Origin of the sequence: Flavobacterium sp. UW10123 (assembly GCF_040538975.1) — a bacterium.
GTDB lineage: Bacteria > Bacteroidota > Bacteroidia > Flavobacteriales > Flavobacteriaceae > Flavobacterium.
Genome location: NZ_JBEWQE010000006.1, coordinates 115,344 through 230,686, shown reverse-complemented (window position 1 = coordinate 230,686; position 115,343 = coordinate 115,344). Strand labels below are relative to the sequence as shown.

The following is a 115,343-nucleotide window of genomic DNA, read 5'->3' as shown; positions in this document are numbered from 1 at the left end:
TCTTTTAATTCTGCTACCATTTCGTCAACGAAAGCATTTGGAGTAAAGTTTTGAGGAACTTCAGCAATTTTCACTAAGAAGTTTTCCAACATCTGTTTTCCATCCGTTGAATGGTAAACTTCTGGGTGGTATTGAATTGCATAAGTAGTTTCGCCTTCAATTTTGTAAGCAGCGTATTCTACATCATGCGTGCTAGCTAATTTTACTGCATTTGTTGGAAGCGCTTTGATACTATCACTATGGCTCATCCAAACTTGGCTGTTTTCTGAAATTCCTTCAAAGAAAGTTTCGCCTTCTTTAATATAAGACAAGTTAGCTCTTCCGTATTCTCTTGTATTTGAAGCTGCCACTTCTCCACCGCTGAAATGAGCTAAATATTGTGCTCCATAACAAACAGCAAGTAAGGGCATTTTACCTCTAATTTGCGATAAATCAGGATGTGGTGCATCTTCTCCTCTAACAGAGAAAGGGCTTCCTCCTAAAATTACGGCTTTATAACTTGATAAATCACTTGGAATGTGATTGTAAGGAAAAATTTCGCAGAATATATTTAATTCGCGAACTCTACGCGCAATAAGCTGAGTATATTGCGATCCGAAATCTAAAATAAGTACGTTGTGTTGCATGCGCAAAAGTACTTTTTATATTCGAAATTCAAAAATCGGAACGTTGAAAAAATAAATATTTTTTTTCAACGTTCCGATTTTTAGGTACAAAGGCTCAGAGTTACAAAGGTCCAAAGTTTTTTTTCTTTGTCCCTTTGAACCTTTGTAACTTTGAACCTAGAAAAAAGAAATCCAAAAACTCCAAAAATTCGTATCTAACGAAAAACCCAATTTTAAATCAACTATGAAATCAAAAATTATTGCCTTGACTGCTTTTGTGTCGGTCTTTTTTTCTTCTTGTAATACAGTTGATGATTTATTGACTTTTACAATTTCGAATAACACTTCCATTAAAATCCAAAGCACTTCACCAATTAATTTGCCTTCGGAAATAATCACTCCAGAAGTTACAACCAATTCTTCGGCTGAGTTTGAAAACAATAAAACAAAAGCTAGTTTGGTAAAAGATGTTAAAATCAAATCATTGAAATTATCCATTACAGATCCGTCTGATAAAACTTTTACATTTTTAAAATCGGTTCATTTATATATCTCAACAGCAAATTCAGAAGAAATTGAATTAGCGTATGCAGACAACATCAATGTATCAAGCAATTCAATTGATTTGATTTGTACAGATAAAAGATTAGATGAATACATTAAAGCAGACAGCTACAAAATAAGAACTAAAGTAACTTTAAAAGAAACTTTAACTAAAGATGTTACGGTAAAAGCTGAAATGAAGTTTAAGGTTACTGCGGATCCGTTTTAATTTTTGAGGTTCAAAGCTACAAAGGTTCAGAGGTTTCTGCTGCAACTCAATAAAAAAGGTTCAAAAAGGTAAACGAAGTGTAAAACTTTATCCCTTTGAACCTTTGCTACTTTACACCAGCGCTAAAAGCGCTACTCCTTAGTTACAACAATAGAAGCCTTAAATCCTGCGGCAAGATTGTCCCAATAATCATTTGTTACCAAATTACCCTTATCGTCGTAGACTTGTATTTCTGCGGTGTTTCCTCCAAGTGTACCTATATTTAGAGCTTCAAAATCTAATTTATTAAAGCCTTGTGCCAGATTGATTTTTACCTGCTGGAAATTAGAATCCAATAAAATTCTATCGCGAATTACGTAATCATTTGAAGAAACTTTTACTAAATCTCCGTCAATTGCTCCGAAATCTCGGAATTTAACAATGAAGTATTCCGATTTGGTTTTAAAATCTCCTAACGAAATATTTTTCTTTACCAAAACACCGCGACCTTCTCTTAAACCAGCATCTTTTAAAGATTTATCCAAATCTTTTTCCATTTTGGCTACATATCTATCGCCTGGATTGGCAAAATCAGTTTCTGTAGACATCGTAAATTTACTTTTCTCTTCTCCAATCTGAAACTTTGATTTTGGAGTTATACTCGTATTTTCAAAAACATTTGGAGTTTTAATTGCTGGCATATCATTAAATTCTGCCAATGGATCTTTTGTCTCAGGAACTGGAGTCTTTTTAGGCTTTGCAGTAAACTTTCCGCCTGGAATAGTTTTGAATTTTGTACTAGACTCAATTTGGGCTGATACAGACAGTGCAGTAAAAAACAATATGAAAAATAAAATGTGCTTCATTGAAAAAAGTATTATCGAATCGCCTTTTATAATTAATATAAATCAAAAGTCCAGCTTCACAAAAATAGTATAATTTACTTACTTGCTGCAACTTTAGGAGTTTTATAACATATAATTAAGCTATTTTTTGGAATCAAAAAACCTGCCAAAATATAATTTTTCTGCAAAAACAAATTCCAAATTAAAAATTCCAAATCCCAAAACGCGATGAATAAGATTTTGAAAATTAACAGATTATTCTTAATTTCAAGACTTTATTTTACCATTTAAAATCTCAACAAAATGGATTATATCGATTATTATAAAGTACTAGACGTTACGAAATCTGCTACAGAAGCAGACATCAAAAAAGCATATCGAAAACTGGCGAGAAAATATCATCCCGATTTGAATCCGAATGATAAAGAAGCTGAAAAAAAATTCAAAGAAATAAATGAAGCCAACGAAGTTTTAAGCAATCCTGAAAACCGAAAAAAATACGACAAATACGGAAAGGATTGGAAACATGCCGATGAATTTGAAAAAGCGGGTTACGATCCGAATCAACAACAGCAAAGCAGACAGCAAGGTGGCTATCAATATTCTGAAGGCGATTTCTCTGGTTTTGGTGGCGGAGACTTTTCTGGAAGTGATTTTTCAGAATTCTTCAATTCGATGTATGGCCAAAATGCAGGCAGAAACAGATCGCAGGCTAAATATAGAGGACAGGATTTTAATGCCGAACTGGAACTAGACCTTAAAGCGGCTTACACAACACACAAACAAAATTTAACGGTAAACGGAAAAAATATTCGAATTACAATTCCTGCTGGTGTTGAAAATGGGCAGATTATTAAAATTCCGAATCACGGAGGCCCAGGTGTAAATGGCGGGCCAAATGGCGATTTATACATCACATTTATCATTTCTAACAATTCAGATTTTAAACGAGAAGGAAACAACTTGTATGCCGATGCGCCGATTGATTTGTACACGGCAATTTTAGGCGGAGAAACCTATATCAATACTTTTGACGGAAAAGTAAAAATAAAAGTGCCTGCAGAAACTCAGCCAGGAACCAAAGTAAAACTGAAAGGAAAAGGTTTTCCAGTTTATAAAAAAGAGAATCAGTTTGGTGATTTATATATCACTTACACTATAAAACTTCCAACAAAACTGTCGGATAAAGAAAAAGAATTATTTGAAGAATTAGCAAAACTAAGAAAGTCATGAAAAATAAAAATTTAATCCAGATCAAACAGTTTTGTATTTACCACGAAATCGAAAATACTTTTATAACTGAACTTAGCAATTACGGACTCATTCATATTATAACAGAAGAAAATGATGAATATCTGGAACCCGAACAGCTTCCTACGGTCGAGAAAATGATTCGCATGCACTATGATCTCAAAATAAATCTGGAGGGAATTGATGCTATTGCAAACCTTCTGAATAAAATCGAAATTTTACAACAGAATTTAAATACGGTGCAAAATAAGCTTCGTCTTTACGAAGAAAAAGATATCGAATAACAATTAATATCACAAAAAAGCTTGATTTCTGAATTGATTTCAAGCTTTTTTTAATCGCTGGCAGAAGCATAATCCTTAAATTGCGACAACTTTAATTAACCTGAATTTGCCTTAAAACCAACAGACAAATTCGCAAAAATTATAAAAATGAAAAGAGAAAACATCTTGACTGGATCTCCGTGGGAAGACAAAATGGGATATTGCCGTGCCGTAAGAATTGGCAATATTGTTGAAGTTTCTGGAACTGTAGCCATTGTTGACGGCGATAAAGTAAAAGCTGATGACGCTTATGCTCAAACGTATAATATTTTGGAGCGAGTTGAAAAAGTTTTAGAAGATTTAAACGTGAGCATGAAAGATGTTATCAGAACAAGAATTTTCACAACAGACGTTTCTACTTTTGAAGAAGTGGCTAGAGCGCACTCTGCTTTCTTTAAGGATGTAAAACCAACCACAGGATTTTACGGAATCAGTAAATTGGTAGCTCCAGAATATTTGGTAGAAATAGAATTTACTGCTGTAGTATAATTTTTTTTATAGCCACGAATTTCACGAATTTCACGAATTATTTTTCTTAAATCAAAGATTATGTGGATTAAAAATGATTGTTTTTTTCCCTTTTAATTCGTGAAAATTGGCGAAATTCGTGGCAAACTTTTAGAATTCATTAATGACTTCCTTAAATCCAAAACAATTCCTGCTTTCACTTCCTAAGTGGATTCTTATCTGCGCTTTAGTTGGTATACTCTCAGGTTCTGCATCTGCTTTCTTTTTAGTTTCTTTAGAATGGGTTACTCAATTTAGAATTCAGCATGATTGGATTATCTGGCTTTTGCCTTTCGGCGGATTTTTAGTTGGATTGAGTTATTATTATTGGGGAGAATCGGTTACAAAAGGAAACAATCTTTTACTGGAAGAATACGAAAAGCCTAAAAAAGTTATTCCTTTTAAAATGGCTCCTTTAGTTCTTTTAGGAACATTGCTTACACATTTGTTTGGAGGATCTGCAGGACGCGAAGGAACAGCAGTACAGATGGGAGGCGCAATTGCCGATCAGTTCACCAAACTTTTTAACCTTGATAATTCAGAACGCAGAATTTTAATCATTCTCGGAATCAGCGCTGGTTTTGCTTCGGTTTTTGGGACGCCTTTAGCTGGAGCTATTTTTGCTTTGGAGGTTTTATATTTCAGTAAAATTAATTTTAAAAGCATTGTACTTTCTTTTCTAGTTGCTTATGCCGCTTATTTTACTGTAGAATTCTGGGAAATCAAACATACCCATTATAGTATTCCAGTTGTTCCAGAACTTAATTTAAACAATATTATTTTTACTCTAATTGTTGGAGTTCTCTCGGGATTTGCAGCTTTATTATTTTCTAGAAGCACACATTTCTGGGGTTCTCTTTTTTCAAAAAACATAAAATATCCTCCGCTTCGCCCTTTAATTGGCGGTGTTGTTTTGGCTATTGCCATTGCTGGTTTCGGATTTACAAAATTCTCTGGCTTGGGAGTTCCTGTTATTGTTGATTCCTTTTCAAATCCAAACCAATGGTACGATTTTCTGCTTAAAATCTTATTTACAGGATTTACACTTGGAGCCGGTTTTAAAGGTGGAGAAGTAACACCTTTGTTTTTTGTTGGAGCGACTTTAGGAAGTGCCTTATCAACTGTAATTCCAATGCCAATTGCTCTTTTGGCTGGAATCGGATTTGTTGCTGTTTTCTCTGGTGCAACCCACACTCCTATTGCCTGTACAGTAATGGGAATGGAATTATTCGGAATTGCTCCTGGAATCTTCATTGCAATCGCCTGTACAATTGCTTATTTCTCTTCTGGTTCTGTTGGAATTTATAAATCTCAGATCGTAAAAGGTGCGAAATATAAACTGTATCAAAAATTTCAAAAGAAAGAACTACAGAATTTATAAGTAAAATTCCAATATTTTTAAATTGCTACGCCTGTTCACTAACGCTCGAGTCCAAATTCCAAACGGGATTGAGAACTGAGACTGCGACTGAAAACTAAAATTATTTTCAGCATTACATTAAAAAAATGTAAATTCGCACACTATGAAAATACAAGATATTCAAGCGATTCAATTATTGCTTGCTACGCCAAAGAAAATTGCAATAATTCCGCACAGAGGACCAGATGGTGACGCCATGGGTTCTACTCTAGCTTTATACCATTTTTTACTCAAAAATAATCATCAGCCAACCGTTATTTCTCCAAATGATTTTCCTGATTTTTTAGCTTGGCTTCCAGGCTCAGAAACAGTAAAAATCTATGAAAAAGACACTCAAAACTGTATCAAAATATTAGAAGAAGCCGAACTTATTTTTACGCTAGATTTTAATGCTTTTCATCGCACAGGTGAAATGGAACATACTCTGGCAAAACTTACGGCTCCGTTTATCATGATCGATCATCATGAAAAACCTCATGATTATGCTGCTTATACGTACTCAGACACTTCGTACGGATCGACTTGTGAAATGGTTTATAATTTTATTGCCTTTTTAAACAAAAAAGAAGATATTGATAAAACCATAGCAACTTGCATCTATACTGGAATTTTGACCGATTCTGGTTCATTCCGTTTTCCAGGAACCACCGGAAATACGCACAGAATTATTGCCGAACTGATCGATTTAGGAGTAGAAAATACTCAAATCCCTGTTTTGCTATACGATAATAGTTCTTTTAGCCGTTTGCAGTTACTAGGCCGTGCACTTCAAAACATGAAAATTTTTGAAGATCATAAAACGTCTTACATGACCCTTACTCAAGAAGAACTTGATTCGTTTAATTATGTAAAAGGTGATACTGAAGGAATTGTAAACTACGGATTAAGCATTCGCGGAATTGTTTTTACAGCCATATTTATTGAAAACAGAGAAGAAAAAATTATTAAAATTTCTTTCCGTTCTCAAGGAGGATTTGATGTAAACCAATTTGCAAGAGATCACTTTAACGGAGGCGGACATGTTAATGCAGCGGGCGGAAGATCTGAAGCTTCTATGGAAGAAACAGTAAATAAATTTGAAGATTTAGTAAAAAAACTAAAATTATAGTCCAAATCATGAATAACCTAAAACTTAGCATTTACACTTTGCTTTTTGCTGTTTTAATAAGCAGCTGTAAGCATCATGAAGAAGCCAGAAGACCGATTTCTAGAGCTTCGGGAACATTCATGAAAAAATCGGCAGACCGAAATAAAAAATTAGTGGCCAACGAGGAGGAAGTCATTAAAAAAATAATCAAAAGCAATCCGAAAGTAAAGTATTATGCTACTCCAAAAGGATATTGGTTTTGCTACGAAGAAAAGAATGCTGCAGAAACTCTAGCTCCTAGAAAAGGCGATATTGCCTATTTTAATATGGAAGTAAAAGATATAAAAAGCAACGTCATTTATTCTGAATCTGATCTTGGACCTCAAACCTATTATGTAGACAAGCAAGACATTATGATGGGATTACGTGATGGTATTAAAAGAATTCATAAAAATGAAACCGTTACGTTTTTATTCCCATCACATATGGCCTACGGATATCACGGAGATAACAAAAAAATTGGGCCAAACGAATCTTTAATTGTTACCGTTACGCTGAGAAATTTTGTTCCAGATCCAACAGCTCAAACACCAAAACCTGCTGCACAATCACCACAAACCACAACACCAAAACCTGCAGTTGCAAAACCAGCTGCACCAGCTAAAAAAGACACATTAACTCAATAAAACAATATCTTAAAATGAAAAAGAGTATTTTATTATTACTAATAGCCGTAAGCTCATTTTATTCTTGTAAAGACGATCATAGCAATCTTCCAGATGGTCTATATGCCGACATCGAGACAAACAAAGGTCACATTATTGTAGAGCTAGATTACAAAAAAGCGCCTATAACTGTTGCTAATTTTGTTACTTTAGCTGAAGGTAAAAACGAGTTTGTAACACACGAAAACCTTAAAAACAAACCTTTCTTTGATGGTTTAAAATTTCATAGAGTTATTGAAAGTTTTATGATCCAAACTGGTGATCCATTAGGAACTGGTTCTGGAGATACTGGCTATAAATTTAAAGATGAATTTTCTGACTTGAAATTTGACAAAGCTGGTGTTCTGGCAATGGCTAATAACGGCCCTGGAACAAACAGCAGCCAATTTTTCATCACGCATGTTGAAACTCCTTGGTTAGACGGAAAACACACAATTTTTGGTCATGTTGTAGACGTAAAAGATCAGGAAGTAGTGAACAAAGTTGTGCAGGGAGACAATATCGTTTCTATAACTATTATCAGAAATGGTGAAGCAGCAAAGAAATTTGATGCTGTAAAAGTATTCCATGATTATTTTGCTGACATTGCAAAAGAACAAAGCAAATATGCTGGTGTTCAAAAAGAAAAAGTAGATTATTATACCACTTTAAAAGCAAAAGCAACTAAAACTACTAGTGGTTTAGAATATGTAATCACAGAAAAAGGAAACGGTAAAAAACCTGCTGCAGGAAATCCTATTTACATTCACTACGCTGGTTTCCTTGAAGACGGAACGTTATTTGATGCTAGTATCGAAGAAGTTGCAAAACAATTCGGTAAATATGATCCTGCGAGAGCAGCACAAGGCGGTTACCAGCCAATTCAATTTCAAGCTGGTAAAAAAGACGGTTTGATTCCTGGTTTTATTGAAGGAGTTGAGCAATTATCTTATGGAGATAAAGCAGTTCTTTTCATTCCATCACACTTAGCTTATGGAGCAACTGGCGCTGGAGGTGTGATTCCGCCAAATGCCAATATCATCTTCGAAATCCAGATTTCAGACAAACAGTAATCAAATTATAGACTTAAAATTAAAAAGCAATGAAATTTAAATTTCTGTTTTTATTTTGCTTAGCAATAGTAAATATTCAAGCTCAAACTAAAAAGCCTGCTGCAAAACCAGCACCAAAAGCTACAAGCAGAACAGCTGTAGCAGCAAATCCTGGTGACGGAATTTTTGCTACAATCTCTACTACAAAAGGAGATATTGTTCTTTCTTTAGAATATACAAAAGCTCCTGTTACAGTAGCGAACTTTATTACTTTGGCAGAAGGTACAAATCCTAACGTTAAAGCTTCACTTAAAGGAAAACCATTTTACAATGGATTAAAATTTCACAGAGTTATTAATGATTTCATGATTCAAGGTGGTGATCCTGACGGAAATGGTTCTGGAGGCCCAGGATATTCGTTTAAAGATGAATTTGTAGACGATTTAAAATTCGAAAAAGGTGGAGTTCTAGCAATGGCAAATTCTGGTCCGGCAACAAACGGAAGCCAATTTTTCATTACACATAAAGATACACCTTGGTTAAACGGAAAACACACTATTTTTGGTCATGTTGTTTCTGGAATGGATAATGTAAATAAAATTGTTCAGGACGATGTAATGACAAAAATCGTTATTACACGCAAAGGTGCAGCAGCAAAGAAATTTGATGCTTTAAAAGTTTTAAGTGATGATGTTAAAAAAGAAGCTGCTAAAAAAGAAGAAGCAAAAAAGGTCGTAACTGCTAAAGCTGCTTATTTTAAAGACCTAAAATCAAAAGCAACTGCAACTCCTTCTGGCTTAAAATACGTAGTAACTCAAAAAGGTACTGGTATTAAAGGCGCTGAAGGTTCTACAATCTACTTTCACTACGCAGGATATTTTGAAGATGGCACTTTATTCGACAGCAGCATGGCTCAAGTAGCAAAATCATACGGAAAATATGATGCAAACAGAGATGCACAAGGCGGTTACAAAGCTTTTCCTTTTACAGTTGGCAAAAAAGACGGAATGATTCCTGGCTTTATTGAAGCTCTGGATATGATGACAGACGGAGAAAAAGCAACTTTCTTCCTGCCATCAAATTTAGCTTATGGAGAAAAAGGTGCCGGCGGAGTTATTCCTCCAAATGCAACTTTGATTTTTGAAATCGAAACGTATCAAAATCAACCTAAATAGTTAGCAAAGAGAAAATTTGTTTTTTATAAATATAAAAAGCCATCAGAATTAGTTTTGATGGCTTTTCTGTTTTTCAATATTTTCATTTTTTAGAAAATCCTTAATTTAAGCCTTTAAAAATCAATTCTATTGTAGTTAAATCACTATTTTCAACATAGTACAAGAGAATCCTAAACAAAATAGCTTACCTTTGCCGGCTTAATTTTTTAAAAAGAGATAATTTATGACGTCGCAAAATAATGTATTAAAAGGTGTTTTTCTTGTTGCTTTGGGAGCAACTACTTACGGAATGCTAGCTACTTTTGTAAAAATAGCTTATTCTGAAGGCTACACAACTGCAGAAGTAACGACTTCACAATTTATATACGGAATTCTAGGAATTCTTCTAATCAATCTTTTTCAGCGCATTAAAAATAAAAACAAACCAGCCGTAAAAGCATCTCGTAAAAATATTTTCAGTTTAATGCTTGCAGGAACTTCATTAGGAATGACCAGCTTATTTTATTATTTGGCTGTAAAATACATTCCTGTTTCTATCGGAATCGTTTTATTGATGCAAACTGTTTGGATGGGTGTTTTACTTGAAATGATTTTAGAGAAAAAACTACCTTCAAAACAAAAGGTCATTGCTGTATTAATAGTGCTTTTCGGAACTGTTTTAGCCACTAATATTATCAATAATGATATCCAATTAGACTGGCGAGGTTTAGTTTGGGGAATGCTAGCCGCTGCGTCTTTTACTACAACTATGTTTACCGCTAATAGTGTTGCAACCGAAATTTCATCTGCACAAAGAAGTCTTTACATGCTTTTGGGTGGTGCTGTTATTGTATTTTCTTTTGCTTTTGCAACACAAGTTACTGCTTTTAATATGGAAATCTTCTTGAAATGGGGAATTGTATTGGCACTATTTGGCACTATTATTCCGCCACTATTAATGACAGCAGGATTTCCGTTAACTGGAATCGGATTGGGAAGTATTGTTTCTGCGCTAGAACTGCCAGTTTCTGTAATGATGGCTTATGTTTTATTAAATGAAAAAGTAATCTTTTCTCAATGGGTTGGCATTTTATTGATTATTCTTGCCATAATTATTATGAATGTAAATTTCAAGTCAAAAAGATAACTCAAAATACATACTTTCAAAAAAAGAAGAACTGTAATGCAATAATTGTTAATTTTTTTATAAATTCGTGATAAACAATTAGATATCATGATTCTACCTTGGCATTTATATTTAATGGCTTTCCTTTATATTGTTGCCGGGCTAAATCATTTTAGAAATCCTGGAATGTACATAAAAATCATTCCGCCCGCATTTAAAAACCCCAAATTAATAAATATTTTAAGTGGTGCCGCCGAAATCATTCTGGGCATCTTTTTAATCCTGCCTTTTTTATCAAATTTTGCCGCATGGGGAATTATAGCACTATTACTTGCTATTTTCCCTGCCAATTTGTACATGTTTCAAAATAAAAAAGCAGGTTTTGGTTTACCAATATGGATTTTATTTGTACGTTTGCCCTTACAATTTGTTTTGATTTATTGGGCTTACCAATATACATTCTAAACATTAACCATTAAATTATTTTATTATGAAAAAATTATTTGCAGAGTTTTTTGGGACTTATTGGCTTGTTTTTGGAGGATGCGGAAGCGCTATTTTTGCTGCCGGAATTCCTGACTTAGGAATTGGATTTGCTGGTGTTGCGCTAGCATTTGGTTTAACTGTGCTTACAATGGCATATGCTGTTGGCCATATTTCTGGTGGTCATTTTAATCCCGCTGTTTCTTTTGGTTTATGGGCTGGAGGAAGATTTTCGGGTAAAGATCTTATTCCGTACATCGTTGCACAATGTGTTGGAGCTGCGGCAGCGGCAGGAACTTTATACACAATAGCTTCTGGAAAAGCTGGTTTTGCAATAGACAATACAAAAGCTGGTGCCTTTGCATCTAATGGTTTTGGGGCTTTTTCTCCTGATGGTTATTCTTTACAATCTGCTTTTATCGCAGAATTTATACTTACTTTATTTTTCTTGTTAGTGATTTTAGGAGCAACTGATAAATTTGCCAATGGCAGATTTGCTGGAATTGCAATTGGTTTGGCTTTGACTTTAATACACTTAATCAGTATTCCAATTACGAATACTTCTGTAAATCCAGCGAGATCATTATCTCAGGCTATTTTTGTTGGCGGAGAGCCATTATCTCAGGTTTGGCTGTTTTGGGTCGCCCCAATTCTTGGCGCATTAGCAGCAGGATTCCTGTATAAAACTCTGCTTCAAAATCACGCAGAAGCATAATAGCAAAGAAAATCAACACATCATCAAAAAAATAAAAATATGGAATTTTTATATTTCTTACTTATAGGTGCCATTTCTGGATGGCTGGCTGGTCAAATCTGGAAAGGCGCCGGCTTTGGTTTAATTGGCAATATTATTGTCGGAATCATAGGCGGATTTATCGGAGGATGGATTGCCGGAAAACTTGGTATTGGAGGCGGTGGTCTTCTGTGGCAGATTCTGATTGCCGTAGGAGGTGCTTGGGTTTTATTATTTATAATTAGCCTCATCAAAAAATAATACGCAATTATTAGTACATAATTTAATTTGAAAGAGAAAATCAGATATATTTATATCAGATTTTCTCTTTTTTGTTTGGATAAAATCGACAAGAAAATTTTATTTCAACTCAAATATTTATGTATTATGAACGAAATCATTTCTTACTTCAGTACAATTCCATCATCACACAGAAGCCTTATTTTGGTTGGCGGAATCACTATTTTCTGGCTTATTGAAAACAGTTTTCCACTGTTTAAAATGCCATATAAAAAATGGCCGCACGCTGGGATAAACTTCTTTTTTACGTTTACAACAATTGTCGTCAATTTTATTTTAGCTTTTATTTTAATAAAAACAGCTGCTTGGACAATCGAAAATAATTTTGGCATTTTGCAATGGCTTCCTCAAATGCCAATTTGGCTTTATACCATAATTGGATTACTGCTTTTAGATTTAATTGGTGCTTATTTAGCTCATTTAGTAGAGCACAAGGTAAAAATTTTATGGCAGTTTCATTTGGTACATCATACCGATACTTGGATCGATACCACAACAGCAAATAGGCATCATCCTGGAGAAAGCGTAGTGCGTTTTGTTTTTACCACTTTAGGTGTTTTAGTTGTTGGATCTCCAATGTGGATGGTTTTTCTTTACCAGTCATTATCAGTTGTTGCTTCACAATTTAATCACGCCAATATTTCGCTTCCAGAAAAATTGGATGTTTTTTTAAGCTACTTTATTGTTTCTCCAAACATGCATAAAGTGCATCATCATTATGTCCTGCCTTATACGGATAGTAATTATGGAAATATTTTTTCTGTTTGGGACAGGCTTTTTGGAACATTCACTTATTTACCAAAAGATCAACTTATATATGGTGTGGATACCCATATGATGCCTGAAGAAAATAATGAATTGAAGAATCTGCTAAAAATTCCATTTCAAAAATCAAGATCCTTTAAAAACAGCTAAATTCTCTAAAAAAAGTGCGCTTTACTTAACCAACTTATTATTTTTTTTTTTAATATTGATACAAGAATTGAAAATCAATCTATTAATAATTAACACCCTATTTTGAATTAATTTTCACGAGATGAAAAAGAGTAGCCGCAAAGAATTAACTCCGGAACAAACTGAAAGACTTGTTTCGTTAGCTTTAGAAGAAAGAAATCCATTTGAAATTATAAAAAAAGAATTTGGATTGGCAGAAAAAGAAGTCCTGGACATCATGAAAAAGAAAATGCCTCTTGAAAAATTTGAAATGTGGAAAAAGAAGGCAATTGCAAATAAACCAAAACCAAAACCAGTTAAAATAGATGATTTTGATGAAGATTTGGACGGAAAATATTATATCAAGAATAAATTAGACTAACATAAAGCTCCTGTTTTTCAGGAGTTTTTTTTTATCTTTAAATTTAATGTTATTTTTTAGTAACTTTTCGATACTTTTTGTGACAAATACAATTAACTAAACATAGACAAATGAAAAAAATACTTTACACCTTAGCTCTAGCGGTAACTTTTTGGAGCTGTAAAACAGGGAGCACTGGAGCCGCAAAAAGCAATATTGTTGAAGTTAATATCAATTTAACAGATGTTAAAGACGATAAAGTTTTGGTAACCGTTACGCCGCCAGCCTTTAAAACAGATGAAGTTGTTTACAGTATTCCGAAAACCGTCCCTGGTACTTATTCAACAGATAATTACGGAAAATATTCTGAAGATTTCAGAGCATTTGATGCTAAAGGAAATCCTCTTACTGTAAAAAGATTAGGCGACAATTCTTGGTCTATTTCAAATGCAAAAACATTAAAAAGAATTACTTATTTGGTAAACGATACTTTCGATACTGAAAAAGGAACTGGTTTTGGAAATGATGATGTTTTCTCTCCTGCAGGAACAAATATCGATGCTGGAAAAAACTTCATGGTTAATACTCATGGTTTTGTAGGATATTTTCAAGATAAATTAGATGTTCCATACAAAGTTACTATTACACATCCAGAAACACTTTGGGGAGCTACTTCTATGACAGATCAAGATGCAAGCAATACTTCTGACGTGTTTACCACTTCTCGTTATGCTATTTTGGTAGAAAATCCAATTATGTATTCTAAACCTGATTACACTACTTTTAATGTAAACGGAATGGATATTTTGATCGCTGTATACTCTCCTACTGGAAAATATACTGCCGAAAGCATTACTCCAGAGATGAAAACGATGATGACAGCACAGAAAAACTTTTTAGGAAAAGTAAATTCTACTAAAAAATATACTGTCTTATTGTACTTATCAAGCATGGCAAAAGATGATGCTCACGGTTTTGGAGCTTTAGAGCACCCAACAGCTACAACTGTAGTTCTACCAGAATCGATGCCAAAAGAAAAATTGGTAGAATCTATGAAAGATGTGGTTTCTCACGAGTTCTTTCATATTGTAACTCCATTAACTATTCACTCAAAAGAAATTCAGTATTTTGATTACAATGCACCGCAAATGTCTGAGCATTTATGGATGTATGAAGGTGTTACAGAATATTTTGCTAACCTTTTCCAAATCAACCAAGGTTTGATTGACGAAGCTGAATTCTACACTCGTATTGCAGATAAAATCCAACAATCTAAACAGTTAGATGATACTATGTCATTTACTGTTATGAGTAAAAACGTATTAGACCAGCCTTATAAAGACCAATACTTAAATGTGTACCAAAAAGGAGCTTTAATTGGTATGTGCATCGATATTATTATTAGAGAGAAAAGCAATGGAGAAAGAGGAATTCTTGATTTAATGCACAAATTATCTGATGAATACGGTGTTGAAAAACCTTTCAATGATGATGAATTATTCGCTAAAATCACTTCATTAACGTATCCTGAAGTTGGAGAATTTTTAAACAAATATGTTGCTGGAACTACTCCAATTCCTTACGATTTTTACTTAGCTAAAGTTGGTGTTGCAAAAGCAATGGAGAAAAAAACAGGAAATCCGTTTATTAAAGGACAAACTCCAAATATTACTATTGACAAAGCAACTAAAGAAATCGCTGTTCGTCCTGAATCAGAATCAATTGAATTCTTTAAAAACTTGAATTTAAAAGGTGGCGATAAAATTTTAGCCGTAAACAACAAATCATACAATTTGGACAACATTTATGATTTGATTACTGAAAGTGAAAATTGGAAAGATAATGACCCAATCACTTTGAAAGTAAAACGTGGCGGAAAAGAAGAAACCATTAAAGGAACTGTAAAGTTACCATTTGAAGAAGCTGAAACTTTTAAAGCAACTGATGCATCAAAAGAAAAACTTAAAAATGCTTGGTTAAAAGGATAATTTCGTTTTACGATATAAAAAAACCGACAAGTGATTGTCGGTTTTTTTATGCTTTGTCATCCTGAGGAACGAAGGATCACACACGTAAATTGACAAAGATTGTCCGACATACTTTGCGGAGCTTCTTGTGTGATCCTTCCTTCGTCAGGATGACAATATTATGACTATTTTTTCACAGGAAATTTCCAGTCAAACTCATCTTTACTATTGATGATCGCTCCTATTTCAAACTTCACTACCTCATCAAATTCTGTTTGAAGGATAAACCAGTTGTCTTCGTTGAAATAATTTTCGAACGTGTCAAAAGTTTCCTGATTGTATTTTGTGATTCCTTTTGTCGCAAAATCTTTCTTTACATCAGCAATTTTTCTTCCAATTAATTTGAATCCGAAAACTTCTAGATCATTACTTGAAGCTACTAAATAACCTAATTTCAAATCTTCCTCCTGATAAAATGTCAATCTGATTTTGTGTGCATTGTAAACAAAAATCACGTTGTCATCTTCGTCTTTATAATTTTTATCAGGTTTTCCTAAAGCAGCTATTACGTCATTCTGCTTCATTCCAAAAAGCAGTTTATCTATTCCTGATTTTAAATTGATCTTCATATTGATTGTCTTTATTTGAAGTGCAAATTTCGTGAAGTTTTTTGTTGTTTTGCCACTAATTGCACAAATTTTCTCTAATTAAAACATCATCGTTTTGTCAGGCTGAGCGAAGTCGAAGCCCTTTTAAGCTTAAAAGCCCTTCGACTTCGCTCAGGGTGACAATACAATCGTCACAACTTGACTCATAATTTATAATTCTTATTCGGCTTGTTGCTCATATAAAAAGTAATTTTTCCGCCATTCATCACATCTTCATGCTTCAAGAAAGGTCTCGAAAGTTCTTTTCCGTTTAAAAGTACTTTTGAAACAAATACATTTTTATCAGATTGATTTACAGTTTCAACTTCAAACGTTTTTCCGTTTTCTAAATTCAGAATAGCATTTTTTAGCAATGGGCTTCCTAATGCATATTCGTCAGAACCAGGAGCAACAGGATAAAATCCTAAACTGCTGAAAATATACCATGCACTCATTTGTCCGAAATCGTCATTTCCACCTAAACCATCAGCGCCATTTCGGTACATTTTTTTCAAGATCATTCTAATTTTATCTTGCGCTTTCCAAGGAGAATCTGTCCAATTATACAAATAAACAACGTGATGCGAAGGTTCATTTCCATGAACATAATTTCCGATAATTCCGTCTCTTGTGATATCTTCTGTATTCTCAAAATACTTGTCTGGAAGATGCATATTAAATAAAGAATCTAAACGAACTTTAAATTTCTCATTTCCACCCATCAATTTAATCATGTCGGCTGGATCTTGCGGAACATACAAACTATAATTCCAAGAATTTCCTTCAATAAAACCTTGTCCGTGTGTGTCTAATGGATCAAATTCTTTCTTAAAAGTTCCGTCGTTTAATTTCGGACGCATGAAACCTGTTTTTTCGTCATAAACATTTTTATAGTTCTTCGATCTATTGATGAATTCATTATAAATAGCTGTCTTTCCTAATTTCTTTGCTGCCTGAGCAATTGCCCAATCATCATAAGCATATTCTAAAGTTTTAGAAACCGAAGCACCATTTTTATCTTCTGGAACATATCCTTTATTCATGTAAAATTCTAAACCATCGTAATACGGAACTTTTGCAGTATTCACACAAGCCTGAAGTGCTTTTTCTGCATCAAAACTAATATTGCCTTTTACAATGGCATCTGCCACAACCGAAACCGAATGATACCCAATCATACACCAGTTTTCGTTTGCATAATGCGACCAAATCGGAAGCATTTTATGAACACTTTGATCTGAATGCGCCAGCATTGAACTTACCATATCAGCGTTTCTTTTCGGCTGAATAATATTAAATAGTGGATGTAACGCACGATAGGTATCCCAAAGTGAATAACTGGTATAATTGGTAAAGTTTTCGGCTCTGTGCACATTCATATCAAGACCTTTATAATTTCCATCTAAATCCATGTATTCTGTTGGCCCCAAAAAGGCATGATACATTGCGGTATAAAAGTTTACTAAATCTTCTTTTTGAATAGTTTCAACCTGAATTTTATTCAATTCCTTATTCCAAACTTCCTGACTTTGTTTTTTTACATTTTCAAAATCCCAATCAGGCGTTTCTTTTTTCATGTTTTCTAATGCTCCTGCAGAACTTACAGGTGATAATGCCATTTTGATTTTGATTTTCTCTCCTTCATTCGTATCAAAATCAAAAAACAATTTTAAATTTTGTCCTGCCATTTCTGGAAAGTTTTTCGTTTGATCAAATCTTCCCCAGAAACCTCTATAAACACTTTTTTCTTGAGCCGCTTGTCCGTAACTTTTAATTGGCTTATTGAAAGACATCGCAAAATATACCGTTCTAGTTCTAGCCCATCCGTTTGTCTGACGATATCCTGTTATCAGAGTATCATTTTCTACACGAACAAAAGTCCAAACATTCTTTTTATCATAATTATAAATTCCAGACGTTAAATCTAAAATTATGTGCGCTTGATCCGATTTTAGAAAAGTATATTGATGCATTCCAACGCGAGTTGTCGCTGTCAATTCTGCTTTAATTTTATGATCTTCTAGAAAAACGCTGTAATAAGCTGGTTCTGCTTTTTCTGTTGAATGTGAAAATGCCGATCTATAACCTGATAAAGGTTTTGATGTCACACCTGGATTTAATTGCAGTTTCCCAGTTGTTGGTATAATCAAGAAATCGCCTAAATCTGAATGTCCAGTTCCGCTAAAATGTGTATGACTAAAACCTACAATTGTTTTATCTTCATATTGGTATCCTGCACAATATTTATAAACCTCGCCATTATATTTTCCGTTTAAACTGTAAGCGATGGTATCGGTTTCTGGACTTAATTGTACGCTTCCGAAAGGAACTGTTGCACCTGGATAAGTATGTCCCATTTTGGCAGTTCCAATCATTGGATCTACATACTGAATGAGATTTTTATTTTGAATTGCCTTTTTTTGCGCCATCATATTAATAGCCGAAAGCAATATCAATACAAGAAGCAAATTACCGTGTTTTATTCTAATCATATTATAGTTTTTCTTTGAAATATTTTTTGTCATTTAAATCTAGAAAAGTACAATAAAATCTATTTTTAAAAAACATAAATTTAGCAAGATTTAAAAGGTTTAAATATCTTTGATATGCTAAAAGCCGAACCTAAACATGACAAAATATATTTTAATTTTACTTTCTTTTTCTTCTTCATTTATTTTTTCTCAAAAAGTTGAAAGCCATCGATTAACCAAACAAGAAATTTCGCAACGTGAACTTGAGGGCGTAACAGATTTTCCCATTTATAAAGCATTTGAATTTACCGATAAAGGTGGCGTTTACGAATTGGTTTTGGGCGAAAATCAAAAAGCGATTTCTAAAAAAGATACTTTAAACACCAAAATTCAAGCAGTTTGTGTGATTAATGATTACGGTGGATTTTTAGAAAAATGGAGAATTAACGATTTACTTGAGGATTATGAACCAAAAGAAACTAACATTTGGTTCTGGACAAAATACTGCAGCACAAAAGATATTGACGGAGACGGTTACATTGATCCTGTAATTGTTTATGGAACAAAAACTGAATATAATGATATAAGACGCGTAAAGATTATTACAGTTTATAAAAACAAAAAGTACGCAATTCGTGCTGCTGAATGCGATTTAGACTATTGCAGAAGTTTCAAAAAGGACCAGAATTGGAACACGCTTCCCCAGAAGATAAAATCGTATGTTGATCAGTTGGTTATAAAACTTAGAAAAGAACAGAATTTGCTTTTGAAAAACGGATAAGATTTAATTGTGAATGGTGAATTGTAAATGATTGATGGCTGTTCATAATTTACAATTAACAATTAACAATTATTTTTTACTCGCTCATTTCATCGTAGCGTTCTGGAACTTGCGGGTCGTAAAGCGGTAATTTGAATTCTTCCATGACATCAACAAGTTTATTCATGGTTTTTCCTTCTGTACCATAACAGTCAATTTTTATACTTTGTGGTGTAGTAATAACTTGAAATGCACCTTTCCCTTTTGGATTTTTCCAGCTGTTTTCATCAACACGCTCCCAGTCTGAAAAAACAGAATTAATTCTATTTACGATTACTTCTGTTTGAAGAATAGCCAAACCTTCAACTTCTTGTTCTTCAATAAGCGCTTCATAAACTTCCTGATTGTTTAGGTAAATTTCGTCCAGATATCTCCAAAAAAGTAATTCGTACATAATATAATGTGTTTAAAAACATAGAGATGCACACTTGTGCATCTCTAAATTTAATAATTATTTTAAAAGTTTCAAAGTCTTAGCAACTCTGATCCTTTGAACCTTTGCAACTTTAAAAAAATTAATAGTTAAATGTCCCGTATTCGCTTGTAATAGTCAGCTTTTTATCATCAGATGCTTCAACTCTACCTACAATTTGCGCATCAACATTGAATGATTTTGAAATTTCAATAATGTCTTGTGCAATATTTTCTGGAACGTAAAGCTCCATTCTGTGACCACAGTTGAAAACCTGATACATTTCTTTCCAATCTGTTTTTGATTGTTCTTGAATTAATTTGAACAATGGCGGAACTGGAAATAAGTTGTCTTTTATAACGTGTAAATCTTTTACGAAATGCAAAATTTTTGTTTGCGCACCACCACTACAATGCACCATTCCGTGAATATCTTTTGGTGTGTATTTATCTAAAATCTTTTTGATAATTGGTGCGTAAGTTCTAGTTGGAGAAAGCACTAATTGACCAGCATTTATTGGACTGTTTTCAACTTCGTCAGTTAAATTTACTTGTCCTGAATAAATTAATTCTTCTGGAACCGCTGCATCGTAACTTTCCGGATATTTTTTAGCTAAATATTTTCCGAAAACGTCATGACGTGCAGATGTTAAACCGTTACTTCCCATTCCGCCGTTATAGCTTTTTTCGTAAGTTGCTTGACCAAAAGAAGCCAAACCAACAATTACGTCACCAGCTTTAATGTTTGCGTTATCTACTACATCACTTCGTTTCATACGAGCCGTTACTGTAGAGTCTACAATAATTGTACGAACTACATCTCCAACATCAGCAGTTTCCCCACCTGTTGAATGAATGGTAACTCCGAATGATTTTAATTCGTTGATTAATTCTTCTGTTCCGTTGATGATTGCAGAGATAACTTCGGCAGGAATTAAATTTTTATTTCTTCCAATAGTTGAAGAAAGCAAAATATTATCTGTTGCTCCAACACATAATAAATCGTCAATATTCATGATTAAAGCGTCCTGAGCGATTCCTTTCCAAACTGAAAGATCTCCAGTTTCTTTCCAATACATATACGCCAAAGACGACTTTGTACCTGCTCCATCTGCATGCATTATAAGACAGTGTTCATCATCCTGTGTTAGATAATCAGGAACAATTTTACAGAATGCTTGTGGAAATAAACCTTTGTCAATATTTTTTATAGCGTTATGTACGTCTTCTTTTGATGCCGAAACACCTCTTTGTGCATATCTTTTGCTAGAATCTGAACTCATGAAAATTAGTTTGTGTTGATGTGGTGCAAAGATAATCCCTTTTTTTAATTCTTTGACTTATTCGATTATTTGATTCTAAAAAAAATCGGCAGAAGATTATTTTCTGCCAATCATCCAAAAATAAGAATTAGTCATGAAACTCTCTATTTTTCTAAATTATTTCCAATCTGGCATAGAAGCATTTTGAAATAAAGTTGTTCTAGATTCATTATCGTTCAATTTTGCCGTCTGAATATTTTTGGCAGACAATCCATCATTTGACGTATTGACAAATATTACCTCTGCTTCATTTGGTGATAATTTCACATCTAGATCATTAAAACCATCCTCTTTTTGAGTGTCTAATTCTGCCGAAGTATTTGAGGCCACTGTATAAACAAATATTCTCGAATCTAATCGTCTGTATGTAGCATTTTCATAACCAGAAACATCTCTCGTGTAAACTATTTTTTTATTATCTAAAGAAATATCTATACCGCTTGCTGCACCAGTTACTCCTGAAAGCACTGTGTATAATAGTTTCCCAGAAGGGTTTATCACATATATTTCTACATTATAGCCAGAATTATCGTTTACTTTCAAAACAATTTGTTGCCCGTCCTGACTCCACACACATTCAGAAATAAATTTACCATTTGGAGTTTTATATAATTGAACCAGTCCTGAACCATCTGCATTTATTCTATACAATTTGTCAAAATTTGGATAAATAAACTGGCTTCCATTTTTACTCCAACTATAAGTAACATGTTCCATATTAAAACCTGCTATAGGAATAAAGTTGGTAATTTTTCTAGTATTAGTGCCATCAGGATTCATAGTATATATTTGATTTGCTGAACCATCAGAACTAATAAATGCAATTTTATTTATACTAAGATTTTTCACGGGTCTATAGCTATTTATTTCTGATGACGACAATTGCAGTTCATTTCCAGCAGCATCAGCTGTATAAATAACATTATTGTTTTTTACTCTTTTGACATATAAATATCTTGGATTTGGAAATGCTAAGGTTGTAAACGAATTGGTTACGCTATTTGTCGGTTTATTTATACCATCATTTGCTGAAACCTGCCAATAATATTTTGTACTGTAATTTAATCCCGTAATCTTTAAAGTTGTGGCTGTTAAACCAGAATATGTCTTAACCTCATCTGTTGTACCATTTTTTACAGTAACTACATAGGTCAGTGGATCTGACTCTGGATCTGTTGCAGTCCAAGTTAAGTCTAAAGACAAAGCTTGTCCTGTCACGTTGTTTGCTGGTGCGGTAAGAACAGGAACGGTAGGTGGTTTATTAGTGGCAGTAGACACTTCTAATTCAAAAATGACTTCGATTTCAATATCTTTTTCAATTGTCGCGGGTACGAATCTGGCAATAAACCCATCTTTTTGAGCCTGAAAAGCATATTTTCCTTGGGGCACTTTTTCAATTCTAAAGTAGCCATCTTTATCGGTATAAACTGTGCTTGTAGTCGGACTCGAAGAGACGCGGGCATTTTCGATTCCTGTATATGCACGCACATCTACAACTCTTCCCTTTATTGTTCCTGTCCCTGTTTCATCCAGTTGTTCTTCACTACAAGACATCAGAAGAATAAAGCACGCCAAAATTTTTAAACCTATTTTCATTTGAGACATATTTTTATTAAACTTATTTTGCTTTTACCTCTGTAATCACTTTAAAAAGAGCATTGAATTACATTAGGATTTTTTTACTTTTTCTTGTTGTATTTGTAACTCTTCGGAAAATAATAGGTTAATCCTAAACCAAACCGCCAGTAATAATCATCTCTTACTCCACTAATGGTGTAATCTAAATTATCCGTAAAATTCACGTTATACTCTCCATATAGCTTAACTCCAAGATAATTCGTAACGAGGTATTCTACACCTGCTCCAAATTGAACCTTACTATGAACATTTTTAAAATCCGCATTAAAGCCAACACCGGTACCTCCAAAAACATAAGGCGTAAAAGTATCCTGTGGCAAGATGAGAAATTCCAAATTCATGTCTAAAGTTGCATATCCCACATCGTCTTTTCCTTTATTTCCGAGCTTGAAAACATTACCAGATGCACTAATATTAAATCCAGGAGTAAAAAAGAATTTTGCTGCGCCCCTTCCCATTGGTTCCAATTTCGGGCTTTTAAAATCACCTTGCATATAGGTCGCACCTCCAGCAATTTCCAAACCAAAACGCGCTCTTCTTTCAGTCAAATTTCTATCGTATAATTGTGCTAAATCGGCTTCGCTTTTTTCTCTGTCATATGCAGCAACAAAATCATTAACTTGTTTCTGAGGTGCATTTACTTCCCAAAGTTTGTCTTTGATTCCGTCAACTATAAGTCCTTCAACTGCTTTTTCAATAGCTTCTGTTACTGCCATTTGAATTGGCTCATTTCGAGTAAATCCCGTTTCAACCTCCAAAAGCCTGTTTAAATTGACATATCTAAATAAACTTGCATCAATACTTTGTGACAAAATAGTTTTAGAGACATAGACCGTATTTAGTATTTTTCCGTTTGAAGTCGAAACTAACCTTAAATACACCGTAACTCTGTCTTGTCTGTATTGTGTAGAACCGCCCGCACCAAAATATCTTGCACCAAAACCGCCTGTAATAATATTGGTATCATAAGAAATAATTCCACCTTCGAGCAAAACTCCTGCAAACAAAAGCGGTGTTAAGACAGCTTCGTTTGGATCTGTTTTAGAAGCGTATTCCTGACGGGTAGAACGAATAATGTTTCTTTCGTTTAAAAGATTCCCTAGATTTTCACGCTCTATGGGCACAAACCATTTTGAGTCTTGCAAGGCTTTTATTAAAATAGATGTGGCTCCTTGTGTAACAGCTGTACTAAAGGTGCTTCCTAATTCAGTAGGCTTGTATTGTCCTGTCTGATCTTTGAATTTATATACACCTACAACTATCTGCTCTTTGGGTTTTGGCATTTCGACCAATTTGGCTGTAGCTGGAGTATTTTCTCCATATACCGCTTTCTGCACTCCCACAGGCTGATTAAAATATGCTCCACAACCTGAAAGTAGACAAATTAATAAAAATAGAAAAAGGGGACTTTTGTTCATAATCTCAATTATTTAAAATAATACCTGATTTTTTTCCATGCAAAAAGCAAATTTTATTGTCCAGGAAGAATTACTTGTGTTTGCTCTCCTGTGTCTGTATCTAAAACATCGACCACTAATCCTAAATTAGAATGGTAAATATCAATGGACAGAGTTCCAAAAACATACGTTCCTGGCGAGAGTGAACCATTGCCTGTTCCTGTACCAGTACCCGTACCCGTGCCGGTACCAGTGCCACTTCCTGTACCAGTACCGTTTCCAAATTGATTATCAAACAATGAATTCGAAAGTCTGTTTAACAACTGATTATTCAAATTGCTTTTGAAACGTTCCAAATCTGTCTGCTGTTTATAGCCTGTATTGGTATTATCCTTATAATCATTTTGGGCTTGAGCCGAACTAAGTAACCACGGATAATTAAATGTATCTCCTCCAAAATTGGGGTTTGCAGGCTTATAAGCAAGGTTTTGAGCAATAGAAATTGTACTAAAACCTAATAAGCATAGTAATAAAGCTATAGTTTTCATATAGACACTTTTTAGTTTAAACATCAAATAACAGTAGACTCTGTATCGAAAAAAATATACTCAATACTCAATTTTAATATTGAGTAATCATTTTGCTTTGTTTTTCTAGATCTTTAAAATACTTGAATAACTTTGAAGCCGCAGAATCGGCCATGTATTTTAAAAAATCTTCTTCAGGACGCGAATAAAACTCCTCTATAACATCACTATCTACCAGTATTGAAATTTTTGTTGTTCGTGCAAAAGACAATTCTTCTTGAACTGTTACAATTTTAGTAGTGTGAATCTTCAGTTTAGAATATTGGGCATAAAACGTGTCATAAAAATCATTTCCAAGCTTCGTTTTGGTATCATTGGTAACAATTCCAACCATTTCGATGCCATCTACAGGAAGAGATTTTCCTGCGTCAGATTCTGTTTCTTCTCCAAAAACAACTCGGTCTTTACCAATTATGGCATCTTTTTCATCATAAATCAACAACATTATAATCACTTCATCCTCTTTTGTATAATTGACTTGTGTTTTTGACAATTCAATTTTTTGAATGGGTTCTAATGTCGCTCTTCCGTTTTGTGCGTTGGTTGATTTATTTGAACTTGATTTGTTTTTTTTGAATACACTTAATTTATATGAAATATTCTTGAACTCTGATTTTAAATTTTCTGCAGTTCCGGTAATAAATAATAAATTCTCAATTTCTTTAACTTCAATTTTCGCTTTTACCTCTTTGTTGTACTCGGCTTGTGAAAATCCGTTTTCCGAAAAAAAAATAAAAAAAAATGCAACAATTATGTTTAAATACTTTTTCATGGCCTTAGCGATTGAATACGTAAATTGTACCAGAATTTCCAGATTGATTAATAATCATATCTTTGGATATTGAATTTGACCCTGTACTGAAAACAGTTAAATTATTGCCTTCCTGATTGACTTTCATTGCTTCGACTCCGCGAGAGTATGATGAGATATCACTTATATAATTGTTATTACCCGACTGTATATAGGATTGATTTATTTCGTCTGATTTTTTGTAGACATTCATGTAGTTGTTGTTACCAGTTTGCTGTGCAGTTACATAGGCATTATTACTGATAATATTGAAATTGGCCTGATTGAAGTTGCCAATTTGGGTGATTTTGACTATATTATGACTAATAATATATTGATTTGTGCTTTTGTTTTGATTGCGATTGTTGGATTCATTTAAAGCTATTACATAATCATTCATATTCCCATCAATAGATTGCGAGAACATATTTTCTATACTTAGAAATAAAATGACTATTACAATACTTTTCATAATTTTTTAAATAATAAAAAAAGGAAGAACTGATAAATCTAATTCTTCCTTTTCTTGTTTGTTTAGTTTGCCTGTAGCACCACGCTGCCATTTAAGAACCCTGCTTGAGTAACAGTACTAACATTTCCCCATCCTAATTGTGCTGTCAAAGCATAGTTAGCAACTCCATATTGATCGATACTAGAATAGTTTCCAATTCCAAGTTGAATTGTTGTAGCTGAATTAAATAATCCTTCTTGATAAGTTTCAGATTCATTGCCGAAGCCAAATTGAAAAGCATTAGCATCGTTGCCCCAACCTATTTGAGTTGCACTAGAACTATTAAAGAATCCGATTTGTGTTAGATCAGCATTATTGTCAACTCCAAATTGGAAAACTGTAGCACTATTTCCTAATAGTGGACCTTGGTCAATATCTGAAGTATTTCCCCATCCAATTTGTGTAACTGAAGCAGCGTTTCCAATACCTTCTTGATCAATAGTTGATGAGTTATCAACACCTATTTGAAGAACAGATGCAGAATTTAAAATACCATCTTGGTGAACATCTGAATCATTTGATCCAACTTGAACAACTAATGCTCCATTTAATAAACCAGCTTGGTCAACATTACTAGTGTTTTGTGCCACGGCAACACCTACAAACAGCATCGCGGAGATGCTTAAAATTACTTTTTTCATAATAAATATATTTAATTGGTTATTAATACAACTTATTATGTAGGTTCTTTTGTAGGTTTATATTTCTGGGCTGGAAAAGAGGGACTTTAGATGTTTTTTTGAGAACAGTTTTATGCTATTTTCTCAACTTCATGATCAAAATTAGAAAACTTTAGTCAAACCAAACCCAAGTATAAACACCTATTTTACAAGATATTAACCTCTTTTCGACAAACTGTAAAACTATCTCGATGAACTGCCAAAATGCCTTGAAATTTTCATAAGAAAAAAGATACTTATTACAATTTCTTTACATTTGGGTCTATATAAGTGGCAAAAATGCCTTTCGGGAACCAAATTTTTAATATAATCTCAAAAAAAAGCCTGTCTTTTCGAGACAGGCTTTAACAAATTGTTAGGTTACTATTATTTGGTAAATAATAATTCTCTGTATTTGGTCAATGTCCAACTTTCGTCATCGACTAATAATTCTAGTTTATCACAGTGATTACGAATTTCATCAAAATATGGTTTTACATTATTACAATATGCTTCTGCCATTTTTTGAGCATCTGTAAGCTGATTGGCTTTTTTTCTTTCATTAGTCATTGCCAACACCTTAGAATTGATTCCTTCTATATGGCCTGAGATTTCTCTAATTAAAACAATCTGCTCTTTAGCTAATGCTTCAAAGTCTTTTCCAAAAATCTCTTTTAATCCTTTAACGTTGTCAATTAAAGTATTTTGATAGCGAATTGCAGTTGGAATAACATGGTTTCTTGCAATATCTCCTAAAACTCGTCCTTCAATTTGGATTTTTTTAGTGTATTCTTCCAATTCGATTTCGTATCGCGCCTCAGCTTCAACATGATTAAAGATTCCTAATTGCTCAAATAAATCCAATGCTTGTTTAGAAACTTTCGCTTTAATAGCTTCTGGAGTAGTTTTAAAATTACTTAAACCTCTTTTTGCCGCTTCTTTTTCCCAAGCTTCACTATAACCGTCACCTTCAAAAAGAATCTTTTTAGATTGCTTGATGTATTCTCTTAAAACATTAAAAATAGCATCGTCTTTTTTCATGTCTTTCGACTCGATTAGGCCTTCTACTTCATTTTTAAAGTCAATTAACTGTTTTGCAACAATCGCATTCAAAGTTGTCATAGCATTTGAACAGTTTGAATTTGAACCCACAGCTCTGAACTCAAATTTATTTCCTGTAAAAGCAAAAGGCGAAGTTCTATTTCTGTCTGTATTGTCTAATAATACGTCTGGAATTTTACCAACAACATTCAATTTCAAATCTGTTTTTTCTTCTGGCGAAAGTTTTCCTGTTGTTACGCTTTCTAATTCAGATAAAACCTTTGTTAATTGAGCTCCAATAAATACTGACATAATCGCTGGTGGCGCTTCATTTGCTCCTAACCTATGATCGTTACTTGCTGTTGCGATAGATGCTCTTAATAAAGTTTCATTATCGTTAACCGCTTTAATGGTATTAATAAAGAAAGTCAAAAATTGTAAATTGCTCATTGGCGTTTTGCTCGGACTCAATAAATTAACGCCAGTATCTGTTGCCAATGACCAGTTGTTGTGTTTCCCTGAACCGTTTACACCTTTAAATGGTTTTTCATGAAATAATACTTTAAAATCATGACGTTCAGCCACTCTCTGCATTACATCCATTAATAAAGAGTTGTGGTCAACTGCAAGATTTGTTTCTTCAAAAATCGGAGCCAACTCAAACTGATTTGGTGCAACCTCATTATGACGTGTTTTCACAGGAATACCCAATAACATACATTCCTGCTCTAAATCTCTCATATAAGTAAGAGCACGAGTCGGGATAGATCCAAAATAATGATCATCTAACTGTTGCCCTTTTGCTGAAGTATGTCCTAATAAAGTTCTTCCCGTCATCATTAAATCAGGACGAGAATTTGCCAATGCTTTATCAATCAAGAAATATTCTTGTTCCCACCCTAAAGTTGCTGTTACTTTTTTTACGTTTTTGTCAAAATATTTACAAACCTCTGTTGCTGCTTCATCAATTGCAGACAATGCTCTTAATAAAGGAATCTTATTATCCAACGCTTCACCTGTGTAAGCAATAAATACTGTCGGGATACATAAAGTTGTACCATATATAAAAGCTGGAGAAGTCGGATCCCAAGCTGTGTAACCTCTTGCCTCAAAAGTATTTCTGATTCCTCCGTTCGGGAAACTAGATGCATCTGGTTCTTGCTGCACCAATTGTGCACCTCCAAATTTTTCTACAGATTCACTTCCGTCATAAGACGTTTCAAAAAAAGCATCGTGTTTCTCTGCCGTTGTTCCTGTCAATGGCTGAAACCAATGCGTATAATGAGTAACACCTTTAGAAAGAGCCCACTCTTTCATTCCCATGGCAATATAATCTGCCAGCTTTCTGTCTATTTTTGTTCCGTGCTGGATAGCATCTCTTACTCCTCTAAAAGCATCTGAAGTTAAATACTGCTTCATTGCCTTTTCATTAAACACATTTGCACCAAAAAGATTTGATTTTCGGCCAATTTCTTCAAAATGCACCGGCTTTCTGTTAGAAGCTTCTTGTAAAGCTTGAAAACGTAATGTTGACATGGTTATGTATATTTTAAATTCGTAATAATTTTCATTAAAAAATGATCAGCAAATATAAACAATTAAAATACCTATTTGGAATATAAATTTTAGATTTTTGAACTACAATTTTTCAACATAAAATGCTTTTTTCGAAGAATAATGAATTCAAATCACAGAAATATAACAAAACTGTACGGTATTATTGATTAAATAAACATTTTTTCATAATTTCTTAACTCAGAAATTCAAAAATGAGCCTTAATTATTACGAATTTATTTTTTTAAGGTTAATAAAATTGCTTTTTTTAAAATATACCCCTATCAAAATTATGCTTATCCAAAAAATTATACTTCATAAAACAAAATAGCCCCCTAATTTTTGGGACTGAAAAAATAAATCTATATTTGACCCAACGAAAAAAAACAAAAAAATTAATTTATATTATTATGGCTAAAATTAAGTTAGAGTACATTTGGTTAGACGGATATGAACCAACTCAAAATCTTAGAAGTAAAACTAAAGTTGAAGAGCACGAAAACTTCAAAGGAACATTAGAAGAACTTGGAAATTGGTCATTTGATGGTTCATCAACAAGACAAGCTGAAGGTGGATCTTCTGACTGTTTATTAGTTCCTGTTGCAATTTATCCAGATCCAACTCGTATCAACGGATGGTTAGTAATGTGCGAAGTTATGTATGCTGACGGAACACCACACCCTTCTAACGGTAGAGCTACAATTGATGATGATAATGATGATTTTTGGTTTGGATTCGAACAAGAGTATTTCATCATGGATACTAAAACACAACTTCCACTTGGTTTCCCAGTTGGAGGATACCCTGCTCCACAAGGGATGTACTACTGTTCAGTAGGTGGAAAAAACACACACGGTAGAAAATTAGTTGAAGAGCATGCTGATTTATGTATTGCTGCTGGAATCAACTTTGAAGGAATCAACCAAGAGGTTGCTTGCGGACAATGGGAGTTCCAATTATTCGCTAAAGGAGCTAAAAAAGCTGGAGACGAAATCTGGGTTGCTCGTTACTTACTTGACCGTTTAACTGAGAAATATGGTTACTATATTGAATATCACCCAAAACCTCTAGGAGATACTGACTGGAATGGTTCTGGTATGCACGCTAACTTCTCTAACACAGTTCTTAGAACATGTGGTTCTCAAGAAACTTACGAGAAAATTTGCGAGGCTTTCCGCCCTGTTACAAAAGAGCACATCGCAGTTTATGGAGCTTACAACGATCAACGTTTAACTGGTAAGCACGAAACTGCTTCTATCAACGATTTCTCTTATGGAGTTTCAGACAGAGGATGTTCTATCAGAATTCCTTTAATGACTGTTCAAAAAGGATGGAAAGGTTGGTTAGAAGACAGAAGACCAGCTTCAAACGGAGACCCTTACAAAATTGCTGCTAGAATTATCAAAACTGTAAACTCAGCAATATAATTTAAAGCTTAAGCTATATTCTAAAAACGCCAGCATTATTTGCTGGCATTTTTTTTACCATAAACCCGACACAACGAGCCCCACTGTTTGTCATTCCGAGGAACGAGGACACGAGCGATAGCGAATTGGCGAAGCAATCACACTCGGGATTCGACAAAGATTGATGACATTCTTTGCGGAGTTTCTAGTGTGATTCCTCGTTCCTCGGAATGACAAAACTAAGAGCAAAATTCAATAAACTAAAAAAACAAAACAACCTAAGCCTCAAAAAAACCTATAACTTTATAATACTTAACATTTTACAAATAATAAATATTACTTAATTTTAGGATTAAATTTAATTTTTAAGTTAGACTTCAAAACTTATCTTTGTAAATCATTAAAAAAAATCATTATGATAGTCTGGTCACTCTTTTTACTTGCTGTAGTTTTTATTCTTGCTTTAGACTTAGGTGTCTTCAACAAAACACCCCACATCATTAGCACAAAAGAAGCCAGCAAATGGACCTTGGTTTGGGTTACTTTATCTTTCCTTTTTTCGGGAGTAATTTATTGGCTGTATACCACAGACTACATTGATAATCCAGACAATTTGAAACCAGCTGTGGCTTCAATGAAGTTTATAACGGGTTATTTGATCGAACTTTCACTGAGTGTCGATAACATCTTTGTTATTGCTATTATTTTTGCTTCTTTTAAAATTCCACAAAAGTATCAACACCGCGTTCTATTCTGGGGAATCTTAGGTGCTATTGTTTTCCGCGGATTAATGATTTTCTTCGGCGTTATGCTGATAAATAAATTTGCTTGGACAACTTATGTATTTGGAGTTTTCTTAATATTTACCGCAATAAAAATGCTTTTTTCTGGAGAAGAAGAAGATTTTCACCCAAAAGACTCTTTTATCTATAAGGCTTTAGGTAAAATTATGCCGATTACATCAGAAACTGACGGAGAGAGATTTTTCATTTCGACCAAAACTGCAAAAAAAGCAGCTACTCCATTATTTGTAGCTTTAATCGTTATCGAAGTTATGGACGTTTTATTTGCTGTTGACAGTGTACCTGCAATTCTTGCCATTACAAAAGACCCATTTTTAGTGTTCAGTTCAAATATTTTTGCTATTCTTGGATTACGTTCTATGTATTTCTTCTTAGCAAATATGCTGGCAAAATTCAGTTATTTAGAATACAGCTTGGTTGCTATCTTAGCTTTCGTTGGATTAAAAATGCTTTTACACGATTTCTTCCACGTTCCAGAATGGGCTTCTTTAGGATTTATTGCTTTATCTCTTCTAGTAGGAATTTTAGTTTCTCTTAAATTCGGACCAGAAAAGGTTTTAAATGATTCGTCAAGCGAAGAATAATTAGTTTCAAACATATATTCATAAAAAAAGGAAATCTCGCGATTTCCTTTTTTTATTGTAATCACAAATTAATTTTTATTACTTTTCTTATAATTTAACATTAAAAATTAAAGAAATTACATATAAATATTTATTTTAGGACTTTTTAATTTAAATTTTTATCATGAAAAAAAATTACTTATTTCTCATTGCGACATTAATGCTAAATACTTTAATGTTTGCACAAACCGTTATCTTAACTCCAACAGCGGTAAACAACACCAATGTAAATTCTGGTCCCATTAATTTGTCTTCTATACCAACTTCGACTATCTCATTAAACGTTAAAGTTGATATTCCAAGTAATGTCGCTGTTAGCGATTACGGAACATTAAAAATATATTATTCTAATTCAAGTGTATTAAATGCCAATGTTACGTCTGGGGGAGATAGTGGTACTTTATTTTTTGGTGGCGGAAGAACTGCAACCCGAAGTATTGTAATAAACTTGTTCTGGAGTGATTTCTCAACTTCTGGCGGATTCATTTTTGCCGAATACAAAAATCCTGCAGGAACAGCTTACAGAAGTTCAAATTTAGCCGTGATTAAAAATTCATCTGTAAATTCAGGAACTACCCTTAACCCTCCCGCCGATGCTCCAAACCCTACAAAAATTGCAAACACTTTGTGTTGTAATCAAACTGTAAGACTAGGAGACAAACCACAACCTATAACTGGCTCTAAATTTTTAAATCCGTACGAAAATGAACCATATGGCATTAAAGCAAGTTGGGAAACGAATGGTATTCCTCGCCCTCCTAATTTTTTAAATGTCGACAATATTAATCATAACATAACTCTAGATCACACAACTGCTCTTGGTAGTTTTACAGTAAAAAGAATGCTAGGTTATCGCTATCTTAATGATTACCCTAATACAAGCAATCTTATTACTATTACTGTTGTTCCTTCACCAATTTCAAGCAATTATATTGGACTATTTAACGGATCAAGTCCCAATGCAGACGGATATTACGAGTTTTCAAGTGTCGGAACAATAAACTTGAGCGGAAATTCTCCTCAAGTAAATTTAAACATTCTAAACAATCCAAATCACATACCACAAAGAGGAGATGATTTAGCTAATGTAGAAAGCTATAGATGGGAATATAAAGATATTAAATACAACAGTAATCCATGGATTACTATTCCAAATGAAAATAGTGCTTCTGCAGATTTTTTCGCCCCAGAACCTCAAAGAAGTGAAGACATATACTATTTAATCAGGAGAATTGCAATCTATAAAAATATTTCAAGGGTAAGCGAAGAATTAAAAATTCTAGTTAGAGGAATACGTTTTAACAATACTATTTGTTGCGATCAATCATTAAAAATTATTGATAAAAATAATTTTGAAAAACCTTTAACAATTAACGGCTCAACTCCTCTTATTGACAATTCATCAATAGAAGGCACGAATTTCAGTATTCGCTCCACATCATTTCAATGGCAAGTCCGAAACTTAAATCGCACATCATCAGAATGGGTTGACATACTTAATGCAACAGACAAAGACTATCTACCCACTCAAACACTTCTAGTAAAAGAAAGCGGAAATAGAGGAGGAGGTTATATTTTTGATACTAATTACCAATATAGAAGAATTGTTAAATCTAATTACAATGTATACAATAATAAATGGATTTCAGGAACCCTCGCAAGTTACAGCAACGAAACATCTTTAAATGGAATCTACAACGAACCAACGATCTCCTTGTTTCCGAATCCAACATCATCAATTTTAAACATACAAAGTCCATTAAATTTAACAAATAGTGAAATTATTATTTCAAATATAACTGGAAATATTGTCAATCATAATAATTATTCAATAATAAACTCAAATTTAATAAGTATAAATGTATCAAACTTTGCAACTGGTACTTACTTTATCACAATACAAACTAATTATCTTAAAATAACACAAACTTTTATCAAACAATAATTAGAACACAAAAATAAAAAAAGGAAATCGTAAGTAGACTGCACCCAAAAGTTTAGACAAATTTATTATTAAGTTTGATAATAATGAGCTCGATATTGTATCGGGCTCATTCCTTTTAAATTAAGTTTTATCCTGTCATTATTGTAATAATTTATATACTCAATAATCTCTTGTTTTAATTGATTAACGGAACTGTATTTTTTAAGATAAAACAGTTCAGCTTTTATTATTCCAAAGAAATTTTCAATAACTGCATTGTCAAGACAATTCCCTTTTCTGGACATACTCTGTTTAATTCCTTTTTTCTTTAAGAGATATTGATATTGCTTCATTTGGTATTGCCATCCCTGATCAAAATGCAATATTAAATTAGTTTGATTTGGTATTTTTTTAAATGACTTCCTAAGCATCGATAAAATTTGATTAAAATCGGGTCTTTCAGATAAATCATAACTCACAATCTCTCCATTATATAAATCAATTATTGGAGATAGGTATATTTTTTTGCCCGTCACATTAAACTCCGTAATGTCTGTTGCCCATTTTTCATTTGGCATTACGGCTTTAAAATTACGTTTTAATATATTGGGAGCTATTTTACCTTGTTCTCCTTTGTATGATTTGTACTTTTTTGTCCGAATTAAACTTTTTAAGCCTAAAACATTCATTAATCTCAATACCGTTTTATGATTAATCAAAACTCCTTTGTTTTTGATTGCCAAAGTAATTCGTCTGTAACCAAATCTGCCTTTGTGTTGGTGATAAATCTTCTCAATCAGTGCTTTTAGATCTTTATATTTATCAGTTATTTGATGTTTTTTTACGTAATAGTAATAACTGCTTTTTGCCATATTCATATGTCTTAACATATTTGCTAAATCATATTGATGCCTTAATTCTATTATGGCTTGCGCTTTGTATTCTTGATTTCTTCGGCTTGAACTAAGGCATTGAACTTTTTTAATAAAGCATTTTCACATCGAAGTGATTCTATTTCTAATAAAAGCTCTTCTTCTCTGGTCAGAGTTTTACTAGATTTCTTTTTGGCTCTTTTATTAGTCATCGATTTTGGTTTTCCTTTTGGGTTTGGTTTTAAGCCTAAAATTCCCTGAGCTTGGTAATTCTTCTGCCAGCCAATAATAACTGATTCACTGGGGATGTTAAATTTAACGTAGGCTTCTCCCAAAGATAGTGACTTCTTCTTGATTGCATTTAAAACTTTTTGCTTAAAATCAATAGTGTAAGATTGATTTTTTCTAGGCAAAAGACTTTCCTTACCCAACTTTCGGTAAAAACTAATCCATCTGCCTAAATTCGAAACCCGCAGAACGTTTTCTTTTGCAACGGAATTAAGTGATCGATTCTTTTTTAAAACTTCCTCAACACAGTAAAGTTTAAATTCATAGTTGTACTTGACTTGACTTTTCTTTCCATAAAAATGCCCCCAAATAGTGTCTAACTTTTTGGGGGCAGTTCACAAAGATTTCCTTTTTTTATTTATTAGAAATATTAAAGCTTCATTTTTTGAACTTGGCTTTCACTTAGTTTAGCAGCTTTCATTACATCATTAAGATTATTTTTATTTACTGATGCTGCAAAATCTGCTGGAACAACAACAATTCTAAAAATTTGATTTAACCTATAATCTGCTGGAATAGTTCCTTGATCATTTCCATCTAAATAAATATTCACATAATTATAAGTAAAAACATATTTTAATGAAAAATCTCTAGTTCCATCATCAAAATAATAAGTTTCTGGTAATGCTTGCCAAACTGGTCTACCTCCATTATCAGTACCATCAAAACGATAGACTAAAACTACATCTGATTCTACTAACGGTACAGGAAAATTAAACCTAACGCTGTAATTATTATTAGTAGTAAAATTATAATAATTAGGAGCTACATTTTCATAAACTGTTCCAACTCCATTATATCCATCTTGCCCTGGAGGTCCCGGAGGCCCTTCTGGTCCTTCACAGCTAGAAAATGCAATTAAACCGATAACTGCAAATAAGGTAAGTATCTTTTTCATAATTATTTTTTTTAAGTATTATACTATAAAGGTATTCCAAAAATCAAACCAAAAAAAGTACTTTGGCTTATTTTACAATAAAAATATCCTTATTTTTTCGCAGTCGCCTGATTTTTAGCTAGTATTTTATTAAAAAATAATGCATGGTACGGAAGCGAATTTTCCCAGTAATCCCAAGTATGCGCTCCTGGACGTTCTGTATAATCGTGGTCAACTTTATTATAAACCAATCTTCTGTGGAGCTCTCTATTTGGCTCGATTAAAAAATCGTCTACTCCGCAATCTATTATTAATGGTAATTTATTTGTTTTTAACTTATCAGCCATTCTTAAAACAGAATTTTGTTCGTACAATTCGGTATTTCCGCTTTTATCTCCAAAAACAGGTTGCATTAATTTTACAATTTGAGCAGATGAATCTCTATTAAGCATTGTGCTCATATCTACCGCACCGCTCATACTTCCTGCCGCACAAAACAAATCGGGATGTCTGGCCGACAAGTACAAAGCGCCATGACCGCCCATAGAAAGCCCTGTTATTACTCTTCCGTTTCTATTACCAATTGTTCGATATGTTTTATCTACTTTCTGTATCACTTCTTGCGTAATAAAAGTTTCAAACTGACTTTCTTTGTTCACAGGACTATCTATATAAAAACTAAACGTCTCTCCTTCTGGCATTACGATAATCATATTGTATTGATCTGCCAGATTATGAACCAGTTTTTTGTTTGGCGTATTTTTAAGCCAGTCGCTAAAATGTCCGTATGCGCCATGTAGCAGATACATAACCGGAAAAGTGGTTTTGCTTTTGGCATAAGAATTTGGCAGAACTACCGCCGCTTTATAGGTTTTACCCATTGCGGTACTAGCAACTTGAAGTGTGTCTACTTTTGCAGCGTATGTCATGGTGGTAAGACAAAGCAAAAATGCAGACAAGAGCATTTTAAATTTCTTCATTTTGATATTTTTTTTCTGATTAGGGTTTGTAAATATAACTTTTTTCAGAATAAAATATATGAAAAATCCGACTGGTTTTTGATGCCGCGAATTGCACTAATTTTCACTAATTAATATAAATACTCTCTCATAGAAAAATAAAAAAAAATCCGATTAGCTTTTGACCAATCGGATTTCTGTTTTTTTTGCCACAGATTAAAATGATTATTCGGATTTTTCAATTTATACTTCAAACGCAGAAAAATAAAAAATCAATTTAATCTGTGCAATCTGTGGCATAAAACTTTAACTAATAATAATCTTATGTTCATGACGGTATTGCGATGCGCTTTTACCAGTATATTGTTTAAACGATTTACTAAAGTGGCTGAAATTATTAAAACCGCTCTCATAGCAAACTTCATTAATACTCATAGGCTGTTCTGCCAAAAGCTTAGAAGCGTGAACTAGACGATATTCATTTACAAACTCAGTAAATGTTTTGTTTGAAATCTTCTTGAAATAACGGCAGAAAGATGGCGTAGTCATACTCACCAGACTCGAAACCTCATCTATAGAAATAGATTCCTGAAAATGATCTTTCACAAAATTGAAAACCACATTCATACGATCATTATCCTGAGTCTGTAGTTCCATCGAAAATCCGTCGGCGTTTAAAATGGTATATTCCTCAGCCGATTCCAGTTCGTCTAAAACACTCAAAAGTGTCATTAGTCGCTGAAATGGAGGTTCGTTTTCCATCATTTCAATTTTCTTTCCGATGCGCTTTTTCGTTTCACCGCCAAAAGCGATTCCGCCTTTAGCCTGTTTTAATATATTCTGAACTTTTCTCATTTCGGGAGCCACAAAAAAGTCGCTTCCTAAAAATTCAGGTTTAATATGGATAACGGTTTCCGTTGTATTTCCCGTCTGCTCATTTGTAAAGCCGCAATGCGGCAAATTAGCTCCTATTAAAAGTAAACTACCGTTGGTATAATAAGAAACATGGCTTCCTATTTGTCTCTTTCCTGCCCCACCATTTATATAGACCAACTCAATTTCTGGATGATAGTGCCATAAATGAGCTTTACTATTGGTCTTTTCGGCGTGTTTTGCGTAGGTAAAAGAACTTCCGTATGAGTTAGTTATCACTTCAAGAGCTGGGGCAATTGTCTTCATGATAATTTCTTTAAAAAATAATAGCAAATTTAACAAAATCACCTAAAATAATTTATATTTTAACCTATAACGGTTTCGTAAATGCGAATTTTACATTAAAACAACGTTCTTAACACTGAAATATTTACATCAAAATAGGCTTTTTTTTAGGGTCTTATTTTTTTTCATGACTTTTTTTCTATTTATCCTATTTAAAACCCATTTTAATACCAATATGTTAAAATTTGTAAGAAAAATAGAAATTTTAAGAAGTATTCAGTTTTTTAAAAAATTTGAATAAAAACAATCAAATTAACAAAAACACAACATTAAAGTCAAATTTTAACATATAACGGTTTCGTAAATGAGAATATAGCATATAAATTGGAAAATATAGATGTTAAAATACCACACCTGTCGCTATAACTTTGCATCAGAGAAATGAACGAAAAAAATTTAATACTATAGAATATGAAAAAGATTATGAAATTAAGTTTAGTATGCGCAGTGCTTCTAACAGGAATGAGTACTTATGCAATTGATGGAAATGAAGCGTTAAATCTTCATGTATTAAAAGGAAATGGCAAGGTAATTGCTTTTGGAATTAATCAATTACAAAAAGCAGTTATTAGTATATCTGATACAAATGGTAATGTAATCTATACTGAGAATGCTTCTGGTAAAGACGGAATTTTAAGAACTTTCAGTTTAGAAGAATTCCCACAAGGAAAATACATTTTGGAAGTTTCTGACAGCTTCAAAAAAGTAAAATACGATATCACTGTTAACGCTAATAGTTCTGTTTTATCTTCAAAAGGTACAGTTTCTGTTAACTAAGAAAATATTAAGGTTAAGTGCAATTCTTCACGGCACTTAAAACTTTATACTCTAATACAGTATAAAAAGTGAGGTTAGATAGTTAGTAAGTTAAAAACTTTCAAAAGTTTTAAAAACGGTTCTTTGTGGTTACTGAGCCGTTTTTTTTTGCTTTATACTTTGGAGTTTTCAACCGCAAAGTTTTTTTACCGTACAAAGATTTACGCAAAGTTCGCAAAGTTTATTTTTGACAAAGCTTTGCAGTTAAATTCACGTATTTTTTTTAACGCAAAGGGCGCAAAGGTCACGCAAAGTTCACAAAGTTTTTTTATTAAAGATCATGCATATAAATGCAAAGTTCGCAAAGCTTTATTAGGATAAAGCTTTGTGAACTTTTTTATTATATAAAATTTACTCAAAAAAAAACTTTGCGTGACCTTTGCGCCCTTTGCGTTACCATACACAATCCAAATAAAAACTTAGTACCTCAGAATCTTAGCACCTTAGAACCTCACCAACATTCCTACATTTTATAAAGAAATCGTTATCTCAATATAAATTAAAAATCATTAAAAACGTTGAAAAATAATAGGTGTTTTGTCAAAAACGATAAATATAATTCAAATTTTAACCTATAACGGTTTCGTAAATGAGAATATAGCATAGAAATTGGAGAATATAGTATTGATTTTTTACTTACAACTAAAGTAATTTAGCATCAGAGAATTAGAACTATTAATTTAAAAACTAAATACCATGAAAAAGATTGTTAGATTGAGTTTAGTAGCAGCATTGCTTTTCACAGGAATAAGCACATATGCAATTGATGGAACAGCAGATTTTAATCTGCATGTAATTAAAGCTAATGGCAAAATGATCACATTTGGTCTTAACCAAACACAAAAAGCCAACCTAGCAATTTATGACAAAGACGGAACTTTAATTTATTCTGAAAGCGCTTCAGGCAAAGACGGAATTTTAAGAACTTTCAGTCTAGAAGAATTTCCAGAAGGAACTTATTTCTTAGAAATAGAAAATAATGCAAAAAAAGCAAAATACGAAATCACTATAACTGACGATTCAACTGTTTTATCTCAAAACGCAGTTTCTTCAGTTTATAAAGCAGGTTTTGCTAAAAATACAAGTGTGGCAGCACGCTAAAAAAGTTTATGCTTTCATAAGTATAAAAGTGAGGTTAGATAGTTAGTAAGTTTAAAAACTTTCAAAAGTTTTAAAAACAGCTCTTTGTGGTTATTGAGCTGTTTTTTTTTGCTTTTTACTTAAGGTTCTGAGATGCTAAGGTTCTAAGGATCTAAGTTTTTGAAAGATTTTGAGATTCTAAGCTTTTTTTATGCAGTATACTTATAGATCAATATTTAAACGTTAAGGATAAACTTAGAACCTTAGTATCTTAGAACCTTTTTTTGTAAATAAATTCTTAACTCAATGTAAATTAAAAATCAAGCAAAACATTAAAAAATAACAACTGAATTAACAAAAACATTAAATATAATTCACGTTTTAACCTATAACGGTTTCGTAAATGAGAATATAGCATAGAAATCGGAAAATACAGTTGCGCTTTTTCATGTATTACATAAGTAATTTAGCATCAGAGAATTAGAACTATTAATTTAAAAACTAAGTACCATGAAAAAGATTGCAAAATTGAGTTTAGTAGCAGCGTTGCTTTTCACAGGAATAAGCACTTACGCAATTGATGGAAATGGAGAATTTAATCTTCATGTATTAAAAGCTAATGGAAAACTGATCACTTTCGCACTTAATAAAGTACAGAAAGCCAATTTAGCTATTTATGACAATGATGGAACTTTAATTTATTCTGAAAGCGCCTCTGGAAAAGATGGAATCTTAAGAACTTTCAGTCTAGAAGAGTTTCCAGAAGGAACTTATTTCTTAGAAGTAGAAGACAATGTAAAAAAAGCAAAATATGAAATTACAATAACTGATAATGCATCATTATCAAGAACTGCAATTTCTTCAGTTTACAAAACTGGTTTTGCTAAAAATTCGAGTGTTGCTGCACGCTAAGAATTTATACCCCAAAAAAAGGTATAAATCAAGGTTAGAAAATTTAAAAATTACGGTTTAAGAAACAGCTCTTTGTGGTTATAGAGCTGTTTTTTTGTTTTAAGAAAAAAGCAAAATTGCAAAGGACAACCATTTTCTGAAAATTATTCTTATTAATTCCAACTCTTTGATTTTTAAGTGTTAAAAAATGTTTTCTAAAAATAAATCCGTAAACCCAGTAAATACGTATATAGTTCAAACAAAATACAGAAATAATTACAATTCAATAACTTAAGCATTTAAAAATGCTTATTTATTGCTAAAAATTAAATTTGTATTTGTAGTTTTACGCGTTCCACATTTAGTAATTAACAATTTAAAAAAAACATGACAAAATTTACCAAAGCTGGTTTAGTTGCTGCCTTTTTTTTAGCGACTGTGTTTACCTATGCCATTGATGGAAAAGGTGATTACATTTTAAATATCAAAACAGGAAACGGAAAAGTAGTTAGCTTTACTTTAGACACTGTAGAAAATGCATCTTTCTCTATCTACGACGAGAATCACAATTTACTTTATGCGGGACAATCTGCAGCAGACAAATTGGAAGTTTCAAAAACTATTAGTCTAGAAAGTTTTCCTGCTGGAACTTATGTTCTTGAAGTGAAAGCAAACGACAAAGTAGCGAAACATGAAATTAAAGTTGCTGCTAAAAAAGTTAAGACTGTAAAGTTAGACCAATCTGTTAACCAGAGTCCTTCTTTCCGTCGTTAATTTTTTGCCCCCTAAGAATTAGAAAAGCAGCTCGTACCAGGAGCTGCTTTTTTTGTTTTCATATTTTCTATTTCCTTAAATCCGAGCCTATTTTTGCTAGCTTCCAAAAAAAATCTTTTTCAGATGGAACGATTATTTTTTGCGATTCTTTATATACCAAAGAATGCATAAAAGCATAAACATAATCTAAGAAATCTACGAGTTTGAAACTCTGCCGATATTCTGGACGCAATTCGTCGCTGCTGGCAAAACATATATTTCCAGATTCTCTTTCTTCTAAAAATAGCAAACCTAAACCATTTGCAGACAATTTTACTATGTCGCTATTTATATGAATCACCGAAAATTTTTGTAATAAATCATCTAGCATAAAAAAAGATTCGGCACTCTGATTTATTTTTTGAACGCAAAACTCAAAATCATCATCATCAAGAAATGCAATCTTAGTTTTTTTGCGCTGCAAAGCTTCTATTTTATTCAGATAATCCTGTATTGTCATCGTAATGTTCTTTATACCATAAAGTTAAATTATATTTTTTTTGGGAATGAAAAACCATGTCTGAAAATCTTTTTTTACTTTAAAAAAAATACATAAAACACATTAAATCAAATATTTACAAGAATGAAATATAATCGACAAAATCAAAAAAACATCGTTTAAAAGCATTTTATGTTACTGATTTACATATCTTTGCATAACAAAATCATCATTAAACGCAAAATAATAAACCCGAATTGACGTTTATTGATTTATTAATGCTTTATCAAGCTGAAAATACTTTGAAAACAAACAAAAAAATTACGATTAAATACCATAACCAAAACTAAACCTATGCAAAAACAACTAGCTATTTTAGTATTGTTAATCGTATTTTCATTTCGTGCAGCTGCGCAAAGTGAAACATTCTATAAAACTGATAAAGTCAGCGACAGGTACGCCTATGTCGATGTCATAAAAACCTATGAAAGAGTTGCCGCAAAAGGATACAAATCTGTAGACTTGTTTCAAAAACTTGGAAATTCATCGTACTCAAACTGCGAACTAGAAAAAGCAGCCGAATGGTACACCAAACTATTTTCTCTTACCACAGATTTAGAACCTGTATATTATTATCGTTACGCAGAATCGTTGCGTTTTATTTGTGAAAATGCAAAAGCCGATGCACTAATAGAAAAACTAAAACGTAAATCGAAAACAACAATAAAAAAGAAAGTTTAATTTCTTGAAACTGATATAAAAAATCTCTCAGAAATGAGAGATTTTTTGCTTAATCCATGATCTTGTCATTTCGACCGAAGGGAGAAATGATAAACTGAAGAATGTAAACTTTATGTCCCACGAGCAGGAGAAATTTATTTTTCAATATATTTGAGATATGAATCAAAACACAAAAGATATATCAATCAGGCAAGCTCTAAATACAGATTTACCTAAACTTGCCGAATTTCTGCAATTTTTAGTAAGTGCAGAAAGACCCTTTGATGTAACATTAAAAGAAGGAGAGATTTTTTATTATAGTATAGAGGATTTTATTTCTGACCCCAAGTCAGAACTTTTGGTTATAGACTTTAACGATCAAATTATTGGTTGTGGATACGCTCAAATCCGATCAGCTAAACCCTATCAAAAACATGAATTTTTCGGGTATCTAGGCTTTATGTATGTAGATCCCCAGTTTAGAGGACGAGGTCTTAATAATCTTTTAATTAACCATCTTAAAAAATGGGTTTTATCTCAAGGAACAACCGAGGTTAGATTAGACGTATATCATGATAACGAAGCCGCTGTCAACGCTTATAAAAAGGCAGGATTTAAGCCAATATTGACAACCATGCGTTGTGATATAAGCCAAATGGATGATATTATTTAACCGCAACATTTAAACACAATATTTGTCATTTCGACCGAAGGGAGAAATCACACACGTAATTCCGCAAAGATTGGTGACTTACTTTGTCGAGCTTCTAGTGCGATTTCTCACCCGAAGTCTCGGGATCGAAATGACAAACTTTAAAGGAATTATTCTTTTAACAAAATAAAAACCTCCCATTTCTGAGAGGTTTTCTTTTATATAAAATTTACTATTTTTCTTTAAGCAATTTTTCTAAATACTCAATTTTATCTTTTTCTGATTGAAGCAAACGCTCGTAAAGCTTTTTATTTTCTTCTACCGTTTCCATTAATTTATCTAGTGGATTGAAAGTGCAATTATTAAGTCCGAAATAATTATTGGGACTTTCATTAAAAGTATTAAAATAATTAATTGCTGCTTCGTCTGAAAAATTCTTAATTGCTTCAACCGTTACACCAAGTGCTTTTGCAACTTCAACAAGTTTTTCTTCATCAATGGTTTCACTATTTTCCATAGCCGAAATCGCCTGCTGGTTTGTTCCTAAAGCCTGTGCCAAAGCTTCCTGTTTCATATCACGAAGTTCACGAATACGGCTTATTTTTCGCCCTATATGATTTGGTTTTGTTAGTGTGCTCATAATTCAAAGATAATAATAAAGTGTGAAAATCGGTAAAATGTAAAAAACAGATTTTATACCGTGCGATACAGATAAAAATGATTTGGTACAGTAAAATCTATTTCTTTCTTCGCCGAACCAAAACAAAAGTACAATTTTTCTTATAATATTTTTATAAAAGTCAAATTGCAAACCAATTAAAAACTATCTGCCATATGAAAACGAACGAAACGGAAGCTTTACAAAAACTGCAAAAATTAACAGCTCAGTATTTTACAACGTTAAAACCTACTGATGAAGCTAATTCTTACAAAGTTCAATTTAAAGTCGTTAATTATTTAGAACTCGGCTGTCTTATTACCGATTTATTGAAATTATGTATTCTCGCAATCGATAATGATATGCATAACTTTTCTAAAAAAGATAAAGGTGCAACTATTAATGTAAGTCTGATTTTAGAAACGGTTTTGCATTTGTTTCCTATGGATGAAATGGAGTTTTTGGGCTTTGTTGGGGAGGTTCTTGAGTGATTTCTATTTGCTATTCCAAAATGGTATGAACATAGCCCGTGGTTTCAACCACGGGAACGCAATATTGTCTTGCTCCGATTGTGTACCCGTGGTTGAAACCACGGGCTATATTTGATAATAGGATTTTTTGCTGGCGAGAGTGTCTCGCTCGTGCATTTCTTTGCGTTCACGAGCGGGACTCTCGCGCTAGCAGACACTAGGGGACTACTTTTTTAATAGAATTTATTGAGAGATTTAGATTCTTAAAAATCTGCATAAAAAAGCCTGAAAGGCTAAAAGCTGCAAAATAGGGCAACGCCCTATTAGCTAAAACTCAATGCAACTCGAAGCCCTGAAAGGGCGATAGACATTCTTGTTATCTAATTGCTTACGCCCTTTCAGGGCTTTCTTTTTGGATTTTATTACAGACATTGGGCTTTGCCCAATGCTGAATGATTATAGACCTTCGGTCTTATTTAAAGATTCATTCAAATAAAAAACCTCTCATTTCTGAGAGGTTTCAATATTAGCTAAGCGTCTGAAAATATCGGACGTTTGAATCAAAATCCTACATATTCCTTCTATACTGCCCACCAACCTCAAACAACGCCGAAGTAATCTGCCCTAAAGAACAAACCTTTGTAGCTTCCATTAAATGATCAAATAAGTTTTCGTTTTTAATAGCGGCTTGCTGTAAAGCATTTAAATGCTCGTTTACTTTTTCTTCGTGGAAATTATGCAGGTTATCCAGCATCGTAATCTGATATTGTTTTTCTTCTTCTGTTGCACGAATAACCTCAGCCGGAATTACCGTTGGCGAACCTTTTGAACTCAAGAAAGTATTTACACCAACAATTGGGAAATCGCCGTTGTGTTTTAAAGTTTCGTAATACAAACTTTCTTCCTGAATTTTAGATCTTTGGTACATCGTTTCCATTGCACCTAAAACTCCTCCTCTTTCTGTAATTCTATCGAATTCTTGTAAAACAGCTTCTTCTACTAAATCGGTTAATTCTTCGATGATGAAAGAACCTTGAATTGGGTTTTCGTTTTTCGCTAAACCTAATTCTTTATTAATAATCAGCTGAATTGCCATTGCACGACGTACAGATTCTTCTGTTGGCGTTGTAATCGCTTCGTCGTAAGCGTTGGTGTGCAATGAATTACAGTTGTCATAAATTGCATATAAAGCCTGTAAAGTTGTTCTAATATCATTGAAATCAATTTCCTGTGCATGTAACGAACGCCCGGAAGTTTGAATATGGTATTTCAGCATTTGGGCTCTTTCGTTGGCTCCGTATTTGTTTTTCATGGCTTTTGCCCAAATCTTACGCGCCACACGTCCAATAACTGAATATTCTGGATCTACTCCATTCGAGAAGAAAAACGATAAGTTTGGTCCAAAATCGTTGATGTTCATTCCGCGGCTCAAATAATATTCCACGTAAGTGAAACCATTTGAAAGCGTAAACGCCAATTGCGTAATTGGGTTTGCTCCTGCTTCAGCAATATGATATCCAGAAATCGAAACAGAATAGAAATTACGAACGTTTTTAGTAATAAAATATTCCTGAACGTCACCCATTAAACGCAAAGCAAATTCGGTTGAGAAAATGCACGTATTTTGTGCCTGATCTTCTTTTAAAATATCGGCCTGAACCGTTCCGCGAACTTGAGCTAACGTTTTTACTTTTATTTCGTTATAAACTTCCAAAGGTAAAACCTGATCTCCCGTAACTCCTAAAAGCATTAAACCTAAACCATTGTTTCCGTCTGGCAAATCGCCTTGGTATCTTGGTCGTTCAATTCCTTTTTCTTTATATAATTTGTTGATTTTTGCCTCAACTTCTTTTTCTAAATCATTTGCCTTGATGTAAATCTCACATTGCTGATCGATTGCCGCATTCATAAAGAAACCTAACAGCATTGGCGCAGGCCCATTAATCGTCATACTTACCGAAGTTAAAGCATGAACTAAATCGAAACCTGAATATAGTTTTTTAGCATCGTCTAAACAGCAGATTGAAACTCCCGCGTTTCCGATTTTTCCATAAATATCCGGACGCAAATCTGGATCGTTTCCGTATAAAGTTACACTGTCAAAAGCTGTAGAAAGACGTTTTGCTGGCATTCCCGCACTTACATAGTGAAAACGTTTATTGGTTCTTTCTGGTCCGCCCTCGCCCGCAAACATTCTTGACGGATCTTCGCCTTCACGTTTAAACGGATACAATCCCGAAGCAAACGGAAATTCTCCAGGAACATTTTCCTGTAAATTCCAACGCAAAATATCGCCCCAGCCTTCATATTTAGGCAAAGCTATTTTCGGAATCTGTAAATGTGATAAACTTTCAGAATGCGTTGCAATCTTGATTTCTTTATCACGAACTTTAAACGAGTAAACCGGATTTTTGTATTTCGCTACTTTTTCATCCCAATTCAGGATAATTTCCCAATTGTACGGATCTAAATCCATTTTTACTTTATCAAACTGATTTAGTAAAAGATTTAAGAAGATTCTGTTTTCGTCGTGTTCTGCAATGCCGCTTGGTAAAACTGTAGAATCGTCAATTCCTGCTTTATTGATTTGTGGCACTTTTCCAGAAACCGATTCAATGGTTTTGAAAATTCCGTATAATTTCTGAGCGACTTTTTGTTGTGAAATGGCCGTTTCATCATAGCTTCTATTATTCTCTGCAATTTCAGATAGATAACGAGTTCTTCCTGGCGGAATTACAAAGATTTTCTCACTCATTTCTTTAGTGATTGTAAAAGTCGATTTCAAATCTGAAGCCGTTTTTTCAACCACTTTATCCATAATCGCTTTGTAAAGCGTGTTCATTCCCGGATCGTTAAACTGCGAAGCAATCGTTCCGAAAACAGGCATTTCGTCTGGGCTTTTATCCCAAAGACCATGATTGCGCTGATATTGTTTTTTTACATCGCGCAAAGCATCCAATGCGCCACGTTTATCAAATTTGTTTAAAGCCACTAAATCGGCAAAATCAAGCATGTCGATTTTCTCCAATTGTGTTGCAGCTCCAAATTCTGGCGTCATTACATATAAAGAAACGTCTGAATGATCCATAATTTCTGTATCAGACTGACCAATTCCAGAAGTTTCCAGAATAATCAAATCGTATTTTGCCGCTTTCAAAACCTGAATCGCTTCGGCAACATATTTAGACAAAGCCAAATTCGACTGACGTGTCGCAAGCGAACGCATATAAACGCGAGGATTATTAATGGCATTCATACGGATTCTGTCTCCTAAAAGTGCTCCTCCTGTTTTTCTTTTCGAAGGATCGACAGAAATTAATCCGATTGTTTTTTCTGGGAAATCAATTAAGAAACGGCGAACCAATTCGTCAACTAAAGAAGATTTTCCCGCTCCCCCCGTACCTGTAATTCCTAAAACTGGAATTTTAGACGTGGCATTGCTTTCATGAATTTTATCAAAAACTGGTTTTGCAATTTCTGGGAAGTTTTCTGCAGACGAAATCAAACGTGCAATTGCCGTTGGAACTTTATTTTCGATGTGATCGATTTCTCCGTTTAATTTATCTCCAATTGGAAAATCGGCACGTTGAACTAAATCATTAATCATTCCTTGCAAACCAAGAGAACGTCCATCGTCTGGAGAATAAATTCTTGTAATACCATATTCATGCAATTCTTCGATTTCGCTTGGAAGAATTACACCACCTCCGCCTCCGAAAATTTTAATGTGTCCTGCCCCTTTTTCGCGAAGCAAATCATACATATATTTAAAGTATTCGTTGTGTCCGCCTTGGTAAGAAGTCATGGCAATTGCATTGGCATCCTCTTGAATCGCGGTATTTACCACTTCTTCAACGCTTCTATCGTGACCCAAATGTATTACCTCAACACCTGTAGACTGGATAATGCGTCGCATAATATTTATGGCTGCATCATGTCCGTCAAAAAGCGAAGCTGCAGTAACAATTCTTACTTTATTTTTAGGAATATATGGTATTTGTTGTTCCATTTTATGAATATGATAATTTTATGCGACCAATGTACAAAATATTTTAATATTTGATTAAGACAATAGCTTTATGTTAACAAAAATAAATCGATTTCGTGACTTCAAAGGACAACAAATCCTCTAAGTAGCTGATATAGTTAAAGAAAACTTAAAGACATGGCAATTTCGCAACATTTAAATAAAATCTGGAAACATGTTTTGAGCACTCCGATAGTAATTTAGCAGTGTAGAAAAGCCCCAAATTTTTACCAACGACTTACATAGAAAGTAATAACGTAAAAATTAAAAAAATGAGAACATTTTATTCATTCACCGTAATTTTAGGTTTGAGTTTTTTTGTATTTTCTTTTAACAGTATTGAAAAAAGCAATTTTACATATAAGAATACAAAAGCTTCAAATCATTTAACCGTTTACAATAATTCAGATGATGTAAACGAAATTTCGAACGACTTCTTTAAAAGATATTCCGATTTGAAAAAATACAAATCAGATGTCATGTCGTTATACAAAACTAGAACGCTTGGAACTATTTGGTTTGACGAGGACGAAATCAATGAGTTTGGTTCTGTTTTGTATGAAAAAGCAAAAAAAACAAATGATTTAATCGTTCCTTATCAAAAAGAAATAGATCAATTGTTTAGTTCTTCATCAGACAAAAGCACTCTTTCTCAAACTGATGCAGATATGCTTTTAAGTTCATTGTATATATTGTACACTAAAAAAAATAACACTGACAAGAAAAAATTGGTTTATAATGACATGCTGAAAGATTTCTTAAACTACAGCACTATAGAAGAGCAAGAAAGCACAGCAGTTGCAACAAATGAAAAAGTAGAATTTGACCAATATTATAAATTGCAAGACGCTCTAAAAAAATACAAAAAATTAGAAAAATCTAGCAAATACAAACCTATTGTTCCAGAAGAATCTCCATATAAAGAATTACGTCCAGATGCAGTTTCCAGTACTATTGCCCAAGTTAGGACTCGTTTGTATTTACTAGGAGATTTAAAAACCGATTCTAAAAGTAATGTTTATGATCGTGAATTAATGGATGCCGTAATGAAATATAAAGTCCGCAACGGATTTAAACCGAATTACATCTTGGCTCAAGAACATATTGATGAAATGAATATACCGCTTGAAGATAAGGTTGCGACTTTAAAACTTAATATGGAAAGATGTCGTGAGATTTCGGCCAAAATTGCTGCAACCGATGAGTACGTTTTGGTTAACGTGCCTTCTTATGAATTATTTTATGTTAAGAATGGAAAAGTAGTTTTGACTTCACCAGTATTTGTTGGAGCACCTTTGACCAAAACAACCATTTTTGATGGAGAAATTGACAGAATCGTCTTTAGCCCATATTGGACAGTGCCTCAAAGCATTGTACAAAACGAGTTAAGATCTAAAATAGCTACAGATCCAAATTACCTTGCAGAAAAAAATATGGAAATGGTCAACGGTCAAGTAAGACAAAAACCAGGACCAGAGAATTCTTTAGGATTGGTAAAATTTATGTTTCCAAATCCTGACGATATTTATATGCACGATACGCCATCTAAAACTTTGTTCGATTTTGAAAAAAGAACTTTCAGCCATGGATGCATTAATGTAAAAATGGCAAAAGAACTTGCTGTTGCCATGCTGAAAGATTATCCAGAGTGGAATCAGGCAAAGATTGATAAAGCTATGGAGGGTAAAACAGAAAACAGCTTTAAACTTTCTAAAAAAGTACCTATTTTCATTACCTATTTTACTTCTTTAGTAAATGAAAATGGTGAAATTGGATTCTTTCAAGATGTCTATGAAAAAGACGCTGAGTTGAATAATCAATTATCACTGAGTTCAAATTAATTCATAACAACATAATAACAAATCGGAAATTCATTTACTTGAGTTTCCGATTTTTTTATCAAAAAAAATGTCCTAATTTATTAATTTTAAAACTTTTACGTCCTTTTTTATTTTGATTTCTGTCGCAACTTTGCATCATAATACTACCACTAAAAATTAAATTTAAAAACAGTAGATCATGAAAACAGAAAATATCGAAGGGTTATCACTTTTTGAAATAAATCTTTTAATACAGCAAGGCGGAAAATTTGTAATGTTTCCAAATCTAATGACAAAGATTAAAAGTCATACCATTTATTTTATTCGTCCTAAAGAAAAAACATTTAAGTACGCATTAAAACATTTTTTTAAAAACGTAATACTTAGTTGGCGATCGCTTCCATTAAGACCGTCTTACATTTCAAAATCTCTATTTTATTTGACAATTGGAGGTAAGGACTGCACACACAACATACTAGCCGACTTAAAACAGATTAACCCAATTCATAATCCCAATTTATACTGTTTACAGTACGTTTAGACGCCTTTTTTGCCCCTTTATATTTTAATTGTACAATTTAAAAAATAAAAAGTTATCAGATTATTTAGGAACACCTACCTCCTAAAAACAAAAATCTTTTAATTATTTATCAAAGTACAAAATTTAAAAAATCATCTTATATAATTATATAGGGTGTTTTTTTTTGTCTTAATCTAATATTTTAAAAGCGTTTTGAGGCTTACATGCTGATGCGTTAAAGAGAGCTTTGCAAAGCTTTTTTTATATAAAATTACAATGAAAAAACATACTTTAATTCTTAATGTTATTGTCTTAACTCTCATTATTTCATGCACCAATTTTAAGTCTGACAATTCAATTACTATTGATGGAATTAGTAAACCAAAGGTGCCAAAAGCAATAGGGCCACCACGAATATTGTTTATGGGAAATAGTCAAATCGAGTATTTTGTTAGTGCTCCTTCTTTATTCCAAGAACTTTGCAATGCTAATAATCAAAATATAAATATTCAACAACTGACAACAATGGGCGTGGGATTGGATAAAGTTTATTTTACAAATAAAACAGAAGCTAATCAGAACTTTTCAAACATTGATAAAGATGGAAATTATTATGATTATGTTATTCTTCAGGAATCAATACCAATCGCATTAGGAGATATTGAGAAGTTTAGATCAAATCTAAGAATGATTGCCGAGAAAATACACAAAAACAGTCCAGAAGCTGCAATTTATGTCTACCAAAACATGACTCCACTACCTTATACAGATTCAAAGTATAATAATTATTATCAAGAATTGCGTAAAAATACAGTTTTAGCAACTGCTTTTATAAAAAACGCAGGAGTATTAAAAATTGGTGATGCTGTTAAAGATGCTTATAGTGGAAAAAATGGCTACAACTATTTAAAAAACAATACAGATAATCTTTGCTATGGTCAAAAGACAACTCATTTTTTAAATGATGGTGGATTTTTACAAGCTGTTTTACTTTACTCCGTAATATTTGATGAAAAACCAATTATTCCTAAAAAGCTAATTTTAAGTACTGGAACAGGTGATAATGACAGCATGAGAAAACAGGAAGTCTCAAAAGCCATAAGTGATCCTATAGCACTTGAAGAAATTGCCTTTAGTAATCGATAAAGCAACATTTTTTTGTCTTAAAATATTAGTTTTAAAACTTATACAGGCTTCTACTTTTTTTAGTTAAAGAGAGATTTGCAACTCTTTTTTAATAAAAAAATAATGAAAAAACACATTTTACTTTTTGGTATCGCCGCTATTCTTTTTACCTCTTGTAAAGACAAATCGTCTACTGCCGAGAACCAAACTTCGAAAGAAGAAACTACTTCAAGACCAAAAGCTCCAAAAGCTGATGGGATACCACGTATCTTATTTATTGGAAATAGCCATACTGAATATTTCGTTAGTTCACCTATAATATTTGGTGAAATCTGTCAGGCAAACAATCAACCAATGAACATTGATCAATTAGTTACAATGGGAGTTTCTATTGAAAAAATTTATGCAGATCATAAAACTGAAGCTGACCGAAATTTTGCAAAAACTGATAAAGATGGAAATTATTATGATTATGTAATCATTCAAGAATCAACACCAGTTGCGGGCGGAGAACCAGATAAATATAAGTCTAATGTAGATATGATTGTTGAAAAAATACACAAAAACAGTCCAAATGTAGCAATTTATATTTACGAAGGAATGTCTCCCACTCCATTTACTGATTCAGATTACAAAGAGTATTATAACATAATGCGTGAAAATGCAATTTCTGTTATGGAAGCAACTAACAATTCAGGCTTACTAAAAGTTGGAGATGCAATTAATGACGCATATAACGGTAAAAATGGTTATAAATACTTAGTAGACAATAAAGATAATCTTCGTTATGGAGAAAGCACATTGCATCTTTTAAATGATGGTGGGTATTTACAAGGAGCATTACTTTTCGCAACAATCTTTGACAAGAAACCAATAATGCCAAAAGAACTTACTTTAAGCACAGGTACTAGAGACAATGATAAAATGAAAAAACAAGAAGTTAGCAAAGCAATCAGCAATCCAAAAGCATTGGAAGAAATTGCTTTTAGCAATCGTTAAAACTTAAATAATTTCAAAACTAAAAATCACCTTATTGACTTTTATAAGGTGATTTTTTATTTAATATAAAACTCTGAAAATCAATAAAATTTATTCTTATTTTAGCTTTATCTTTTAAACCTAAAAAACAATCTATGGAAGATTCAAACGAGTTAATACAAAGAAAAAGCTGGTTGAATAGAAACTGGAAATGGTTAATTCCCAGTGGATGCTTAACTCTTTTAATATTATTTGGCTTATTTATTGGAGGAATTTTTTATGAAGTTACTTCGATAATAAAAGATTCTGAGGCTTATAAAGAATCAATGACGGCTGTACAAAATAATAAACTCGTAGTTGAAAAACTCGGATCTCCCATAAAAACAGATGGAATGGTTTCTGGAACTGTCACTTCAAACAATGATGTGCGTACTTGCGATGTACAAGTGCCTATAAAAGGCCCTAAAGGCAAAGGAACTTTGTTTGTTGTTGGCGAAAAAAGAGGAAAATGGAAATACAGCGAAATGTCTGTTTATATTGAGAATACGAAAGAGAAAATTGATTTATTGCAGAAATAAAAATCTATTGCCCAAACAAAATTATAAAATGAAATTTTTTATCAGTCTATTATTTGGACTTTTTCTGTATGCCTCTTCTTTTGCACAATCTGCCAAAAATTACCAAGTTTACGCCAATCAAATTAAACAGTTCACAAAACCTGCGAAAATACTACGCAATGATATTAATGCAGAGGGAAATGGCTCTATCGAATTTACAAATGCTAAAAACCAAATACTGCGTTTTAGATTGCAAAAAAACAAACTTCAATTAGGATCTTGCAGTATCGCTTTTGAAATATATTATTATGAAAATAATTATTTGAGAAGAATTGAATCGCTTGACAGCAACGGAAATTTAATTGGATGCAACTTAAAAATAAACGGAGAAGCCGTTACTGAATATATTATCGAAAAACCTTCCTTGTATCTCCAAAAAAAGAAATTGATTGATAATTCCGACGGAAATATTAATATGAAAGATGATTCTAAAGAAAAAATCATTCGGGTTCATTATTTTGATTCCCATAATAAACCTATAATATTACTAAAGCCCGTTTACATTTCGAGTAAAACCTACTGGCAGGATAATATTCGAATGGGATGGCCATAAATTAAGATGCTTAAAAAATGAAGTCTAAGATGCTAAGTTCTCTTGTGTTAAGTTTACAACAAAATGTTAGTTTGCTTAAAATAAAATTGTGGCGTTGTTTTTGAATAAGTATTATTTTTGAAACTTAAATAAAACCCCATAATGAAAAAGATTTTACTATTAGCCGTTACATTTTCGCTTACTTCTTGCGCACAGGTACAACAGACTTTAAATCAATTGCCTCAAATCACATCTCAGATTCCAGGCACAGGAACTGTTGACATTGCTTCTGGATTAAAAGAAGCTTTAAATAAAGGAATTACGCAACAAGTGAGTAAATTAACCGCTGTAGATGGTTTTTATAAAAACGAAGCTGTAAAAATTTTAATGCCCGAAGAATTGCAAAAAGTAGATGCAACATTGCGTAAAGTAGGTTTAAGTTCTCTTGCAGATGAAGGAATCAAAATGCTAAACCGCGCTGCAGAAGATGCAGTAAAAGAAGCTACTCCAATTTTTGTTACAGCTGTAAAAAATATGACTTTTACAGATGCTAAAAATATTCTTTTAGGAAGTGATAATGCTGCAACCAATTATTTACAAGGTAGCACAACAACTGCATTGTACGCCAAATTCAATCCGGTAATTAAAAGTTCCTTCCAAAAAGTGGGCGCAGATGCTGTTTGGACAAAGATTATAACAAAATACAACACTATTCCATTAGTAAAAAAAGTAAACCCTGATTTAACTGACTACACAACCAATCAAGCTTTGTCTGGTGTTTTTAAAATGATTGCTGTTGAAGAAAAAGAAATCAGAAACGATATTTCTGCAAGAACAACGCCTTTATTACAAAAGGTTTTTGCTATGCAGGATGGAAAATAGTTTTTTCTAGTAAGGTTCAAAGAGACAGAGTTACAAAGGGACAAAGCTACCTTTGCAACTTTAAACCTTTGTAACTTTGCAACTAACCAAAAACAAAAAACCGAAATGCAAAAAATTACCATACTCATTCACTGTAAAGATCAAAAGGGAATTATCGCTGCAGTGACTACTTTTATTGCAAAGGTAGAAGGAAACATTACGTACATTGACCAGCATGTTGATGTAGAGCAGAATGTATTTTTTATGCGTTTAGAATGTGAATTTACCAATCAGAGCAGTAATATTGAAAAGATAAAAGAAGAGTTCAGTAAAACAATTGCTGCCGACTTCAATATGTCTTGGGATTTATACAATCAAGAGCAAAAACCTAAAATGGCTTTGTTTGTTTCTAAATATGATCATTGTTTATTTGACATTTTAGGACGTTACAGTGCCGACGAATTGGGTGTCGAAATTCCGATGATTATAAGCAATCATAATGATTTACGTTCAATTGCAGAACGTTTTGATATTCCGTTTCACTATGTTCCTTTTACAAAAGACAACAAAGAAGAAGGCGAAGCAAGACAAATTGAACTTTTGAAAAGATACCAAATCAATTTTATTGTTTTGGCGCGCTATATGCAGATTGTGACTCCAAAAGTGATTTCGCTTTACGAAAACAAAATCATTAATATTCATCATTCTTTTTTACCTGCTTTTCCGGGTGCAAAACCGTATCATTCGGCTTTTAAACGCGGCGTAAAAATTATCGGAGCTACTAGCCATTACGTAACAGAAGAATTAGACGAAGGTCCGATTATTGAACAGGATATTGCAAGAGTTTCTCATATTCACTCCGTAGAAGATTTTATTATGAAAGGCCGTGATTTGGAACGCATTGTTTTAGCAAGAGCTATTAAGTTACATGCTGAGAGAAAAACAATGGTTTATAGCAATAAGACTGTGGTTTTTTCTTAAGGTTCAAAGTGGCAAAGGTTCAAAGGTACAGAGGCTTTTCTTTACCTAAAAAACTTCGACTTCGCTCAGTTTGACAGCAATTATCTCAAAATAATAAACCCGACAGGTTTTAAAAACCTGTCGGGTTTAATTTTATAAATCTAGTTCAGAAAGCCTTTGTCCCTTTGAAACTTTGCCACTCTGAACCTAAAAAAAACTTATCTAGCTTTAATCGCTAATCTCGGGTCATCAAAAGCATTTACCTCATCCATAGTCATCCCTAGAGCGTTTGCTACGCCTGCACCGTATGCTGGATCGGCTTGATAACAGTTTCTGATGTGACGGACTTGAATAAATTTCTGTGCTCCTCCCACTTGACCAGCTGTATTTTTAAACAAAAGCTGTTTTTTCTCATCGGTCAATAAACGGAACAAAAGTCCAGGTTGAGTAAAGTAATCATTATCATCTTCTCTAAAATTATGCGCATAAGCATCGCCATAAATTGCCAAAGGCGGTTCTTTTACTTCAGGCTGTTCCTGCCATTCGCCAAAACTGTTTGGCTCGTAGTGTTTTCTTCCGCCATAATTTCCGTCGACACGCATTGCTCCATCTCTATGGAAACTGTTATACGGACATCTAGAAGCGTTTACTGGAATCTGGTAATTGTTTACTCCTAAACGATAGCGATGAGCATCTCCATAAGAAAACAAACGTCCCTGAAGCATTTTATCTGGAGAGAAACCAATTCCCGGAACTACGTGAGCCGGGTTAAATGCCGCCTGCTCTACTTCTGCAAAATAATTTTCTGGGTTTTTATTTAATTCGAATTCTCCAACTGGAATTAATGGAAAATCTCCTTTCAACCAAACTTTAGTTAAATCGAATGGATGAAAACGATACGTTCTTGCCTGTTCTTCTGACATAATCTGAACAAACATTTTCCATTTCGGGAAATTTCCTTCTTCGATTGCATTAAATAAATCTCTCTGATGGCTTTCTCTGTCACCGCCAACTAATTTTGCGGCTTCTTCATCAGAAAGATTTTCTATTCCTTGTTGTGAAACCAAATGGAATTTTACCCAATGTCTTTCATTTTGTGCATTAATAAAACTAAAAGTATGGCTTCCGAAACCGTGCATTTCTCTATACGATCTCGGAATTCCGCGGTCGCTCATTACAATTGTAACTTGGTGAAGAGCTTCTGGCAATAAAGTCCAAAAATCCCAATTATTATCAGCACTTCTTAAATTGGTTTTTGGATCGCGTTTAACGGCGTGATTCAAATCTGGAAATTTCATCGGATCACGGAAAAAGAAAACCGGTGTATTATTTCCAACCAAGTCCCAATTTCCTTCATCTGTATAAAATTTCATCGCGAAACCACGTATGTCTCTTTCGGCGTCAGCAGCGCCTCTTTCTCCTGCAACAGTAGAGAAACGCACAAACATTTCTGTTTTTTTTCCAATTTCAGAAAACAAGTCTGCTTTTGAATATTTGGTAATGTCGTGTGTTACAGTAAAAGTTCCGTAGGCTCCAGATCCTTTGGCGTGCATTCTTCTTTCCGGAATCACTTCTCGGTCAAAATGCGCCATCTTTTCTAAAAACCAAAAATCTTGTAATAAAACAGGTCCGCGAGGGCCAGCTGTTTGAATGTTTTGATTGTCTGGAACGGGAGTTCCCGTTGCAGTTGTTAATTTTTTGTTTGATTCCATTTTGCTGATTTTTAACGTTTTATCAAATATACAAACTTATCTTTAGCATATTCATAACTAAAATTGATTGTTATTATATTTTAATAATCAAAAATTATTTTACGTTACAGAAAGCTCAAAACAGCCATTTGACAAATCTTAACGTATGGTCAACAAAGTAATAACAAAACCTTAACAGCATAAAATTGATATATGTCGGACATTTGTAATGTAATAAACTGGTTATTTATTATTTTGGTTTTGGTTAGTTAAATGATGCCGGCTTCTTCGAGATGCCGGCATTCTTTTTTTATAGTTTTTTGTTTCAGGTTTCAAGTTTTTTTGTTTCAAGTTACAATGCGATGCGCTTAGTCTTAATGCAAAGAGCGCAAAGATTTTTTAATTAAAAGAAGTTTTAAAGTTCGCAAAGCTTTGTAAAAAAAAACTTTGTCCTATGACTATCTGAATTGCCTAAACTTTTGCATTCTTTCCGTTCAACCACAAGCTCCAACAACTTGAAACCTGAAACTTGAAACAAATGTTTTTAACTGCAAGTTTTGAACATTAACTTATATCCAACAAAGTAATAACAAGACCTTAACAGCATAAGTTTGATATATGTCGGATATTTGTACTGTAATAAACTGGTTATTTATTATTTTGGTTTTGGTTAGTTAAATAATGCCGGCGTCTTCGAGATGTCGGCATTTTTTTTTTGGTTAAAGTTTGTATTTATTTTGTTTCGGGTTACTTTACTTTGAACATAATTTTAACGCAAAGAGCGCAAAGTTTTTTCTCAAGAGGTTTTGTATAAAAACACAAAGTTCGCAAAGCTTTGTCTAAAAAACTTTGCGAACTTTGCGTTATTCTTAGCGCTCTTTGCGATTAAACTTTCAACAACTTGAAACCTGAAACTTGAAACTTGAAACAAAAACTAACTCTTAAGTCTTTCATGCAGTAATTTAAAATACGAAAATGCCTTTAGCAATCTGCTGCCGTGCCAGGAGAACATTTCGCCATCAACAAAAATAGTTTTGGCGTGATGCGTAAACCTTCCGATTTCAAAAGCATCTTCTTCTTTGAAAGGATAAGGCTCCGATGAAAGAAAAACAATATCAGGATCGCCTTCTAAACGCATTTTTTTTAGTTCGATTTCAGGATAACGCCCTTTGTCTTCGTATATATTTTTAAAATGATTGAGTTTTAGCAACTCATTAATATAAGTATTTTTTCCAGCCACCATATATGGATTTTTCCAAATAAAATAAGCCGCTTTCTTTTCCTTTATATCTTTTATATAATTTTTAAAATCGCTTAAAGCGAAAGCCAATTTGTCGTTCCATTTCTGTGATTCGGTTCTGCAGTTGAATAATTGTCCGAAATCTGAAATCATTTGGAAATTATCCTCGATAGAAACAATATTGGTAACCCAAACTGGGCAAATTGCACTTAACTGTTCTACAATCTTAAGCGTGTTTTCTTCTTTGTTGCAGATAATAATATCTGGCTCTAAAAGCTTTATTTTTTCGAAGTGAATTTTCTTCGTTCCGCCAACAATCTTCTTGGTAGATTTAAAATGAAACGGATGAACACAAAACTTCGTTATTCCGATAATTTTTTCTTCTAAACCTAAATCATATAATAATTCGGTTTGCGAAGGAACTAGTGAAATAATGCGTTTTGGAGCTGTTTCAAAAGAATGAATAGTACCAAGCTGATCTTTAATTTGTTTCATATTTCAGGTTTGTTGGAATGTGGAATTTAACGCAAAGTGCGCTAAGTTTTTTCGCAAAGAACACAAAGAAATTATATATAGACTTGTGAAAGTTTTTTTAAGTTCTCAAAGAAAGGTTTAAGTTTTAATTTATCTAAACTTTGAAAACTTAAAAAAAAACTCAAAATTTTATTAGCCTTCGCAAACTTGGTGAAAAAACTTAAGGTACTTTGCATTAAAAAATTATGTTCAAAGTAAAGCAACTTGAAACTTTAAACCTAAAACTTTAAACGAATAATCTCTTCCATTTCCTGCTGCACTTTCAAAGCTTCTTCTCTTGCCTTTTCAGCAAAATCAGTTCCTTTTGAAGCGTAGATAATCGCTCTCGCAGAATTTACCAAAAGACCAACTTTATCATTCATTCCGTATTTGCAAACTTCAGATAAACTTCCGCCTTGAGCGCCAATTCCTGGGACTAATAAGAAACTATCTGGAACAATTTTTCTGATTTCGGTAAAATATTCTGCTTTTGTAGCACCAACAACGTACATTAAGTTTTCGCTATTTTTCCAAGTTTTAGAAGTTTCTAGAACTTGTTTATACAATTCCTTTCCGTTTGTATTTAAAGTCTGAAAATCGAAAGCACCTTCATTTGAAGTCAAAGCCAACATAATAGTATGCTTGTTTTCGAAAGCTAAGAAAGGCTCTACAGAATCTTTTCCCATATAAGGGGCAACGGTTACACTATCAAAATTCAAGTCTTCAAAAAAAGCTTTGGCATACATGCTCGAAGTATTCCCAATATCACCGCGTTTTGCATCGGCAATCGTAAAAATGTTAGGATAATTTTCGTTGATATAATTAATCGTTTTTTGCAGAGACATCCATCCTTTTATTCCGTATGCCTCAAAAAATGCTGTGTTTGGTTTATATCCAACAGTCAAATCGTGTGTAGCATCGATAATTGCTTTATTAAATTCAAAAATCGGATCTTCTGTTTCTAATAAATGTTGCGGAATTTTAGTTAGATCTGGATCTAATCCAACGCATAAAAATGATTTTTTTTGAAGAATTTGTTCGTGTAGTTGTTGTGTTGTCATATTCTTTTTTGCTTGTGCGGCAAAATTACAAATTATAATTGTGAATGAGTTAACGGTTGATGGTTAATTGTTGATGGTTGGTTGGTGGTCAATGGCTACTGATAAATGTTTACTGTTGTCAGGCTGAGCGGAGTCGAAGCCCTTTGCGCTTTTTAACTCCTCAAGGGTGACATTACTCACTTTATTTTAAATTATCTGACTAACATTGAATTCTATAACATCTATCAAAAATTGTGTAATAGAAAAATTGGAACTGAAAGTAACTTTGAAATTAAACCATTAAAAAAACAATTATGAGCCCAAATATCGGAATTACACCAAAAAACTTAAAAAAGAGCGCTTCTATACTTGCTACGATTTTATCTAACGAAATGACCTTGTATGTAAAAACAAGAAAATTTCACTGGAACATTTCTGGAAACAGTTTTATGGAACTGCATAAATTGTTTGAGGAGCAATACCGCGTTCTTGAAGCTCAAATTGATGAGATTGCAGAACGCATTAATCAATTGGGAGAAAAAACAATTGGAACAATGAAAGAGTTTATCGATAATTCTACTTTAAAAGAATCTCCAAAAGAATACGCTTCTCAAAAGGATATGTTATCTGAGCTTCTAGAAAATCACGAACAGCTGGTTACAGAATTCAGAAATTATATTCCCGTTTTTGAGAACGAAACCAATGATGCCGGCTCAGCTGATTTTGTAACAGGATTGCTGCAGGAACACGAAAAAATGGCTTGGATCCTGAGAAGATACCAAGTTTAGTTATGAGTTATGAGTTATGAGTTATGAGTTATAAGTTATGGGTTATAAGTTATGGGTTATAAGTTATGGGTTATAAGTTATGGGTTATAAGTTATGGGTTATAAGTTATGGGTTATGAATTTTTAATTTTTAATTTTTTTCAATCGAAATGAAAATTATGCAACAGTCAGAAAAATAAATGTAACACAATATTGATTCATAATTTGCAATTTTACAATACAATAAAATACAAAAAAGAGATATCATGAATACTACCGAGATAAAAGGAAACTGGAACGAGTTGAAAGGAAAACTAAAGCAAAAATATGCTGAGTTAACAGATGACGATTTGATGTTTGCTGAAGGAAAAGAAGACGAAATGTACGGAAGACTTCAGCAGAAACTGGGAAAAACAAAAGAGGAATTTCATCAAATCCTGTCAGAATTGTAAAACCTTACAACTCAATCAGGGAAATACCGTCTAGTAAAAATATTAGACGGTATTTTTTTGAAAATTTTATTTTAAAATCGTATTTTGACATAATTCTATACCATTTAAAAGCAAAAACACCAAATAAAATAAGTATCTTTAACCAAATTCTATAAAATGAAACTATTTATAAAGTTCGACATTAATACTATTTGCTCTCTTTATTTAAAACAAAATCTGGAACTAAACAATGTAAATTTTACAACTCTGGGATTTGGCGAAATTGAGATTGAAGACAATCTTGATGCCGAAGCGCTAGACAATTTAAAAACTAAATTGGCTCCATGCGGTTTTGAAGTAGTTGAAAATCAAAAAAGCGTATTAGTCCAAAAAATAAAAGACGCCATCATTGAGCTTGTATTTATGGATGACAGCAATAATTATAAAAGTTCTGTGTTTTTGGCAGAAAAGCTAAACCACAGTTACGGATATTTATCTAACGTTTTCTCAGAAGTAACGTATTCTTCTATAGAAAACTTTATTATTTTGCAGAAAATTGAAAGAGCAAAACAGTTGATTATTATCAACGAAATGAGTCTTACCGAAATTGCTTTTTTACTCAATTATTCAAGTGTTGCGCATTTGAGCACGCAGTTTAAAAACACAACCGGGATTACTCCATCTGCTTTTCAGAGAATTATTAAGAAACGAAGAGAAAATTTAAAATAAAACCCAAATACCACATTAAAATGCAAAAAAACGCATTACACATTTTATTGGCCGATGATGATGAAGATGACCGTCTTTTTTTTAAAGATGCATTTGAAGAAATAAAGATACAAACTAATGTAAGTTTTGTTCATGACGGTATGCAGCTTATGGATCATTTAATGAACACAGACAATAAACTTCCAGATATTTTGTTTCTAGATTTAAACATGCCTAAGAAAACAGGTAAAGAATGTTTAATTGAAATCAAAAAAACGGATCATTTAAAGGATATAATTATTGCCATTTATTCTACTTCTTCCTCTGAAGAAGATATTGAAGACACCTTTATTCAAGGCGCCAATATTTACATCAAAAAGCCAAGCGATTTCAATACGCTCAAAAAAATAATTAATGAAGTCGTAACCGTAAACTGGCATTATCATACTTCTGGTTTAAACCGTGATAATTTCTTGCTGCGACTAAAATAAAGCATTCCAATAATGAAGTGGATACCAAATTTTAATTCTTCAAACTCTTTGAGAGTTATTTTTGTAATCGCAGTTTTCATTCTGTTATTCCTTTCTTCAATTGCTTACAAACATAACCAGGACTTGAACGAATCAAGCAAACTGGTTATGCATACTTACGAAATCAACATTCAGCTCGAACGATTAATGTCGGCTATAAAAGATGCAGAAACGGGTCAGCGAGGGTATATAATCACTCGCAACGCCCGTTTTTTGACTCCGTATATTTATTCTAGAGACAAGGTAAATACTTCTTTTATTACCTTAAAAAAACTGACTGCAGATAATCCGATACAACAGGAAAATCTTCAAAAACTTTTCAAACTTATTACCCAACGTTTTGTTTCTTTTGAAAACTGTTTAAAATACAGCGATCCTAAAACTTACGACAAAAGAAAACTGGATAATCATATGTTTGGTGGACGGATCTTAATGGAAAACATCCGTTTTAAGGTTGATGAAATGAATGACATTGAGAAAGACTTCCTAAAGAAAAGACTAAAAATCTACGATTCGGAAATCTCTTTGAGTCCACTTTTTTCTATTTCATTATTTCTGGTCGCTTTGAGTTTTATTTTATTGGCTTATCGTCAAATTAGCCGTGATTTTGAGCGATTGAAAGTATTCAATAAAAAACTTTTAATTTCTACTGGTTTAATTTCTGAATCAGAAAATATTGGTAAATTCAGCACTTGGCAATGGGATTTGGATTCTGATAAAATTGATTTTTCAGACAACCAATTCCGATTACTAGGTCTAGAACCTAGATCTTTTGCGCCAAACAAAGCTACACTTATAAAATACGTTCATCCAGACGATAAAGAATCTGTAGCCAAAGCAATTGACGGGATTATAGAAAAGAAACATCTTCCGTTTGTGTATTATAAAATTGTACGTCCAGATTTTGAAGTCCGTTATTTTAAAACAACAGGAAAATTGGTTACAGATCAGCAGGGAAGTAAAATTTTGCTTGGAATTAATTTTGACATTACAGACGAACATCTTTTGAATATTGAACTTCAGGAACGAAATAAAGAGTTGGAGAAAAGCAACAAAGAGCTGGCTTCTTTCAATCACGTGGCAAGTCACGATTTGCAAGAACCACTTAGAAAAATACAGACTTTTATTTCAAGAGTTTCTAGCGCCGATAAAGAAGTAATGTCTGAAAGCGGAAAAAATTATATAACCAAAATAGAAAGTTCGGCAAAAAGAATGCGTGTTTTAATAGACGATCTTCTTTTGTTTTCAAGAACTAATACAACCAAAAAGGAATTCATTAAAATGAACCTTAACGAGCTTCTGGACAATGCCGAATCTGAATTGGGCGAAGTAATAGAAGAAAAGAGAGCCGTAATTCAGCGCATTGGCAAACTTCCAAAGCTTTCTGTAATTCCGTATCAGATCGAACAGCTGTTTATCAATTTAATTGGAAATTCATTAAAATACAGTCAATCAGATGTTCGTCCTGAAATTTCTATTTCGAGCGAAAAAGTGAATTCTTCAGATTATCCAGAAATATTAGAGCAGTCTGTAAAAAAGTTTCATAAAATCACTTTTACAGATAACGGAATGGGATTTGATACTCAATTTAAAGAAACTATTTTTATTCTTTTTCAGCGTCTTCATTCCAAAACAGATTATCCAGGAACCGGAATCGGATTAGCCATCTGCAAGAAGATTGTAGAGAATCATAAAGGCCATATTACAGCCGACAGTATTTTAGGAAAAGGCTCCGTATTTACGGTGTTTCTACCCGATTAAACTTTATTAAAAAAACACATAAAAAGCGTTATATAAATCCATTATGGGAATTATATAACGTTTCTTTTTTATGCTGTAAAGCAAATTCTTTCATTCGTTAGCATCTTTGTAATGTAATACTTTAGGAAGTAATAATGAAAGCAATTCCCCCCTTAAAGACTGCATTTTTTAGAGTCTTTTTCTTAATCGTATTAGTATGCTGCACGACGTCATGCCGAAAAATTAATCCGATTGAAAATACTTTAAAAAATCAAGCTTTTGCAAAAAATGACAGAGAAGAAACTGAAGTCTTCTTTTTTATTTCAGTGGCGAATATTAGCAAGTCAATTATTTCAAAAAGTCAAATTGCACAACAAAAAAGTTCAGATGTAATTGTTCAGGAATTAAGCAAAAGAATAGAAGTTGAAGAAAATCAATTGTTGGAAGCGATAACCAAAATGGCGACATCAAAGCTCATTGTCATTACTGAAATAAACGCCACGCACAAAAGAGACCTGTACAACCTCATTGATGCAAGTAATAACGATTTTAACAATATCTATTTAGATGCCATGACAGAAGCGATCTGTGACCAGATTGAGTTACTCGAAACCATTTCTAGGGAAACAAATGATAAAGAAATTCTCGAGCTCGTTCTCCGCTTTTTGCCACAACAATACAGGCTCTTAAGAGAGACTGAACGAATTAAAAAACAAAATGAATAAACGCCTATTATCTATCTATTAACTAAAATTTTTACTATGAAATTACAAGCCAAATTTTTATGCGCCTTAACACTTTTTTTAACAGCATCATTCGGAATGCTATACGCTCAGGACAATAATGTAAATACCGAGTTCGGTGTAAAAGGAGGATTCAACATGTCTAACCTTTACGGTAGCGGTGACGATGTAGATGACAACAATATTCTATACGGGTTTAATGCTGGGGTTTATGCCACACTTCCTATTTCAGATTTTGTTGCCATACAGCCAGAGCTTTTGTTTACTACAAAAGGTTCAAAATTAGAATACAATAGCGCTTTTGCAAGTGGGGATGCAAAATTTAGACTAAACTATATCGAACTTCCACTTTTGGTGAGAGTTAATGTTACGAAAAACTTTAACATTCATGCCGGTGGTTATGCTTCTTATCTAGTAAGTTCTAAAGTAAGCGGGAACGGTACAGTTGATTTTGATGAAAATATTGACACAGACGATCTAAACAAATTTGACGCAGGTATTTCTGCAGGTGTTGGAGTAGATTTTAACCCAATAAGCGTAGGATTGCGTTACAATTATGGTTTAACAACCGTTGGAAAAGAAAGAACTGTTGCGGGAACTACATACACATTTCCTGATGCAAAAAACAGCAACCTGACATTATACCTTTCTTATAAGTTAAACTAAAGGAGAAATTGATTATTAACCGCTAAAATAAAAACCATGTCAAACTTATTATATACCATAGCAGTGATTCTGGTGATACTTTGGGCTTTAGGGTTCTTTGTTTACAGTTTTGGAAGCATTATCCATATTCTGTTGGTAATTGCCATTATTGCCGTATTGCTTCGACTTATTAAAGGGCGAGAAGTTTAAAAATCACAATTTATTAAATCAACAAATTATTAAATATTAATCCATTTAAAATTTATTATTATGAAAACTAGCACAACAATTTTAGGAATTTTAGGAGCCGCAGCGGCGGGAGCAGCAATAGGTGTTTTATTTGCACCAGACAAAGGGTCAAACACAAGAAAAAAAATCAAAGATAAATCAAAAGATTACGGAGATAACTTGAAAACAAAATTTGATGGCATCGTAAGCACAATCACTTCAAACGGTAAAGAAATTATCGAAGAAGGAAAATCTAAACTTAACCAAGTTAAAGAAGATTACAACACGCTAAAAGATGATGTTAAAACAGTAAAATCAAACTATTAATAGCAACTATTAATTAGTGAAATTTTCAAACCATAAAACCCTATATCATGGAACCAAATGCAACAACAAACGAGAATTTAAATCTTTATGAGAAAGCAGAAAACTATGCTAAAACAAGTTTAGAATTACTAAAACTAAAAACAGTATGTTCTGTTGCCGATGGTGCATCATCATTGGCATCTAAGATAGCGATTGGTATTGTTGTTGCATTTTTCACTTTGTTCCTGAACATCGGGATAAGTTTATGGATTGGTAAAGAACTTGGAGAGTATTACTATGGCTTTTTTATCATGGCGCTATTCTATCTTATTTTAGTGATTGTGGTGGTAAAATCACATCATAGATTGATAAAAACTCCAATTGGAAATACAATCATCTCCAGTATTCTAAAAGAAACAAAAAACTGATTTAATTCATTAATAAACATAAAAGACTATGGAAGCCATTTACAATATTGATCAGTTAAATCAAAAAATTGAGGAATTAGAAGTTCGCCAGGATACAGAATGGTGCGCGATAAAAGATCATATCGACGAAATTAAAGACAATTTAAAGCCGATAAACCTGATCCGCAACACGGTTGAAGAAATCAACGAAACTGTTGGTTTTAAAAGCCATATCGCTCAATCGGCAATTAGTATCGGAATTGGCTACTTAGCCAAAAGATTTATTGTCGGAAAAGGCGATTCGATGTTCAAAGGAATCCTTGGTTCTATCGTTCAGCTTATTGTAACCAATCTGGTTTCTAAACCTCATCATGACGACTCTTCTGAAGATGAAGAAGAATCATCAACATACGATCCATTTAGAGAGTAATTTGTCTAACTTAATTTAATTATTATGGAAAAGCTTAGCGAAATAGTAATAAAAAATGGTGTATACGTTTACTCGAATCTATATAAATGTTTTGAATATACGAGAGTATTTTTAGGGGTATAGCCTTTTTTAAGGTACAAAGTTACAAAGGCTCAGAGGTGCAAAGTTTAAATACTTTGTATTTCTGAGCCTTTTCTTTTAGCTTTATATCTGTGCAAAAGACACAAAGTTATAAAGACTCTCAGTCCCTTTTTTAAACCTTTGAACCTTTGCAACTCTGAACCTTTGCCCCTTTTTTATCGATAATCCTGATAAATCGGCAATTTCAGACCAGCGTAAATGTTACACGCTTTTGAATTGTTGGAGAAAAGACTCGAAAAAAGAGTTCCAGAACCAATAAATATTGGGCCTGCTCTAAAGCCTGCTCCTATTGCGGTTCCGCTGTACTGCATGTACGTGACAGGAACGTAGAAACTGAATTGCCTAGTTTCGAATCTTGGCGTAAAAGTGACTGAATTGGCAATTGCAGTTCCGTTTACTTTTTTGGCGTCTACAAGGCTGAAATCACCGCTTAGATTTAAGTAAAATCTCTGGTCGATATTCCAGTCAAAATTGGTGTGCAGAGCCGTTGGAAGATTTGCCTTTACTCCTTTTTTAGAAGATATTTTGGTGTAGTTAGCATCGAAAAACTCAAAAATATCGTCGGCATCATCAATATCTGCCTGAGTAACACTTCCTGTTATGTTGTATGTGTTTTCTACAAGGTTTTTATAATTTAATTTTCCGATATCGGTTACAGAAGCTGCCGCTTTAAACTTATAGCGGTTTCCGGCACAAGTATGGCAATTGGTGCGATATTCGTAGGTAAAACCTAAATCGATGCCTAAACCAGCCGAAGCAGCATCAAACTTTGCATCGTCTCCGTTTGCATAATCGTAGCTTGCCGCCGTTCTTACAGTTCCCGAAGATAAATATTGGCTCATCGCAGGATCTGCATTATTTTTATTGAAAGCTACACTTAAATCCGTTCCGTTAATGTAGCCGTTTACTCCAGCCATTAAGTATTTAAAGGTAATTCCGCCCTTTACAAAATGATCATCGCGATCCAACAGAATCGTTGCATAACTCGCCCCAATTTCCGCCCAAGAATTGGTAACCCCATTCGGATTCCCGCCTGTGATTAAAAAACTATTTGAAGCATCGACATCTTTATTCACCTCATCAATAAGCTGTCCATTTATGCCAACGAGATTCGAAACGCTTCGTACACGTGTAAAAAGCGCCACGCTATGCAGAGGCGTAATATTCATCATAAAAGAAGGACCGAGAATATCGACATTAAAATTTCCTCTATTGTTCGATTTTAAATTTTTACTAGCATCGGTTGCCAAATCATAATCGCCATCTAATGCATCTAGAATATTGATTCCGTACAAATCATTTTGTCCCGTTCCGCTTGCTGAGAAAAGCGTAACATCTGCACGATACTTAGAATCGACAATATTTGACGGATTAAATAAAGTACTCTGAATTCCGGCAAAATTATCATCCCTGAATCCGAAATACGATTGCGACCGCGCATAAAAAAAGCTTCCAAAGAAGCAAAATAAGAGTAAAGTTTTCTTCATAAATTAATGTTAGTTGGTTGATTGGTATGCAAATATGAGGTAAAAAAATTGAAAAAAATAGATTTTTTTTGAAGGGGCTAAGATACTAAGGTTCTGAGGTTCTAAGTTTTACAATCGGTCTTATAAATCTTACTTCGTAAGATTCTGATGTAGTATTGCACCTTATTTTTTTAGGTTCTAAAATGCTTTAACCAAATATATCCCGTGGTTTCAACCACGGGATTTTTGAAATAGCAAAATAACGAAATCTCACAAAAACCTCAACACATTGCGTTCCAGCGGTTGAAACCGCTGGCTATGTTTTTTTTTGAGATGCTAAGGTACTACGTTGCTAAGATTCTAAGCTTCTTCCAATCTTCCATATTTCTTTACACAAAAAAAGCCGAACAAAGTTCGGCTTAAATATATTTTATGTTCAAAGAAGAAGACTTAGAACCTTAGTATCTCAGAATCTTAGCAACTCCGAAAAATATGTTCAAAGAAAAAAAACCTCTGAACCTTTGAACCTATGTCCCTTTGAACCTGTGTACTTTAGTACACCTCAGAAGCTTCCTTCAATTTCTCCATGTTGTTAACCAACTGAAGCTCAGAAACGATTTTCTGAATATCACCATTCATGATATTTCCTAAATCGTAAAGCGTTAAACCAATACGGTGATCGGTTACACGACCTTGCGCATAGTTGTACGTACGAATTTTTGCCGAACGGTCTCCAGAACTTACCTGAGAACTACGTTTTTTAGCATCTTCTTCCTGCTTTTTGGCCAATTCCATTTCGTACAGACGAGAACGTAATACCATCAAAGCTTTATCTTTATTCTTATGTTGCGATTTCTCATCCTGACATTGTGCTACCAATCCTGTTGGAATGTGCGTTAAACGTACAGCCGATTTCGTAGTATTTACCGACTGTCCTCCAGGTCCAGACGAACAGAAGAAATCTACACGAACATCGTTCATATCTACCTGAACATCAAACTCCTCAGCTTCTGGCAAAACCATAACCGTTGCAGCCGATGTATGCACACGTCCTTGAGTTTCTGTCTGCGGAACACGCTGTACACGGTGAACACCCGCTTCAAACTTCAAAGTTCCGTATACATCTTCTCCAGTAACCTCAAAAATAACCTCTTTGAAACCTCCAGAAGTACCCTCGTTCATATCTACTACAGATGATCTCCATCCCATAGATTCGCAATATTTCGTGTACATTCTAAACAAGTCACCAGCAAAAATACTCGCTTCGTCCCCACCCGTACCGGCGCGGATCTCCACCATAACGTTTTTCGCGTCTTCAGGATCTTTAGGAATAAGCATAAATTTGATTTCCTCCTCCAATTCTGGCAGACGTTCTTTTGCTTCATCCAATTGCATTTTGGCCATTTCCACCATTTCAGCATCACTTCCGTCAGCAATAATTTCGTTTGCTTCGTCGATGTTTGCCAAAATTATGATGTACTCTTCTCTCTTTTCAACCAGCGCTTTTATCCCTTTATATTCTTGGTTAAGCTGCTTATAACGTTTTTGATCAGAAATAACATCCGGCTGAATAATCAAATCCGAAATCTCATCGAAACGCTGCTTTACATATTGAAGTCTATCTAACATTTTCTAATTCCTTTTATTGGACGGCAAAATTACAAAATTTTTATCGAAAATTCTAGTGTTCATTTTTTGGGGAATTTAAGTTGAATATTTAGTGGAATTGTAATGATTTTTAGGAGCTAATTCCTGCTATCCGCTATATCTTTTTAGGCAGAAAGTTTAAGGTTTAACAAGATCTTTTTCGTTTGCCTAAAAAGGATGCCGCTTCTATCAGGGCTAGGGCTTTAGTTTTCATAATTACGTTTACGGTTTTCCGTAATGTATTTAGATTTTAAGTCCTTAGTTTTGAAAACCATACTCAACTAACAACCATAATTTTTAAAAATGAAAAAGCTATTCACCACATTCTTGCTCCTTTTTATAATCACCCAAAATTATTCTCAACCTAAGAATTCTGAAGCCCGCCAATTTATTGAAAATGCAGAAATCACTCAAATAAATAAAGATTGGAATGTAAAAGCAGAATTTAAGTCTGGACTTGATGAGATAGTTTCTTTTTTTCCAATTGAAGTAATTGATTTAAAATCTAATAGAAAAATAAAATCATTACAAGTGGATATGACTCTAAAATACCAAGGAAATAATGATTTCAAATCTTCATGGATCGACTTAAATGAAGTCGACGAATTTATATTATTTATCGAACAATATGTCATTCCAAATCTAAAAGATAAGGCCGAAAAAAATCAATCAACAACATACATTTTTAATTCAAAAGAAATAATGTTTCGTTTTAACATTGAAAAAACTTCTAGAAGAATATCAATTTATCTTAAAGACAATGGTGTTACAGATTATGAACATTATTTCTGGACAGAAACGCAAGTAGCTAAAATTCCAGACTTGCTTAAGATGTTGAAACAAATTAAATAATTTTAAAAAAGCTTATGAAATATTTCCTATTCATAATCCCGATCACGCGGATTTGCAATCCGTGCCCGTAACAGTAAGACACAATACAAATAATTTTAAAAAGTCAATCTTTGTGGCCACGGATTACAAATCCGCGCTATCGGGCGAACGGGTGAAATGAGGAATATTTTTAAAATGGAATTAGAAAATATTTTATCAAAAACAAAAAGCTTAAAAATGTAATCATTTCTAAACTATTCATAAATGCGATCTAAAAATATTTTCGGACATTATGATTGCATTAACAACAATAAGAGTAATTAACCTAAAAGACAATTCTAAAAACAAAACAAATAGCGCATGAAACAAAAAATAGCAAGTTGGATCTTAAAACATATTATACTGCCACTTTTCAAAGTAATACTCGTAGAATTTGCTAAATCTATTATGAAATTTCTTATTGATATGTTTAAACAAAATATGAGTAAGTGGAAAGCAAAAGAAGAGAATAAGGCTTCAACAGAGCAGGAAAAGGAAATCATTCGTAAAAAATGGGATGAACGTATGGATGATTTAGAGAAAATGAAATCGCAAGTTGATGCAAACGTTGATAAAATAGTGGATGAAGCCCTCAATAATTCGAAAGATCAGATTGAGGAAATTAAAAAAAATACCGATGAACCAAAAATTTTAATAAATTAAATTTTTGAAAAAATGTAATAATTCCCTGCCCTCCAAAGAGTCCTTATAGAAACCGATAGCGCGGATTGCAATCCGCGCTATCGGTTTTTTTCATTTTAAAATAAATATTTTCTTAGCAATTTTCCTTACGGAAACCCGTAAGAAAATTGTTTATAAGTTTTTTCTTGGTTTTACTTTATTTTATTATTTGTTACTGTATTTTCGCACAGAAAAACAAACAGCATTAACATGATTAAATTTACAAAACTTGTTAAAAGCGTATCGCTATTAGCTTTAATGCTCCTAATGACGAATTGTGTACCAAATGAAGCCGAAAAGAGCTCAAATGTTCAGCTGTCAGCTGAAACTAAAAATTGGTATGATAATCACAAACAGGATTATGATGCTGTGATTTTAAAATATATTAAAAATCTGCAATGGGAAAATGCTATAGTTTCCAATGGTAAAGATGGTAAAGTAATTGAAGTGCCTTTTACACTAGATGATAATCTGAAAACTTCAAATGGAACTGCGACTTTGCGCAATGATAGTCACCGATTAGTTTTTGTTAAAGACGGACAACAAAATTTTAAAACATATTACATTCAAATTTTCGCTGGCGATGAAAATTCTAGTAATATAGATAAAATTTCGACTTATTATGGTGTGTCAAATAACTTTAGCGGTAAGATTTTTAAGCAAGACTTAAAAGAAAATATTGTTGCGTCAGTACAATATAAAAATGGTAAAGACGTTCAGCTAGGGGCGACCTCTAAAATGCGTGAAGAAAATTTAGATTGCACCTTTTTTGGATATTGGAATGGTGACGGAAGTTTTACGCCTATTAGATTACTGTATTGCGATGGTGGAGGTGGTGAAGACCCAACAATTGGAGGAGGTGTAACTACAGGAGGAGGAGGTGGAGCAAACACAACTCTGTCAGCAGTAAAAATCATAAATAATCTTACTGGAAAAGCAAAGTGCCTTAATGATTTATTAAATAGAAATGGTAATTCTTTTGTTCAAAATCTATTTTCAAAGTTTGAAGGCACGTCAAAATTTGATATTTCCATTTCCTCTGTTAATGCTTTACCTAAAACTGTAGATGGCGTTGTAACATATCTTAATGGAAGGGCATTAAAGCCAAAAGGTAAGTTGATAGAAATTGAAATTAGTACTACTGAGGCAAATAAAAGAGCTCCGCTTGAAGTTGCGAGAATTATATTGCATGAATATATACACGCAGATATTTATAGGAAACTTGGCACAGTACTTGGTACTGATAAAGAGAGTTTAGATTTTAAAACGACATATGAAAAGTACGAAGGCGAGCATCACAGTACAATGGCGATATTGTATGTTAATAGTATGAAAGAAGCTTTGAAACAATTTCATCAGAGTCTTTTTCCTAATGATATTAGTGCTTATACTGCATTTTATAATGAAGCACCAAGTGATGCCTTTTACGAGGCTCTTGCATGGGGAGGCTTGAGAGACAGTAAAGTAAAAGCCTGGAATGAATTACCAGCTGCACAAAAAGCATCTATAGAGGCTCTTGCTAGTAGAGTGGAGAAATTCTCCAAAACAAGTCCGTGTGGTAATTAATAATAAAAATAAAGGATATGAAAGTTGTTTTATTTATTGTTTTGTCATTATTTACTTGGTTTGTAGAAGCTCAGGAAAAAGTAAAAGACACGCTTTTTTTTGCTTATGATAGTAATTATATTACTATTTATCCTGAAACTCCAAACTATTATTATATAAAAGATGGGAGTGGTGCTCGTATTGGAGGCTTTTACTTTACTGAAGTTCAAAAGATAAAGAATTACAAGACTAAAAAAAGAGAAATTGGTCTTAAAGAATTTATTAGGTCATCTAAATTCTATGACGAAAATAGAAGATTAAAATTAAGAGATTATGAACTTTCTGATTACCTCGAAGATTACGTTATTTTTTTAGTCAAAACTGAAGATGGCAAAAAAAAATATATACAAGTTGAAGCAAGTTTTGAAATTGAATAAGAAAATGAAGAATAAATTTTTAGTGTCCTTAACAGTTGGCATCTCGCTTTTTGTTTTTTTACTTCCCCTGCTAGCATGAGCATCCCACTCGTGAACGCAATCTAAATCAATTTAAAAACTACACACACAATTGACATCCGCGCTAGCAGACTGATTTAACCCAATCAAAAAAAGATAAAATTATACAACTTTCATCAAGAGTAAAAAACTTTAGTAAAGACGTACCGCTCTCCACGATGTCTTCAACTGAAAAGCTACGCAAATGTCTCTGACTTTGCGTTTTTTTATTTCTTTTAAATCCCAAAAACACTCAAAAGTCTCCCTACTTTCTATTGATTGTTCTAAAAAGCAATTAATGTAAAACATAACGAATATAAAATCAATCCCGAAAGCTTTCGGGATTGAGCAGCACGGAAAAAAAATCAAACTAGCATTCTAAGGAAACTTTACACAAATCATCCAACAACTCCATTTCATCTTCTGGCAATAACTGCAAGGCAATTTCTAGCAAAGTCATTACATTGACATTATTGTCTTTTGTAAAACTCGACAAACCGTTTGCATCAGGATTAAGCAAAATAATACTTGCTTTTAGCAAATCTGAAACCATTAGATTTAATTCGTTATAAGAAGATACTTTTAGCGGTATTGTATACGAGTTAATTTCTTTTGGTACTGGTTTTAGTTTGCTGAAATAGCTTCCTTTATTTATTAATTCTAACAATTCTTCGGCTCTTTCTTTATTTTGCATTTCTATTTTCATATAAGATTTGTTTTACAATTTCAAGCAAATATATAAAAAATCAGTAACATACACCCCCTTTCTTACATTCACTTAAAAACAATCGATTACTTGTAATTTCATTTCTATGAAAAGAGAAAGAAAAAGTGAAATTCCAGAAGTTGTAAAAGATCTCGGAATCAAGATTAAAGATATAATTGAAGAAAATAAATTCAAGCGACGAGAGGTTGCTCATGATGCAGAAATGGATGTTGAAAGTCTAAGAAAATATATAAAAGGCTCGCAAGAAATGAAAGTAAGCACTTTGTTTAAGATTGCACAAGCTTTAAAAATTCATCCAAGTGAATTGATTAAGGATTTGTAAAAAAGACATTTCATCGAAAACATATGAGTTTAGAAAAGAAAATTCGGAATATAAAAAAAATCATTAATGACAACGCAGACATCGATGGTGATTTTTGGCACTACGAAGGTGATGAGTTAATCTATCAAATTCTTGATACTTTTAATGAAAACGAATGGCGGGTCTTTATCCAAGAATTAAATAATTTTACGGACGATGAAAGATCTCAATTCTGTAACACAATATTAAATTATGATACTAATAGAATTGTAAAAATTGTTGACACTTACGAGATTTTCTTTACTCAATATTTATTATTACCACTTGAAGATGCATATTGGATTCTGCAAGATATTATGTATGTAGAAAACATACGTGAACCAAATCTTGACTTACTCAAAAAATTACGTCAAAAAATTCAAACGCTAAGAAATTGTGATATTTCACATTGGGAAGAAGATACTTTTTTGTGGGCGGAAAATATAATTGACAAAGTTATTGAGAAGTATCATTCTTAGTTTCTCTGTTAGCGCGGATTTGCAACCGTGCCCGCAACAGTAAGACACAATACAAATAATTTAAAAAGCCAATCTTTGTGGGCACGGATTGCAAATCCGCGCTATCGGATACGAATATCATTAGAAAATAGAAACTTGCCAATGAACTTTAACAACAAATACTGGGGACTACAGGTTGTATTTGTAATACTTGTAATCTTCTTCATGTTTTACAATCCCATAATCTGCATTTTAATAATTGGAATAGCTTTGCTTTTGTTCGCGTTTTGTGCAATTTGGTTTGTCAACAACCTTAATAAAAATGGAATAGAAAGTACTGGAAAAATTGTATCTTACGAGTCTGATGATGAAGGCTATAAAACACCCGTAATTGAATTCACTATAGCAGAAGGAAAAACTTTTTTGGGAAAGCCTTATATACATGGATCATCAGACTTAGATAAATTCAGGACTTATAACCGAAATATAAATAAAGCAGTAAAAATAATCTACAATCCAAAAAGTCCTGAAAAATTTATGCTTAAAGGCAGTACAAATGGTTTTGTGATATTCTTTCTTATAATTGTTGGTTTAGTTTTTATTTATTTTTCTGTTATAAATCTGATGGACCATAATGCCGTATTCTGAAAACAACATTTCATTAAAATTTAGTTTGAACAATTAAAAAATTAAAAATGAAAAACTTCGATTGGACTTCTTTCACCAAAAAAATAGCCGTTAAAGCTCCGCTCAGCGACATTTACAACGCTTGGACAATTGCGAACGAACTGGAAAAATGGTTTCTCGAAAAAGTATCTTTTTTTGATTCCAACGAAGAACCAATCAGCAAAGAACAAAATGTTTCGGGAGGAAATACTTATGAATGGCTTTGGTATTTGTATGATGATGCTATGAAAGGAAAAATCATTTCTGCCAACGGAAAAGACCAATTGCAGTTTACGTTTGAAGGAACGTGTCTGGTAGATATAAAACTGAGTGAAGAAAACGGTTATACAATTGTAGAACTTCGCCATCATAACATTCCGACAGATGATAATTCGAAACAATACATCAGACTAGGCTGTTCCAACGGATGGCATTTTTATTTGACCAATCTGAAATCGGTTTACGAAGGCGGACTAGATTTACGCAATAAAGATGAGAATCTGAATCCGATGATTAATAATTAACTAGATCGCTTAAAATGGATCTTGAACAGATAATAGCGGGTCGTATTATTCTGGAGTTTTTAGGAGCTTCAGCGAGATTTCTTGGTTACAATTTATGGACTCTTTCCAATGACAATGATTTCAGAACATTTTCAAGTTTCTGGTCACCAAGTGGCAGTAACCAGAAAAAAGATGATAACAGCAATCGAAATCATATGGTTGGAGTTCTTTGTTTAGGAGCTTTTGTAATGCTGCTGATTATTTTTAATACCTAATTCATCACGCCACAACACATTCCATATTTTTTTCTTCCATAATCTGCATATCAATTATTTTTTGAGCAACAGTTCCTCTTTCAAACAAACGAATGAATTTGAAAACGGCGCTCACAAAATATCCCGGATTCGAAACCAATCGGGCGATTTCAGTTATTCTCTGGTCTCTTAATTGCGTGCAGGCTTCTCTTTCGTTTTCGGGAACTGCTACAAATTCGTTGGCAAATTTCCATGCACCGTTTCTCGCCGTTTCCATACTGAAATCTATAAAAAAGTTGTCTACTTTACCTGTAAATTTTAATATCCATGTAAGCGTTGGCCAAATTTTGATTAAGCATTTTTCGACACCGCCAACGAGATTGCTCAAAATGAAGTTTATTTTATCAAAATCGGCTTTTAAATCTTCGATATCTTCAACTGTAGAGACTTCTGCCGAGGCAATTCCTAAATCGAGATTAATATGAGCGTTAATTCCGAGAAGCAAATGCTGTAGAACTATTGGCCAGAACTTTTCGGCTTGTTCAAAAGCAAATGCCCAGCATTCAGACGGTTTTTCTTTGGCTTGATATTGATAATACGCTTTCAAATATCGATTGGCAAAAATAACATCGAGTTTTTCCATTCGCTCTCCGTTCTGAAAAGAACCAGCCAAAATGCCTTCCTTTACTCTTACCGTAACTTCGCGATACAGAATGGCAAACAAACCTAAATTGCTCTGGTCTATTTTTGATTTTTCTATTATTTGATCTAACAACAGAATTACTTCGTCTATGGTTTCAGCTTGTTTCATACTCATTTATAATTGGTTATGATTAAATTGAGAAGAACGAATTTAATTATTTTAAGCTTTCAATGAACGATTTTGAAGCAATTCTCTTATTATTTCCTCTCCATTATTTCATCAAAAAAATCCCAAAAGAAAACTCTTCTGGGATTGTTACTGACTTTAAAACGAAAACGAACAATATTATATTACTCTTCTACTTTTAGAATTTCTAACTTAAGATTTCCTTTTTTAGCAGGCCATTCTATAATATCGCCTTCTTTATAGCCCACCATTGCAATTCCTTCATCTGAAAGAACTGAAATTTTATTTTTACTGACTTTTGCTTTTTCTGGACCAACTAAAAGAATTGTTTTTTCTTCGTTACTGATATGGTCTTTGTAAGTCACTTTTCGATCTATTGAAACTACATCTTCAGGGAGGTTCTTTCGCAATACTTGTGTAGCATGTTTTAGCTGGCCTAATAAAAGTTCTTCTTCCTGAGCGGTTACTTTTTTTCTTCTTACGTGATCTTTAATTAAATCGTATGTTCCTGTAGTTAAAATTATATGTTGTGACATGACTTTCTTGTGTGTTTCATTTTTTCCAAGATATGACTCAACTCTACAATGAACAGCACGCAAAACGGCATATTCAACGATATCATATCCTGAATAAATGAGATTAAATAATAAAAATTAAAATGGTAAAATATCCCCTGCCTAGAGTTGTGACAGGGCAAAAGGAATAAACTCTTTTGAGCTTTTCAAGAAAGTATCGTCATGCAAATACAGCAGTGTGCACATTAAGCACATCAGACAGCTGTTTATTAAATAAAAATTTGCAGTGATCATTATAATATTAATTGTAATCTGTTAGCAAGATACGCTTATTTTATGACAATAAAAAAATATAAATTTACCAATACGGTTTTACGTAAGGATTTTGATTTTAAACCGTTTATTTTTGAAAAACTATTAAAACTACCCGAAAAATAAAACCAATGAAACTAATACTAACTGCTTTACTTTTAATTTTAAAATTAAATTTGTTTGCACAATCCAATCAGTTTTCGGGAGATTACACCCGTTCTCTTTCTAGCGAAAATCATAAACTTGAATACAAACTGACTTTAAATCAAAATGGAACATTTGAGTTTCATTCGTACTCCAATATACAAGGCGGAACTCCGCAAGAAGTCAATAAATATGGAAAAGGGAAATGGAGCGCAAAAGATAATCTGATTACTTTTTCTTCAGATAAAAAAACAGATTTAGACGAAAAATATACTTTAGATTTTAGCAATTCTACAGCAAGATTTGTCACAAAAAATCCGAGGGATAAAAGTGATAAAATAGTCAAAACTAAACTTCAATTTTTAGAATCGGAAATCAACTCCATGCGAAGAATTGATATTTTTAAATCCTAAGCATTTAGACTGTTATCGAAAGTATTCCTATCCATGAAAAAGATTGTTTTTGCAATTATTGCCTCTATTACATTAACTTCTTGTTTTGGTTTTTACGATTATGAAGTCGAGACAATTATAGACGATTACGAAGTTCTCTGGATTGATACATACGAATCAAGATCTTTAAAAAAAGGAGAAACCTTAATTCCTGCTTTCGTTTTTGCCACAGGGTATAATTCGAAATATATTTATTCAAAACAGCACCCACTTTCAGAGAATTCCAAAGAGAAAATAAATTCGAAAATAACGCACTACTATATTATTGAAAGAACAAAAAGCATTTTTCAAGACAAACCCGTCTTTGGACCTTTCAATAAAACTGAATTTGAAAAAAAATGCCAAGAGCTTTCCATCAAAAAACCAGAATTTAATCTAACTTTTTCAACTGAGTTTTAATCGCTCTTGAAGTTCGTTCTTAATTTGCATGCCTTCGACTCCACTCAGGGAGACATACAATGAAGATAAAAGTCAAGTAAAAACCTTTGTCCCTTTGTAACTATGAACCTTTGCCCCTTTCCCATAAAATCCCTATTTTCGCTCTTTCAATAAGAAAAGGAAAAAATGAAGGTCTGTATTGCTGAAAAACCAAGTGTAGCACGTGAAATCGCATCTGTTTTAGGTGCTAATACCAAACATGATGGCTATTATGAAGGCAATGGCTACGCTGTGACCTACACTTTTGGGCATTTATGTACCTTAAAAGAACCTAACGATTATAAACCGCACTGGAAAAGCTGGGATTTGAACAATCTGCCAATGCTTCCTGAAAAATTTGAAACCAAAGTGGTTCAGAACTCGGGAATTCAGAAACAATTTAAAATTATAAAAAGCCTTTTTGAAAAAGCCGAAGTGGTTATCAACTGCGGGGATGCTGGACAAGAAGGAGAACTCATTCAGCGTTGGGTGATGAATGAAGCGCATTATAAAGGTGAAATTCAGCGTTTATGGATTTCATCTCTTACTACAGAAGCTATTAAAGAAGGTTTCGAAAATTTAAAACCCTCTTCTAATTACGATAATTTATTCTACGCTGGATTTTCTAGAGCCATTGGAGATTGGCTTTTAGGAATGAATGCAACGCGCTTGTACACCGTAAAACATGGCGGCTACAAACAGGTTTTGTCCATAGGGCGCGTGCAGACACCAACGCTGGCAATGGTTGTAGATCGTTTTAGAGAAATCGAAAACTTTAAACCTCAACCATATTGGGAATTGCAGACTTTGTATAGAGAAACGCTTTTTAGCTATGAAGAAGGACGTTTTCTAAAGAAAGAAGACGGAGAAATTATAGCAGCGAAAGTTAAAGAAAGTGATTTCGAAATTGTTTCTGTAGATAAAAAGAACGGAAACGAATACGCTCCAAAGCTTTTTGATTTAACAGGTTTACAGGTTTATTGCAACCAGAAATTTGGGTTTTCGGCAGAAGAAACGTTGAAGATTGCACAGACTTTATACGAACAAAAAGTAATCACGTATCCCAGAGTTGACACGACTTTTTTACCTGGGGATATTTATCCGAAAGTGCCGGGGATTTTGCAGAAATTGACTAATTATGCAGAATTGACTCAGCCTCTTTTAGGAAAAAAAATCAAGAAATCGCCAAAGGTTTTCAACGATAAAAAAGTAACCGATCACCACGCGATTATTCCAACGGGAGTTCAGAACAATCTGCCGTTTAATCAGCAGCAGGTTTATGATATTATTACAAGACGTTTTATTGCCGTTTTTTATGATGATTGTTTGGTTGCCAACACAACCGTAATCGGAAAAGCTGCTGATGTGACTTTTAAAGCAACAGGAAAAGAAATCTTGAAAAAAGGTTTTCGTGTTGTTTTTGAAGATCCGAATGCGAAAGAAAAAGAACCCGATTTATTGCCAAGTTTTACTGTGGGCGAAAAAGGTCCGCATGAACCTTCTTTCCTTCAAAAAGAAACCAAACCGCCCAATCAGTTTACGGAAGCGACTTTACTGCGTGCCATGGAAACTGCAGGAAAACAGGTTGACGATGAAGATTTGCGAGAACTAATGAAAGAAAACGGAATCGGACGTCCGTCAACGCGTGCGAATATTATAGAAACGCTTTTTAAACGCCAATATATTGTCCGAAACAAAAAACAGGTTTTACCGACTTTAACCGGAATTCAGTTGATTGATACGATTCAGAACGAATTGGTAAAATCGGCCGAACTTACAGGAACATGGGAAAAACAATTGAAAGATATTGAAAAAGGAACTTTCACCGCTGCAGCATTCATTAGAAACATGAAACGTATGGTGGAAGCTTTGGTTTATGAAGTTCGAAGCGAAACCAAACACGCCAATATTTCACATGCTGCAACGATTCAGAAACCAGTTGTAAAAGCAGAAAAAGAGAAAAAGAAAGCTTCTGGAATTTCCGCAGAAACTTGTCCGAAATGTCAAAAGGGAAATATACTAAAAGGAAAATCGGCTTTTGGATGCAGCGAATATAAATCAGGCTGTGATTTTGTATTGCCTTTTGTTTTTCACGATAAAAAAATTACAGAAAGCCAGTATTTAAGGTTGGTTCAAAAAGGTTCTACAGTAAACATAAAAGGTTTTAAAACCGATTCTGGAATTGTTGAAGGTTTAATTCGTTTTGAGGAAAATTACAAACTAAAATTAGAACCAAAGAAAACAGATAAAAAAGCCGAAGCAAAAGAAAACTCAGATGCTTTGACTTGTCCGAAATGCAAAAAAGGAACGATTCTAAAAGGTAAAACAGCTTACGGCTGTGCTGAATACAAATCGGGCTGCGATTTTAAAGTCACTTTTGATGAAGTTCGAGCAAAATTAAAAGACCAAAAACCAACTAAGGAGTTGGTTTATTCTATTTTGAGTGAAAGCGTTTAAGCTTTTTAGCCACAGATTAAAAGGATTAAAAAGATTTCCTTTGCCACTAATTGCACAAATTTCCGCGAATTTATTTCACGCAGATTTCGCAGATCTGTGCAGATCTAATTTGATTTATTATTGAATAAAATCTGCGTAATCTGCTTAAATCTTTTTTAAATCTGCGTGAAATAAAATCCTTTTAATCCTTTTAATCTGTGGCTAAAAAACAATTTTAATCTTAAAAAAAATTCGTGGCAATTCGTGCAATTCGTGGCAAACTAACAATACTATAATTTCGTGAATTCGTGGCAAACATTTTTTTCATACATTAGTACTATCAAAAACCTATAAATATGTTTCAGAAAATTACTCTTTTAGCACTTTTATTAGCCGCAGTTTCCTGCCAGAAAAAAGAAACGGTTGAAAAAGATAAAATCAAAAAAGCCGACTGGTTAATCGGGAACTGGGAAAATACGTCTCCAGAAGGAGTTTTATCTGAAAACTGGCAAAAGTTAAACGACAGTACTTTCAGCGCTTCTTCTTATTTCATTAAAGGAAAAGACACTTTGCATTTTGAAACTATCGTCTTGGCTCAGCTAGGCGAAACGCTTACTTACAAAGCTACTGTAAAAGGGCAAAACGATGACAAACCTGTTTTCTTCCCTTCTACTTCTGAGTCAGATAAACAATTGGTTTTCGAAAATCCTAAACACGATTACCCTCAAAAAATTACTTATACTAAAGGTGCAAATAATACTTTAACAGCAGAGATTTCAGGGAATTTGAACGGAAAACCAAGTTCTGAGAAGTTTGTGATGACGAAGAAGTAGATTAATGTCCCAGAAGACAAACTATATTTCATAAAACTACAGAAAAGAAAAATGAAAGGAATATTTTCTTGAAACTAAAGAAATACAAATATCCTTAAATGCAAAGAAATGACCGAAATTGAAATAAAAGAAAAAATTCTAGAAATTTTTAAAGAAGAAAGACAAAAACCAAATGCAAATTTTGAAGAATCTCATTTTCTAGATTTTCTTACATTTCCTCCACACAAAAAAGACAATATAAAAAACTCTTTCAGAGGAGTTAAAAAGTATTATGCTTTTATGAAAAGACTAGAGCTCGAGTTTAGGATTTGCTTTACTCTACCTGATCTTGATAAGATGTATAGTATTGATAAAATTACCAAAAAAGTAATTGAAAGAATTGGCAAAAGGCGTGGTAATATTATGATTATAAAACAACGCATCCAACAAAAAGAAACTTATTATATAGAAATCATTTTTTTAATTTTAATCATCGTTTCCTTGACTTTTTGGGGAATCAATTTATTTTCAGTAATCATATCAATTGCTTTGGGATTTGTTATTTACTGGATACTTAACTCTAAAATAAATAGCATGATACATGATAAGAAATTAAAAGAAAAAATACTGGCTCAAGAAAAAAATACAGTTGACTAGATATTCAAAAATACTTAATTCCTTAGTATCTTTAAATCACTCATTCTCCCCGATCTTATTCACCATAAAAATCATCAGAATACCTAAAAGCGCCATAATAAGAAACGCCCATTTCATACTTAGGTATTCAGAAATAAAACCAACCATTGGCGGAACCAATAAAAATCCTAAATAACCAATTGTTGATATTGAAGTTAGAGCAGAACCACTGCTTAATTTTGAAGATCTTCCGGCAATGCTAAACACTAACGGAACCACGCAAGAAACCCCAAATCCGATTAAAACATAACCAAAAATTGTTGGATAAGCATACGGCAGAATAAAACAAATTCCGAAACCAGTTGTTATTAAGATTCCGCTGTAAAGCAGGATTTTTTTAGTTCCAAATTTCATTACACCATAATCTCCAAAAATACGTCCTAAAGTTACTGCTGAAGCAAAAAACACAAACGCGGCACTGGTTAATTTTGGCGAAGCTTTCAGGATATTTTCGAAATAAATTCCGCTCCAGTCGTACATTGTATTTTCACAAGCCATTGAAACGAAACAGATCATCGCAAATTTTATCAGATTTTTTTCTGGCATAGAGAAGAACTTCTTTTTTACCGCAACAGGTTCGTTGTGAATGCTCATTGGGTAAAAACAAGCCGTCAATGCCAGCATAAAAATACTTACTCCTAATAAGTGATGTGATGGCGCAATTTTCTGTGTTACCATTACATACCCTAATCCCGCTCCCGAAAAAACAGCAATACTCCAAACGGCATGAAAACGGGTAATAATCGATTTTGGATATAATTTCTGCACTTCAAGAGATTGTGCATTTATAGATAAATTGAAAATATTACGAGAAGCTCCAAAAAACAAAAGTATGATGACCAATTGCCAAACAAATGCTGCTAAACCTGGCAAAGACAGCGCAACATTAAACATAACTGCTCCAAGCAACATGATATAACGGCTACTGTATTTATTTAAAAGTTTTCCCGTAAAAGGCATTGTAAGCATTAAACCTATTGGAAAAGCAAATAAAACTGCTCCGAATTCGGCTTCAGAAAGTTTCAATTGGGCTTGTATATGTGGAATTCTTGAAACCCAAGAAGAATAACCAAAACCAGAAAGAAAGAAAAAAACAGTATTGGCAATACGATATCCTCGAGGTGTATTTTGAATCTTTTTAAAGAATGATAAAATCATGAAGTCGTTTTTCAGACTGCAAAATTAAGCCTTTTTAAAGTTTATCTCACTACAAGTTCTAATAAGAATTTTGATTAATAGCTCTAAAATCAACATTTAACAATTTCAATACTAAATGATAAAAAAATAAAATTGTTAAAGTTATTTTAATTTCTACATTTGCATTGTTTTTATTTATTCTAAATAAAATTTATTATAAACCAAATTTAAAATAGTAATGAATTACCTCAGTTTGAAAACTTCGCGTTTTCTATTTTCAATCAGTTTTCTATTTTCGTTTTTATCTGCCTTTGCACAAAACCACGGAAAAATTAAAGGAACAATCACAACATCTGATGGCGATGCTGCTGCTGGTGTAAATATTATCCTTAAAAATACTAAATATGGTACCATTTCTAATGATGTTGGCAATTTTGATTTTAGCAGAGTAAAACCTAGCACTTACATTATACAAGTATCTCTATCGGGCTACGAAACTCTTGAAAAAGAAATAATAGTCGCTGAATATGAAACCATTACCACTAATTTACAATTAAAGGTTTCTAATAAGGAATTGAATGAAGTGGTCGTAAATGGCAAGAAAAGCAATTTATCAAAAAAGACCGATTATGTTGCCAGAATGCCGTTAAAGAACCTGGAAAATCCTCAGGTTTACAATGTTATTCACAAAGAACTACTACAAGAGCAAATTGCGGTAGATATAAGAAGCGCGGTTCAAAATGCTACGGGTGCAATCTCAAAAATATATCCTTCTGGCGGACTTGAAATTAGTTTTAGAGGATTCAGTACAGGTGTAAACGCACGAAACGGTATGGAAACTCTTTCTGGACGAAGCTCAATCTCAATCGATAATGCCGAGCGAATTGAAGTACTGAAAGGCCCTTCTGGAACTTTGTTTGGTTCTTCTGTCTCTTCCTTTGGAGGAGTTGTAAACTTGGTGACCAAAAAGCCTTTTGAAACTAACAAAACTGAGATCTCTTATACGGGAGGAAGCTTCGGACTACAGCGCGTTGCAGTAGATTTTAATATGCCTTTGACTCAGAACAAAAAAGTTTTGTTTAGAATGAATGCTTCGGCAAACACGGAAAATAGTTTCTTAAATTATGGCTTTAATAAAACAGTCTTATTTGCACCAAGCATCATTTATAAAGCGACAGACAGATTAACGCTGAGTTTAGACACAGAGATTTTCAACACCAACAATACTCGTCCTACTTACGGACGTTCTTATGCGGCAGGACTTACCAACCCAACAGATCTAAAAGTAGATTACAGAACGAGCTTATTTGCAGATGATCTTGATGCTAAAACAACTTCACCTAAAATATTTGCTCAGGTAGAATATAAACTTTCTGATAATTGGAAATCTACAACACTATTCTCATTAGTAGACGAACGTGTCGATCATAGTTATCAATATTACACTGCATGGAAATCGCCAACAGAAGTTCAAAGAATGGTATCACGTTTTGGACCAATTCATAACAACTTCACGAATTTTCAAGAAAATATTAATGGTGAATTTTCTACAGGAAGCATCAAACATAAACTCTTAGCCGGTATTAATTACAGATTTACAAAAGGAACATTCAAATATGCTACCACACAAGTATTAGATGTAATTGATGTAACGACAGATTTCGAACCAATTCGAAAAAGCGATGTAGATCCAAAATTGAAAGAAATGCAGTTTGGTGTTCCAAATGAAGAGACTTTCAGTGTTTACGCTTCAGATGTAGTTAGTTTTACAGATCGCTTATCAGCAATGTTGAGTCTTCGTCTAGATAACTTTGTTCAGAAAAAAATCGAAGATACAGAGGGTTACAACCAAACTGCTTTGTCTCCAAAATTAGGTTTGGTGTATGAATTGGTTAAAGAACAGGTTTCTTTATTTGGAAATTATATGAATGGCTTCCAAAATGCTGGTCCAGTAAATCAGCCAGACGGTTCAATTTTAATTTTAAAACCAATTTATGCCAATCAATATGAAGGTGGTGTAAAAATAGAAGCTTTCAATAAAAAATTAAGCACAACACTTAGCTATTACAATATTACAATTGATAATGCTACAAGAACAAACCCTGATGGATATAATATTCAGGATGGAAAACAAGTAAGTAAAGGAATTGATTTTGAATTCATTGCCAATCCAATAAACGGCTTAAACCTAACAGCTGGTTATGCTTATAATGACAATCGTATCGTTAAATCATCTGACGTTTCCATTGAAGGCAATAAAGCCAGTGGTGCACCAGAAAATGTGGTGAATTTTTGGGTTTCCTACAAATTTCAAAACACACTAAAAGATTTAGGTTTTGGTTTTGGAGGAAACTATGTAGACAAACAATATAAATTTGAAGACGAAAGCTTTTACGCTCCTTCCTATTCTATTTGTAGTGCAACTGTATTTTACGACAGACCAGTTTGGAGACTTGGGGTTAAATTCAATAATTTAACTAACACAAAATATTGGGATTCTTACGGAATGGCTCAAACTCCAGCAAACTTCTTAGTAAACCTAACAGTAAGACTTTAGTTTTTTTATTCTGAGTATAAAATATTTTCTTAAACCTCGAATTCTATACAATTATGAAATAGATTTCGAGGTTTTTTTATGTTTTATTTTTAATTATTCTAAATAAGAGTTATGTTTGTAAAAAATATCATTCTAATAATTTAAACTTGATCTTATGAAATCAAATACTTTAAAAACAGTAAGCTTTTTATTTTTAATGCTTTTTGCTGCACCTCAACTTTTTGCCCATGCACTTTGGATAGAAACTAAAGCAACAGGAACAAAAGGAAAAGCTCAGGAAATTTCTGTTTACTTTGGAGAATTCTCTGATAACGACATTACAAAAGCTGATAAATGGTTTTCTGATTTAAAGGATTTCTCTTTAGTTGTAATTTCTCCATCAAAAAAAGAGATTAAATTAACTTCTAAGGCTTTAGATAATAAATACCAAGCATTCTTTACACCAGATGAAGACGGAGTTTACACCATTGTAATGCACCACACAGTAAAAGATGTTTATGGCACTATGAAATTAGATTACAATTCGAGCGCAACTGTTGTGGTTGGAAATAAAGCTACAGGAAATACTATTGCTTCAAACACTAATAAAATTGCAGTTTTCTCGGAAAGCGCAGATGTAGCAAAAAAAGATACTAAAATTACCGGCATTGCCTCTTATGACGGAGCTATTGCAAAAGAAGCTAAAATTAAAGTAATTGCTCCAAACGGATGGGAAAAAGAATTATGGACAAACGATAAGGGAGAATTTTCTTTCACACCAATCTGGTCAGGAAACTATATGGTTGAATATGCACATACTGAAAAAACTTCTGGAGATCATAACGGAAAAAAATACGATGAAATCTGGAAAATGGCTACTTACCAAATTGTGGTAAAATAATTTCAGGAAATCTCATTCTTAGATTTTAATTTCAATTCAAATAGGACTGTCTCAAAAACGAGTCAGTCCTGTTTTTTTTTATAAAAAAGCCATTGTAGTGCACTCTATTTTCTATTTAAATTGATTATAAATACAAAATTAAAACAACATTAGAAAATTCTTAAGCAAATCTTAAGAAAAGACTAAGAAAGGTTTAAGCAAGAAAAACACTTCATAATTTTCTGTTAAAGAGTCTGTGTATTTATATTTGCACTCGATAATTTTTATTGAATCTAAATAAATACCATGAAATATAATTTACTACTTGCACTAGGTCTATTAAGTTTTGCCTCTTATGGTCAAGATTATTCAAGTAATGAAACTACTTCTTCTGTTACAGATACTGTAAAAAATAAAAAAGGAGAAATCCTAAATGAGGTTGTAGTTACCAAAACTAAAGAACCAAAACCAGTTACAGCAGTTCGTTCTGGATTAAAACCAATGGATAACCCGCAATCAATACAAGTAATCGGTTCTGATGTTATCGAACAGCAACAAGCTATCAGATTAAGCGAAGTTCTTAAAAATGCCAATGGTGTTTACGTAAGTTCTGCTCGTGGTGGCGCTCAGGAATCTTTCTTCTCTAGAGGCTATGACATGTCGGCAAACAATATGTTTAAAAATGGTTTCCGTTATAATTCAGGTTCTATTCCTGATGTTTCAGGTTTAGAGAAAGTAGAATTCCTTAAAGGTGGTTCTGCCCTATTATTTGGAAACGTAGCGCCGGGGGGTATTGTAAACTTGGTAACCAAAACACCTCAATTTAAAAGTGGTGGAGAAATCTCAATGCAAATGGGAAGCTATGCTTATTATAAGCCAGCTTTTGATTTTTATGGAGGCTTAACCAAATCTATAGCTTTTAGAATTAATGGTTCTTACGAGAATTCAGAAAGCTTTAGAAATGTGGTAAAAAACGAACGTTTATACATTAATCCGTCTTTACTTTTTGTTATTAATCCAAAAACTCAAATCACAGTTCAAGGAGATTATTTAAGCGCAGATTGGACTCCAGATTTTGGAACTGGAATTATCGGGAAAGAAATTTTAGATCTTCCTAGAAGTGCTTTCTACGGAGCGCTTTGGTCAAACGGAACAACAAAATCTTCTAGTGCATCTGTATTATTAAATCACGATTTCAATAAAAACTGGAAACTAAACTTCAATAGTTCTTATCAAACATACGATAGAACACAAAAATCTACAGCTCAACTATCAAATTTAGATGACACTAAAACATATCCAATTCCGGGTTACTGGAACAGAGGATTAACTCAAGGGCAAAACTTAGAGCAAATTTTAGGAGATCAATTAAGTCTTCAGGGGAACTTTAATACTGGTTCTGTTAAACATCAAATTTTTACTGGTGCAGACTGGGAAAATTCGTTTGCAACTGCTTATACTTATGCTTTTAATGAGAAATTTTTAGTAACTAGCAGAAATCCTGACGGTACTCCAAAAACATACGATCCAAGTATTTATGATACTATTTATCTTTATGATTTTGATCCGTCAACACAACGAAATGACATTCCGAATGCAAGAGCTACTCAAATCACAAAAACAGATACAAATCGTTTTGGAGTTTATTTTCAAGATTTCGTTTCAATTACGGATAAATTCAAAGTATTGGCAGGTTTAAGATGGTCTTGGCAAGAAGCTGAAGTTAGCACTTATAAAGAAACCAAAACAGGAGCTGGAAATCCAGAAGATGCGGTTCCAACAGTTACTCCAAAACGTTTAGATAATGCATTTTCTCCTAAAGCAGGATTAGTGTATCAGCCAACAAAAGATATTTCAGTATTTGGAAGTTATTCAACTTCTTTTACACCAAATACAGGAACAACTGTTGACTTACAACCTCTTGAAGCTTCTATTATTGATCAATATGAAGTTGGAGTAAAAACAGACTTCTTTAAAGGTTTATTGAGCACAAATGTTACTGTTTATCAAATTACTAATAGCAATTTTGCACAAATGGCACCATATAAAGCAGATGGAACAGAAAATAATGATAGTAGCATCAAACTTTTAAGTGGAGAAACAAAAAGCAAAGGAGTTGAAGTTGATGTTACCGCAAGACCTATTGAAGGCTTAAATATTATTGCAGGATATAGCTATAATGATATGCGTTACACAAAAACTTCAGGATTAAATGGAAGTTTTATTGAAGGTGATCGTGTAGCAAGAACGCCATCAAACACAGCAAATTTAAGCTTCTTTTATACATTGCAGCAAGGATTCTTTAAAGGTGTTTCTGTTGGTGCAATAGGAAATTATATTGGAGATAGAATTGGAGGATGGAACAACCAATATGATTCTAAAAAACCAGATGGAATCTGGTACAGAGAAATTCCATTAGAAGGCTATGTTACAATTGATGCATCTGTTGGATATACTTGGAGAAAATTCTCGATTCTTTGCAAATTATCAAACATTACAAACGAATTAAACTATACAGTTCACGAAAACTATAGTGTGAACCCAATTGCCCCTCGTCAGGTTATGACAAGTGTGCGATACAAGTTCTAAAATATTGAATTAGATGTTTTTTTGATTTATCCCAAGATTTTCTATTTCTCTGGAAATAGAAAAATCTTGGGATTTATATTTTTAATTCAATTCTAATTCAATTAACATTATTTTTGCTTGAAAATAATCCTTTTAAAACAAATCCAAAAATGTCAGATTCCCCAAAAAACCAATTGCAAAAGAGTTTAGGCTTTAGTTTTAATATTGCTGTTTTAATTGGAGGAACGATTGGTGTAGGGATTTTAAGAACACCTGGAACTATTGCAGAAATGCTGAGTAATTATTGGCTCATTCTTGCTTCATGGTTATTTGGAGGTTTATATGTTTTGTTAGGGGCCAATTCGTATTCAGAATTGGCGACCATGCTACCAAAAGCTGGCGGATCGTACAATTATATTAAAAGAGCATTGGGTGAGTATGCAGGTTTTCTTTCTGGCTGGTACGATTACATTGTAAATGCTATTCCGCCCGCATTTTATTGCATTGTAATTAGCGAATACACCATTATTTTATTTCCGCAATTGGCCCATTATTCGACAGTATTATCTATTTCTTTATTGGTTGCATTTGTATTGCTTCACTTAAGTGGCGTCAAAAGCGGAAGTTTGATTCAGCAGATTACCAGTTTTTTAAAAGTGATTTGTTTTGTGGCATTAGTTGTAGCTTGCTTTATGTATTCTGGAGTTGAAGTTCCGAAAATAAAAACCGATAATTCTATTTTTCAAATCGGACTTATTTTTGGATTCTTTAAATCATTACAGCTTATCATCGGAACTTATAATGGCTGGAATGCTGTTTGCTTTTTTGCAGAAGAAAATGACAATCCAAGCAAAAATATTCCGAAATCATTATACAGTGGAGTTTTGCTTGTTGTGGCGATTTATATTTTGGTAAATGCAGCCTTTTTTCACGTTCTCCCTATCGAAACTTTAGCCAAATCAAATCTTGCTGCAGCCGATGTTGCTAAAATTCTTTTTGGAGATAGCGGGGCAAAAATTGTAACCGTAATTTCGATTTTTTCTTTAATCAGTATTTTGAATGCTTTTATGATGATTCCACCAAGAATTCTTTACGGATTAAGCCGTGACGGATTTTTCATAAAACAAGGGACACAAGTCAATAAAGGCGGAACACCAATTGTAGCACTTTTAGTTTCATCCTTTTTCAGTTTGTCTTTAATCTGCATAGGCTCTTTTGAAGTATTGTTTTCTTTCGCCGCTTTTATCTCCATAATCGTTTGGGGACTGGCCTATTATTCGCTTTTAAAACTAAGAACTACGGAACCGAATTTACCAAGACCTTATCGTTCTTTTTTGCATCCATGGTCAACTATAATAGCGATTATTATTTCGATTGGATTATTATTAGGCTTTATTTATAGCGATCCTATTGCTTTTGCTTTAATTGTTGGAATTACATTGATTTCTTACCCTTTGTTTTTGGTTTTGAAGAGAAAAAAATAGCCACGAATTCACGAATTTTTATTTTTAGAATCTATGTGTTTAGATATTCACGAATTACAAAGATTGAAAAAGCAAAATACGTCATCCAAGCGATAGCTGTAGAAGAAGTAATTTGTGACGGAACAACTTAAAACCATAAATTCAACAAGTTTCTTTCGATTTATTTTTCTTTTCAAAAAGAAAAATATGACATTTACAATTCAGAAAAACACATAAGACAAGAACTTATCCTACTATTAAAATAATACACTTAATGAAAAAACTAATTCCGTTTATTGGGGCTATATTACTAATTTTAACATCTTGCTCAAATAATGAGACGACAGATGAAACTGATGTACCCAACGAAAGTACTAATCCTCCCAAAGAAAACACTAAAGCTTTAATTAAAACAATTCAAGAAGTAAGCTCTTCTCCAAGTTCACCAACGAAGTTTAGTTACGATGGTTTTAAAATCACTGAGGCAAGCGCTGATCGGCTTTATGTTGGCATTTATAAAATTAAATACACATATACAGGAGATTTAATTACCAAAGAGGAGGGATACGTTAATGATGAATTGCGTGTTAATAATGAATATTCATATGAAGATAATAAACTAAAAACTGTAATATTTAAAAACGGTAATGGACTTTACGCTCCTCTTAATGAAACTAAATTAGTTTATAATTACGTTTCTGAGAATATTGTAGATATTGATATTTATTCTTATAGCTTAGCTCTTAACGTCTGGTATTTGAGCGATCCATTTCCAAAAGCAAGACTTTATTTTAAGGACGGTAATATAATAAAAAGAGAGAAGTTTACTGCAGACGGAAAAATATATTCTACTATTACACAAGAGTATGATAAAAATCCTAATATTTATAAAAACATCACAGGGTTTGATAAATTATTTTTTGCTTATACTTTTCAAAACGTTTTTAACAGACATCTTGACATTTTTGACATTAGCAATTCTAATAATGTAATTTTTTTCAGCGAACAAATAAATGGATTCTTTACTGAAGTTTATCGATATAGTTATGATCTTAATATAGATGGTTACCCAAAAGAGCAGCGCGATCATTATAGTTCTAACCAAATGCTATATCTTATCAAAAAAAATTATACTTATTATTAATTTTTTCTGATCCAAGAAAAATCAAAAAATCCCAATACTATAATTTCAGTATTGGGATTTATGTTATAAAGAAACTCTTATTTCAAACCAGCCAAACTTTGCTCTATTGTAGCAATTTTTGCTAAAGCATCGGCTTGTTTTTGTTTCTCCAAATTAAGTACTTTTTCAGGAGCTCCGTTTACGAATTTCTCGTTTGAAAGTTTTGCTTCTACAGATTTCAGGAATCCTTTTGTATAATTCAATTCTTCTGTTAGTTTTGCAATTTCTGCTTCAACATCAATGTTTCCTGTAATCGGAATGAAATATTCATTTGATTTTACACGGAAAGACAATGCACCGTCTACTTTTTCAGAAACATATTCGAAAGCCGAAACATTTCCTAATTTCGTTATAATTGAGTCAAAATAAGTAGAAACATTTTCGCTGTTGATTCCTTTTAATTCGATTGCATCTTTAAACGGAATATTTTTGTCTTTTCTGATCGTTCTAATTCCAGAAATTACTTCAATAGAATTTTCGAAATCAGCAATCAATTTTGCATCAAACGGTTTTACTTCTGGCCAAGTTGAAACAATTAAAGCTTCTTCTGGTGTTCTTTCGGCGATTAACTGCCAAATTTCTTCTGTCAAGAAAGGCATAAACGGATGCAATAACTTCAAGTTGTTTTCTAACATTTCGATCGCTTTCGCGAAAGTTACGCTGTCAATTGGCTTTTGGTATGCTGGTTTAATCATTTCTAAGAACCAAGAACAGAAATCATCCCAAACTAACTTATAGATTGCCATTAATGAATCTGAAATTCTGTATTTCTCAAAATTATCTTCAATGTCTACTAAAGTCTGCTGTAATTTAGCTTCGTACCATTCAATTGCTACTTTTGATGATTCTGGTTGTGCGATAGTTTCTGAAACTTCCCATCCTTTAATCAATTTGAAGGCATTCCAGATTTTGTTAGAAAATGCTTTTCCTTGACTACATAATTCTTCATCAAACATAATATCGTTTCCTGCAGAAGCACTTAAAAGCAATCCTACACGAACACCGTCTGCACTAAATTTATCAATCAAGTCTAAAGGATCAGGAGAATTCCCTAATGATTTAGACATTTTACGACGTTGTTTATCACGAACTAAACCAGTCAAATATACATTTGTAAATGGCTTTTCACCTGCATATTCGTAACCTGCAATGATCATTCTCGCTACCCAGAAAAATAAAATATCCGGACCTGTCACCAAGTCATTTGTTGGATAATAATATTTAAAATCTTGACTTTCTGGATCCATAATTCCACCGAAAACAGACATTGGCCATAACCAAGATGAGAACCATGTATCTAGAACGTCCTTATCTTGAACTAAATCTTCAAATTTTAACTCTTCTAAAATACGAATTCGCTTTTCTGCTATCGCTTTCCGAATTAAAAATGTATCTATATTTATATTATCTTCTTTATGAGTTTCTTTCTTAAGTATTTCAATTTGATTTTCTTTTTGATTTTGAAATTTATTGTAAGCATCCTCTTTTGTTTCAGCTACAATAAAAAAATCTCTATTAGGAGAATACCAAGCCGGAATTTGTTGTCCCCACCATAACTGGCGAGAAATATTCCAATCGCGAATATTGTTTAACCAATGTGCATAAGTATTCTCGAAACGTTTTGGATGTAATTTAATATCTCCCGTTTCCAAAACTGATTTAATTGCTGGTTTCACCAATTCTTCCATTTTCAAGAACCATTGGTCAGATAATCTTGGTTCGATTACCGCTTTTGTTCTCTCAGAAGTTCCTACTTTATTTAAGTGTGTTTCTGTTTTTGCTAAAGCACCGATTTCTTGAAGCTCTTTTTCAATTTCTTTACGAACCACAAAACGATCTTTTCCTTGATAATGTAATCCGAAGCTGTTTAGAGTTGCATCTTCATTAAAAATATCAACGATTTCTAGATTGTGTATTTCACCTAAAGTTTTATCGTTCATATCGTGCGCAGGCGTTACTTTCAAACATCCCGTTCCGAATTCAACATCAACATATTCGTCTTCGATAATTGGGATTACTCTTCCGCAAATAGGAACAATCGCTTTTTTACCTTTTAAATATGTAAAACGCTCATCGTTTGGATTGATACAGATTGCAGTATCTCCAAAAATAGTTTCTGGACGTGTTGTAGCGATGGTTAAGAAATCTTCTGAACCTTCAATTTTATATTTTAAGAAAAATAATTTTCCTTGTTGTTCTTCATAAATTACTTCTTCGTCAGATAAAGTAGTTTTTGCTTCTGGATCCCAATTTACCATACGGTATCCTCTGTAGATTAAACCTTTGTTATATAAGTCTACAAATGATTTAATTACAGACGCAGACATGTCTGGGTCCATAGTAAATTTGGTACGTTCCCAATCGCAAGAAGCACCTAGTTTTTTAAGCTGTTCTAAGATAGTTCCGCCATATTTATCTGTCCACTCCCAAGCATGTTTTAGGAATTCTTCGCGGGTCAAATCGTTTTTATTGATTCCTTCTGCTTTTAATTTTGCTACCACTTTTGCTTCTGTAGCAATCGATGCGTGATCTGTTCCAGGAACCCAACAAGCGTTGAATCCTTTAAGACGTGCTCTGCGAATTAAAACATCCTGAATCGTATTATTCAACATATGTCCCATGTGAAGGACTCCAGTGACGTTTGGCGGCGGGATTACAATGGTGTACGGTGTTCTATGATCTGGTTCTGAATGAAAATAATTGTTTTTCATCCAGTAATCATACCATTTACTCTCAATCGTCTTAGCGTCAAATTGTGCTGGAATTGTCATTTACTAGGGTTGTTTAATCGTTAATTTGTTTAACCGTTTAATCGGTTTTGATCATCGAATTTCAAATTGATTTGCTCTCTTATTTTCTGTTTTAAAAAATCATTTATAAATCAATCTCAACGATTAAACAAATAAACGATTAAACAGTTAAACAAAAAACTGGTTCAATTTTTGTATTTATAACTGACAGCAAAAGTAAATAATTAAGTAGACTATAAAAAGAGAAATAATAATTTGTGTGTTAATTAAAAGAATGTATATTTACTTACAATTAAAAAAAGATTTCATATGAAAAATGCAGCCTCTTTTATTGCAGTCTTATTGTTTAGTGCAATAAGTTATGCTCAAAACGGCCCAAAAATTGAATTTGCAGCTCCAGACAATACAATTGATTATGGAAAAATTTCTAAAGGTGACAACGGGCTTCGTTCCTTTGAATTTACCAACACAGGAGATGCTCCTTTATTAATTACAGGTGCAGAATCTACAGTAAGTTCGATTGTTGTAACAAAACCTGCGGCAGCAATTATGCCGGGCAAAAAAGGAAAAATCGATGTAAAATATAATATGGTCGCAGGACCTATTCGTAAAACAATTACTGTCGAAACAAATGCAGTAAATTATCCTGACGGAAGAGTAGCTCTTAAAATTAAGGGTGAAGTTCAATAAGAATTTAAACTTCTAAAATAACAAAGGCCGTTTCTAGATCTAGAAACGGCTTTTTATTTCAAAGAAAACATCTTGCTTCTCAAGTCTTTGTTTCTGCTTATTCATATAGAAAAGCATCTTGCTTCTTTACTTCTTCTCAGCACATTCAGTAATATCAAATTTATATTTTACGCTTTCAAAATCAATTGGTTTGTCTTTAACTAAATAGGTAACCCCCATTGTAGTCTGCATAGTTCCGTTTCCTAAAATAAGTTGATTATTTCGTTTTAAAAGTGCCATCGGATTTTTGAAGGTTTTATCTCCGTTTACATTATCTTTAAAAGTATAATCTACAAATAAAGTATCACCGTGAAACTCTCCTGCAACTTCTCCCGTTCTAACTGTTGAAGGTGCAACTCTCATAATCATATCTCCTGCTAATTTTCCGTTTTTTAAAGTATTCAATTTTAAATCTATTGTATCCTTTTCATAAATTGCTTTGTAGCATGCAGTTCTTACTACTGTTTCTCCTTCTGCTTTTGCGGCTTCAGCGGCTTTTTGTTTTTCTTCATTTTTGCAGCTTTGCAATCCGATAAAGGATAAAAGCAAACAAGATAAGGTTAGATTTCTCATAATATTTTTCATTTTGTTGATATCACTATAAAATTAAAGAAAAAAGATTTTAACAAAAAGGGTTTGGCAAAATTTTTCTGTAAAAATGAAACTCGAGACAACTCTTCATAAGATTATAAAACTACGCTTTGCAACAGTCTAAAAAATATTGTAGCACTTTATAATTCATCTTCAAGCTTAAATCTAAATTTAAGCACCAGACTATTTCTTTCTACCTCCATATTAATCCAGATATCATCTTCTGATTTTAAAAGATTATTAATCTGTTGAAGATTATATTTATATGGCTGTGTATTATTAATACTGATAATAATATCTCCTTTACGCAGTCCGCATTTTTCAGCAGCCGAATTTTTACGCACATTTACTACCTCATAAACTGGTTTAAGAGCAAATTTATATTTAAAATTATTGTTGTTTTTGTCTTTTTCTTGCAATTCATCCATTGTAGAAGCTACTCGTACAGTTTCTAAATGCACTGTTTCCTGAACCCACTGGAGACCGTTGTGCTGAACCGTAATTCCACTCTTATTATATGTAAATGGTTCTCCATACTTGCTGTTTTTTTTAAGGTATAGCTTTTTACCATTATAATCCAAAACCAGAGTAAATCTTTTTAAAACTTCACCACCTACAGATCCGATACGGCCTGGAACCATCTTAACATTCCGAATTGAGACAGAATCAGGAAAAGATACAATTGGTTTTTTGAAATCAAATTCGTCAATCGAGAATTTATCAATTTTGGCACGATGCCCTTCAATATCCCCGCTAAATCCTTTTCCTAAAAAGTCTGGAAAATTTTTATTTGGAAGTTTAATTTTATCATTTTGAAAAATCCAAAAAGCATCACTATTCCCAATATCAATTAAGAGCTTTGCTGGAATTTCTTCATTATTCACCGTAGCTGTTGTCATGATATATGGTTTTGCTTTTTCTATCGTTATCGGAACCATTTTAAACTGTTTGTTTAGTCTTTCCTCAAACTTATTATTCTTAGTATGAACTATTATTTTCTTTTTTTGGTAATTAACTTCAACATAATTATTTCTAAAGAATTTATGACCGATAATTCCGTTTACAGGAATTCCAATATGAGAAGATAAATTAAAACTTTGATCTAAAATAATAAAAACCATGTGGTCATTTGATTTAAGACCATGCGTTTCTAAAATATTTTTTGTCGATTTCAAGCCCTCTATTTCTTCCTCGCTTCCGAGACCACGTAGTTTGATTTTTACAACATTGTTAAAACTAACTTCCTGTTTTTCTTCCATACTAAAAAGAATTGTTTCTTCAACTCCAGAATCTAAAAGAAAATTTAGCTCGACACCATTCACTTTTATCGGAATAAAAACAAGGTTATTTATCAATTTAAAAGGTATTACAGCCTTTGTTGCATTGTTTTCTAATAAAAAATCGCCTTGCCCGAAAAGCAAAAAAGGTAAGAATAACCCAAAAAACAATACTATATATTTTTTCATTGACAATATTTTATTATAAAATTAGTAAATATATTTATTATTGTTACATTTTCGCAAGTCCTTGTATTGTTTACGTTAAATTGGAAAAAAAAATGCAAATTTGCACTTCAATAATTTATACTCATGCCGACAATTTCACTCAAGGGAAAAAACATGCCCGAATCTCCGATACGCAAGCTGGCTCCTTTTGCTGATTTAGCAAAGAAAAAAGGACACAAGGTGTATCACTTAAACATTGGTCAACCGGATATCAAGACACCGGAAGTGGCCATCGAGGCGGTAAAAAATATTGATTTGACTCTTATAGAATATAGTCCGTCTGCCGGATATGAAAGCTATAGAAAAAAATTAGCACAATTTTACCAGCGCCAAAACGTAAACGTTAACACAGAAGACATCATTGTAACAACTGGTGGTTCTGAAGCCTTACTTTTTGCACTGGCCACAATTACAGATCCTGGAGATGAAATTATTATCCCAGAACCTTTTTATGCTAATTATCATGCGTTTGCTTCTTCAACAAGTGCAACTGTAGTCCCTCTTGTTTCTACTATAGAAACCGGTTTTGCTCTGCCAAGCATTGATGAAGTTGAAAAGCTAATAACACCTAAGACAAAAGCCATTCTGATTTGCAATCCTGGAAATCCGACTGGATATTTATATTCTGAAGCCGAAATTAAACAGTTGGCTCATTTAATTAAAAAACACGATTTATACTTAATCGCTGATGAAGTTTATCGCGAGTTTTTATACGATGGCGATGATGTGCATTTTTCTGTAATGAATTTAGAAGACGTACAGCAAAATGTTATCATGGTCGACTCTGTTTCTAAGCGTTACAGCATGTGTGGAGCAAGAATTGGCTGCTTGGTAACTAAGAATAAAGATGTTTTGGCAACTGTAATGAAGTTTGCCCAAGCACGTTTGAGTCCTCCAACAATTGAACAGATTGCTTGTGAAGCTGCAATAGACACACCGCAAAGTTATTTTGACGAAGTAATTGGTGAATACAAAGAGCGCCGAAACACTTTAATCGCCGAATTAAACAAAATCGATGGCGTTGTGGTTACAAAACCAAAAGGTGCTTTTTATTGTATTGCTGAACTCCCAATAGAAGATTCTGATGATTTTGCACAATGGCTTCTTGAAAGTTATGATTTAAATGGCGAAACGGTAATGATTGCTCCAGCCAAAGGTTTCTACTCGACACCTGGAATGGGACTAAATCAAGTTCGTATTGCCTATGTTTTAAACAAAAAAGATTTGATAACGGCCGTAAATATTTTAAAGGAAGCTTTATTGGTTTACAACAACAGATAATCAATTCATTATAATACACTTTAAAAAGACAATAACGTTTTTCGTTGTTGTCTTTTTTATTTTTAACAATAGTATTTATCTTCAAATTTTAAATTATATCCAAAAAGCAGCAATTAAATCCTAAAAACCATAGAATAGGTTTCCTATTTATTAATTATCTTTACCGCCTTAAAAAGATATACCACATTATAATAGTAGTTCTTAATGATAAATAACGAAGATTTTTTAGACGAAATAGGTGACAGTCATTTCAGCAGCAATGCCAAAAACCCTTTAAGAGAGGATGCTTTTGACATCACTGATGAAGAAAAAATAGAAAAAATTAAAAAAGATGTCGAAAGCATTCTACAAACATTAGGAATGGATTTGACAGATGACAGCATTAAAGGAACTCCAAACCGAGTTGCAAAAATGTTTGTAAAAGAAATTTTTGGAGGTCTTAATCCTGCAAAACAGCCAAAAGCTTCTACTTTTGACAATAATTACAAATATGGCGAAATGCTTGTAGAAAAAAACATTACAGTTTATTCTACTTGCGAACACCATTTACTGCCAATTATCGGACGTGCTCACGTTGCTTATATCTCAAGCGGACGCGTGATCGGTTTATCAAAAATGAACCGTATCGTAGAGTATTATGCAAAAAGACCTCAAGTACAAGAGCGTCTAACGATGCAGATTGTTCAGGAACTTCAAAAAGCTTTAGGAACAGAAGATGTTGCTTGCGTTATCGATGCTAAACACCTTTGCGTAAACTCTCGCGGAATTAAAGATATCGAAAGCAGTACAGTAACTTCTGAGTTCGGAGGAAAATTCAAAGACGCTCAAACAAAAAGAGAATTCCTTGACTACATCAAATTAGATACTCAATTTTAATATTTTGGTTAATCATTATATAGATTAATGCTTTTTTAAAAAATCAAAAGTTAAACAAATTACAACAAGTAAACTATGCCTTTATATACAAGTCAGCCTTTAAAAATATACAATTCACTTTCGGGTGAAAAAGAAGATTTCAAACCAATCCATGAAGGAAACGTTGGAATGTATGTTTGTGGACCTACCGTATATAGCAATGTCCATTTAGGAAATGTGAGAACTTTTATGTCTTTTGATGTAATTTTCAGGTATTTTCTTCATTTGGATTATAAAGTTCGTTATGTTCGAAATATTACTGATGTTGGACATATTGTAGACGATGTGGATGAAGGTGAAGATAAAATTGCTAAGAAAGCACGTTTAGAACAATTGGAGCCAATGGAAGTAGTACAACGCTACACTGTTGATTTTCATAACATCCTAAAGGCATTCAACTTTTTACCGCCAAGTATTGAGCCTACAGCAACTGGGCATATTATTGAACAGATTGAAATTATTAAAAAGATCATTGATAAGGGCATTGCTTATGTTGCTAATGGATCTGTATATTTTGATGTTGTAAAATATAACGAAACCAATAATTACGGTATTTTAAGTGGTCGAAATATAGACGATATGCTGGCAAATACTCGTGATCTTGATGGGCAATCTGACAAGAGAAATCCACAAGATTTTGCGCTTTGGAAAAAAGCAGAACCAGAACATATCATGAGATGGCCTTCACCTTGGAGCGATGGTTTCCCTGGATGGCATTTGGAATGTACTGCCATGAGCACCAAATATCTTGGAAATCATTTTGATATTCACGGAGGTGGAATGGATTTAAAATTCCCTCACCACGAATGTGAAATCGCTCAAAACGAAGCTTGCACAGGTCAGAGTCCAGTAAATTATTGGATGCACGCCAATATGCTTACCTTAAACGGAAAGAAAATGGCAAAATCGACTGGAAACAATATTCTTCCAGGCGAAATTCTTAGTGGAGACAACAACATCTTAAGCAAACCATTTTCTGCTTCTGTAACACGTTTTTTTATGCTTCAAGCACACTATAGAAGCATTTTAGACTTTTCTGACGATGCCATTGTTGCAGCTGAGAAAGGATACAAAAGATTAATGGAAGCACTAGACGCTTTACCAAATATCAATGCAAGTGCTTCTAGCTCTATAGATTTTGCAGCATGGAAACAGCTTTGCTACGATGCTATGAATGACGATTTCAATACGCCAATTTTAATTGCGCAATTGTTTGAAGCTGTTCGTTACATCAATCTATTGAAAGATGGCAAAGAAACGATCTCTGCTGATGATTTAAACGATTTCAAAACAGCAGTAAATGCTTTTGTTTTTGATGTTTTAGGACTTAGCGATGATAAAGCCGCCGATGGTGATAGCGACAAACTTGATGGTGTGGTAAACATGCTTATCGAAATGAGAAATCAGGCAAGAGTAGATAAAAACTTTGTTCTTTCTGACCAGATTCGCGATCAATTAATCGCTTTAGGAATTCAGCTTAAAGACGGAAAAGAAGGAACTACTTTTAGTATTCAATAAAAAAATATTTAGTATTCAGTTTTTAGTGATCAGTTTATTTCGAGTGCTAAAAACTGAATGTTAAACTAACTGATACAAAAAAATATGTTTTCAAAAATTCTAATATATCCCTTTGTATTGTTAGTCCGTTTTTACCAGACTGCCATTTCACCGTTTACACCGGCTGCTTGCAGATTTGAGCCAACATGTTCGACATATATGATTCAGGCATTACAAACTCATGGCTTGTTTTATGGCGGATTTTTAGGCATCAAACGTATCTTAAGCTGTCATCCTTGGGGAAGAAGCGGTTACGATCCTGTACCAGAAAAGAAATGCAACCACAAACATTAACTTTTTAGAAAGCGGTACTTTACATTAAATATTTATTTTTACAGCTATATAAAAACATTTATACATGACACACGCCTTAAATTTAGTTTGGAATCCTTCTGAGGGAATCAACTTAGGATTTTTTATGATTCGCTATTACAGCTTAATGTTCGTAATTGCTTTTGGTTTAGGATGGTTCCTAATGAAAAAGATGTTCGAAAGAGAAAACGAATCAATCGAGAAACTAGATTCTTTATTCGTTTGGACTGTTTTAGCAACTTTAATAGGGGCTCGTTTAGGTCATGTTTTATTTTATGATTGGGAATATTTCAGAAATCATTTACTTGAAATTTTTCTTCCGTTTAGATTCGAGCCGGAATTTCAATTTACAGGTTTCCAAGGATTAGCTAGTCATGGAGCTGCAATTGCAATTATTGTTGCGATGTACTATTACAGCAAAAAAATCCTAAAACGTCCGTTATTATGGATTTTAGATCGTGTTGTAATTCCTGTTGCAAGCGGCGCTATTTTTGTACGTTTAGGAAACTTCTTTAACTCTGAAATTATTGGTCACGAAACAACTTCTGCATTCGGAATCCGTTTTCTTCATGACAAATTCAGCAAAGCCGAAGCTGTACAAAAAACCGGAATTGCAGATCCTAAAGAAGCTTACAATGCTATTGCTACAGACCCAAGATTTGCAAACATATTAGCCGAAGTGCCTTCAAGACATCCTACTCAATTATACGAAGCTATTTGTTACGTTTTTGTTTTTGCTATTTTATACTTTTTATACTGGAAAACAAATGCAAGACTTAAATCTGGTCTATTATTCGGATTGTTTTTAGTTCTTTTATTTGTTGTACGTTTCATCGTAGAGTTTGTAAAAGAAAGCCAAGGCGGTTTTGAGAGCGAATTAGGCATGTTTTCGACAGGACAATGGTTAAGCATACCATTTATCATTATTGGACTTTTCTTTGTCATTAGAGCACAAAGAAATCCTTTAGCAAAATCATAAAATATAATTCCTTTTAATAAAAATGCCCAATATTTGAAATATTGGGCATTTTCTTTTTATAGCTTTAATTTACATCCAGATATGGATTTAAAGTTTCAGCTAGTTCATTGAGCCAATAGAAACTGTCTCTTAATTTGGTTTCTTGCTGGATGTTTTCTTGTTCGCTCATCACGTTTAGTGCGAGAGTAAAATTGACCTGCCTTAGTGCTTTCGCCATAGACTGCGCGTCAATTCTATCGTTGAAGAAATTCATCAGCCTGATTTCGGCTTCTTTTGAAAGGGTTTTGGTACTCATAACTTTACTTTAAGGAAATATAAAACCCATGTAGCTAAAGGTGTCCTACGCTGTAAAGTGAGCGTTGCGGTTGTTTCCAATACCGCCACCATACCACATGGGCAAACTTTTTTTTGAGATCATAACTTTACTTTAAGGACTGCAAATGTAAGGAAACAAAAAATTATAAGATATTAATAATCTAACGTTTCTTCGTGGAATCAATTTTTAACTATAAATCCTTGATTACTAACGATATAATTTTCTGTTTTTTTATTTGTTTCATTTATTTTTGAAGTTTCGTTTGTAATTAATACTTCTGTAGTTTTAATTTTATATTCAGATGATATTTCATATATAGTTGACAAACTTCCTTGATCTACTTCTATATTGGAATAGATTAGTTTTTTATCTATCATTTTGAAATAACTATCTAGAGTAACTAAGTATAATTGAGATTGTCCGGAAGGTTGATTGACTTCTAACAAAATTGGATTGAATGCATTATACTTTGGAAGTTTTACCATTTGATAATTTTGTACACCTTCTAATTTAAAAGCAGAGTATAAGTGTGGAGGTAATAAAACAAAATTTTTTACTTCATTGATAAAATCATATGAATATTGGATAGGTAATTTAATTTCGGGTGCATCGTTATAGATATTTTCTAAAGTTACGTCAGTTAATTTTTTTTTGTCTTTTTCAGAATGAATGATACCTAAACATTTCTCTAATGATAAAGCCCAATCTGATTTAAAAGTTAATTTTTCTGACTTTTCTAAATTAGCAGAAGTGTTTAATAATATTCGGTCTTTTATATTGTATTCAATCCAGCCAATTGTACCGCTGCCATCAGTTTCAAAAAAAAGCTTTGCATTAATTATGTTTCCATTATCTCTGTCAATAATTAAATTCACCTTATTTGGCGTGATATTCCAATCTTTAAAAGGAAAATTACTGCTTCTTACTAATTCGGTTAAATAATCATAACAGTCTTCTTTTTGGCTTGTTATTTGTCCTTTAGTCTCGGTTGCTTTAAATGTATTTGAGTTCTTTTTTTCTTCTATCGAATATTTTTTGCAACTAATAAGGATTATCACAATTAATATATAGTATACTTTTCCATGATTTGTTTTTTTCATTCTTCATTTTTTATTGTTTTACAATATTTCCGTTATTGCTTATTACATAATTTTCTACTATAACGGAATTTGAAGTCTGAGTTTTAACTGCTAAATTGTAATCTTTGTCAATTGAAAAAGAAGTCATTTCTTTGTTTTTTTCATCTTCAGGTTCGTACCATTCTCCTTCTACATATAGATTTCCAACTACTTTATTATTTTTTATTGTGATTAAATAATACCTATAATCAAAATCTCCACAATCTTGCGGTACAAGAATAATACTAACATTTTCTTTATTTGGTAATGAGATATATCTAAGTTTATCAGAATTACAATTATATTTTTCAATCCCATTTACAGAAGTGCAATCAAGAATGCTATATTTTAAAGTTTTAGTATTTACTGATATGTAAGGCAATTTTATTTTACTTTCTTCAAAACAAGTTTTAGAAGATTTTATTTCTAAATTTTTATCTTTAATTAAATCAATACTAAATTTTTTAAAAGATTCTTGAGCATCTGGTAAAAGGTTTTCTAGAATATTTTCATTTTTTCCTTCTAGTTCTATTTTTACAATATTATTTAAGTTATCATATTTGAAAATATAAACTTCGTAATATGTGTCTGACAATTTCTCATTTAAGTACATATCAACTTTAAACTTAACTTTTACTGAAGAAACTTTTGAGGAAATATCATTTGGAGTATATGTCATTGCACATCCTGAACCACAACTTATAACAAAAGAATTATCTGTTTCTTCTTTCGTCTCATTTGTAGGCAATAAAATTTTGGATTCACTAATTTTAGAAGTATCTTTTAAGTTATTAGAATTGTCCCTCGAAATATTTTTTTTGCACCCTATAAGTAATGTCAATAAAATGCTAAATGCTATAATTTTATTTGTTTTCATTTATATAAAGATATTATTTAACTCCTAATGGCTTTGTACTATGGAAAATATGTTTTTGTCAATTTTCCCATTCTATAAACTTCAACTTTATCAACTGGTCCATCTGGAGAATAACTCCATTCGCCATCTTTTAAACCATTTATATATTGTCCATCCATCCAAACTGATTTATTATACTCTTCGAGATATCTTCTTTCTTCCCATTTTCCGTTTTTAACATTTTTCCTAATTTCCCCCCTTTGTTTATATAAATAGATATAAGAAGAATCAAGTCCATCTTTAGTATATATAATTTCTTTATCACCCCATTCATTATTGATTTTTTTATATGATTCTTTATAATATTCGACTATGTAATTCTCTTGAATTAGATAATTTCTAGTTAGAATAAAAATGGAATCGTTATTTGCTAATTGTTTAGAAATATTTCCTTTTTTATCATATTTAAAATGTTCTATTTTAAATAGATTGTTTATGATAATATTTTTTTTGAATTTTGAAGTTCTCAAATACTCTCCTTCATCTAAAACTTTTTCATAAATTATTAAGCCATCATCTAAAACAGTGTTAGCTAACAATATCGATCTATAAAGCTCATCATTTTCGTACGAAAAAGAGATTAAAAATGTTTTGAAAGTTTTTCCATTAAAAGTAAAATCAACGTATTTTTTTACTTCAATTTTTTCATAATTATTTTTAACCTGATTAAAATTTATAACAGGTTTATTGTAGTCTTTTTGGAAACTTTTAAAGAATAATTCTATGATTTTTTGTTTGTTGTCTTGAATGTTACATATTTTAGAAGAATCTATTGATTCTATTAAAGTATCTATAACATTTAATTTTAGTGAGTTTTCAATTGAATGAACACTTTTTATTTTAGTTTCTTTTTTACAAAAAGACATCAAAAAAGTAAAACAAATAATACTAATAAATTTTAGGTGTCTCATTTTATATTTTTAAAGTGGAGTTAAAAGATTGAACATGCAAATGATATTGGATTCAAATACTCCCCTGTTAGTATTATCTACTATTTTTATTATTACATAAATCATCAATAGTCTTACTATCGTAATCTATGAATTGTACTTCTCCAAAATTATTTGTTGTAAATGTATTCTCCCAATTTTTTGATTCATCTGCATATGTTGTTACTATACTATATTTTTGAAGTTTTATCTGTTTATTTATTTTATCATATTGAAATGTTATGAATCTGGTTTGTGTAGGTCCTTCAGAAATATTATCAACGAAAGTAAAATCATAATTATTCCATTTTATACCATTAAGTCCTGTACCTGTAGAGTTTGGCGCAGGTGGAGTAAGTATATTTTCATTCTCAAACGTTTTTTGAACAGATGAATCTTCATTCAAGAGAACAATATAAACAAGAAATTTTTCCTCTTTACTATCCCAAAAAACATAAATTTCATCTTCGAGATTATCTTGATTAAGATCACATTTTTTTTCGAAAAAACGTTCAAGACCTTTCTTCTTTATATCTTCTAAAAATTCAGACAAACTATAATTACGATTGGATTTAGCCTTTTCTGATTTTGTAACTTTATCAATATATTTTTTTATCTCTGTTTCTGGCAAAAGATCATTGAATACAGAACTTTCAAAATTTAAAATATTCTTTTTTGAAACATCACAAAAAGTTAAAATATATTTGTCTGATTTTTTAGTTAACTTAAAAGAGCCTTTTTTCCATTCTTTATTTAAATTTTCAAAAGAAATTTTATTTAAATCCTCATCTTTTATATTAAAATTGTTTAAATATGAAAAATGATCTTCATCAAATTCATACGCAATTAAATTTGGATATTGTTCGGTGTAACCAGGTAACAATAATATTCCTTTCGATTTTTTTTCATCAAATAATAATCGAATTCCATCGTAATTATCAGGTAAATATTCAAAATTGAATAAAATTTGTTTCCAATCAGAAACATTTTCACCATCAACAACAAATTGTAATAACGTTATATCTTCTATAAATCGAAACTTAAGTAGAAAATTGTTGTATTGAATATTTAATTCTCTTATATCGCCAGTTGTTTTATAACTTTTTGTAAAAATAACCTCTTTATAATCTTGTGAATTTATTATTTCGGTTTTTAAGTTCTCTTTTTTATCATCGTTTTTACAACTTAACAAGGTAATTGATATAACAAATACCATTATGAACTTGAATAATTTAGTCTTTTCCATTAATTTCATTTATTTTTCCTTTTTCGGCTATTTCCTTTTGTAAATTCTTTTCTTCAATAGATTGTTCGGATGCTCCTTTAAAATGCACATAAAACCCAGGGTTACATCTATAATTCAGCTTCATACCCACTGCATATACAGTAGTAAATATTTCAAAATGCAAATGCGGAGCACACGTACCCGTTACCACACCAGATACACCACTAGTAGCTATCACTTTTCCTACTTCAACTTTCTGTCCTTTTGTTACATTTACCTTTCTCAAATGAGCATAGAATAGATATATATCTTGTTTTTTATCAAAATGGGAGCCCTGAATTTTCTCTCCTTCATTTGAATACAATGCTTTATATTCTCTTCTATGATTATAAAAAGCTTCTTTATCAGTTACTTTAATTGTAACCGTTTTTCCATATCCTGTATGAACTTTAGACTCATAGACTTCTCCCTCAGCACATGCATACACATTACTTCCTGGCACAACAAACAAATCTAAACCTTGATGTATACTACCATTTCTAGTATTTCCAAATAATCCCCAATGTTCACCTAATTTTCCACCACCACCACCTTGCATATAAAGAGTTGAAATAGGGTTATCTACAGGTTCATGCCATTTTCCTGTACCCATATTTTCTGCTTTCCATTTACACTCATCAATTTTAAACACCTTCGATGTTATATTATCAAATGAATCTTGTTTTTCAGAATAATTCATTTTTCCATTACCCATACTTGCGTTCGCACCTATTTCTGGGCAAATAATTCCTTTTGCATCTCTTTCTCCACGAGTTAATTTATACAATTGAATCCCTTTTTTATTCTTCCTATAATTAAAATAAGCCATTGAGGTCAATACCGCTAAATCTTCATTTTCTACTGATTTTGCCCCAGCATCAGTATCAATAATGTTTTTTCCAGCTAGTTTTAAAGTATAAACATTGGCAGATTCATAATTTCCTCTACCAGTTAATTGAATCATTCCCCTGCCCCTAAAACGCCATCCATCTCCATCTTGTACATTCCCAACTCTAAATTTAGCACTTCGATTTCTATCTGCATATGCTATGTTAGCTATTGCTTCTTCATTAGATTTCTGATTTATAAGACGTGGCTTATTATATTTTTTTTGTAGATACTCTAAATTATCCTTATCAATTCGGCCATATTTAAAGGCTAATTCATTTGGGGCTCCATATAATTCGCCACTGCTGCTAAATGCTGTAAAATTCTTTGGTAAATTTTCAACAGCATAACTCATACTTTCTGCTTTTTTTATAATCAAAGATGTTCCTACTTCAATCCTTGCCTGTGCAAAAAAATGCGCTTTGCTCCAACAATTATCCATATTTAAATCTTTCATATATTTATTGTATGTATCAGCGACAACTTTACGCATACTGAAAGTGGTATCTGGGAATATTTCTTTTAAATCATCTTGAGAACTGTCCACTTTAATATCTTTAATACAATTGGGACAGACATGTTTTTCTTTACTTTTATCTACCCAATACCCGCCAATATTAACGGTCAAGTAACTATTAATCTTTTCAACAAACGGATCTTTCCAGATTTCTTTTTTTACATCAACTTTCTGTTCCTGATAATCATGCGCTTTTCTATCAGCTTTTGCTATTCCTCTGGTTTCTTTTTTAGAAGGGCCTTTTTGTTCTGCAGGAGATGTTTTTTTAGTTTCTTTTTCAGATGGTTTAGAAGAAGAAGTTTTTGAAAGTATATCTACTTTATAATCTGGATTGATGACGTTAATGTCTTGTGTAGGTTTCGAAACTTTTTTGTAAAACTCAGCGGTTACATAATATTCATGAAATGCACCTTCGCTTGACTCGTTGGGAGCCGTTTTTGCATTGGCAAGCCATGCCTTTCTGGTATCAAAAGTAAATTTGACATCGGCTATACCTTTCAAAACATTGGCTTCTTTTGTTTCAATACTAATGTCAGAAAGGTCTTTTTTGCCTCCGTCATTTTCCCATAAAGTAACGTTTATGCGAAATTTTTCCATATTTAGGCAATGCACGCGAGCTGTAATGGTTTCGCCATAGCTAAATAGTTTAGTAGGCTTTTTTCCAAGGTTGTCAAGAATTTCTACATATAGAATCTTGCTTTCTGCATTATTTTTGGTTTTAATATCCAAAACTGCTTTTTCGCCGTTGGCATCAACAAGCATCCTGATTCCTTTGCGGGTAAGGCTGGTTTGGGTAAATGTATACTCAACGGTGGCACCTGTCTTATTGTTTTTGGTCATTTTTACCCATTCCTTTCCCAATAATATCCAGACACTCCATTTGATATTTTCGTCAGGTATATTTTCTATTGGATCAATGAATTTTGATGGAGCAGAACTGCCAAAAAAATCATGTATAGAGTAATATTCTTTTATCCCTATCACAGGATTGGGATTGCCATATATTTTTACTTTGCTCATAATTTTGTACTATTTTAATAACAATCAGGAAGCTGGTCTTCTGACTCATCAGGATTTAACAAAGGATTAATCTGCTTTAAAACATCACGATCTGCTTTTTGCATCTGCTGACTTCCTAGTTCGGCTATCTGTCCATGTTTAAAAATTTCTATGCATTTTGGTCCGCCTATAGGACATCCCGCTTTACTGTCTTCTATCAAAATTTTGCCTTGATTGCTCAATGTTACTTTCTCGTAAGGATCGTCCCACAGGGTTATGGTCGCCATGCAGGGTTTATTACCACTTGAAGTAGGCTGTAAAGTGCATTTGCCAAAAGTGCCACTCTTTAAGGTTTGATTGATATCTTTGGTTGTGGCTATGAGTTTTTTATTGGCTCCTTTGTCGTTCGCAAAGTGTTTCTTTTGAGATTTTACAACTAAAATATCAGTAGCATCTTGGTCTTCGCTGAACTTGCATTTGCACGCAGCGCCATCTACAACAACATATTTCTCCATAATCTTAATTTTTTATTATTCTACTAAAAGTGACATCCTACTATCTACAGTAATTTTGCTCTCGTCTAAATTTTTAACTTCAACTGTAATTTTTCGCTTCATATCAATTAAATCACATTCCAAATGCAGTTCTTCTATGAGATAATTATTAGGATTCAAAAAATATTGAGCTTGGTAATATTCTTCGCCATTTTTGTCTTCAGATTTTCCGTTTTGGGTTATTTCAATCTGATTTAGATCGTTGAGATACGGATTCACCTTTTCAGAAATTAAAAACTCCAAATCTTCGGTTTGGGCAATTACAGGAAAATATAATTTTCGTTCCGTTTCAAAATTTTGAGTGTAGGCTCTATGTATTCCGTTAAAATAAGCCCTCAAGAACCAGTTTCCAGATAGAAGTTTTACCAATAAGCTGTTATCTTCAATTGCACTTTCAATATTTTTAGTAAGCTGCACAAAAGTTTTCCCATCAAACAATTCCCTAATGCTGTATTTTTGTTTTTCCCAGCGTTCTTTTAGTTTGTCATAACTATTTAAATCTATCCATTTGCCGTATTTATTTACAACTATTCGTAAAGGAAACAGAAGTTCTGCAGTCTTTTCTGCGACCGTGTATACTCTTGTATCAATTGGTTCTCCGTCTATTAATAGTTCTGAAGTTTTATTGATCTCAATAAAATGATAATTGTCTTGTTGGGTATCGGGTTTCAATCTTAACAGACTGAAATTTTGTTTTAGGGTCTGTTTTTTTCCGTCCTTTTCAATTGTATACAAAACCGAATAGCTGTGATTGAGCTCAAAAGGGGTAAAAGGAAGGACATTATCGTGACTTACAAATAAAACAGGTTTTTTCTTCTTTTCTTTGTCATCTTCTTTTTTCATTTGCATTCTATTATTTTATAGGTCCTTCTTCTTCTAGCTCTTTTAATTCATCAATCTTTTTTTGTTCTAAATCTTCGTTGTGCGAATCAGTGTTGTATATTTTAGCATCTGGTGTTTTTTCTTTTTCCAGAGGAGCATTTTTCTCCGTTTTACGTTCACATATTATTACCGAGTTTTCGCTAATTAAATTAGATTCCATGTCCTTTAAAGCATCGACATATTTTGTTTTTTCATACCATTTGGATTGAGGATAGAAAACCCAATTGTAATTTTGTCTGTTCGGCATCATTACTTCAATCTGATTTTCTGGATTACTTTGGTTATATCCATTTACTGCAAGAAAAAACAAACGTCCAAATTTGACGCTCACAGGAGCTTTTGCTCTTATGGAAATATATTTTTCGTGACTGTATTCTTTTTTTATTAAGATTGTAATCAATAAAATGCCTTTCATTTCATCACTCTCAATTTTTTTATAAGATTTATCAGGTGACCATGTAATGATTTTTTTTGACGGTATCAGCATCATAAAACAAAATGCTTTATCAATGGCAGTAGGAACTACGAATAGTATAAAATGGCCGCACATTATAAAAGTAAAATTTATGCCGTTTAAGGCTGTATAAATAATAGCAAACAGCAGGCTAGAATATAATGGGGTAACGACCGCAAAAAGGAGCTCAACGGTAAAACTTTTTAGCTTGAATTCCTGAAAATAATTACGATAAATCCAAACATGAAGAATTCCAAACAGCAAAGATGTTATCTGATAAAAAAAAAGTTCCTGACTAAGGTTTGTAAATCGCTTATTATGACCTAAAAATGCAATAAGAGCATAAATCAATGCCAATATCAAAGCATAGGCATAGAATTTCTTTTTATACTCTTTTGCAAAGTCTTTTATTTTATCGCTAATAAGTAAGGTAAGGATACCACTAAGCGCAATTATCACAATTAAATATATTATGATATTGACATCAATTAGATTTATTAAGTTCTTTTTAATCATTTTAGTATGATTTTAATCATTCTTAAAAAACAGTAAATAACTGATTTTTAAGATCATTTTTTCGGAACTAATGTAATCTTTTTATTTCATTTTAAAATTAAAAAAATAAAAATTTTCTTTCATTTTTAATTTTACAAACAATAAAAAGGAATAAATCCTTTTAAGCTTTTTATAATTAATTATTATTTCAACGAATCAAGATAAATATATTAACCTCAAATAAAATTCTTTATAATTGATACGAAATACCAAATTCGATATTCTTCGTGTTATACCCAGCATTACTGCTTCCTAAACCCGCATTAGAAACATGCCTTACGCTAGGACGCAAATCAAACTGAAACCGATTATAATCTACGGCAAAACCAAGCGCTAAAACATCAGCAAAAGCGAATCCTTTTGACATTCTCTCTGTTTCTGTATCTGTAATAAGAGGCCCAACGCTTCCTAATGCATATACCGAAAACATCCTACCAATTGGTTTTCTAACTATGAAACCGAGATTCAAAACATACTCCCTTACGTCTTTCAGTTTCATATATTCTATTCTTTTTTGCTCGAAATTGGGTTTCTCTGGTTTTACAAAATAATAATTCAACAGCTGGTGTTTTCCAAAATTGATTTCGGGCTGAACTAAAACTTCATATTTAAAATTTCTAGATTCTTTGATTTTATAATACAATTGCACTTTGTAAAAATGATTCTCAAAAGTATAATCGGTATTACTAAATTCACTTCCGAATCCATAACTTAAACCTACTCTATAATTACTGCTTTTCTCTTGCGCATGAAGCTTAAAAACAACAAATAAAGCAATTACAAAAAATCTTAGTTTTTGGATCATAATTCGTTTTGGATTGGCAGATGCAAACATAAAAAAAAGATCCAGTTTTCACTGGATCTTTCTATTATATAAATAAGGATTTTAATTATGCCTTATTGTGTTTGTCTTCAATTGTGTGTTTCTCATCACTTGAAATCGTGTCAACCAATACTGGCGTAGCGATAAATAATGAAGAGTAAGTACCAACAATAATACCAATTAACATAGCGAAGATAAATCCTCTGATAGATTCTCCACCGAAGATAAACATCGTTAATAATACGATAATCATCATTAATGAAGTATTCAATGTTCTAGATAATGTAGTATTAATAGAAGCGTTTACGATATCTTCGAAACTACCTTTACGGTTTCCGATAATAAACTCTCTTACCCTGTCAAATACAATTACCGTATCGTTCATAGAGTAACCAATTACAGTCAAGATCGCAGCGATAAAGTGCTGATCCATTTCCATGTGGAATGGCATGAATTTGTAGCATAAAGAGTAGATTCCTAATACGAAGATTACGTCGTGCGCAACAGCTGCAATCGCAC

At 32.8% G+C, this 115,343-nt stretch carries 115 protein-coding genes (2 of these 115 cut by a window edge); 71 read left to right on the top strand and 44 right to left on the bottom strand.

What is annotated here, in order from left to right:
- Positions 1-626 carry the beginning of a glutamine-hydrolyzing GMP synthase gene (guaA, locus tag ABXT06_RS09250; protein WP_354590494.1) on the bottom strand. It extends 904 nt beyond the left edge of the window, so 626 of the gene's 1,530 nt are visible here — the first part of the coding sequence; the start codon lies at positions 624-626; the stop codon falls past the left edge of the window.
- A gap of 223 nt (positions 627-849) precedes the next feature.
- Here guaA and ABXT06_RS09245 point away from each other — a divergent pair, with 223 nt between their 5' ends.
- Positions 850-1,377, top strand: coding sequence for a hypothetical protein (locus tag ABXT06_RS09245; RefSeq protein WP_354590493.1), 528 nt, complete (start codon positions 850-852; stop codon positions 1,375-1,377).
- A 131-nt stretch (positions 1,378-1,508) separates the two neighbouring features.
- On the opposite strand, the gene ABXT06_RS09240 is transcribed toward ABXT06_RS09245, so the two are convergent.
- A complete protein-coding gene (locus tag ABXT06_RS09240) occupies positions 1,509-2,222 on the bottom strand; it encodes a hypothetical protein (protein WP_354590492.1) in 714 nt (237 codons plus the stop codon).
- A gap of 282 nt (positions 2,223-2,504) precedes the next feature.
- Between ABXT06_RS09240 and ABXT06_RS09235 the strand changes: the two genes are divergently transcribed.
- The 15 genes from ABXT06_RS09235 (at position 2,505) to ABXT06_RS09165 (ending at position 15,623) form a co-directional block, all read left to right on the top strand.
- Entirely contained in the window at positions 2,505-3,434 is a 930-nt protein-coding gene (locus ABXT06_RS09235; protein WP_354590491.1) for a DnaJ C-terminal domain-containing protein, read from the top strand.
- On the top strand, positions 3,431-3,736 hold the full coding sequence (locus ABXT06_RS09230) for a chaperone modulator CbpM (protein WP_354590490.1): 306 nt from the start codon (positions 3,431-3,433) through the stop codon (positions 3,734-3,736). Before ABXT06_RS09235 ends, ABXT06_RS09230 begins: the two co-directional genes overlap by 4 nt.
- Before the next feature lie 147 nt (positions 3,737-3,883).
- Entirely contained in the window at positions 3,884-4,264 is a 381-nt protein-coding gene (locus ABXT06_RS09225; RefSeq protein WP_281631891.1) for a RidA family protein, read from the top strand.
- A gap of 142 nt (positions 4,265-4,406) precedes the next feature.
- Complete coding sequence (locus ABXT06_RS09220) at positions 4,407-5,663, top strand: voltage-gated chloride channel family protein (RefSeq protein ID WP_354590489.1); 1,257 nt, start codon at positions 4,407-4,409, stop codon at positions 5,661-5,663.
- 142 nt (positions 5,664-5,805) lie between these two features.
- Positions 5,806-6,810: a DHH family phosphoesterase gene (locus ABXT06_RS09215; RefSeq protein ID WP_354590488.1), complete on the top strand. Its 1,005-nt coding sequence runs from the start codon at positions 5,806-5,808 to the stop codon at positions 6,808-6,810.
- 8 nt (positions 6,811-6,818) lie between these two features.
- A complete protein-coding gene (gene gldI / locus ABXT06_RS09210; protein WP_354590487.1) occupies positions 6,819-7,475 on the top strand; it encodes a gliding motility-associated peptidyl-prolyl isomerase GldI in 657 nt (218 codons plus the stop codon).
- Positions 7,476-7,489: 14 nt separating this feature from the next.
- Positions 7,490-8,566 (top strand): peptidylprolyl isomerase, encoded by a 1,077-nt coding sequence (locus ABXT06_RS09205; protein WP_354590486.1) that lies wholly within the window; start codon positions 7,490-7,492, stop codon positions 8,564-8,566.
- 29 nt (positions 8,567-8,595) lie between these two features.
- Positions 8,596-9,720 (top strand): peptidylprolyl isomerase, encoded by a 1,125-nt coding sequence (locus ABXT06_RS09200; RefSeq protein WP_354590485.1) that lies wholly within the window; start codon positions 8,596-8,598, stop codon positions 9,718-9,720.
- A 223-nt stretch (positions 9,721-9,943) separates the two neighbouring features.
- The gene (locus ABXT06_RS09195; protein WP_354590484.1) at positions 9,944-10,846 is read left to right on the top strand and encodes an EamA family transporter; all 903 of its coding nucleotides are present in this window, start codon (positions 9,944-9,946) and stop codon (positions 10,844-10,846) included.
- An 87-nt stretch (positions 10,847-10,933) separates the two neighbouring features.
- Complete coding sequence (locus tag ABXT06_RS09190; protein WP_354590483.1) at positions 10,934-11,290, top strand: DoxX family protein; 357 nt, start codon at positions 10,934-10,936, stop codon at positions 11,288-11,290.
- Positions 11,291-11,315: 25 nt separating this feature from the next.
- Positions 11,316-12,023 (top strand): aquaporin Z, encoded by a 708-nt coding sequence (aqpZ, locus tag ABXT06_RS09185; protein WP_354590482.1) that lies wholly within the window; start codon positions 11,316-11,318, stop codon positions 12,021-12,023.
- Positions 12,024-12,062: 39 nt separating this feature from the next.
- The gene (locus tag ABXT06_RS09180; RefSeq protein ID WP_111286841.1) at positions 12,063-12,302 is read left to right on the top strand and encodes a GlsB/YeaQ/YmgE family stress response membrane protein; all 240 of its coding nucleotides are present in this window, start codon (positions 12,063-12,065) and stop codon (positions 12,300-12,302) included.
- A gap of 126 nt (positions 12,303-12,428) precedes the next feature.
- Complete coding sequence (locus tag ABXT06_RS09175) at positions 12,429-13,256, top strand: sterol desaturase family protein (RefSeq protein ID WP_354590481.1); 828 nt, start codon at positions 12,429-12,431, stop codon at positions 13,254-13,256.
- A gap of 121 nt (positions 13,257-13,377) precedes the next feature.
- Positions 13,378-13,656: a DUF2805 domain-containing protein gene (locus tag ABXT06_RS09170; protein ID WP_008462445.1), complete on the top strand. Its 279-nt coding sequence runs from the start codon at positions 13,378-13,380 to the stop codon at positions 13,654-13,656.
- Positions 13,657-13,766: 110 nt separating this feature from the next.
- Positions 13,767-15,623 carry a M61 family metallopeptidase gene (locus ABXT06_RS09165; RefSeq protein ID WP_354590480.1) on the top strand — a complete coding sequence of 619 codons (1,857 nt, stop codon included), beginning with the start codon at positions 13,767-13,769 and terminating at the stop codon, positions 15,621-15,623.
- A 164-nt stretch (positions 15,624-15,787) separates the two neighbouring features.
- Here ABXT06_RS09165 and ABXT06_RS09160 read toward each other — a convergent pair whose 3' ends face one another.
- Together ABXT06_RS09160 and ABXT06_RS09155 are read right to left on the bottom strand one after the other, a co-directional pair.
- Positions 15,788-16,231 carry a hypothetical protein gene (locus ABXT06_RS09160; protein WP_354590479.1) on the bottom strand — a complete coding sequence of 148 codons (444 nt, stop codon included), beginning with the start codon at positions 16,229-16,231 and terminating at the stop codon, positions 15,788-15,790.
- A gap of 182 nt (positions 16,232-16,413) precedes the next feature.
- A complete protein-coding gene (locus ABXT06_RS09155; protein ID WP_354590478.1) occupies positions 16,414-18,741 on the bottom strand; it encodes a GH92 family glycosyl hydrolase in 2,328 nt (775 codons plus the stop codon).
- 136 nt (positions 18,742-18,877) lie between these two features.
- Between ABXT06_RS09155 and ABXT06_RS09150 the strand changes: the two genes are divergently transcribed.
- Complete coding sequence (locus tag ABXT06_RS09150) at positions 18,878-19,501, top strand: M949_RS01915 family surface polysaccharide biosynthesis protein (RefSeq protein ID WP_354590477.1); 624 nt, start codon at positions 18,878-18,880, stop codon at positions 19,499-19,501.
- Positions 19,502-19,577: 76 nt separating this feature from the next.
- On the opposite strand, the gene ABXT06_RS09145 is transcribed toward ABXT06_RS09150, so the two are convergent.
- From ABXT06_RS09145 to ABXT06_RS09105, 9 genes are all read right to left on the bottom strand, one after another.
- Positions 19,578-19,934 carry a hypothetical protein gene (locus ABXT06_RS09145; protein ID WP_354590476.1) on the bottom strand — a complete coding sequence of 119 codons (357 nt, stop codon included), beginning with the start codon at positions 19,932-19,934 and terminating at the stop codon, positions 19,578-19,580.
- 121 nt (positions 19,935-20,055) lie between these two features.
- Positions 20,056-21,234, bottom strand: a complete 1,179-nt coding sequence (locus ABXT06_RS09140) for an AIR synthase related protein (RefSeq protein ID WP_354590475.1) — start codon at positions 21,232-21,234, stop codon at positions 20,056-20,058.
- A 156-nt stretch (positions 21,235-21,390) separates the two neighbouring features.
- Positions 21,391-22,869 (bottom strand): carboxypeptidase regulatory-like domain-containing protein, encoded by a 1,479-nt coding sequence (locus ABXT06_RS09135; protein WP_354590474.1) that lies wholly within the window; start codon positions 22,867-22,869, stop codon positions 21,391-21,393.
- Positions 22,870-22,952: 83 nt separating this feature from the next.
- Positions 22,953-24,329, bottom strand: coding sequence for a CsgG/HfaB family protein (locus ABXT06_RS09130; RefSeq protein ID WP_354590473.1), 1,377 nt, complete (start codon positions 24,327-24,329; stop codon positions 22,953-22,955).
- A gap of 53 nt (positions 24,330-24,382) precedes the next feature.
- Positions 24,383-24,856, bottom strand: a complete 474-nt coding sequence (locus ABXT06_RS09125; protein WP_354590472.1) for a curli assembly protein CsgF — start codon at positions 24,854-24,856, stop codon at positions 24,383-24,385.
- Between the two features lie 73 nt (positions 24,857-24,929).
- A complete protein-coding gene (locus ABXT06_RS09120; protein WP_354590471.1) occupies positions 24,930-25,667 on the bottom strand; it encodes a CsgE family curli-type amyloid fiber assembly protein in 738 nt (245 codons plus the stop codon).
- Positions 25,668-25,671: 4 nt separating this feature from the next.
- Positions 25,672-26,157 (bottom strand): hypothetical protein, encoded by a 486-nt coding sequence (locus ABXT06_RS09115; protein WP_354590470.1) that lies wholly within the window; start codon positions 26,155-26,157, stop codon positions 25,672-25,674.
- Positions 26,158-26,219: 62 nt separating this feature from the next.
- The gene (locus ABXT06_RS09110; RefSeq protein ID WP_354590469.1) at positions 26,220-26,837 is read right to left on the bottom strand and encodes a hypothetical protein; all 618 of its coding nucleotides are present in this window, start codon (positions 26,835-26,837) and stop codon (positions 26,220-26,222) included.
- A gap of 405 nt (positions 26,838-27,242) precedes the next feature.
- Entirely contained in the window at positions 27,243-29,432 is a 2,190-nt protein-coding gene (locus tag ABXT06_RS09105; RefSeq protein ID WP_354590468.1) for a glutamine synthetase III family protein, read from the bottom strand.
- Between the two features lie 429 nt (positions 29,433-29,861).
- Here ABXT06_RS09105 and ABXT06_RS09100 point away from each other — a divergent pair, with 429 nt between their 5' ends.
- From ABXT06_RS09100 to ABXT06_RS09090, 3 genes are all read left to right on the top strand, one after another.
- Positions 29,862-30,878 (top strand): glutamine synthetase beta-grasp domain-containing protein, encoded by a 1,017-nt coding sequence (locus ABXT06_RS09100; RefSeq protein ID WP_111424307.1) that lies wholly within the window; start codon positions 29,862-29,864, stop codon positions 30,876-30,878.
- 394 nt (positions 30,879-31,272) lie between these two features.
- Positions 31,273-32,244 carry a TerC family protein gene (locus tag ABXT06_RS09095; protein ID WP_354590467.1) on the top strand — a complete coding sequence of 324 codons (972 nt, stop codon included), beginning with the start codon at positions 31,273-31,275 and terminating at the stop codon, positions 32,242-32,244.
- A gap of 163 nt (positions 32,245-32,407) precedes the next feature.
- Positions 32,408-34,228 carry a T9SS type A sorting domain-containing protein gene (locus ABXT06_RS09090; RefSeq protein ID WP_354590466.1) on the top strand — a complete coding sequence of 607 codons (1,821 nt, stop codon included), beginning with the start codon at positions 32,408-32,410 and terminating at the stop codon, positions 34,226-34,228.
- Between the two features lie 68 nt (positions 34,229-34,296).
- Here the strand turns inward: ABXT06_RS09090 and ABXT06_RS09085 are convergent, their stop codons facing one another.
- The 5 genes from ABXT06_RS09085 to ABXT06_RS09065 all read right to left on the bottom strand — a co-directional run bounded on the left by ABXT06_RS09085 (position 34,297) and on the right by ABXT06_RS09065 (position 38,382).
- Positions 34,297-35,193 carry an IS3 family transposase gene (locus ABXT06_RS09085; RefSeq protein ID WP_354590532.1) on the bottom strand — a complete coding sequence of 299 codons (897 nt, stop codon included), beginning with the start codon at positions 35,191-35,193 and terminating at the stop codon, positions 34,297-34,299.
- Entirely contained in the window at positions 35,130-35,510 is a 381-nt protein-coding gene (locus ABXT06_RS09080; RefSeq protein WP_354590465.1) for a helix-turn-helix domain-containing protein, read from the bottom strand. Before ABXT06_RS09080 ends, ABXT06_RS09085 begins: the two co-directional genes overlap by 64 nt.
- 227 nt (positions 35,511-35,737) lie before the next feature.
- Positions 35,738-36,265: a hypothetical protein gene (locus ABXT06_RS09075; RefSeq protein ID WP_354590464.1), complete on the bottom strand. Its 528-nt coding sequence runs from the start codon at positions 36,263-36,265 to the stop codon at positions 35,738-35,740.
- Positions 36,266-36,354: 89 nt separating this feature from the next.
- Positions 36,355-37,224 carry an alpha/beta hydrolase gene (locus ABXT06_RS09070; protein WP_354590463.1) on the bottom strand — a complete coding sequence of 290 codons (870 nt, stop codon included), beginning with the start codon at positions 37,222-37,224 and terminating at the stop codon, positions 36,355-36,357.
- 285 nt (positions 37,225-37,509) lie between these two features.
- A complete protein-coding gene (locus ABXT06_RS09065) occupies positions 37,510-38,382 on the bottom strand; it encodes an AraC family transcriptional regulator (RefSeq protein WP_177210325.1) in 873 nt (290 codons plus the stop codon).
- A 450-nt stretch (positions 38,383-38,832) separates the two neighbouring features.
- Between ABXT06_RS09065 and ABXT06_RS09060 the strand changes: the two genes are divergently transcribed.
- The 4 genes from ABXT06_RS09060 (at position 38,833) to ABXT06_RS09045 (ending at position 41,982) form a co-directional block, all read left to right on the top strand.
- Positions 38,833-39,198, top strand: a complete 366-nt coding sequence (locus ABXT06_RS09060) for a T9SS type A sorting domain-containing protein (protein ID WP_354590462.1) — start codon at positions 38,833-38,835, stop codon at positions 39,196-39,198.
- A gap of 735 nt (positions 39,199-39,933) precedes the next feature.
- Complete coding sequence (locus tag ABXT06_RS09055) at positions 39,934-40,338, top strand: T9SS type A sorting domain-containing protein (protein ID WP_354590461.1); 405 nt, start codon at positions 39,934-39,936, stop codon at positions 40,336-40,338.
- 489 nt (positions 40,339-40,827) lie between these two features.
- Complete coding sequence (locus ABXT06_RS09050) at positions 40,828-41,229, top strand: T9SS type A sorting domain-containing protein (RefSeq protein WP_354590460.1); 402 nt, start codon at positions 40,828-40,830, stop codon at positions 41,227-41,229.
- A gap of 366 nt (positions 41,230-41,595) precedes the next feature.
- Positions 41,596-41,982 (top strand): T9SS type A sorting domain-containing protein, encoded by a 387-nt coding sequence (locus ABXT06_RS09045; RefSeq protein ID WP_354590459.1) that lies wholly within the window; start codon positions 41,596-41,598, stop codon positions 41,980-41,982.
- A 67-nt stretch (positions 41,983-42,049) separates the two neighbouring features.
- On the opposite strand, the gene ABXT06_RS09040 is transcribed toward ABXT06_RS09045, so the two are convergent.
- The gene (locus ABXT06_RS09040) at positions 42,050-42,481 is read right to left on the bottom strand and encodes a hypothetical protein (RefSeq protein ID WP_354590458.1); all 432 of its coding nucleotides are present in this window, start codon (positions 42,479-42,481) and stop codon (positions 42,050-42,052) included.
- Between the two features lie 333 nt (positions 42,482-42,814).
- Between ABXT06_RS09040 and ABXT06_RS09035 the strand changes: the two genes are divergently transcribed.
- Both ABXT06_RS09035 and ABXT06_RS09030 read left to right on the top strand, forming a co-directional pair.
- On the top strand, positions 42,815-43,201 hold the full coding sequence (locus ABXT06_RS09035) for a flagellar motor protein MotB (protein WP_354590457.1): 387 nt from the start codon (positions 42,815-42,817) through the stop codon (positions 43,199-43,201).
- A 157-nt stretch (positions 43,202-43,358) separates the two neighbouring features.
- Positions 43,359-43,853 carry a GNAT family N-acetyltransferase gene (locus tag ABXT06_RS09030; RefSeq protein ID WP_354590456.1) on the top strand — a complete coding sequence of 165 codons (495 nt, stop codon included), beginning with the start codon at positions 43,359-43,361 and terminating at the stop codon, positions 43,851-43,853.
- Positions 43,854-44,064: 211 nt separating this feature from the next.
- On the opposite strand, the gene ABXT06_RS09025 is transcribed toward ABXT06_RS09030, so the two are convergent.
- On the bottom strand, positions 44,065-44,472 hold the full coding sequence (locus ABXT06_RS09025) for a helix-turn-helix domain-containing protein (RefSeq protein WP_354590455.1): 408 nt from the start codon (positions 44,470-44,472) through the stop codon (positions 44,065-44,067).
- 194 nt (positions 44,473-44,666) lie between these two features.
- Here ABXT06_RS09025 and ABXT06_RS09020 point away from each other — a divergent pair, with 194 nt between their 5' ends.
- Positions 44,667-44,981 carry a hypothetical protein gene (locus tag ABXT06_RS09020; protein WP_354590454.1) on the top strand — a complete coding sequence of 105 codons (315 nt, stop codon included), beginning with the start codon at positions 44,667-44,669 and terminating at the stop codon, positions 44,979-44,981.
- Positions 44,982-45,528: 547 nt separating this feature from the next.
- On the opposite strand, the gene ABXT06_RS09015 is transcribed toward ABXT06_RS09020, so the two are convergent.
- On the bottom strand, positions 45,529-48,969 hold the full coding sequence (locus ABXT06_RS09015; RefSeq protein WP_354590453.1) for a methylmalonyl-CoA mutase family protein: 3,441 nt from the start codon (positions 48,967-48,969) through the stop codon (positions 45,529-45,531).
- A 290-nt stretch (positions 48,970-49,259) separates the two neighbouring features.
- On the opposite strand from ABXT06_RS09015, the gene ABXT06_RS09010 reads away from it, so the two are divergent.
- The 8 genes from ABXT06_RS09010 to purU all read left to right on the top strand — a co-directional run bounded on the left by ABXT06_RS09010 (position 49,260) and on the right by purU (position 56,421).
- Positions 49,260-50,828, top strand: a complete 1,569-nt coding sequence (locus tag ABXT06_RS09010; RefSeq protein WP_354590452.1) for a L,D-transpeptidase family protein — start codon at positions 49,260-49,262, stop codon at positions 50,826-50,828.
- A gap of 178 nt (positions 50,829-51,006) precedes the next feature.
- Positions 51,007-51,348 (top strand): hypothetical protein, encoded by a 342-nt coding sequence (locus ABXT06_RS09005; protein ID WP_354590451.1) that lies wholly within the window; start codon positions 51,007-51,009, stop codon positions 51,346-51,348.
- A gap of 255 nt (positions 51,349-51,603) precedes the next feature.
- A complete protein-coding gene (locus ABXT06_RS09000) occupies positions 51,604-52,473 on the top strand; it encodes an SGNH/GDSL hydrolase family protein (RefSeq protein WP_354590450.1) in 870 nt (289 codons plus the stop codon).
- A 102-nt stretch (positions 52,474-52,575) separates the two neighbouring features.
- The gene (locus tag ABXT06_RS08995; RefSeq protein WP_354590449.1) at positions 52,576-53,451 is read left to right on the top strand and encodes a hypothetical protein; all 876 of its coding nucleotides are present in this window, start codon (positions 52,576-52,578) and stop codon (positions 53,449-53,451) included.
- Positions 53,452-53,585: 134 nt separating this feature from the next.
- The gene (locus ABXT06_RS08990) at positions 53,586-54,008 is read left to right on the top strand and encodes a cytochrome c oxidase assembly factor Coa1 family protein (RefSeq protein WP_354590448.1); all 423 of its coding nucleotides are present in this window, start codon (positions 53,586-53,588) and stop codon (positions 54,006-54,008) included.
- A gap of 28 nt (positions 54,009-54,036) precedes the next feature.
- The gene (locus ABXT06_RS08985) at positions 54,037-54,600 is read left to right on the top strand and encodes a hypothetical protein (RefSeq protein ID WP_354590447.1); all 564 of its coding nucleotides are present in this window, start codon (positions 54,037-54,039) and stop codon (positions 54,598-54,600) included.
- A gap of 141 nt (positions 54,601-54,741) precedes the next feature.
- Positions 54,742-55,461 (top strand): DUF4197 domain-containing protein, encoded by a 720-nt coding sequence (locus ABXT06_RS08980; RefSeq protein WP_354590446.1) that lies wholly within the window; start codon positions 54,742-54,744, stop codon positions 55,459-55,461.
- Positions 55,462-55,566: 105 nt separating this feature from the next.
- A complete protein-coding gene (purU, locus tag ABXT06_RS08975) occupies positions 55,567-56,421 on the top strand; it encodes a formyltetrahydrofolate deformylase (RefSeq protein WP_354590445.1) in 855 nt (284 codons plus the stop codon).
- 197 nt (positions 56,422-56,618) lie between these two features.
- Here purU and ABXT06_RS08970 read toward each other — a convergent pair whose 3' ends face one another.
- From ABXT06_RS08970 to pyrF, 3 genes are all read right to left on the bottom strand, one after another.
- Positions 56,619-58,112, bottom strand: coding sequence for a catalase (locus ABXT06_RS08970; protein WP_354590444.1), 1,494 nt, complete (start codon positions 58,110-58,112; stop codon positions 56,619-56,621).
- Positions 58,113-59,025: 913 nt separating this feature from the next.
- Positions 59,026-59,826, bottom strand: a complete 801-nt coding sequence (locus ABXT06_RS08965; RefSeq protein ID WP_354590443.1) for an ABC transporter substrate-binding protein — start codon at positions 59,824-59,826, stop codon at positions 59,026-59,028.
- A 257-nt stretch (positions 59,827-60,083) separates the two neighbouring features.
- Complete coding sequence (gene pyrF / locus ABXT06_RS08960) at positions 60,084-60,905, bottom strand: orotidine-5'-phosphate decarboxylase (RefSeq protein WP_354590442.1); 822 nt, start codon at positions 60,903-60,905, stop codon at positions 60,084-60,086.
- A 293-nt stretch (positions 60,906-61,198) separates the two neighbouring features.
- On the opposite strand from pyrF, the gene ABXT06_RS08955 reads away from it, so the two are divergent.
- From ABXT06_RS08955 to ABXT06_RS08905, 11 genes are all read left to right on the top strand, one after another.
- Entirely contained in the window at positions 61,199-61,672 is a 474-nt protein-coding gene (locus ABXT06_RS08955) for a Dps family protein (RefSeq protein WP_354590441.1), read from the top strand.
- A 244-nt stretch (positions 61,673-61,916) separates the two neighbouring features.
- Positions 61,917-62,102, top strand: a complete 186-nt coding sequence (locus ABXT06_RS08950; RefSeq protein WP_008462351.1) for a CsbD family protein — start codon at positions 61,917-61,919, stop codon at positions 62,100-62,102.
- A 156-nt stretch (positions 62,103-62,258) separates the two neighbouring features.
- Positions 62,259-62,810 carry a helix-turn-helix domain-containing protein gene (locus ABXT06_RS08945; protein WP_354590440.1) on the top strand — a complete coding sequence of 184 codons (552 nt, stop codon included), beginning with the start codon at positions 62,259-62,261 and terminating at the stop codon, positions 62,808-62,810.
- 20 nt (positions 62,811-62,830) lie between these two features.
- Positions 62,831-63,280, top strand: a complete 450-nt coding sequence (locus ABXT06_RS08940; RefSeq protein ID WP_111375939.1) for a response regulator — start codon at positions 62,831-62,833, stop codon at positions 63,278-63,280.
- Between the two features lie 12 nt (positions 63,281-63,292).
- Complete coding sequence (locus ABXT06_RS08935; protein WP_354590439.1) at positions 63,293-65,080, top strand: sensor histidine kinase; 1,788 nt, start codon at positions 63,293-63,295, stop codon at positions 65,078-65,080.
- 134 nt (positions 65,081-65,214) lie between these two features.
- Positions 65,215-65,784 carry a DUF4142 domain-containing protein gene (locus tag ABXT06_RS08930; protein ID WP_354590438.1) on the top strand — a complete coding sequence of 190 codons (570 nt, stop codon included), beginning with the start codon at positions 65,215-65,217 and terminating at the stop codon, positions 65,782-65,784.
- A gap of 36 nt (positions 65,785-65,820) precedes the next feature.
- Complete coding sequence (locus ABXT06_RS08925; RefSeq protein ID WP_354590437.1) at positions 65,821-66,468, top strand: porin family protein; 648 nt, start codon at positions 65,821-65,823, stop codon at positions 66,466-66,468.
- Positions 66,469-66,504: 36 nt separating this feature from the next.
- A complete protein-coding gene (locus ABXT06_RS08920; protein WP_111365189.1) occupies positions 66,505-66,657 on the top strand; it encodes a lmo0937 family membrane protein in 153 nt (50 codons plus the stop codon).
- 60 nt (positions 66,658-66,717) lie between these two features.
- A complete protein-coding gene (locus ABXT06_RS08915; RefSeq protein WP_354590436.1) occupies positions 66,718-67,002 on the top strand; it encodes a YtxH domain-containing protein in 285 nt (94 codons plus the stop codon).
- A gap of 47 nt (positions 67,003-67,049) precedes the next feature.
- Positions 67,050-67,409: a hypothetical protein gene (locus ABXT06_RS08910; protein WP_354590435.1), complete on the top strand. Its 360-nt coding sequence runs from the start codon at positions 67,050-67,052 to the stop codon at positions 67,407-67,409.
- Positions 67,410-67,437: 28 nt separating this feature from the next.
- Positions 67,438-67,818, top strand: coding sequence for a hypothetical protein (locus ABXT06_RS08905; RefSeq protein ID WP_354590434.1), 381 nt, complete (start codon positions 67,438-67,440; stop codon positions 67,816-67,818).
- Positions 67,819-68,114: 296 nt separating this feature from the next.
- Here the strand turns inward: ABXT06_RS08905 and ABXT06_RS08900 are convergent, their stop codons facing one another.
- Together ABXT06_RS08900 and prfA are read right to left on the bottom strand one after the other, a co-directional pair.
- On the bottom strand, positions 68,115-69,446 hold the full coding sequence (locus ABXT06_RS08900) for a DUF5723 family protein (RefSeq protein WP_354590433.1): 1,332 nt from the start codon (positions 69,444-69,446) through the stop codon (positions 68,115-68,117).
- Positions 69,447-69,977: 531 nt separating this feature from the next.
- The gene (gene prfA, locus ABXT06_RS08895) at positions 69,978-71,054 is read right to left on the bottom strand and encodes a peptide chain release factor 1 (RefSeq protein ID WP_111365195.1); all 1,077 of its coding nucleotides are present in this window, start codon (positions 71,052-71,054) and stop codon (positions 69,978-69,980) included.
- Between the two features lie 321 nt (positions 71,055-71,375).
- Between prfA and ABXT06_RS08890 the strand changes: the two genes are divergently transcribed.
- The 4 genes from ABXT06_RS08890 to ABXT06_RS08875 all read left to right on the top strand — a co-directional run bounded on the left by ABXT06_RS08890 (position 71,376) and on the right by ABXT06_RS08875 (position 74,605).
- A complete protein-coding gene (locus ABXT06_RS08890) occupies positions 71,376-71,924 on the top strand; it encodes a hypothetical protein (protein WP_354590432.1) in 549 nt (182 codons plus the stop codon).
- A gap of 339 nt (positions 71,925-72,263) precedes the next feature.
- The gene (locus ABXT06_RS08885) at positions 72,264-72,605 is read left to right on the top strand and encodes a hypothetical protein (protein ID WP_354590431.1); all 342 of its coding nucleotides are present in this window, start codon (positions 72,264-72,266) and stop codon (positions 72,603-72,605) included.
- 285 nt (positions 72,606-72,890) lie between these two features.
- Complete coding sequence (locus tag ABXT06_RS08880; RefSeq protein WP_354590430.1) at positions 72,891-74,189, top strand: hypothetical protein; 1,299 nt, start codon at positions 72,891-72,893, stop codon at positions 74,187-74,189.
- Between the two features lie 17 nt (positions 74,190-74,206).
- Positions 74,207-74,605 (top strand): hypothetical protein, encoded by a 399-nt coding sequence (locus ABXT06_RS08875; RefSeq protein ID WP_354590429.1) that lies wholly within the window; start codon positions 74,207-74,209, stop codon positions 74,603-74,605.
- Between the two features lie 427 nt (positions 74,606-75,032).
- On the opposite strand, the gene ABXT06_RS08870 is transcribed toward ABXT06_RS08875, so the two are convergent.
- The gene (locus tag ABXT06_RS08870; RefSeq protein ID WP_354590428.1) at positions 75,033-75,368 is read right to left on the bottom strand and encodes a hypothetical protein; all 336 of its coding nucleotides are present in this window, start codon (positions 75,366-75,368) and stop codon (positions 75,033-75,035) included.
- A 106-nt stretch (positions 75,369-75,474) separates the two neighbouring features.
- Between ABXT06_RS08870 and ABXT06_RS08865 the strand changes: the two genes are divergently transcribed.
- The 5 genes from ABXT06_RS08865 (at position 75,475) to ABXT06_RS08845 (ending at position 77,631) form a co-directional block, all read left to right on the top strand.
- Positions 75,475-75,711, top strand: a complete 237-nt coding sequence (locus ABXT06_RS08865; RefSeq protein WP_250349255.1) for a helix-turn-helix domain-containing protein — start codon at positions 75,475-75,477, stop codon at positions 75,709-75,711.
- Positions 75,712-75,734: 23 nt separating this feature from the next.
- Positions 75,735-76,208 (top strand): hypothetical protein, encoded by a 474-nt coding sequence (locus ABXT06_RS08860; protein WP_354590427.1) that lies wholly within the window; start codon positions 75,735-75,737, stop codon positions 76,206-76,208.
- A gap of 141 nt (positions 76,209-76,349) precedes the next feature.
- Positions 76,350-76,835: a DUF3592 domain-containing protein gene (locus tag ABXT06_RS08855; protein ID WP_354590426.1), complete on the top strand. Its 486-nt coding sequence runs from the start codon at positions 76,350-76,352 to the stop codon at positions 76,833-76,835.
- 47 nt (positions 76,836-76,882) lie between these two features.
- The gene (locus ABXT06_RS08850; RefSeq protein ID WP_354590425.1) at positions 76,883-77,377 is read left to right on the top strand and encodes an SRPBCC family protein; all 495 of its coding nucleotides are present in this window, start codon (positions 76,883-76,885) and stop codon (positions 77,375-77,377) included.
- 14 nt (positions 77,378-77,391) lie between these two features.
- The gene (locus ABXT06_RS08845) at positions 77,392-77,631 is read left to right on the top strand and encodes a hypothetical protein (protein ID WP_354590424.1); all 240 of its coding nucleotides are present in this window, start codon (positions 77,392-77,394) and stop codon (positions 77,629-77,631) included.
- 4 nt (positions 77,632-77,635) lie between these two features.
- Here the strand turns inward: ABXT06_RS08845 and ABXT06_RS08840 are convergent, their stop codons facing one another.
- Positions 77,636-78,427, bottom strand: a complete 792-nt coding sequence (locus ABXT06_RS08840; RefSeq protein WP_354590423.1) for a DUF5995 family protein — start codon at positions 78,425-78,427, stop codon at positions 77,636-77,638.
- Between the two features lie 176 nt (positions 78,428-78,603).
- Complete coding sequence (locus ABXT06_RS08835) at positions 78,604-78,975, bottom strand: GreA/GreB family elongation factor (RefSeq protein WP_354590422.1); 372 nt, start codon at positions 78,973-78,975, stop codon at positions 78,604-78,606.
- Positions 78,976-79,397: 422 nt separating this feature from the next.
- On the opposite strand from ABXT06_RS08835, the gene ABXT06_RS08830 reads away from it, so the two are divergent.
- The 5 genes from ABXT06_RS08830 to ABXT06_RS08810 all read left to right on the top strand — a co-directional run bounded on the left by ABXT06_RS08830 (position 79,398) and on the right by ABXT06_RS08810 (position 84,184).
- Positions 79,398-79,823 (top strand): copper resistance protein NlpE N-terminal domain-containing protein, encoded by a 426-nt coding sequence (locus ABXT06_RS08830; RefSeq protein WP_354590421.1) that lies wholly within the window; start codon positions 79,398-79,400, stop codon positions 79,821-79,823.
- 33 nt (positions 79,824-79,856) lie between these two features.
- Entirely contained in the window at positions 79,857-80,261 is a 405-nt protein-coding gene (locus tag ABXT06_RS08825) for a DUF3997 domain-containing protein (RefSeq protein WP_354590420.1), read from the top strand.
- 165 nt (positions 80,262-80,426) lie between these two features.
- A complete protein-coding gene (locus ABXT06_RS08820; protein ID WP_354590419.1) occupies positions 80,427-82,736 on the top strand; it encodes a DNA topoisomerase 3 in 2,310 nt (769 codons plus the stop codon).
- 335 nt (positions 82,737-83,071) lie between these two features.
- A complete protein-coding gene (locus tag ABXT06_RS08815) occupies positions 83,072-83,548 on the top strand; it encodes a DUF6265 family protein (protein ID WP_354590418.1) in 477 nt (158 codons plus the stop codon).
- 108 nt (positions 83,549-83,656) lie between these two features.
- A complete protein-coding gene (locus ABXT06_RS08810) occupies positions 83,657-84,184 on the top strand; it encodes a hypothetical protein (protein ID WP_354590417.1) in 528 nt (175 codons plus the stop codon).
- A 36-nt stretch (positions 84,185-84,220) separates the two neighbouring features.
- On the opposite strand, the gene ABXT06_RS08805 is transcribed toward ABXT06_RS08810, so the two are convergent.
- Positions 84,221-85,381: an MFS transporter gene (locus tag ABXT06_RS08805; protein WP_354590416.1), complete on the bottom strand. Its 1,161-nt coding sequence runs from the start codon at positions 85,379-85,381 to the stop codon at positions 84,221-84,223.
- A 217-nt stretch (positions 85,382-85,598) separates the two neighbouring features.
- On the opposite strand from ABXT06_RS08805, the gene ABXT06_RS08800 reads away from it, so the two are divergent.
- From ABXT06_RS08800 to ABXT06_RS08780, 5 genes are all read left to right on the top strand, one after another.
- The gene (locus ABXT06_RS08800; RefSeq protein ID WP_354590415.1) at positions 85,599-87,917 is read left to right on the top strand and encodes a TonB-dependent siderophore receptor; all 2,319 of its coding nucleotides are present in this window, start codon (positions 85,599-85,601) and stop codon (positions 87,915-87,917) included.
- A gap of 154 nt (positions 87,918-88,071) precedes the next feature.
- On the top strand, positions 88,072-88,797 hold the full coding sequence (locus tag ABXT06_RS08795; protein ID WP_354590414.1) for a DUF4198 domain-containing protein: 726 nt from the start codon (positions 88,072-88,074) through the stop codon (positions 88,795-88,797).
- A gap of 285 nt (positions 88,798-89,082) precedes the next feature.
- Positions 89,083-91,365, top strand: a complete 2,283-nt coding sequence (locus tag ABXT06_RS08790) for a TonB-dependent siderophore receptor (RefSeq protein ID WP_354590413.1) — start codon at positions 89,083-89,085, stop codon at positions 91,363-91,365.
- A gap of 149 nt (positions 91,366-91,514) precedes the next feature.
- Positions 91,515-92,828: an APC family permease gene (locus ABXT06_RS08785; protein WP_354590412.1), complete on the top strand. Its 1,314-nt coding sequence runs from the start codon at positions 91,515-91,517 to the stop codon at positions 92,826-92,828.
- A gap of 253 nt (positions 92,829-93,081) precedes the next feature.
- Entirely contained in the window at positions 93,082-93,951 is an 870-nt protein-coding gene (locus tag ABXT06_RS08780) for a hypothetical protein (RefSeq protein WP_354590411.1), read from the top strand.
- A gap of 77 nt (positions 93,952-94,028) precedes the next feature.
- Here the strand turns inward: ABXT06_RS08780 and ABXT06_RS08775 are convergent, their stop codons facing one another.
- Complete coding sequence (locus tag ABXT06_RS08775; protein ID WP_354590410.1) at positions 94,029-96,761, bottom strand: valine--tRNA ligase; 2,733 nt, start codon at positions 96,759-96,761, stop codon at positions 94,029-94,031.
- 288 nt (positions 96,762-97,049) lie between these two features.
- Between ABXT06_RS08775 and ABXT06_RS08770 the strand changes: the two genes are divergently transcribed.
- Positions 97,050-97,430 (top strand): DUF1573 domain-containing protein, encoded by a 381-nt coding sequence (locus ABXT06_RS08770; protein WP_354590409.1) that lies wholly within the window; start codon positions 97,050-97,052, stop codon positions 97,428-97,430.
- Positions 97,431-97,556: 126 nt separating this feature from the next.
- Here ABXT06_RS08770 and ABXT06_RS08765 read toward each other — a convergent pair whose 3' ends face one another.
- Both ABXT06_RS08765 and ABXT06_RS08760 read right to left on the bottom strand, forming a co-directional pair.
- Positions 97,557-98,042: a hypothetical protein gene (locus tag ABXT06_RS08765; protein ID WP_354590408.1), complete on the bottom strand. Its 486-nt coding sequence runs from the start codon at positions 98,040-98,042 to the stop codon at positions 97,557-97,559.
- 158 nt (positions 98,043-98,200) lie between these two features.
- The gene (locus ABXT06_RS08760) at positions 98,201-99,526 is read right to left on the bottom strand and encodes a PDZ domain-containing protein (RefSeq protein ID WP_354590407.1); all 1,326 of its coding nucleotides are present in this window, start codon (positions 99,524-99,526) and stop codon (positions 98,201-98,203) included.
- A 123-nt stretch (positions 99,527-99,649) separates the two neighbouring features.
- Between ABXT06_RS08760 and ABXT06_RS08755 the strand changes: the two genes are divergently transcribed.
- The 5 genes from ABXT06_RS08755 to lgt all read left to right on the top strand — a co-directional run bounded on the left by ABXT06_RS08755 (position 99,650) and on the right by lgt (position 104,609).
- A complete protein-coding gene (locus ABXT06_RS08755) occupies positions 99,650-100,846 on the top strand; it encodes a pyridoxal phosphate-dependent aminotransferase (RefSeq protein WP_177210395.1) in 1,197 nt (398 codons plus the stop codon).
- 204 nt (positions 100,847-101,050) lie between these two features.
- The gene (gene folE / locus ABXT06_RS08750) at positions 101,051-101,722 is read left to right on the top strand and encodes a GTP cyclohydrolase I FolE (RefSeq protein ID WP_198856898.1); all 672 of its coding nucleotides are present in this window, start codon (positions 101,051-101,053) and stop codon (positions 101,720-101,722) included.
- A gap of 75 nt (positions 101,723-101,797) precedes the next feature.
- Positions 101,798-103,279 carry a cysteine--tRNA ligase gene (gene cysS / locus ABXT06_RS08745; protein WP_354590406.1) on the top strand — a complete coding sequence of 494 codons (1,482 nt, stop codon included), beginning with the start codon at positions 101,798-101,800 and terminating at the stop codon, positions 103,277-103,279.
- Positions 103,280-103,363: 84 nt separating this feature from the next.
- The gene (gene yidD / locus ABXT06_RS08740; RefSeq protein ID WP_343707881.1) at positions 103,364-103,612 is read left to right on the top strand and encodes a membrane protein insertion efficiency factor YidD; all 249 of its coding nucleotides are present in this window, start codon (positions 103,364-103,366) and stop codon (positions 103,610-103,612) included.
- A gap of 64 nt (positions 103,613-103,676) precedes the next feature.
- Entirely contained in the window at positions 103,677-104,609 is a 933-nt protein-coding gene (gene lgt, locus ABXT06_RS08735) for a prolipoprotein diacylglyceryl transferase (RefSeq protein ID WP_354590405.1), read from the top strand.
- A gap of 64 nt (positions 104,610-104,673) precedes the next feature.
- Here lgt and ABXT06_RS08730 read toward each other — a convergent pair whose 3' ends face one another.
- The 11 genes from ABXT06_RS08730 to secDF form a co-directional block, all read right to left on the bottom strand.
- Positions 104,674-104,904, bottom strand: a complete 231-nt coding sequence (locus ABXT06_RS08730) for a hypothetical protein (protein ID WP_129747324.1) — start codon at positions 104,902-104,904, stop codon at positions 104,674-104,676.
- Between the two features lie 200 nt (positions 104,905-105,104).
- The gene (locus tag ABXT06_RS08725; protein WP_354590404.1) at positions 105,105-106,025 is read right to left on the bottom strand and encodes a hypothetical protein; all 921 of its coding nucleotides are present in this window, start codon (positions 106,023-106,025) and stop codon (positions 105,105-105,107) included.
- A gap of 10 nt (positions 106,026-106,035) precedes the next feature.
- Positions 106,036-106,920 carry a hypothetical protein gene (locus ABXT06_RS08720; RefSeq protein WP_354590403.1) on the bottom strand — a complete coding sequence of 295 codons (885 nt, stop codon included), beginning with the start codon at positions 106,918-106,920 and terminating at the stop codon, positions 106,036-106,038.
- Between the two features lie 38 nt (positions 106,921-106,958).
- The gene (locus ABXT06_RS08715) at positions 106,959-107,870 is read right to left on the bottom strand and encodes a hypothetical protein (protein ID WP_354590402.1); all 912 of its coding nucleotides are present in this window, start codon (positions 107,868-107,870) and stop codon (positions 106,959-106,961) included.
- 73 nt (positions 107,871-107,943) lie between these two features.
- A complete protein-coding gene (locus ABXT06_RS08710; protein WP_354590401.1) occupies positions 107,944-109,134 on the bottom strand; it encodes a hypothetical protein in 1,191 nt (396 codons plus the stop codon).
- Complete coding sequence (locus tag ABXT06_RS08705) at positions 109,121-111,577, bottom strand: peptidoglycan DD-metalloendopeptidase family protein (RefSeq protein WP_354590400.1); 2,457 nt, start codon at positions 111,575-111,577, stop codon at positions 109,121-109,123. The genes ABXT06_RS08710 and ABXT06_RS08705 overlap by 14 nt, the downstream gene beginning before the upstream one ends.
- A gap of 14 nt (positions 111,578-111,591) precedes the next feature.
- Complete coding sequence (locus ABXT06_RS08700; protein ID WP_354590399.1) at positions 111,592-112,071, bottom strand: DUF4280 domain-containing protein; 480 nt, start codon at positions 112,069-112,071, stop codon at positions 111,592-111,594.
- Between the two features lie 15 nt (positions 112,072-112,086).
- Positions 112,087-112,953, bottom strand: a complete 867-nt coding sequence (locus ABXT06_RS08695; protein ID WP_354590398.1) for a hypothetical protein — start codon at positions 112,951-112,953, stop codon at positions 112,087-112,089.
- Positions 112,954-112,963: 10 nt separating this feature from the next.
- The gene (locus ABXT06_RS08690) at positions 112,964-113,962 is read right to left on the bottom strand and encodes a TssN family type VI secretion system protein (RefSeq protein ID WP_354590397.1); all 999 of its coding nucleotides are present in this window, start codon (positions 113,960-113,962) and stop codon (positions 112,964-112,966) included.
- Between the two features lie 229 nt (positions 113,963-114,191).
- A complete protein-coding gene (locus ABXT06_RS08685) occupies positions 114,192-114,806 on the bottom strand; it encodes an acyloxyacyl hydrolase (RefSeq protein ID WP_354590396.1) in 615 nt (204 codons plus the stop codon).
- A gap of 85 nt (positions 114,807-114,891) precedes the next feature.
- Positions 114,892-115,343, bottom strand: partial view of a protein translocase subunit SecDF gene (gene secDF, locus ABXT06_RS08680; protein WP_354590395.1) — the end only. The gene runs 2,539 nt beyond the window's last position; the window shows 452 of its 2,991 coding nt (coding positions 2,540-2,991); its start codon lies off the right edge, out of view; its stop codon occupies positions 114,892-114,894.

Excerpts from the sequence above, each read along its gene's own strand:
- ABXT06_RS09130 (WP_354590473.1), bottom strand. The coding sequence starts at position 24,329 with ATGAACAAAAGTCCCCTTTTTCTATTTTTATTAATTTGTCTACTTTCA.
- ABXT06_RS08935 (WP_354590439.1), top strand. The coding sequence starts at position 63,293 with ATGAAGTGGATACCAAATTTTAATTCTTCAAACTCTTTGAGAGTTATT.
- ABXT06_RS09200 (WP_354590485.1), top strand. The coding sequence starts at position 8,596 with ATGAAATTTAAATTTCTGTTTTTATTTTGCTTAGCAATAGTAAATATT.
- ABXT06_RS09160 (WP_354590479.1), bottom strand. The coding sequence starts at position 16,231 with ATGAAGATCAATTTAAAATCAGGAATAGATAAACTGCTTTTTGGAATG.
- ABXT06_RS08930 (WP_354590438.1), top strand. The coding sequence starts at position 65,215 with ATGAAAGCAATTCCCCCCTTAAAGACTGCATTTTTTAGAGTCTTTTTC.
- ABXT06_RS08965 (WP_354590443.1), bottom strand. The coding sequence starts at position 59,826 with ATGAAACAAATTAAAGATCAGCTTGGTACTATTCATTCTTTTGAAACA.
- ABXT06_RS08830 (WP_354590421.1), top strand. The coding sequence starts at position 79,398 with ATGAAACTAATACTAACTGCTTTACTTTTAATTTTAAAATTAAATTTG.
- ABXT06_RS08810 (WP_354590417.1), top strand. The coding sequence starts at position 83,657 with ATGACCGAAATTGAAATAAAAGAAAAAATTCTAGAAATTTTTAAAGAA.
- ABXT06_RS09235 (WP_354590491.1), top strand. The coding sequence starts at position 2,505 with ATGGATTATATCGATTATTATAAAGTACTAGACGTTACGAAATCTGCT.
- ABXT06_RS09105 (WP_354590468.1), bottom strand. The coding sequence starts at position 29,432 with ATGTCAACATTACGTTTTCAAGCTTTACAAGAAGCTTCTAACAGAAAG.
- ABXT06_RS08685 (WP_354590396.1), bottom strand. The coding sequence starts at position 114,806 with ATGATCCAAAAACTAAGATTTTTTGTAATTGCTTTATTTGTTGTTTTT.
- lgt (WP_354590405.1), top strand. The coding sequence starts at position 103,677 with ATGACACACGCCTTAAATTTAGTTTGGAATCCTTCTGAGGGAATCAAC.
- ABXT06_RS09020 (WP_354590454.1), top strand. The coding sequence starts at position 44,667 with ATGAAAACGAACGAAACGGAAGCTTTACAAAAACTGCAAAAATTAACA.
- ABXT06_RS08790 (WP_354590413.1), top strand. The coding sequence starts at position 89,083 with ATGAAATATAATTTACTACTTGCACTAGGTCTATTAAGTTTTGCCTCT.
- ABXT06_RS09015 (WP_354590453.1), bottom strand. The coding sequence starts at position 48,969 with ATGGAACAACAAATACCATATATTCCTAAAAATAAAGTAAGAATTGTT.
- ABXT06_RS09225 (WP_281631891.1), top strand. The coding sequence starts at position 3,884 with ATGAAAAGAGAAAACATCTTGACTGGATCTCCGTGGGAAGACAAAATG.
- pyrF (WP_354590442.1), bottom strand. The coding sequence starts at position 60,905 with ATGACAACACAACAACTACACGAACAAATTCTTCAAAAAAAATCATTT.
- yidD (WP_343707881.1), top strand. The coding sequence starts at position 103,364 with ATGTTTTCAAAAATTCTAATATATCCCTTTGTATTGTTAGTCCGTTTT.
- ABXT06_RS08800 (WP_354590415.1), top strand. The coding sequence starts at position 85,599 with ATGAATTACCTCAGTTTGAAAACTTCGCGTTTTCTATTTTCAATCAGT.
- ABXT06_RS09060 (WP_354590462.1), top strand. The coding sequence starts at position 38,833 with ATGAAAAAGATTATGAAATTAAGTTTAGTATGCGCAGTGCTTCTAACA.
- ABXT06_RS08785 (WP_354590412.1), top strand. The coding sequence starts at position 91,515 with ATGTCAGATTCCCCAAAAAACCAATTGCAAAAGAGTTTAGGCTTTAGT.
- prfA (WP_111365195.1), bottom strand. The coding sequence starts at position 71,054 with ATGTTAGATAGACTTCAATATGTAAAGCAGCGTTTCGATGAGATTTCG.
- ABXT06_RS09230 (WP_354590490.1), top strand. The coding sequence starts at position 3,431 with ATGAAAAATAAAAATTTAATCCAGATCAAACAGTTTTGTATTTACCAC.
- ABXT06_RS08860 (WP_354590427.1), top strand. The coding sequence starts at position 75,735 with ATGAGTTTAGAAAAGAAAATTCGGAATATAAAAAAAATCATTAATGAC.
- ABXT06_RS09070 (WP_354590463.1), bottom strand. The coding sequence starts at position 37,224 with ATGAAGAAATTTAAAATGCTCTTGTCTGCATTTTTGCTTTGTCTTACC.
- ABXT06_RS08865 (WP_250349255.1), top strand. The coding sequence starts at position 75,475 with ATGAAAAGAGAAAGAAAAAGTGAAATTCCAGAAGTTGTAAAAGATCTC.
- ABXT06_RS08945 (WP_354590440.1), top strand. The coding sequence starts at position 62,259 with ATGAAACTATTTATAAAGTTCGACATTAATACTATTTGCTCTCTTTAT.
- ABXT06_RS09205 (WP_354590486.1), top strand. The coding sequence starts at position 7,490 with ATGAAAAAGAGTATTTTATTATTACTAATAGCCGTAAGCTCATTTTAT.
- ABXT06_RS08720 (WP_354590403.1), bottom strand. The coding sequence starts at position 106,920 with ATGAAAACAAATAAAATTATAGCATTTAGCATTTTATTGACATTACTT.
- ABXT06_RS08915 (WP_354590436.1), top strand. The coding sequence starts at position 66,718 with ATGAAAACTAGCACAACAATTTTAGGAATTTTAGGAGCCGCAGCGGCG.
- ABXT06_RS09045 (WP_354590459.1), top strand. The coding sequence starts at position 41,596 with ATGACAAAATTTACCAAAGCTGGTTTAGTTGCTGCCTTTTTTTTAGCG.
- ABXT06_RS09195 (WP_354590484.1), top strand. The coding sequence starts at position 9,944 with ATGACGTCGCAAAATAATGTATTAAAAGGTGTTTTTCTTGTTGCTTTG.
- ABXT06_RS08900 (WP_354590433.1), bottom strand. The coding sequence starts at position 69,446 with ATGAAGAAAACTTTACTCTTATTTTGCTTCTTTGGAAGCTTTTTTTAT.
- ABXT06_RS09040 (WP_354590458.1), bottom strand. The coding sequence starts at position 42,481 with ATGACAATACAGGATTATCTGAATAAAATAGAAGCTTTGCAGCGCAAA.
- ABXT06_RS09140 (WP_354590475.1), bottom strand. The coding sequence starts at position 21,234 with ATGAGTTCAGATTCTAGCAAAAGATATGCACAAAGAGGTGTTTCGGCA.
- ABXT06_RS08870 (WP_354590428.1), bottom strand. The coding sequence starts at position 75,368 with ATGAAAATAGAAATGCAAAATAAAGAAAGAGCCGAAGAATTGTTAGAA.
- ABXT06_RS09135 (WP_354590474.1), bottom strand. The coding sequence starts at position 22,869 with ATGAAAATAGGTTTAAAAATTTTGGCGTGCTTTATTCTTCTGATGTCT.
- ABXT06_RS09125 (WP_354590472.1), bottom strand. The coding sequence starts at position 24,856 with ATGAAAACTATAGCTTTATTACTATGCTTATTAGGTTTTAGTACAATT.
- ABXT06_RS09155 (WP_354590478.1), bottom strand. The coding sequence starts at position 18,741 with ATGATTAGAATAAAACACGGTAATTTGCTTCTTGTATTGATATTGCTT.
- ABXT06_RS08775 (WP_354590410.1), bottom strand. The coding sequence starts at position 96,761 with ATGACAATTCCAGCACAATTTGACGCTAAGACGATTGAGAGTAAATGG.
- ABXT06_RS09165 (WP_354590480.1), top strand. The coding sequence starts at position 13,767 with ATGAAAAAAATACTTTACACCTTAGCTCTAGCGGTAACTTTTTGGAGC.
- ABXT06_RS08700 (WP_354590399.1), bottom strand. The coding sequence starts at position 112,071 with ATGGAGAAATATGTTGTTGTAGATGGCGCTGCGTGCAAATGCAAGTTC.
- ABXT06_RS08755 (WP_177210395.1), top strand. The coding sequence starts at position 99,650 with ATGCCGACAATTTCACTCAAGGGAAAAAACATGCCCGAATCTCCGATA.
- ABXT06_RS09050 (WP_354590460.1), top strand. The coding sequence starts at position 40,828 with ATGAAAAAGATTGCAAAATTGAGTTTAGTAGCAGCGTTGCTTTTCACA.
- ABXT06_RS08880 (WP_354590430.1), top strand. The coding sequence starts at position 72,891 with ATGACGAATTGTGTACCAAATGAAGCCGAAAAGAGCTCAAATGTTCAG.
- ABXT06_RS09100 (WP_111424307.1), top strand. The coding sequence starts at position 29,862 with ATGGCTAAAATTAAGTTAGAGTACATTTGGTTAGACGGATATGAACCA.
- ABXT06_RS08765 (WP_354590408.1), bottom strand. The coding sequence starts at position 98,042 with ATGAGAAATCTAACCTTATCTTGTTTGCTTTTATCCTTTATCGGATTG.
- ABXT06_RS09110 (WP_354590469.1), bottom strand. The coding sequence starts at position 26,837 with ATGAAAAAAGTAATTTTAAGCATCTCCGCGATGCTGTTTGTAGGTGTT.
- ABXT06_RS08855 (WP_354590426.1), top strand. The coding sequence starts at position 76,350 with ATGAACTTTAACAACAAATACTGGGGACTACAGGTTGTATTTGTAATA.
- ABXT06_RS08980 (WP_354590446.1), top strand. The coding sequence starts at position 54,742 with ATGAAAAAGATTTTACTATTAGCCGTTACATTTTCGCTTACTTCTTGC.
- gldI (WP_354590487.1), top strand. The coding sequence starts at position 6,819 with ATGAATAACCTAAAACTTAGCATTTACACTTTGCTTTTTGCTGTTTTA.
- ABXT06_RS08835 (WP_354590422.1), bottom strand. The coding sequence starts at position 78,975 with ATGTCACAACATATAATTTTAACTACAGGAACATACGATTTAATTAAA.
- ABXT06_RS08875 (WP_354590429.1), top strand. The coding sequence starts at position 74,207 with ATGAAAGTTGTTTTATTTATTGTTTTGTCATTATTTACTTGGTTTGTA.
- ABXT06_RS08730 (WP_129747324.1), bottom strand. The coding sequence starts at position 104,904 with ATGAGTACCAAAACCCTTTCAAAAGAAGCCGAAATCAGGCTGATGAAT.
- ABXT06_RS09175 (WP_354590481.1), top strand. The coding sequence starts at position 12,429 with ATGAACGAAATCATTTCTTACTTCAGTACAATTCCATCATCACACAGA.
- ABXT06_RS09215 (WP_354590488.1), top strand. The coding sequence starts at position 5,806 with ATGAAAATACAAGATATTCAAGCGATTCAATTATTGCTTGCTACGCCA.
- ABXT06_RS08690 (WP_354590397.1), bottom strand. The coding sequence starts at position 113,962 with ATGATTAAAAAGAACTTAATAAATCTAATTGATGTCAATATCATAATA.
- ABXT06_RS08995 (WP_354590449.1), top strand. The coding sequence starts at position 52,576 with ATGAAAAAACACATTTTACTTTTTGGTATCGCCGCTATTCTTTTTACC.
- ABXT06_RS08825 (WP_354590420.1), top strand. The coding sequence starts at position 79,857 with ATGAAAAAGATTGTTTTTGCAATTATTGCCTCTATTACATTAACTTCT.
- purU (WP_354590445.1), top strand. The coding sequence starts at position 55,567 with ATGCAAAAAATTACCATACTCATTCACTGTAAAGATCAAAAGGGAATT.
- ABXT06_RS09030 (WP_354590456.1), top strand. The coding sequence starts at position 43,359 with ATGAATCAAAACACAAAAGATATATCAATCAGGCAAGCTCTAAATACA.
- ABXT06_RS09035 (WP_354590457.1), top strand. The coding sequence starts at position 42,815 with ATGCAAAAACAACTAGCTATTTTAGTATTGTTAATCGTATTTTCATTT.
- ABXT06_RS09005 (WP_354590451.1), top strand. The coding sequence starts at position 51,007 with ATGAAAACAGAAAATATCGAAGGGTTATCACTTTTTGAAATAAATCTT.
- ABXT06_RS09025 (WP_354590455.1), bottom strand. The coding sequence starts at position 44,472 with ATGAGCACACTAACAAAACCAAATCATATAGGGCGAAAAATAAGCCGT.
- ABXT06_RS09010 (WP_354590452.1), top strand. The coding sequence starts at position 49,260 with ATGAGAACATTTTATTCATTCACCGTAATTTTAGGTTTGAGTTTTTTT.
- folE (WP_198856898.1), top strand. The coding sequence starts at position 101,051 with ATGATAAATAACGAAGATTTTTTAGACGAAATAGGTGACAGTCATTTC.
- ABXT06_RS09120 (WP_354590471.1), bottom strand. The coding sequence starts at position 25,667 with ATGAAAAAGTATTTAAACATAATTGTTGCATTTTTTTTTATTTTTTTT.
- ABXT06_RS09170 (WP_008462445.1), top strand. The coding sequence starts at position 13,378 with ATGAAAAAGAGTAGCCGCAAAGAATTAACTCCGGAACAAACTGAAAGA.
- ABXT06_RS08885 (WP_354590431.1), top strand. The coding sequence starts at position 72,264 with ATGAAACAAAAAATAGCAAGTTGGATCTTAAAACATATTATACTGCCA.
- ABXT06_RS09190 (WP_354590483.1), top strand. The coding sequence starts at position 10,934 with ATGATTCTACCTTGGCATTTATATTTAATGGCTTTCCTTTATATTGTT.
- ABXT06_RS08910 (WP_354590435.1), top strand. The coding sequence starts at position 67,050 with ATGGAACCAAATGCAACAACAAACGAGAATTTAAATCTTTATGAGAAA.
- cysS (WP_354590406.1), top strand. The coding sequence starts at position 101,798 with ATGCCTTTATATACAAGTCAGCCTTTAAAAATATACAATTCACTTTCG.
- ABXT06_RS08725 (WP_354590404.1), bottom strand. The coding sequence starts at position 106,025 with ATGAAAAAAACAAATCATGGAAAAGTATACTATATATTAATTGTGATA.
- ABXT06_RS08715 (WP_354590402.1), bottom strand. The coding sequence starts at position 107,870 with ATGAGACACCTAAAATTTATTAGTATTATTTGTTTTACTTTTTTGATG.
- ABXT06_RS08955 (WP_354590441.1), top strand. The coding sequence starts at position 61,199 with ATGAGCCCAAATATCGGAATTACACCAAAAAACTTAAAAAAGAGCGCT.
- ABXT06_RS08780 (WP_354590411.1), top strand. The coding sequence starts at position 93,082 with ATGAAAAAACTAATTCCGTTTATTGGGGCTATATTACTAATTTTAACA.
- ABXT06_RS09075 (WP_354590464.1), bottom strand. The coding sequence starts at position 36,265 with ATGAAAAAGATACTTACCTTATTTGCAGTTATCGGTTTAATTGCATTT.
- ABXT06_RS08985 (WP_354590447.1), top strand. The coding sequence starts at position 54,037 with ATGAAATTTTTTATCAGTCTATTATTTGGACTTTTTCTGTATGCCTCT.
- ABXT06_RS08815 (WP_354590418.1), top strand. The coding sequence starts at position 83,072 with ATGTTTCAGAAAATTACTCTTTTAGCACTTTTATTAGCCGCAGTTTCC.
- ABXT06_RS08845 (WP_354590424.1), top strand. The coding sequence starts at position 77,392 with ATGGATCTTGAACAGATAATAGCGGGTCGTATTATTCTGGAGTTTTTA.
- ABXT06_RS08950 (WP_008462351.1), top strand. The coding sequence starts at position 61,917 with ATGAATACTACCGAGATAAAAGGAAACTGGAACGAGTTGAAAGGAAAA.
- ABXT06_RS08795 (WP_354590414.1), top strand. The coding sequence starts at position 88,072 with ATGAAATCAAATACTTTAAAAACAGTAAGCTTTTTATTTTTAATGCTT.
- ABXT06_RS09000 (WP_354590450.1), top strand. The coding sequence starts at position 51,604 with ATGAAAAAACATACTTTAATTCTTAATGTTATTGTCTTAACTCTCATT.
- ABXT06_RS08760 (WP_354590407.1), bottom strand. The coding sequence starts at position 99,526 with ATGAAAAAATATATAGTATTGTTTTTTGGGTTATTCTTACCTTTTTTG.
- ABXT06_RS08890 (WP_354590432.1), top strand. The coding sequence starts at position 71,376 with ATGAAAAAGCTATTCACCACATTCTTGCTCCTTTTTATAATCACCCAA.
- ABXT06_RS09150 (WP_354590477.1), top strand. The coding sequence starts at position 18,878 with ATGACAAAATATATTTTAATTTTACTTTCTTTTTCTTCTTCATTTATT.
- ABXT06_RS08805 (WP_354590416.1), bottom strand. The coding sequence starts at position 85,381 with ATGATTTTATCATTCTTTAAAAAGATTCAAAATACACCTCGAGGATAT.
- ABXT06_RS08850 (WP_354590425.1), top strand. The coding sequence starts at position 76,883 with ATGAAAAACTTCGATTGGACTTCTTTCACCAAAAAAATAGCCGTTAAA.
- ABXT06_RS08905 (WP_354590434.1), top strand. The coding sequence starts at position 67,438 with ATGGAAGCCATTTACAATATTGATCAGTTAAATCAAAAAATTGAGGAA.
- ABXT06_RS08705 (WP_354590400.1), bottom strand. The coding sequence starts at position 111,577 with ATGAGCAAAGTAAAAATATATGGCAATCCCAATCCTGTGATAGGGATA.
- ABXT06_RS08940 (WP_111375939.1), top strand. The coding sequence starts at position 62,831 with ATGCAAAAAAACGCATTACACATTTTATTGGCCGATGATGATGAAGAT.
- ABXT06_RS09115 (WP_354590470.1), bottom strand. The coding sequence starts at position 26,157 with ATGAAAAGTATTGTAATAGTCATTTTATTTCTAAGTATAGAAAATATG.
- ABXT06_RS08695 (WP_354590398.1), bottom strand. The coding sequence starts at position 112,953 with ATGAAAAAAGAAGATGACAAAGAAAAGAAGAAAAAACCTGTTTTATTT.
- ABXT06_RS09090 (WP_354590466.1), top strand. The coding sequence starts at position 32,408 with ATGAAAAAAAATTACTTATTTCTCATTGCGACATTAATGCTAAATACT.
- ABXT06_RS08970 (WP_354590444.1), bottom strand. The coding sequence starts at position 58,112 with ATGGAATCAAACAAAAAATTAACAACTGCAACGGGAACTCCCGTTCCA.
- aqpZ (WP_354590482.1), top strand. The coding sequence starts at position 11,316 with ATGAAAAAATTATTTGCAGAGTTTTTTGGGACTTATTGGCTTGTTTTT.
- ABXT06_RS09240 (WP_354590492.1), bottom strand. The coding sequence starts at position 2,222 with ATGAAGCACATTTTATTTTTCATATTGTTTTTTACTGCACTGTCTGTA.
- ABXT06_RS08710 (WP_354590401.1), bottom strand. The coding sequence starts at position 109,134 with ATGGAAAAGACTAAATTATTCAAGTTCATAATGGTATTTGTTATATCA.
- ABXT06_RS08770 (WP_354590409.1), top strand. The coding sequence starts at position 97,050 with ATGAAAAATGCAGCCTCTTTTATTGCAGTCTTATTGTTTAGTGCAATA.
- ABXT06_RS09145 (WP_354590476.1), bottom strand. The coding sequence starts at position 19,934 with ATGTACGAATTACTTTTTTGGAGATATCTGGACGAAATTTACCTAAAC.
- ABXT06_RS09245 (WP_354590493.1), top strand. The coding sequence starts at position 850 with ATGAAATCAAAAATTATTGCCTTGACTGCTTTTGTGTCGGTCTTTTTT.
- ABXT06_RS08820 (WP_354590419.1), top strand. The coding sequence starts at position 80,427 with ATGAAGGTCTGTATTGCTGAAAAACCAAGTGTAGCACGTGAAATCGCA.
- ABXT06_RS09055 (WP_354590461.1), top strand. The coding sequence starts at position 39,934 with ATGAAAAAGATTGTTAGATTGAGTTTAGTAGCAGCATTGCTTTTCACA.
- ABXT06_RS09095 (WP_354590467.1), top strand. The coding sequence starts at position 31,273 with ATGATAGTCTGGTCACTCTTTTTACTTGCTGTAGTTTTTATTCTTGCT.
- ABXT06_RS09220 (WP_354590489.1), top strand. The coding sequence starts at position 4,407 with ATGACTTCCTTAAATCCAAAACAATTCCTGCTTTCACTTCCTAAGTGG.
- ABXT06_RS09180 (WP_111286841.1), top strand. The coding sequence starts at position 12,063 with ATGGAATTTTTATATTTCTTACTTATAGGTGCCATTTCTGGATGGCTG.
- ABXT06_RS09065 (WP_177210325.1), bottom strand. The coding sequence starts at position 38,382 with ATGAAGACAATTGCCCCAGCTCTTGAAGTGATAACTAACTCATACGGA.
- ABXT06_RS08840 (WP_354590423.1), bottom strand. The coding sequence starts at position 78,427 with ATGAGTATGAAACAAGCTGAAACCATAGACGAAGTAATTCTGTTGTTA.
- ABXT06_RS08925 (WP_354590437.1), top strand. The coding sequence starts at position 65,821 with ATGAAATTACAAGCCAAATTTTTATGCGCCTTAACACTTTTTTTAACA.
- ABXT06_RS08990 (WP_354590448.1), top strand. The coding sequence starts at position 53,586 with ATGGAAGATTCAAACGAGTTAATACAAAGAAAAAGCTGGTTGAATAGA.
- ABXT06_RS08920 (WP_111365189.1), top strand. The coding sequence starts at position 66,505 with ATGTCAAACTTATTATATACCATAGCAGTGATTCTGGTGATACTTTGG.